Raw genomic sequence first — 115,343 nt, forward strand, 5'->3', positions numbered from 1 at the left:
GGTGGTGGGCACGGCGAAATCCTCCGGCATGCCGATCCGCAGCACGCCGTCGCGCCAGATGCCGGTCAGCGCGTCGTGGGCCTCTTCATTCAGCGCGATGATGCGGCGCGCGTAGCTCAACAGCTTGACGCCTTCTTCGGTCAGCAGCACCTGATGCGAGGAGCGCTCAAACAGCGGTTTGCCCAGCATCTCTTCCAGCCGGCGCACCTGCTGGCTAACGGTGGACTGCGACAAAAACACCCGCTCTGCGGCGCGGGTGAAGCTGTTGCTGTCGCATACGGCGACGAAGCTGAGCAGCAGCTGCGGATTGAACATCGGGTAGCGATTCATTTTCCCACTGTTGGCTATTTTATTATTTAATTTCCCAATACTAGCGGCGTTGCCTACAGTAACGCAACGCTGCGGCGATCGCGCTGTGACGCCGCACTCTTCATTTTGCAGTACCAGGAATATACCGTGTTAAATCATTCTGTTAATTCACCTTCTTCGCGCCGCTGGTTCAACCCTCTGCTGCTGGCGCTGGTGTTGATCGGCCTGAACATGCGGCCGCTGTTGACCTCGATTGGCCCGTTGCTGCCGACGCTGCGCCAGGCTACCGGGCTGAGCTTTGGCGGCGCGGCGCTGCTGACCACGCTGCCGGTGCTGATGATGGGCCTGATGGCGTTGGCGGGTGGCGCCATCAACCGGCTGTTCAGCGAACGCAGCGCCGTGGCGTTGAGCCTATTGGCGATCGGACTGGGCGCGCTCTGGCGCGAGCTGGCCCCCGGCAGCGTGCAGCTGCTGATGAGCGCGGTGCTGGGCGGGCTCGGCATCGGGGTGATCCAGGCGGTGATGCCCGGCATCATCAAGCATCATTTCCTCAACAGCATGGCGCTGGTGGCCGGGCTGTGGTCGGCGGCGCTGATGGGCGGCGGCGGGCTGGGCGCGGCGATCACCCCGTGGTTGATGAGCATAGGGCACGACTGGCACAGCGCGCTGGCCTGGTGGGCGTTACCGGCGCTGGTGGCGCTGCTGGCCTGGTGGCCGGTCAGTCGCGGGCTGTCGCGCCTGGGCGCGGCGGGAGAAAACCGTGGGCCAAGCCTGCTGCGCAACCGGCGCGCCTGGCTTCTCGGCGCCTATTTCGGCCTGATCAACGGCGGCTATACCAGCCTGATCGCCTGGCTGCCACCGTATTACATGCAGCTCGGCTGGCAGCCGCAGGCCAGCGGTTCGCTGCTGGCGCTGATGACCTTCGGCCAGGTGGTGGGCGCGCTGCTGTTGCCGGCGCTGGCGCGCAATCATGACCGGCGGCCGTTGCTGCTGCTGGCGCTGATGATGCAACTGATCGGCTTTATCGGCCTGATTTACCTGCCGCAGACGCTGCCGTGGCTGTGGGTGTTGGTTTCTGGGCTGGGGCTGGGCGGCGCGTTCCCGCTGTGCCTGGTGCTGGCGCTCGATCACCTGCACCAGCCGGCGGCGGCCGGGCGGCTGGTGGCCTTTATGCAGGGCGTCGGCTTCCTGCTGGCGGGCGTGACACCCTATCTCTCCGGCCTGCTGCGCGACTACAGCGGTGGCTTCGTGCTGGACTGGCAGATCCACGCGCTGCTGGTGGTGGTGCTGATCGCCATCACCTGGCGCTTCCACCCGCACAGCTACCGGCGGGCGTTCGCCGAATAATATTTCTGTCATTGCCGCTCCCTATAGTGACGTTGCTTTTACTTCTGGGCGATAACAACGAAAAGGGACAATGACATGCACAACACCAAAACCCGGCTGGCGCTGCTGGTCGGCTGCATGGCGCTGAGCGCCAACCTGTGGGCCGAGGCGCAGCCGGTACCGGCGACGCTGGCGGGGCATGCGCTGCTGCCGGTGAAATCCACCGTTTCCACACCGAAGGACGCGCCGAGCGATCTGCAGCTGAGCGGTAAGTACACCAGTGGCAAACGCGTCACCGAGCTGGGCAGCGTGGCGGGCAAATCCGCCGATCGCCTGACCGGCCTCGGCCTGCCGATCGAAGGCCAGCCGCTGCAGGGCCACTCAGGCATCAAACACATGCCCGACGGCACCTACTGGGTGCTGACCGACAACGGCTTCGGCAGCAAGGCCAACTCGCCGGACGCCATGCTGTATCTCAACCACTACAAGATCGATTTCAAAGACGGCACGGTCGCGCCGCTGAAGACGGTTTTCCTGCACGATCCGGATAAAAAGGTGCCGTTCCACATCATCAACGAGAGCACCGAGCAGCGTTATCTGACCGGCAGCGATTTCGATCCGGAAAGCTTCCAGTTTGCCGACGATGCCTTGTGGATCGGTGAAGAATTCGGGCCTTACCTGATCAAGGCCGACCTGAACGGCAAAGTGCTGGCGGTGTTCGACACCCTGGTGGACGGCAAGGTGGTGAAATCGCCGGACAACCCGACGCTGACCCTGCCGGGCGCGCCGGACGGCAAGCAGAACTTCCAGGTGGCGCGCTCCAAAGGCTTTGAAGGCATGGCCGCCTCGCCGGACGGCAGCAAGCTGTACCCGCTGCTGGAAGGGGCGCTGTGGGACGGCGAGCAGTTCGAGAACGTCGGCGGCAAACGCTACCTGCGGGTGCTGGAGTTTGATGTGAAACAGCAGGCCTGGACCGGCCGCAGCTGGCAGTACGTGCTGGAAGACAACCAGAATGCCATCGGCGACTTCAATATGATCGACGCCACCCACGGGCTGGTGATCGAGCGCGACAACGGCGAAGGCACGCCGGATAAAGCCTGCGCCGCAGGCGCGCCGACCGACAACTGCTTCAGCCAGGTGGCCAAGTTCAAGCGGGTGTATAAAATCGCCTTCTCGGACGCCAACGTCGGCAAACCGGTCGACAAACTGGCCTATATCGACCTGATGAACATCCAGGATCCGAACAAGCTGGCGCGCAAGCCGCTGAACGACGGCGTGCTGACCTTCCCGTTCTTCACCATCGAGAACGTGGACGTGGTGGACGCCAACCACATCATCGTCGGTAACGACAACAACTTCCCGTTCTCCTCCAGCCGCCAACCCAATATGGCGGATGACAACGAGTTCATCCTGCTGGACGTGAAGGATTTCCTGAAGTAGTTCTCCTTGGCCGCCGAATCGCCGGCGGCCGCACGATTTCCCGCTTAGCGCAGCGAACAAACTGCGCTATAATCAGCGCCTTGCTTCCTCTCTTCTCCAAGGAAGATCCTCGTCCCCGGTGGGGCGGCCGGACTTCAAATCCGGTTGGGGCCGCCAGCGGTCCTGGGCAGGTTCGACTCCTGTGATCTTCCGCCAATCCCTGACCATTTTCCTATGCTGAACGATACGGCTATCTTTAATGCAATGAGCAAGCTCGGCTGTACGCGTCATCCGGAGGTCAACATGCGAAGTCTGGAAGATCAACTTGCCGCTTATGCCGCCTATCACCGCGATGCGCGCAATATCGCCACGCATTTCATCGGCATTCCGCTGATCGTCGTCAGCCTGCTGGCGCTGCTTTCCCGGCCGGCGTGGGGCGCAGGATGGCTGCCGTTTTCGCCGGCCTGCGCGGTGGTTATCGTCGCGGCCCTCTATTACCTGCGGCTGAGCCTGCGCCTTGGCGTCATGATGCTGGCGTTGCTGCTGCTGTGCCTCGGGATCGGCGCCTGGGTGGCGTCGCTGTCGACGGCGGCGTGGCTGAGCATCGGCATCGGCGGTTTCGTCATCGGCTGGCTGTTTCAGTTTGTCGGGCATTTCTGGGAGGGGCGAAAACCGGCGTTTATGGACGACGTGACGGGCCTTATCATCGGCCCGCTGTTCGTGCTGGCGGAAGCCTGCTTCCTGGCCGGCGGGCTGCGCGAACTGCAGCGGAACATCGAGCTGCGCTCGGGCAAAGTGCGCAATGCAAAGCGCTAAACGAGGCGATTCCGATAGTCAGATGAAGAGCCTCTTTCAAAGAAAGAGGCTGAATGGGTTCAGATTAGGCGTGTTGGATCAATTTCCAGGTGACGCCTTTACCGCCATAGGGAGGCATGATATTGCCTTTGGCGATTGGCGCTGTGGTTGAGGGTTTGCCAACCACTTCCCAGACACCGCTTTCCGGGCATTTCTGTCCTGTTGAGGCGGTAGTACCAATAGGTGACTTAGACATACGATCTTTCCTTAATCAAAGCGGCGCCACCATAGCGCCGGGCATAAAGATATTTACATGTTCGCTTATATATTCAACCCATAGGGGAGAATATGGAAGATAGGCATATTTTCTCTTTCTTATTTGGGTTCTTTGACTTTTTTATTTACGTTTTTAATTTTTAAATATCAACTTATTTATCATTTTAATCTATGAATTGTAATTATTTTTGAATTTAATTGTTTTGGAAATTATCTGTAAAATGCTTTAAATTTCATTATGTTAATTTGTTTTTGTGTATTCTGCTATCAATGGTGTTTATTTGGCTTATATAATTCATTTCAGAATTATATAAGAATTGATTTTGTTGGTTACATTCATTGCGTGTATATAAGTGAGTTGGTAGGGCAAGGGTTTTCCATGCTATCGCCGATAACGCATAATCAGTAAGGAATATCGTTGGTTTTTCATTGGATTTATCCGGGCATGGTATGCGGAGGTTAAATACCCCAAGTGCAGAGTGATTCCCCTCGGCGCTTATCCTTCAGACGCATTAACGCCATTCTCCGCACGCATCGCCGCGATCGCGGTAAAGCAACCTTGATGCCCAATGCCGATCTCACCTCCTCACTTTTAACAAATTTGCAAAAGTCTTTTAGCCTCCCGCCTGCTTATCTTTGGTGTGATCAATGTCATACTTTCGGCATCTTAACTGTTCCCGCGCTTCGGCAGCGGTAAACCGGAGTTGTTGCATGAAAGTGAATTATCCCTTGTTAGCGCTGGCGGTGGGGGCGTTTGGCATCGGCACTACCGAATTCTCCCCCATGGGCTTGCTGCCGACCATCGCCAAAGGGGTGGACGTCTCCATTCCGATGGCCGGCATGTTGATCAGCGCCTACGCCGTCGGCGTGATGGTCGGCGCGCCGCTGATGACGCTGCTGCTGTCGCACCGGGCGCGCAGAAGCGCGCTGATTTTCCTGATGGCGATCTTTACCCTGGGCAACGTGCTGTCGGCTATCGCGCCGGATTACACCACCCTGATGCTGTCGCGCATCATCACCAGCCTGAACCACGGCGCTTTCTTTGGTCTCGGTTCAGTGGTGGCCGCCAGCGTGGTGCCGAAAGAGAAACAGGCCAGCGCCGTGGCGACCATGTTTATGGGCCTGACCATCGCCAATATCGGCGGGGTGCCCGCCGCGACCTGGCTGGGTGAAACCATCGGCTGGCGCATGTCGTTCCTGGCGACGGCCGGGCTGGGCGTGATCGCCATGCTGGGGCTGTGGTTCTCGTTGCCGAAAGGCAGCGTCGGGGCGCGCCCTGACGTCAAGCGCGAGCTGTCGGTGCTGGTGCGGCCGCAGGTGCTGACCGCGCTGCTGACCACCGTGCTGGGGGCGGGCGCGATGTTCACGCTCTATACCTACATCTCGCCGGTATTGCAGCACATCACCGAGGCGACGCCGCTGTTCGTGACGGTGATGCTGGTGTTGATCGGCGTCGGTTTCTCCATCGGCAACTACCTCGGCGGCAAGTTCGCCGACCGTTCCGAGAGCGCGACGCTGAAGGGCTTCCTGCTGCTGTTGGTGGCCATCATGCTGCTGATCCCGCTGCTGGCGCGCAGTGACATCGGCGCGGCGGTGAGCATGGTGATTTGGGGCGCGGCGACCTTTGCCGTGGTGCCGCCGCTGCAGATGCGCGTGATGCGCGTGGCCAGCGAAGCGCCGGGGCTGTCGTCTTCGGTCAACATCGGCGCTTTCAACCTGGGCAACGCGCTGGGCGCCGCCGCCGGTGGCGCGGTGGTCTCCGCCGGTTTGGGCTACAGCTTCGTGCCGGTGATGGGGGCGATTATCGCCGGATTGGCACTGCTGCTGGTGTTGTTCACCAGCCGCGCCGCCGCAAAAGTCGTTTACGCCAACGGCTAAATACGCAGATGCGGCGGGCCTGCTCGCCGCACCTACTCAAAGCCGAGCAGGCTGAACGCATCGTCTTGCGGGGCGTAACCCAGCAGGCGACGGGTCTCTTCCAGCGATAAACGCGTGTAGCGGTTATTGGAAACCCCATGCACCACCGCATATTGCACCCCTTCGACGCGAATGCAGCGCTCCAGCAGATCGGCGGCGTCGCGATGGCTGAGGAACGCGCTCATGTCGCGAGCGCTGAGCCGATCGCCCGGGCTGAGGGTGGTGAAGTTGGCGATGCGCACCGACAGGGCGGAAAGCCCTTCCTGATGGGCGAAGTAGGCGGCGATGCCTTCGCCGAAGGCTTTGCTGGCGCCGTACAGGTTCTTCGGCTTCGGCGCGTCGTCCGGGCGGATTTGGTAATCGAGCGGATAGCCTTCCACCGCCTGCGCGCTGCTGGCGAACACCACCCGGCGGCAGCCGGCGTCTTTCGCCGCGCGGAAGATATTGAAGGTGCCGAGAATGTTGTTGTCCATCAACGAACCGCAGAAGTCGGCATCGGGGGAGGGATCGGCCGCCAGATGCAACACGGTGTCGATATTGGCGCAGGCCGCGCGGCAGGCATCGAGATCGGCGATGTTGAAGCTGATGACTTCGTCGCCCGGCTGCCGATCGCTCAGCAGGCTGATGTCTCGTTCCGCCAACCGTAGCGCGTAGCGATCGCCCATCGCCAGACGAAACGCCGTGGCTACCCGGCCGCCGGCGCCGGTGATCAGAATCCGTCCCAACTCAGTCCGCAACGTCATGGTCGCTGTCATCCCTACAATCGATTACGCGTTGACCAGTAATAATCGCCCACGTGACTTTTGTCCAGTCGTTTTAATTAGTCTCTCTGATGTTTCTGTCACCATCATCAATTGCGCACGGTGATTTTTACGCGGGTGAATATCGTGGGATGTTAACGATGCGCAATCAGGTTTGGCGATCTATTTACCTTATGGATTGCGGGTTGTGACGAAAAAACGACGACTGGCAGTGGATGAGCGAGCGCTTTGCTTTCGCTTGATAGTGAATTATTAGGTTAGTTAATCTTATGTTTTTGGGCGAAGAGGAGCGGTACTCCGCCACCCCTTTCCATTCTATCGCCTGCGCGATATATCACCGTGGCGCTGAAGCCGATAGAGGGCGGCAGGCCTTATTTGCTACCTCGGGACGGTTTTGCCCACCCGATCACAGTTCGGCAATTTGCCGGCGCAAAGGCTTGCGCCGGCAAAATCCGCGGTGTTAACGTCATAACTCAACCGATTTAGGGTTGTTACTGCTACGGCAGGCAAAACCTAAACCTCGCGTTTCTGTTCCCCGATGGGGCAGAGGCCGCGAGGTTTAGGTTTTTTTTTGCGCCGAATTCCGCCTCAGCGCCAGGCCAGTGCGGGGGGGAGCGGCAGAACGCGAAGTCTAAGGATAACCGTATGAAATATGACACATTAGCCAGTGAGATTTTGGCCGGCGTCGGTGGCCGCGACAATGTGAAAAGCCTGGTGCACTGCGCCACCCGCCTGCGTTTCAAGCTGCGCGATGACACTCGCGCCAACGCGGCAGCGCTGAAGAAAAATCCTGGCGTCATCATGGTGGTAGAGAGCGGCGGCCAGTTCCAGGTGGTGGTGGGCAACCACGTGGCGGAGGTGTTCGACGCGGTCAACCGGGTTGGCGGATTGGCCGACGGCGCGCCGAGCGACGACGCGGGCGGCAAAAAAGACAACCTGCTCAGCCGCTTTATCGATCTGGTGTCCGGCATTTTCACCCCGTTGCTCGGGGTGATGGCCGCTTCGGGGATCCTGAAAGGCTTCCTGGCGCTGTGCCTGGCCTGCGGCTGGCTGCTGGAGAGCGGCGGCACCTTCAAAATGCTGTTCGCCGCCAGCGATTCGCTGTTCTACTTCTTCCCGATCATGCTCGGCTACACCGCCGGGAAAAAATTCGGCGGCAACCCGTTTGTCACCATGGCGATCGGCGGCGCGTTGACGCATCCGCTGATGATGGCGGCGTTCGAAGCGGCGCAGCAGCCGGGGGCGGTGCGCGAGTATTTCTTCGGCATTCCGCTCACCTTCATCAATTACAGCTCGTCGGTGATCCCGATCATCTTCGCGGCCTGGGTATCTTGCCGCCTGGAGCCGCTGTTTAACCGGGTGATCCACAGCGCGCTGCGCAATTTCATCACGCCGCTGCTGTGCCTGGCGATCACCGTGCCGTTGACCTTCCTGCTGATCGGCCCGGCGGCGACCTGGCTCAGCCACCTGCTGGCCAACGGCTATCAGAGCATTTACGCCTTTAACCCGATCGTTGCCGGCGCCTTTATGGGGGCGATGTGGCAGGTGTGCGTGATCTTCGGCCTGCATTGGGGACTGGTGCCGTTGATGATCAATAACCTGAGCGTGCTGGGGCGCGACACCATGGTGCCGCTGCTGTTGCCGGCGGTGATGGGGCAGGTCGGCGCCACGCTGGGCGTGATGCTGCGCACCCGCGACGCCAAACTGCGGGCGCTGTCCGCTTCTGCCATCGGCGCCGGGATTTTCGGCATCACCGAGCCGGCGGTGTACGGCGTCACGCTGCCGAACAAACGCCCGTTCATCTTCGGCTGCATCGGCGGCGCGCTGGGCGGTGCGGTGATCGGCTACTTCCAGACCTCGGTCTACTCGTTCGGCCTGGTGAGCGTATTCACCTTCGCGCAGATCATCCCCGGCGGCGGCATCGACGCCACGGTATGGGGCGCGATCGGCGGCACCCTGTTGTCGTTCGTGTTCGCTGCGCTGGCCAGCTATCTGTTCGGCGTCGCGCCGGCGGAAGACGCGGCGCAGCCTGAAGCCGCCGCCCCGCTTAACCGCAAACAGGCCATCCTCAGCCCGATCGCCGGCGACATCGTGCCGCTGGATCAGGTGAACGACGCGACCTTCGCCAGCGGCCTGCTGGGGAAAGGGGTGGCGATCGCGCCGCAGCAGGGGCGCGTGGTGGCGCCAGTGAGCGGCAGCGTGGCGTCGCTGTTCAAGACCAAACACGCCATCGGTATCGAATCGGACGACGGCGCGGAGATCCTTATCCACGTCGGCATTGATACCGTGAAGCTGGACGGGGCGCATTTCACCGCCCACGTGCGGGAAGGCGAGCGGGTCGCCCCTGGCGATCTGCTGATCGAGTTCGACCAGGCGGCGATCCATGCCGCCGGCTATGACACCACCACGCCGATCATCATCAGCAACAGCGATGACTACGTGGACGTGTTGACCAGCGGCCTGTCTCCGGTGCAGGAACAGGCGCCGCTGCTGACTTTATTACGTTAATTGAGGAGCAAGCGATGAACGGCAAGTTTCCGCAACATTTTCTGTGGGGCGGCGCGGTAGCGGCGAACCAGGTAGAAGGCGCGTATCAGGCCGACGGCAAGGGGCTGTCGACCTCCGATCTGCAGCCGCAGGGCATCTTCGGCGCCATCACGCCGCGCACGGCGGGCGACAGCGGCATCAAGGACGTGGCGATCGATTTCTATCATCGTTATCCGGAGGATATCGCGCTGTTCGCCGAAATGGGTTTCAAGTGCCTGCGCACCTCGATCGCCTGGACGCGCATTTTCCCGCAGGGCGACGAAGAGACGCCGAACGAAGCCGGGCTGGCGTTCTACGATCGGCTGTTCGACGAGATGGCGAAGTACGGCATTCAGCCGCTGATCACGCTGTCGCACTATGAGATGCCTTACGGCCTGGTGAAGCACTACGGCGGCTGGGGCGATCGGCGCACCATCGATTTCTTCGAACGCTATGCGCGCACCGTGTTCGAACGCTACAAGCACAAGGTCAAACACTGGCTGACCTTTAACGAGATCAACATGTCGCTGCACGCGCCTTTCACCGGCGTCGGCCTGCCGCAGGAGAGCGACAAGAGCGCCATCTATCAGGCGATCCATCATCAGCTGGTGGCCAGCGCCAAAGCGGTGAAGGCCTGCCACGAGATCGTGCCGGAGGGCAAAATCGGCAACATGCTGCTGGGCGGCATTCTGTATCCGCTGAGCTGCAAGCCGGAAGATCTGCTGGAAACCCAGCGGCAAAACCGCGACTGGCTGTTCTTCGGCGACGTGCAGGCGCGCGGCTATTACCCGGCCTATATGCAGCGCTTCTTCCGTGAAAACGGCATTCAGGTGGCGATCACCGAGGAAGATCGGCAAACGCTGCGCGAAACCATCGACTTCATCTCGTTCAGCTACTACATGAGCGGCTGCGTCACCGCCGATCCGGAGCAGTACGAGACGGCGCGCGGCAACATTCTCGATATGGTGCCGAACCCGCATCTGGCCAGCTCGGAGTGGGGGTGGCAAATCGACCCGATCGGGCTGCGCTACCTGCTCAACGTGCTGTACGACCGCTATCAGAAGCCGCTGTTCATCGTCGAGAACGGGCTGGGCGCCAAAGACCGCGTCGAAGCCGACGGCAGCATCCACGACGACTACCGCATCAACTACCTCAATGACCATCTGGTGCAGGTGGCGGAAGCGATCGACGACGGCGTCGAGGTGATGGGCTACACCAGCTGGGGGCCGATCGATCTGGTCAGCGCCTCGAAGGCCGAAATGTCGAAGCGCTACGGCTTCATTCACGTCGACAGGGACGATGCCGGCAACGGCAGCCTCGCGCGCAGCCGCAAGAAGAGTTTCTTCTGGTATCGCGATGTGATCCACAGCAACGGCGCCAGCCTGAAAGACCGACGCTAACCTCTAAGCCCGGCGGCAAGCGCCGGGCATTAACCTAACGTTATTCGCTGCTGTTCATGATGGGAAATTCTCTCCCAGGGAATGCTGTTGCCCGCAGTCAGCCGTTATGCGGAGAAATATAATAATGATGAAAAGCTTATTACCTCGTTCCATAACCCTGGCGGCGCTGGCGCTGCTCTGTAGCCAGGCGCAGGCGGAAACGCTGCAAACCGGCAAGGACGTCGAAGCCCCCACCGCCAAGTGGGAAGGGGTGGCGCTCGGCTTTGAACCGCCGCAGCCCGGGCTGTTGGGGGATATGCTGGGGATCAGGCCGATCCTGGAGGATCACGGTTTCCACTATAACCTCGGCTACCTCAGCCAGCTGTCGTATAACGCTGGCGGCGGTTACAACCACGATAAACAGGCGTCGTACATCGACCAATTCTCGCTGACCTTCAGCCAGGATTTGCAGGCGCTGACCGGCATTCCGGACGCGGCGATCGAAGGCAATATCGTCAACCGCAACCATGACAACAACCTGACCCGCGATCGCTTGCAGGATCCGCGCGTCGGCCTGACCGATCTGTCGCAGGAGAGCTTTGGCGGGCAGTCGATTACCCGCCTGGGCTGGCTGACCTTCAGCCGGTCCTTCCTCGATCGCCGGCTGCAGTGGCGCATCGGCATGATGAACAAGGTGCAGGATTTCGATCAGATCATCCCCTGCGATTTTCAGACGCTGACGCTGTGCGGCGGCAAGTCTGCCAACTCGTTGACCTGGTACAACTGGAACGTGCATTACTGGGGCACCACGCTGCAATACAATCTGACCGACGGCCTGACGCTCAAGGGCGGCGTGATGGAGCAGAACCCGAGCGCCCCCAGCCGCAGCCACGCCTGGAGTTGGTCCACTAAGGGCAGCAAAGGCTTCCTGTTGCCGATGGAGCTGGAGCTGAAAACCCACGCCGTCAACCAGCTGCCGGGGGTGTATAACCTGGGCGTGCTGTTCACCAACGCGCGCCAGAGCGATCTTTATGAAGGGGTGTCCGGCGGGCCGGGCGCCAGCGATCCGCAGGGCTATCGCAGCCACGATCGCACCTGGTTCCTGTATACCGGTTTCAATCAGCAGGTGACGCGCCATGCGGACGACATAAACCGCGGTCTGAGCGTGTTTTACAGCCTGGGGCTGGGGGATCAGCGCAGCAACTACCTGCACTGGTCTACCTCGACCGGCATTCGCTATCGCGGGCTGTTCGATGCGCGGCCGGACGACTGGCTGGGGCTGGGCGTCTCGGTGGTGAAGCTGAGCGACCGCTATAAAGATAATCAGCGTTATCTCAACCAAATCAACGGCGTCAGCGATTATCACGATCCGAGCTACCGGCCGGTGCCGGGCCACTCGGTGACGGCGGAGCTCTATTATCGCGTGAACGTCACGCCGTGGTTGCAGCTGCAGCCGGGCCTGCAGTACTGGCATCACCCGGCGGGCGTCAGCGAGACGCAGGACGCCTGGGTGACGGCGTTGAAAACGGTGGTGACCTTCTGATCAGGCCGCGTCGCTCTCGCGGTAGCGCCGGCGGGCGTGTTCGAACCAGCTGGCGGGCACGTTGTGCGGCGGCTGCTGCAAGCGGAGCAGCCCTTGCTCAACGATATGGCTGGCCTGGCGCCACAGCGTCGGGTCGCCTTCGGTCAGCACCTCCAGCAGACGCTGTTTCTCGATCAGGTAGGTCTGAGCGAAGTGGCTGTCATAGTCCAGCAGCGAGCGGGTGTTGTCGATCAGATCCGCCAGCTTGATGGTTTTGGCCTGCGGCGATGCGCCGGCGCTGTGGCGCCGATCGCGGTTTTTGCGCTCGAAGCGGTTGCCGTCCTCGGCGCGGCTGACGTTGGTTAGCATCCGCACCAGCTCCGCCACCTTCGGCCCGAAGTGGCTTTCGATATCGCCGAGGGTAGTGGGCGTGTCTTCCACCGTGTCATGCAGCCAGGCGGCCGCCAGCATCTCTTCGGTGTGCGGCACGCTGCGCACCAGTTCCATCACCGCCTGTGGGTGGACGATGTACGGATCGTCGGTGTATTTGCGGCGCTGATCGATGGCCGCATGCGCCTTGGTGGCGTAGCGGCGCGCGCGTTCTACAAGCGTGTTCGTCATTTCCTTTCCCTCCAGCATCCTCTGCATAAAAAAAAGGTAGCATACCTCACAAGAAATAGCTTGCGATTACATCGTGCGCTATCTATATTCAGACACATGAAAAGCACCGATACCGAACAACCCCACGCGAAGAATCTGCTGCAGCTCGATCAGCAGCTCTGTTTCGCGCTGTACTCCGCCAACCTGGCGCTGCACAAAGTTTATCGCAAGCTGTTGAATCAGCTCGAACTCACCTACCCGCAATACCTGGTGATGATGGTGCTGTGGGAGCGCGATCGGGTGACGGTATCGGATATCGGCGAGCGGCTGTTCCTCGATTCCGCCACGCTGACGCCGCTGCTGAAGCGGTTGGAAACCGCCGGTTTGCTGGTGCGTTATCGCGCCACCGCCGACGAGCGGCAGGTGATCATTGCACTTACCGAAGCCGGGCGCGCGCTGCGCGAGCGGGCGCAATCGGTGCCCGAGGCGGTGATGTGCGCCACCGACTGCAGCCTGGACGAGATCGTCTCGCTCAAACAGCAGCTGGAAAAGCTGCGCGGCAGCCTGATCGATCAGATTTGACCCGCCGCCGCCGGACGCAAGAACGGCAGGGGTGGTCTACACTGGTTAATAAGTGTCAAAAATAAGTAGTGCGCGATTTAATCGCAAAAGATAAATATGTGACCGGCTTTACCTCGTGGAAGCCGTAGTCATCTCGCCAACCAGCAAGAAGGAATGAACGATGTCTATTGAGAAAGTGGTTTACCGCGCTCACGCCACCGCAACCGGCGGCCGCGACGGCCGTGCGACCTCCTCCGACGGCGTGTTGGACGTGAAACTGGGCGTGCCGAAAGAGATGGGCGGCGCCGGCGGCGAAGTCACCAACCCCGAGCAGCTGTTCGCCGCCGGCTACTCGGCCTGCTTCCTCGGCGCGCTGAAGTTTGTCGCGGCGAAAGAAAAGGTTAAAATCCCGGCCGAAGCGAAAATCGACGGTACCGTCGGCATCGGTGAAATCCCGAACGGTTTCGGCATCGAAGTGCAGCTGGATATCTCGCTGCCGGGCATCGAGCGCAGCGTGGCGGAGGATTTGGTGAAAAAGGCGCACGTGGTGTGCCCATACTCCAACGCCACCCGCGGAAATATCGATGTGACTCTGAACGTTAAGTAAGATTTTTATCCTTATCGCGAAAAAAATGGAGGGTTTGACCCTCCATTTTCTTATCTGCCCCGCTTGAAAGCCGTTTGCAAAAAGCGTAAAAATTGCCCGTTTTGTGAGAATTCTCTTGATTATTACCCGCAAAATAACGCTTATTGCCGGTTGGCTGAACCAGAAGCCCTAATAAGTGTCTGACTGATCCAGAACCGCTACACCGTCCCCGGAGCCACCGCGTTACATGAACAAAGTTAAATCGCTATCACAGCAGAATTTATCGTTATTGTTAGCGATCTATATCGGCATATTTCTCAACCTGTCCGTTTTTTATCGTCGTTTTGATTCGCTGGCGCACGGCATTCAGGGGATTAAGGTGATTTCGGCGGTGACGGAAGTCATCGCTATCGTCCTGTTCACGTTCTTCATCATGCGGCTGGTATCGCTCGGCGGCCGGCTGTTTTATCGCATCGTCGCTTCGCTGCTGGTGTTGATTTCGGTTGCCGCCAGCTACTACATGACGTTTTTCAACGTGGTGATCGGCTACGGCATCGTGGTGTCGGTGATGACCACCGACATCGATCTGTCGAAAGAGGTGGTCGGCCTGCACTTCGTGCTGTGGATGGTGGCGCTCAGCGCCTTGCCGCTGCTGCTGATCTGGAAAAACAGCCTGCGTTACACCCTGATAGAACAGCTGAAAACCCCCGGTCATCGCATCAAGCCGCTGCTGGTCTTGCTGGCGGTGGTGGCGCTGGTCTGGCTGCCGCTGCGCATGCTGGACGACGAGCAGAGCGTGCAAGAGAAGCTCTCCAACGTCGATCTGCCGAGCTACGGCGGCGTGGTGGCGCACTCGTATCTGCCGTCCAACTGGCTGTCGGCGCTGGGGCTGTTTGCCTATACCCGCTATGACGAAAGCCAGGATCAGAGCACGATGTTCGATCCGGGCAAACACTTCACCTACGTACCGCCGGCGGATATCGACGACACCTACGTGGTGTTCATCATCGGCGAGACCACGCGCTGGGACCACATGGGCATGTTGGGCTATGAGCGCGATACCACGCCGCGGCTGTCTAAAGAGAAGAATCTGGTGGCGTTTCGCGGCGAGTCGTGCGACACCTCCACCAAGCTGTCGCTGCGCTGTATGTTCGTGCGCGAAGGCGGCACCGAAGACAATCCGCAGCGCACGCTGAAAGAGCAGAACGTGTTCGCGGTACTGAAGGATCTGGGCTTCTCTTCCGAGCTGTTCGCCATGCAGAGTGAGGTGTGGTTCTACAACAACACCGAGGTGAACAACTATTCGTTCCGCGAGATGATCGCGTCCGAGAAGCGCAACGACGGCAAGGCGGTCGACGATATGCTGTTGGTGGACGAAATGAAGGAGTCGCTGGCGCGCTATCCGAAGGGCAAACACCTGGTGATCCTGCATACCAAAGGCTCGCACTACCTGTACTCGCAGCGTTATCCGCGCAGCTATGCGCGCTATCAGCCGGAGTGCATGGGGGTGGACGATTCCTGCACCAAGGCGCAGCTGATCAACGCCTTCGACAATACGGTGCTGTATACCGACAGCTTTATCGCCAATGTGATAGACCAGGTGCGCGACAAGAAGGCCATCGTGTTCTATGCCGCCGATCACGGCGAATCGATCGGTGAAAACACACACCTGCACGGTACGCCGCGCGAAATGGCGCCGCCGGAGCAGTTCCGCGTGCCGATGATCGTATGGGCGTCGGACAAATTCCTTGAGAACCCGCAGCACCTCAGCGCCTTTGAGCAGCTGCAGGCGCAGCAGCGCATCGGCAAAACGCATCGCCACGTCGAGCTGTTTGACACCATCCTCGGCTGCCTCGGCTACACGTCTCCCGATGGCGGCATTGTGGATAAAAACAACTGGTGCCATCTGCCGCAGGATAAAACGGCGCCCGCTAGCCTGTAATCCCGCCCGCCGGGTGCCTGCCTTGCGCACCCGGCAATTTCACCCAATACATTCTCTTCATCAATTATTCCGGTGTGTGCATACGGTATACTTGCGCACTTCCCCCTGTTAACCGGAGATTTCCATGACCCTGCGCGTGGCGTTTATCGACGATCATGACATTGTGCGTTCGGGCTTCGTGCAGCTGCTGTCGCTGGAGGCCGATATTCAGGTGGTGGGCGAGTTCAGCAGCGCAGCGCAGGCGCGCGCCGGCCTGCCGGGGCTGGAGGTGGACGTTTGCATCTGCGACATTTCGATGCCGGACGGCAGCGGGCTGGATCTGTTGGCGGACATTCCCTCCGGCATCCGCGTGGTGATGCTGTCGATGCACGATAACCCGGCGCTGGTGGAAATGGCGCTGGATCGCGGCGCCGGCGGCTTTCTCTCCAAGCGCTGCAAGCCGGAAGATTTGATCACCGCGGTGCGCACCGTCGCCGGCGGCGGCGTTTACCTGATGCCGGAAATCGCGCAGCAGCTGGCGCGGGTGAGGGTCGATCCGTTGACCCGCCGCGAGCGCGAGATCGCGCTGTTGCTGGCGCAGGGCCAGGAGGTGCGCGAGATCGCCGCCGCCTTGGGGCTGTCGCCGAAGACGGTGCATGTGCATCGCGCCAATTTGTTCGCCAAGCTGGGCATCAACAACAACGTCGAGCTGGCCAGACGGATGCTGAACCTGTGACGCAGCGCCTGATCACCCAGCTGGCGCTGTTTTTCATCTACGCCGCCAGCGCGTTTTGCCTGTGGGGCATCGGCACCGCGCTGATCGACCCGCCCTGGCAGGCGCTGCTGCTGTTCCCGTTCGGCCTGCGCATGGGTATTTTGCTGCAGAGCCCGTACCGTTTCTGGCCGGGGATCCTGCTGGCCGACCTGCTGCTGATGGCGCTGCTGGCGGACCAGTTCGGTTACGGCCCGGCGCTGTGGGCGTCGGTGGCGGTGCTGGTGTTGACGGTGCTGCTCAGCCTGCTGGCCTCGCCGTGGCTGTTGCGCCATCAGCAGAGCGACAGCGAATGGCGCTGGCCACTGTTGCAGGGCGCGGTGGTGGGCGCCGCCGCCTTGCTGCAGGCGCTGGTGTGGCAGCTGGTGAGCGGTGAAGGCGCCCGCGCGCTGCTGCTCGGCCTGACTGGCGGTTTCACCATCGCACCGACCTGCCTGCTGTTGTGGCACTATCTGGCGCGCCAAATCTGGGTGCCGCTGGAGCCGGGGCTGATCCACAAGCCGGTGGAGCTGCGTCTGGGCCATCTGGCCAGCTACCTGCTGCTGTTTGCGTTCAGCATCTGGCTGCAGCAGCAGGTGAACGCCGCCGAGCTGCGGCGCTTTGCGCCTTTCTGCCTGGCCATTCCTATCGTGTTCATGTCTTACCGCTACGGCTGGCAGGGCGCGCTGTTGGCGACGTTGCTCAACGGCGTGGCGCTGATGGTCAACGAGCCGCCGCAGCCGGAGTCGCACCGCGATCTGCTGTTGTCGCTGCTGGCCCAAAGCCTGACCGGGCTGCTGCTGGGCGTCGGCATTCAGCGCCAGCGCGAGTTGAATCAGCAGCTGAGGCTGCGGCTGGCGGAGAACCGCCAGTTGGCGCGGGCGCTGGTGACGGCGGAGGAGCAAACCCGGCGCGAAGTGGCGCGCGAGCTGCACGATGAGGTGGGGCAGACCATCACCGTGATCCGCACCCAGGCCAGCATCGTCAAACGCCTGGCGCCGGAGCCGGCGGTGGTCGGCTGCGCCGACACCATCGATGCGTTAGCGCTGCGGGTCTACGATGGGGTGCATGATGTGTTGACCCAGCTGTGGCCGGCGGCGCTGAACAACCTGCCGCTGTCGGCGGCGGTGGCGGCGATGCTGCGGGAGTCGCTGCCGCAGGACGCGTCGCTGGTGAGCAGCCTGCAGTGGCAGGTGCCGGACGAGCTGCTGGATGAAACGCTGAAAATCACGCTGTACCGGGTGTGCCAGGAAGGGGTGACCAATGTGTGCCGCCACGCCGGCGCCAGCCGCCTGGAGCTGGATGCGCGCCTGCAGCCGCGCAAAGGCGCCGCGCCGCAGATCGCCCTGACCATCCGCGACAACGGGGTGGGCTTCGATGCGGAAAACCATCAGCCGGGCTATGGCCTGCGCGGCATGCAGGAGCGCATCAGCGCCCTCGGCGGCAGCCTGCGGTTCACCGCTGAGGGGGGCGCCTGTTTGAGTGTGATCTTGCCCACAGTTTCGCCGGCGCAAACGCAAAACTAGGAAAAACTCCTAACCGCGTCGGGAATCCGGCGTAAGCCTCCCGCGCGCGCGAGGAGCATCATAGCGGCACTTTATTCAATCCTCTGAGGTTCCACATGTGGTCTTTCCTTAAAAGCCGCCCGGACGCGCCGCAGGTCACCGATCAACGGCAGATCGACGCCAGCTACAAATACTGGCGCATCCAGCTGATGTGCACCATGTACATCGGCTACGCCGCGTTTTACTTCACGCGCAAAAGTTTCAACTTCATCATGCCGGCGATGCTGAGCGATCTGGGCCTGACGATGTCCGACGTCGGCATCCTCGGCACGCTGTTCTACATCACCTACGGCTGCTCGAAATTCATCTCCGGCATGATCAGCGATCGCTCCAACCCGCGTTACTTTATGGGGCTGGGCCTGATCATGACCGGGGTGCTGAATATCTTCTTCGGCCTCAGTTCGTCGCTGCTGATGCTGGGCACGCTGTGGATCCTCAACGCCTTCTTCCAGGGCTGGGGCTGGCCGCCGTGCTCCAAAATCCTCACCAGCTGGTATTCGCGCTCCGAGCGCGGTGGCTGGTGGGCGATCTGGAACACCTCGCACAACGTCGGTGGGGCGCTGATCCCGCTGCTGGTGGGCTTTATCTCGCTGCACTTCAGCTGGCGTTACGGCATGATCATTCCCGGCATCATCGGCGTGGTGCTTGGCTTGCTGATGTGCTGGCGCCTGCGCGACAAGCCATCCACCCTGGGGCTGCCGAGCGTCGGCAAATGGCGCAACGACGCCATGGAGCTGGTGCAGGAATCGGAAGGCCAGGGGCTGAGCAACCGCGAGATCATCAAACGCTACGTGCTGACCAACAAGTACATCTGGCTGCTGGCGGTCTCTTACGTGCTGGTGTACATCGTGCGTACCGCGATCAACGACTGGGGCAACCTCTACCTGACGCAGGAAAAGGGCTATTCGCTGATGACCGCCAACTCGGCCATCTCGCTGTTTGAAGTGGGCGGCTTTATCGGTTCGCTGGTGGCCGGTTGGGGCTCCGACAAACTGTTCCGCGGCAACCGTGGCCCGATGAACCTGATCTTCGCCATCGGTATCTTCCTGTCGGTGGCGGCGCTGTGGCTGATGCCCGGCGTGACCTACCTGCTGCAGGCCTGCTGCTTCTTCGCCATCGGTTTCTTCATCTTCGGCCCGCAGATGCTGATCGGCATGGCGGCGGCGGAGTGCTCGCACAAGGATGCGGCGGGCGCGGCGACCGGTTTTGTCGGCCTGTTCGCCTACCTGGGCGCGGCGCTGTCCGGCTACCCGATTGCGCGGGTGATGGAGATCTGGCACTGGAACGGTTTCTTCGTGGTGATTTCCATCGCCGCCTGCCTGTCGGCGCTGTTCCTGCTGCCGTTCCTGCGTGCGCAGACGCCGGCGCTGAAACCGGCCAACGCCTGAGTAAAATACGCTGCGCAGCCTCCGGCGCAGCGCATTGTGGCGCTTTTATCACCACTTGAAATGCAGGGGCAAAAAAGTGATTGACGCCTATAACCGCCAGCAGTAAGATGCGCCCCGCATCGGCGAGTAGCGCAGCTTGGTAGCGCAACTGGTTTGGGACCAGTGGGTCGGAGGTTCGAATCCTCTCTCGCCGACCACCATTCGAAAAACCTGCTTTTTAAAGCAGGTTTTTTTTCGTCTGTCGTTTATGAGGATGAGCACCTCCGCCGATATGGCCGGCTTCGCTTTATGGCGTGCCTCAATCTGCCGTCCTCGTGAAATATATTTATTCTTTACGCTTAATTAATTCACATTCCTTATTCCCTTTAGGTTCTTATTTCCATATTTAAATAAATTCATGCTTGCCGAATAAAACCCGGTTGATAGCGCTCTTGTTTTCACGTTTTTTTTACCTATAGTCTGAATGGACAACGCGGGATATGTTATTCCCGCCGCGTGGAAAATACCGTGATTATTTATTAACGTTAATCTTCGTGGATTATTGCGGAATCATTTAGCTCCGGCAATGCGTGGCGTCGATTAACTCTTTTATGTTTATCCTCTCGGAATAAAGGAATCAGTTATGCGCAAATTTAATAAACCGCTGTTGGCGCTGGTGATCGGCAGCACGCTGTGTTCCGCGGCGCAGGCCGCCGCGCCCGGCAAGCCGACCATCGCCTGGGGCAACACCAAGTTCGCCATCGTCGAAGTCGATCAGGCGGCCACCGCTTATAATAATCTGGTGAAGGTAAAAAATGCTGCCGACGTTTCGGTCTCCTGGAATTTATGGAATGGCGACACCGGTACGACGGCAAAAATTTTATTAAATGGCAAAGAGGCGTGGAGCGGCCCTTCAACCGGCGCTTCCGGCACGGCGAATTTTAAAGTGAATAAAGGCGGCCGTTATCAAATGCAGGTGGCATTGTGCAATGCCGACGGCTGCACCGCCAGCGACGCCACCGAAATTGTGGTGGCCGACACCGACGGCAGCCATTTGGCGCCGTTGAAAGAGCCGCTGCTGGAAAAGAATAAACCCTATAAACAGAATTCCGGCAAAGTGGTCGGCTCTTATTTCGTCGAGTGGGGCGTTTACGGGCGTAATTTCACCGTCGACAAGATCCCGGCGCAGAACCTGACCCATCTGCTGTACGGCTTTATCCCGATCTGCGGCGGCAACGGCATCAACGACAGCCTGAAAGAGATCGAAGGCAGCTTCCAGGCGTTGCAGCGCTCCTGCCAGGGCCGCGAGGACTTCAAAGTCTCGATCCACGATCCGTTCGCCGCGCTGCAAAAAGCGCAGAAGGGCGTGACCGCCTGGGATGACCCCTACAAGGGCAACTTCGGCCAGCTGATGGCGCTGAAGCAGGCGCATCCTGACCTGAAAATCCTGCCGTCGATCGGCGGCTGGACGCTGTCCGACCCGTTCTTCTTTATGGGCGACAAGGTGAAGCGCGATCGCTTCGTCGGTTCGGTGAAAGAGTTCCTGCAGACCTGGAAGTTCTTCGATGGCGTGGATATCGACTGGGAGTTCCCGGGCGGCAATGGCGCCAACCCGAACCTGGGCAGCCCGCAAGACGGGGAGACCTATGTGCTGTTGATGAAGGAGTTGCGGGCGATGCTGGATCAGCTGTCGGCGGAAACCGGCCGCAAGTATGAGCTGACCTCCGCCATCAGCGCCGGCAAGGACAAGATCGACAAGGTGGCTTACAACGTCGCGCAGAACTCGATGGATCACATCTTCCTGATGAGCTACGACTTCTACGGCGCCTTCGATCTGAAAAACCTGGGGCATCAGACCGCGCTGAATGCGCCGGCCTGGAAACCGGACACCGCCTACACCACGGTGAACGGCGTCAATGCGCTGCTGACGCAGGGCGTCAAGCCAGGCAAGATCGTGGTCGGCACCGCCATGTATGGCCGCGGCTGGACCGGGGTGAACGGCTACCAGAACAACATTCCGTTCACCGGCACCGCCACCGGGCCGGTTAAAGGCACCTGGGAGAACGGCATCGTGGACTACCGCCAAATCGCCAGCCAGTTCATGAGCGGCGATTGGCAGTACACCTACGACGCCACGGCGGAAGCGCCTTACGTGTTCAAACCTTCCACCGGCGATCTGATCACCTTCGACGATGCCCGCTCGGTGCAGGCCAAGGGCAAGTACGTGTTGGATAAGCAGTTGGGCGGCCTGTTCTCCTGGGAGATCGACGCGGACAACGGCGATATTCTCAACAGCATGAACGCCAGCCTGGGCAACAGCGCCGGCGTTCAATAATCGGTTGCAGTGCGTTGCCGGGGGATATCCTTTCGCCCCCGGCTTTTTCGCCGCCGAAAGTTTTTTTACGCCGCACAGATTGTGGGCCTGCCCGGCGCAAAACGCGCTCATCGGACTCACCCTTTTGGGTAATCCTTCAGCATTTCCTCCTGTCTTTAACGGCGATCACAAAAATAACCGTTCAGATATTCATCATTCAGCAACAAAGTTTTGGCGTTTTTTAACGGAGTTAAAAACCAGTAAGTTTGTGAGGGTCAGACCAATGCGCTGAAAATGTCCGCTTAGCATAAATTTTCATGCTGGAAGTGTTAACAAAAGGTTTTTTTTATGTTTGTTTGCTGTTTCTCACAGTCTGCGTAAATCCCCACTGGTTATATTGACGACACCCCAAACAGTTGGCAACTTGATAGCCTCAGGGGTAAGAGCGAGAGTTGTTTGAGTGAATTCCACGCGCTCAGACGTCCCCGCCGCGATGCGTTCCATCCGGCATTCTCTCCTCGTACACCTTCTGCCTTCGGGCGCCGATCGCACAGGCCACGCAATAAAAAATACAGGTCTGGCGGCAATGACACACATCACATCACACAATGGAGCACTAACGATGACACGTTCCTTGGGTAAATCGGGGGTTCTGAAATTCGGCATTGGGCTGATCGCGCTGACCGTGGCGGCCAGCGTACAGGCCAAGACGTTGGTTTACTGTTCTGAAGGTTCCCCGGAAGGGTTCAACCCGCAGCTGTTTACCTCCGGCACCACCTACGACGCCAGCTCGGTACCGATCTACAACCGCCTGGTCGAATTCAAAATCGGCACCACCGAACTGCAGCCGGGCCTGGCTGAGAAGTGGGACGTCAGCGAAGACGGCAAAACCTACACCTTCCACCTGCGCAAAGGCGTGAAGTGGCAGAGCAGCAAAGACTTCAAACCGACGCGCGATTTCAACGCCGACGACGTGGTGTTCTCCTTTGAACGCCAGTTGGATGCGAACAACGCCTATCACAAAGTGTCCGGCGGCAGCTACGAATACTTTGAAGGCATGGACATGCCTAAGCTGATCGCCAAGATTGAAAAAGTGGACGACAACACCGTGCGCTTCGTGCTGAACCGCCCGGAGGCGCCGTTCCTGGCTGACCTGGGCATGGACTTCGCGTCCATCCTGTCCGCCGAATACGCCGACGTGATGATGAAAGCCGGCACGCCGGAGAAGGTCGACCTGAACCCGATCGGCACCGGCCCGTTCCAGCTGCTGCAATACCAGAAAGACTCCAAGATCCTGTACAAGGCATTCGACGGTTTCTGGGGCACCAAGCCGAAGATCGATCGCCTGGTGTTCTCCATCACGCCTGACGCCTCCGTGCGCTACGCCAAACTGCAGAAAAACGAATGTCAGGTGATGCCGTACCCGAACCCGGCCGATATCGCCCGCATGAAGCAAGACAAGTCCATCAACCTGATGGAGCAGCCGGGCCTGAACGTGGGCTACCTGTCGTTCAACGTCGAGAAAAAACCGCTGGATAACCTGAAGGTGCGTCAGGCGTTGACCATGGCGGTCAACAAGCAGGCGATCATCGACGCGGTTTATCAGGGCGCGGGCCAGGCGGCCAAGAACCTGATCCCGCCGACCATGTGGGGCTATAACGACGCGGTGCAGGATTACGCTTACGATCCGGCCAAGGCGAAAGAGCTGCTGAAAGAAGCGGGTATGGCCGACGGTTTCAGCATCGACCTGTGGGCGATGCCGGTACAGCGTCCTTACAACCCGAACGCGCGCCGCATGGCGGAAATGATCCAGGCCGACTGGGCCAAGATCGGCGTGAAAGCCAAAATCGTGACCTATGAGTGGGGTGAATACCTCAAGCGCGCCAAAGCGGGCGAGCACCAGACGGTGATGATGGGCTGGACCGGCGACAACGGGGATCCGGACAACTTCTTCGCCACGCTGTTCAGCTGCGCGGCGGCGAAAGACGGCTCCAACTACTCCCGCTGGTGCTACAAGCCGTTTGAAGATCTGATTCAACCGGCGCGCGCCGAATCCAACCACGACAAGCGCATCGAACTGTACAAGCAGGCGCAGGTGGTGATGCACGATCAGGCTCCGGCGCTGATTGTCGCACACTCCACCGTGTACGAGCCTGTGCGTAAGGAAGTGAAAGGCTACGTCGTGGATCCGCTCGGTAAGCATCACTTCGAGAATGTCTCTGTAGACTGATTTCGACCGCTTTACCGGAGACGCACGAATGGACTTGCAGGGGCGCAACAGGTTTGCGCCCCTGCTGACCAGTCTCCGGCGTATGGCCGTCGAATCGTTCAAAGGCATGTGAGCGTTAATAAGCCTGGCGGACGATGAGCTGCCGGGCATTGATACAGAGAGTTCGGGATATGTTGCAGTTCATACTCCGACGTTTGGGGTTAGTTATCCCAACGTTTATCGGCATTACATTGCTGACTTTTGCATTCGTCCATATGATCCCCGGCGACCCGGTGACCATCATGGCCGGGGAACGCGGTATCTCCGCCGAGCGCCACGCGCAGCTGATGGCGGAAATGGGGCTGGACAAGCCGCTCTATCAACAATATTTCTCCTACGTGTCCAACGTGCTGCAAGGCGATCTGGGCACCTCCCTCAAAAGCCGCATCTCCGTCTGGAGCGAGTTCGTTCCGCGCTTTCAGGCCACGCTGGAACTGGGCATTTGCGCGATGATCTTCGCGGTGCTGGTAGGCATCCCGGTCGGGGTGCTGGCGGCGGTCAAACGCGGCTCGGTCTTCGACCATACCGCGGTGGGCATCTCGCTGACCGGCTATTCGATGCCGATTTTCTGGTGGGGCATGATGCTGATCATGCTGGTGTCGGTGCAGCTTAACCTGACGCCGGTGTCGGGGCGCATCAGCGACACGGTCTTCCTCGACGACAGCCAGCCGCTGACCGGCTTCATGCTGATAGACACCCTGATCTGGGGCGAGCCGGGCGACTTCGTCGACGCGGTGATGCACATGATCCTGCCGGCCATCGTGCTGGGCACCATTCCGCTGGCGGTGATCGTGCGCATGACCCGTTCCTCGATGCTGGAGGTGTTGGGCGAAGACTACATCCGCACCGCGCGCGCCAAGGGCGTGAGCCGCATGCGGGTGATCGTCGTTCACGCGCTGCGCAACGCGCTGCTGCCGGTGGTGACGGTGATCGGGCTGCAGGTCGGCACCATGCTGGCCGGCGCCATTCTGACCGAAACCATCTTCTCCTGGCCGGGGCTGGGCCGCTGGCTGATCGACGCGCTGCAGCGCCGCGACTACCCGGTGGTGCAGGGCGGGGTGTTGCTGGTCGCCTGTATGATCATTCTGGTTAACCTGCTGGTAGACGTGCTCTACGGCGTGGTCAACCCGCGTATTCGCCACAAGAAATAAGGGGCGCTCTCATGTCTCAAATCACTGAGTCTGCAGTTAAAGGTGCGCCGAAGCCGATGACCCCGTTTCAGGAGTTCTGGCACTATTTCAAGCGCAATAAAGGGGCCGTGGTCGGCCTGGTGTATATCGTTCTGATGCTGGTGATCGCGCTCGGCGCCGGCGTGCTGGCGCCGCATGCGCCGGCGGACCAGTTCCGCGACGCGCTGCTCAAGCCGCCGGTGTGGCAAGAGGGCGGCAGCTGGCAATATATCCTCGGCACCGACGACGTGGGCCGCGACGTGCTGTCGCGCCTGATGTACGGTGCGCGCCTGTCGCTGCTGGTCGGCTGCCTGGTGGTGGTGCTGTCGCTGATCATGGGTGTGATATTCGGCCTGCTGGCCGGTTACTTCGGCGGCGTGGTGGATGCGATTATCATGCGCGTCGTCGACATCATGCTGGCCCTGCCGAGCCTGCTGCTGGCGCTGGTGCTGGTGGCGGTATTCGGGCCGTCGATCGTCAATGCCTCGCTGGCGCTGACTTTCGTCGCCCTGCCGCACTATGTGCGTCTGACGCGCGCAGCGGTGCTGGTGGAGGTGAACCGCGACTACGTCACCGCTTCGCGGGTGGCGGGCGCCGGCGCGCTGCGCCAGATGTTCGTCAATATTCTGCCTAACTGCCTGGCGCCTTTGATCGTGCAGGCTTCTCTCGGTTTCTCGAACGCCATTCTGGACATGGCCGCTCTCGGCTTTCTGGGCATGGGCGCGCAGCCGCCGACGCCGGAGTGGGGCACCATGCTCTCCGACGTGCTGCAGTTCGCGCAAAGCGCCTGGTGGGTGGTGACCTTCCCCGGCGTGGCGATCCTGCTGACGGTGCTGGCATTCAACCTGATGGGGGACGGTTTGCGTGACGCTCTCGACCCCAAACTCAAGCAGTAACAGAGGACGAGAGAGATGGCGTTATTGAATGTAGACAAGCTTTCGGTGCACTTCGGTGACGAAGGCACCCCGTTCCGCGCGGTAGACCGCATCAGTTACAGCGTGGAGCAAGGTCAGGTGGTCGGCATCGTCGGTGAATCCGGCTCCGGCAAATCCGTCAGCTCGCTGGCGATCATGGGCCTGATCGATTTCCCCGGCAAGGTGATGGCCGACAAGCTGGAGTTCAACGGCCAGGATCTGCGCAAGATCTCCGAAAAAGAGCGCCGCCAGCTGGTGGGCTCCGAAGTGGCGATGATCTTCCAGGATCCGATGACCAGCCTGAACCCGTGCTATACCGTCGGTTATCAGATCATGGAGGCGCTGAAGGTGCACCAGGGCGGCAACCGCCGCACTCGCCGCCAGCGCGCTATCGACCTGCTGACCCAGGTGGGCATTCCCGATCCGGCCTCGCGGCTGGACGTATACCCGCACCAGCTTTCCGGCGGCATGAGCCAGCGCGTGATGATCGCCATGGCCATCGCCTGTCGGCCGAAGCTGCTGATCGCCGATGAGCCGACGACCGCGCTCGACGTGACCATCCAGGCGCAGATCATCGAACTGCTGCTGGATCTGCAGCAGCGCGAAAACATGGCGCTGCTGCTGATCACTCACGATCTGGCGCTGGTGGCGGAAGCCGCGCACCACATCATCGTGATGTACGCCGGCCAGGTGGTGGAATCCGGCAAGGCGGCGGAGATTTTCCGCGCCCCGCGCCACCCGTACACCCAGGCGCTGCTGCGCGCGCTGCCGGAGTTCGCCGCCGACAAGGCGCGGCTGGCTTCGCTGCCGGGCGTGGTGCCGGGCAAGTACGATCGCCCGACCGGCTGCCTGCTCAACCCGCGTTGTCCCTACGCCAACGAGCGCTGCCGCAACGAGGAGCCGGAACTGCGCAGCATTCCCGGCCGTCAGGTTAAATGTCACACACCGCTGGATGATGCGGGGAGGCCGACCGTATGAGCCAGAATCAACCTTTACTGCAGGCAATTGACCTGAAGAAGCATTACCCGGTGAAAAAGGGCCTGTTCGCGCCGGAGCGGCTGGTCAAGGCGCTGGACGGCGTCTCCTTCACCCTGGAGCGCGGCAAAACGCTGGCGGTGGTCGGTGAGTCGGGCTGCGGCAAATCGACGCTCGGCCGCCTGCTGACGATGATCGAAGTGCCGACCGGCGGCGAGCTGTACTATCAGGGGCAGGATCTGCTGAAGCCGGACGCCTCTGCCGAGAAGCTGCGCCGCCAGAAGATCCAAATCGTGTTCCAGAATCCTTACGGATCGCTCAACCCGCGCAAGAAGGTCGGGCAGATCCTCGAGGAGCCGCTGTTGATCAATACCTCGCTCAGCGCCGCCGAACGGCGGGAAAAAGCGCTGGAGATGATGGCGAAGGTCGGCCTGAAGACCGAGCATTACGATCGCTACCCGCACATGTTTTCCGGCGGCCAGCGTCAGCGTATCGCCATCGCCCGCGGGCTGATGCTGAACCCGGACGTGGTGATCGCCGATGAGCCGGTGTCGGCGCTGGACGTGTCGGTGCGCGCTCAGGTGCTGAACCTGATGATGGATCTGCAGCAGGAGCTGGGGCTGTCCTATGTGTTCATCTCGCACGATCTGTCGGTGGTGGAGCACATCGCCGACGAGGTGATGGTGATGTACCTCGGCCGCTGCGTGGAAAAGGGCAGCAAAGAGGCGATCTTCAACAATCCGCGCCATCCGTACACTCAGGCGCTGCTGTCGGCGACGCCGCGATTGAACCCGGATATGCGCCGCGAGCGCATCAAGCTGACCGGCGAGCTGCCCAGCCCGATGAATCCGCCGCCGGGCTGTGCGTTCAATGCCCGCTGCCGCCGCGCCTTCGGCACCTGCGTTCAGCTGCAGCCGCAGCTCAAACAGTACGGTGAGCAGATGGTGGCCTGCTTTGCGGTCGATCAGGACGAACATCCGGGGGCGTGAAGCGCCGGATTTTCCTGCTTAAACCAAACGCCGGCACAGCGCCGGCGTTTTTTATTATTCAATCAAAGGGTTGGTCAGTAGACGATCGTGACAACCCGTCTTTTAAATTATGTTCTTAACGTCATTCTGACAAAACGTTATATTTTTAAGAATATTCGCATGATAATAATAATCGAATAATAGAATTCAGCAGGTTGCTGTTAATAAGTTTATTTCGGCCGATAGCGTTCGCCATTTTTATTATAAAAACCCAATAAAAAAGCACGCCGACGGCGTGCTTTGGGTGAATGAGGCCGCGCTTATTGCGGATAAGGCACCCAGTCGCCGCCGTTCAGGCGAATGTAGGGCTTGCCCTGATATAGCATCACGACGGCGTTGTCGTTTTCGGAGATGACCGGGGTCTGCGGCAGCCCCTGGGTCAGCGCCTGCCAGTCGACGCTGGGTTCGCTGAAGACCTTGCCGTCCACCAGACGCGACACCAGTTCAGACAGCGCCAGATAGCTGCTCGGCGTTTTGATCTGCAGCGGGCTGCCCTGATGCGGCGCCTTCATACCCACCAGTTTGATGCCGACCGGCGTATGGGTGATATTCGGGCTGGGAATGTCGCGCAGGCCGGACATCTGCATCTTGTCGCCTACCAACGCCGCGCCGTGTTCCGGCACGATCACCACCACCACTTTGCGGCCGGATTTCTCCAACTGATCGAGGAAGGTGTTCAGCTGATCGAACAGCTTCTGCGCGCGCGGCGGGTAGTCGGCGCTCTTGTTGGAGCCGACGAAACGGTTGCCGTCGTGCAGCGGGATGACGTTGAAGAAGGTGGCGGTGCGGCCGTCACCGCCTTTTTGCTGCTGATCCAGCCAACGGGTCAGCAATTCGAGATCGTTATAAATCGGCTCGCCGTCGAACGACGTCAGCTCGTTGCCGATGCCGGCCTGCGACATCAGCGGCGCCTGCATGTCGCCCTGTTCACGCAGCTCTTTCAGGAAGTTGCCGAACACCCCGGAGTGATCGAGCATCAGCTGTTCCTTGAAGCCGAGCTTCGCCAGGTTGTCGAACAGGTAACACTGCTGGTTCACCGGCTGATACAGATCGCGATGCGAAAGCTGGCCGCAGCTGGCGCGCAGCAAACGGATGGCCGCCGGGCCGCTGTAGGCGGTGGCCGAGTTGAAGTTGTCGAACATGATGTCCATCTTCGACCACAGCGGGTGATTTTGCAGGTTGACCGCGTCCATATCGGCCCAGGCCAGCGAACAGATGTTGATCACCAGCAGATCGAACGGCTGGGCATCGGCGGGCAAGCTGGCCGGGAACGCGGTGGTGCGGCCTTTTTCTCGCTCGTAGAACTGGTTCAGGTAGGCCGTCAGGTTGGCGCTGGTCGGCGGCAGGCTGTCTGCCGGCGCAGCATCCCCCGCCGCCGGCGCAGACGTGGCCGGCGTATTGGCGCCGCCGGCCGCGGCCGTGGAGGTCGCGGGCAGCAGCGAGACTGCCGGCCCGGCGATGTTGACAATATTGAGCCACACCAGCGCCGCCACGGTGAACACCGTGACGCGGACCCACTGCGCGACGAACAGGTAGGCGATAAACAGCACGAAGGCCGCGCCGATCATTTGCCAGTTGATAAAGCGGCCGATCAGCTCCAGCAGGTACTGGGCGCTGAAGCCGGCCAGCTGCGAACCCTGGCTGAGAATGCTGTTGATGCCCGGCAGCCAGGTGTCGTGGTAGAACAACGCGATGCCGATCGGGATGGCGAGGTAATGGCGCCAGCGATGCAGGCGCTGCGACGGGATCGGCATCAGCAGAAACGCCATGAACACCAGGTTCGGCAGCGCGTGGAAGTTCAGGTAGCCGAACCACAGCAGGGCGAATTTGGCCAGAAAGTAGAGGTTCCAGCCGCCCAGTCCGCGCCAGTAGCGCCATAGAGCGTTATCGGATTGCGTCTTCGAGTTTGGATTCATGGCTGCTTCTTACGTTTAATCTGAGATGAGGAGCCTGTGCGCACCCACAAACCGGCGGATTTCAAATAGCGCGGCGATAACAACAGGTTTTGCCAGTATTGACGCAAATGCGGAAAACGCCGGTGAAAGGCGTAGCCCAGCGGGATGAAGATCAGCGCGCACAGCAGGATCAGTTGCACGATGTCGTTAAGGTTCAGCATGCGGTTCCTCCTGCGGGCCAAGCGTCAGCGTGAAGGCGACCGGCTGCCGCCGTTCTGCGGGCGCCTCGGCCGCCGTCTCGCGGGGGCGCGGCGCGGCGCCGGCGGTGCCGGTGGCCGAAATCTGCCAGCGCCCCTGGGCCATACGTTTGATTTCCGAAATGATATCGACGTCCTGGTGCCACACCACCCGGTTGCTGAAGGCTTCATCCACCGGCAGGCGGAAGATGAACCTCAGCGCGGTATCCAGATCGTTGATGCGGCAGGTGGAGAGAAACAGCACCAGCCGCCCCTGCACCACGGTCATCACGTCGCCGAAGCGCCGCAGGTGGCACAGGGTCATCGCCTGTTCGGCGCGCAGGCCGGTGGCCGGCCGCAGCGCCACCATCACGCCTTTGCCGTCCTCGGGCAGCAGCGTGTTGCCCATCAGCGAAAGCACCGCCTGGCTGAACGGTTCCGGCCGCATATAGCCTTTGAGCTGCAGCGGGCGCAAGCCGGCCAGCAGCGCATCGATGTCGGCGGGCACATGGCGCGAGAAGCGCTGCCCCTGAATACCCTCGAGCATGGTCAGAAAACGCGACAGCGGCGCGACGTGCGGCACGATCAGGTTGGCGCCGCAGGCCAGCAGCAGCCGCTCGTCGCTGTAGCGCAGGCTGGCACTCATCTCGCGCACCGCGATTTTCAGGCCGTTGCCGCGGCTGCGGCGCAGGGTGTGGATCTGGTGCGCCAGGTGATCGATTTGGTCGCTTTGGTACAGCGCGAAAATCAACGTCGCCGAGAGTCTCAGCATGCCGTGCTGCGCCAGTTCGTCGTTGCTCTCCAGCAGTTGCCAGTTGGCGGACAGCGGCGGCGCGCCTTCCAGGATGCTGCGCTCGGCCAGATACAGGCCTTCATCGCTGCGCAAGGCGGTGGGGGAGGGTTGGCTATTTTCATCCTCACCCTGCCAGCCGCCTTCCGCGGCGTACAGCGTCAGCAGCTGATTGGCGTTGATGCCGTTTTCGGTGCTCCACCAGTTCACCAGATATTGCGCGCTGTCCTGTTGCCATTGCAGGCTGGACAGGCCGTTCAGGATGCGATGTTGCGCGCTGAGCTGCCCTTTGAGCTTATTGATGCCGCCGCCGTGGCTGAGGATCAACAGCGTGCAGCCCTGCCGCCGCAGCCAGGCGGCGAGGGCGCGCGTCCACTCGCGCAGCTCTTCGGTGGTGAAGGTTTGCCACAGGCTGGCGTGGGCCAGCAGGATAAGTAAGCGATTTTGCGGCCGCAGGGCGCGCATCAGATCGTCGCTCAACTGCGTCAGCGCGGCTTTTTTCTCCGGTAATTGATACAGCGGCAGCTTCTGCAACGCGGGCGAAGCCAGCTCGGCCAACAGGCGATCGGGTTTGTCGCCGCTGCAGATCAGGGCGACTTTGCGGGTGGCCGGCTGGGCGGCAATGACCTGGCGACACAGCAGCGCGGCGTCGCTTTGCCTGTCGATATTGATCCAATAAAGCCCGGGGGCCTGCATCACCGACAGCTCTTCCCAAATCTGCCGAATGCCTAGAGAAAAAGAGTGCGCCATAGGATGTGTTCTACTTTCGTTGAAAGCCGACTAAAGGCGTTTATATATAAAGATAGCCATTTTTACTCTGGCAATAACAAATCTCCTACGCTCTGCAACAATATTTGTTGAGAATCATCTTATTGCCTCTCTATTTTTGTATCGTTGCTATAGTTAATTAACATAGCCTATTTTCGCCAAGGCGGAAGAATGAATAACGCACCCACCCATTTTCGTGCAGCGGCGCCTGGGGAGAGCCAGGATGACCTGCAGGCGCTCAGCCAGGCTTTTTCATTGCCGAAATTAAGCTATGTCGATATTTCCCGGCAGGAGCGGTTAACGCAAATGATGACGCGCTGGCCACTGTTGGCCGAATTGGCGCAGACCACGGGGAGCCATTGATCTATGCCGGTGATCGCGCTGCAAGGGTTGCGGGGTGGAATGGGGACGACGTCGGTCACGGCAGCGCTCGCCTGGGCGTTACAGCAGCTGGGCGAGTCGGTGTTGGCGATCGATTTCACGCCGGACAATCTGCTGCGCCTGCATTTCAACACGCCGTTCGAGCTGGCGCGCGGCTGGGCTCGCGCGGAGCGGGACGGCGGGCGCTGGCAGGAGGGCGCGCTGCGTTATTGTGAAAACCTCGACTTTCTGCCCTTTGGCCGCCTGAATGCGGCGGAACGGCTGGAAGTGCAGCGCCAGTGTCGGGAGCAGCCGGAACGCTGGCGCGACAACCTGCGCCAACTGATCGCCGGCGATCCGCTGCGCTGGATCCTGCTGGATGTTCCGGTCGGGGACGGCGTGCTGGCGCAGCAGCCGCTGCAGCTTGCCGACAGCGTGTTCGTGCTGTTGAACCCCGACGCCAACTGCCAGGTGCGGCTCCATCAGCAGACGCTGCCGAACGACTGCCGTTTCCTGGTCAATCACTACTCCTCCGCCAGCCAGCTGCAGCAGGATCTGCATCAGCTGTGGCTGCAAACCCTGAGCGGTCTGCTGCCGGTGGTGATCCACCGCGACGAAGCGTTGGCGGAAGCGCTGGCGGTCAAACAGCCGTTGGGCGAGTACCGCCCCGAGAGCCTGGCGGCGGATGAAGTGCTGACGCTGGCCAACTGGTGCCTGATCAATCTCAAACGGGGCGTTGCGCCATGAGCCGGGTGCTGAGCCTGCTGCTGGTGCCGCCGGTGCGTCAGGCGGTGCAGACGCGCTACCGCGGCTATCGCCGCAATGGCGCATCGGCGCTGACCGCCTTTTTCGCCACGCTGCTGGTGGCGTTGGGCTGGCTGCTGCTGCGCTTCGAGTCGCCGGCCTGGCAGCGCGTGCGTACCGGCCGCGCTTACTGGTTCCCGCATCTGTCCGCCGAACGCCCGCGCCCGGCGGATGCGCTGCGTTATCTGCTGCAGGGGCTGTGGCTGCTGCTGTTTCGCAGCGGCCGCGCGCCGGTGCAGCGCGACTATTTCGCCGGTTGGCGCCGCCTGCAGCAGCGCTATGCCGACTGGCTGCAGGGCCTGCCGCAGCGGCTGAAGAACGCCGGCGTGGAACAGCGCTCGGTGGAGCGCCTCGGCCGCATGAACCGCGGCATGCGGCGCGCGCTGTTTATTCTGGTCAGCGTGCTGGCGGCGATCCTCGCCATGCTGTGCATCTCGCAACCGTTCGATCTGCCGGCGCAGTTCGTGTTCGTCCTGCTGCTGTGGGGGATCGCGATGGTGGTGCGCCGGGTGCCGGGGCGTTTGCCCGCGCTGATGCTGATCGTGCTGTCGCTGACCGTCTCCTGTCGCTACCTGTGGTGGCGCTATACCGCCACGCTGAACTGGGACGACCCGCTAAGCCTGGTGTGCGGCCTGTTGCTGCTGGTGGCGGAAACCTACGCCTGGGTGGTGCTGGTGCTGGGCTATTTCCAGACCATCTGGCCGCTTAACCGCCAGCCGGTGCCGCTGCCCGCCGATAGCGCCAGCTGGCCGACCATCGATCTGATGGTGCCGACCTACAACGAAGATCTCGGGGTGGTGAAGCCCACCATCTACGCGGCGCTGGGCATCGACTGGCCGAAAGAGAAGGTGAATATCTATATCCTCGACGACGGCAATCGCCCCGAATTCCGGGCGTTCGCCGCCGAAGTGGGGGTGAAATACATCGCCAGGCCGACCCACGAACACGCCAAGGCCGGCAACATCAACAACGCGCTGAAGCAGGCCACCGGCGAGTTCGTGGCGATTTTCGACTGCGACCACGTGCCGACGCGCTCCTTCCTGCAGCTGACCATGGGCTGGTTCTTCAAAGACAAAAAGCTGGCGATGCTGCAAACCCCGCACCACTTCTTCTCGCCGGATCCGTTCGAGCGCAACCTCGGCCGCTTCCGTCAGACGCCCAACGAAGGCACCTTGTTCTACGGGCTGGTGCAGGACGGCAACGACATGTGGGATGCGACCTTCTTCTGCGGCTCTTGCGCCATCCTGCGCCGCAGCGCGCTGGACGAAATCGGCGGCATCGCGGTGGAAACCGTCACCGAAGACGCCCACACCTCGCTGCGCTTGCACCGGCGCGGGCACACCTCGGCCTATATCCGCATTCCGCAGGCCGCCGGGCTGGCGACCGAGAGCCTGTCGGCGCACATCGGCCAGCGCATTCGCTGGGCGCGCGGCATGGTGCAGATCTTCCGGCTGGACAACCCGCTGCTGGGCAAGGGGCTGAAACTGGCGCAGCGCCTGTGCTACGCCAACGCCATGCTGCACTTCCTGTCGGGCATTCCGCGGCTGATCTTCCTCACCGCGCCGCTGGCGTTTTTGCTGCTGCATGCTTACATCATCTTCGCGCCGGCGCTGGCGATCGCGCTTTACGTGCTGCCGCACATGATCCACGCCAGCCTGACCAACTCGCGTATCCAGGGGAAATACCGCCATTCGTTCTGGAGCGAAATCTATGAAACGGTGCTGGCCTGGTATATCGCGCGGCCGACGACGGTGGCGCTGTTCAATCCGCACAAGGGCAAATTCAACGTCACCGCCAAGGGCGGGCTGGTGGAGGAGGAGCACGTCGACTGGGTGATCACCCGGCCATACATGTTCCTGGTGATCCTGAACCTGGCCGGGCTGGCGTTCGGCGTCTGGCGGTTGGCCTATGGCCCGACGGACGAGGTGATGACGGTGATCATCAGCCTGGTGTGGGTGCTGTACAACATGACGATTCTCGGCGGCGCAGTGGCGGTGGCGGTGGAGGCCAAGCAGGTGCGTCAGGCGCACCGCGTGGAAATCGCCATGCCGGCGGCGATCGCGCGCGCCGACGGCCATCTGTATCCCTGCACGCTGCGCGATTACTCCGACGGCGGCGTGGGCATTGAGATGCGGGTGGAAAACGCGTTGAAAGACGGCGACAGGCTCTCGCTGCTGCTCAAGCGCGGCCAGCAGGAGTACAGCTTCCCCTGCGTGGTGACGCGCGCCTTCGGCAACAAGGTGGGGGTGCGCCTGGTCGACCTCTCCACCCGCGAACACATCGATTTCATTCAGTGCACCTTCGCCCGCGCCGATACCTGGGCGCTGTGGCAGGACGGGTTCCCCGAAGACCGGCCGATCGAAAGCCTGCGCGACGTGCTGGCGCTGGGCTTCCGGGGGTATGTGCGCATGGCGGACTACGCGCCGCCGCTGGTGCGCGGTCTGCTGGTCGGGGTCACCTCGCTGACCGCCTGGGTCGTGTCGTTTATTCCGCGCGGCGTCGGCAGGGATCCGACCTTGGGTCAACAAGAAACAGTGGGTTAGCTGCGAGTTCAACCGCCCGCTCACTCGCCCGGTGAACAGGCTCCAACATTGATGATGATACGATGACGAGAAAAATAACCTGGTTAACTGCTCTGGCCTTAGGCATCAGCACCCTGTCGCAGGCCGAAACCGCCACCGCGCCGACCGTGGCGGCCCAGCCGCCGATTGCCGCGGCGGCCGATACGGCGATCGCGCCACCGCCAACCGCCGCGCCGCAGGATCCGAATGCGCCGGTGCGCGACGTGTCGCTGCCGTTTGCGCAGATAGCGCCGCCACCGGGCACCTTTGTTCTGCGCGGCACCCGGCCGGACGGGCAGATCGAATTCGGCGTGCGCAGCGACGAGGTGGTCTCGCAGGCGATGCTCGATATGGAGTTTACGCCATCGCCGGCGCTGATCCCGGTGGAGTCGCACGTTAAGGTCTACCTGAACGACGAGCTGATGGGCGTGACCACGATCGCCAAGGAGCAACTGGGCAAGCCCAATCGCATCCAGATGGCGATCGATCCGCGCTATATCACCGATTTTAACCGCATTCGGTTGGTGTTCGTCGGTCATTATCAAAATATCTGCGAAAACCCGGCCAGCACCTCGCTGTGGCTCGACGTCAGCAAGTCCAGCGCGCTGAAGCTGCGTTTCCAGACGCTGCCGGTGAAAAACGAGCTGTCGCACTTCCCTGAGCCGTTCTTCGACAGCCGCGATAATCGGCCGCTGACGCTGCCGATGGTGTTCGCCGGCCAGCCGGATCTCGCCCAGCAGCGTGCGGCGGGCATTCTGGCGTCCTGGTTCGGCAGCAAGGCGCAGTGGCGCGGGCAATCCTTCCCGACGCTGTACAATGCGCTGCCGACGCAGCGCGCGGTGGTGTTCGCCACCAACTCGCAGCGCCCGGATTTCCTACGCGATTATCCGGCGGTCAACGGCCCGACGGTGGAGATGATCAGCCACCCGGACAATCCGTACGTCAAACTGCTGTTGATTCAGGGGCGTGACGACAACGATTTGATCACCGCGGTGAAGGGCATCGCGCAGGGCAACATCCTGTTCCGCGGCCAGAACGTAACGGTGGACAAGGTGGAACAGCTGGCGCCGCGCCAGCCGTACGACGCGCCGAACTGGGTGCGCACCGATCGGCCGATGACCTTCGCCGAGCTGCAGCAGTACGCCGAACAGCTGCAAACCAGCGGTATCGAGCCCGGGCCTATTTCGCTGACCATGAACCTGCCGCCGGACCTGTTCCTGATCCGCAGCACCGGCATCGACATGCACCTGAAATACCGTTACACCGCGCCGCGCATTCAGGACGGTTCGCGGCTGAGCGTCAGCCTGAACAACCAGTTCGTGCAGGCTTATTCGCTGGTGCCGGAGCACGAGCAGGGCGCGCAGCTGCTGCGCCTGCCGTTGACGCAGGGGCTGCTCGATTCCGACAAGAACGTCAATATCCCGGCGCTGCGGCTGGGGGCCACCAACCAGCTGCGCTTTGACTTCGACTACACCACGCTGCTGGCCAGCGGCGCGGAAGGGCGCTGTGAAACCTACTCCTTCACGCAAAACCACGCGGTGATCGACGGCGCGTCCACCATCGATTTCTCCGGCTACCGCCACTTTATGGCGATGCCGGATCTGCGCGCCTTCGCCAACGCCGGCTTCCCGTTCAGCCGCCTGGCGGATCTGTCGCAAACGCTGGTGTTGGTGAATCAGAAACCGCAGCCGGCGCAGGTCAGCGCGCTGCTGAACGCGCTGGGCGTGATCGGCGCGCAAACCGGCTACCCGGCGCTGGCCTTCACGCTGAGCGATGACTGGTCGCAGGCCAAGGATCGCGACGACGATATCCTAATGGTCGGCACCATTCCGCCGGAGCTGCGCGACGACAAGAAAATCAGCCTGCTGGTGGACGCGACCCAAAGCTGGGTGAAACAGCCGACGCGGCAGCCGCCGCTGCCCAGCGCGGAAGCGCTGGCGGAGGACACCCGGCCGGACAGCAAGACCGCCGTCAGCTCCGAGGGCGCGATGTCGGCGATCATTGGCGTGCAGTCGCCGTTCAACGACCAGCGCAGCATCGTGGCGCTGTTGGCGGACAGCCCGCGCGGCTATGAGCTGTTGAACAATGCCCTGCTGGACAGCGGCAAGCGCGCCGCGGTATTCGGCTCGGTGGCGGTGATCCGCGAATCGGGGGTCAACAGCCTGCGCGTCGGCGATATTTACTATGTCGGCCACCTGCCGTGGTGGGAGCGGCTGTGGTATGCCCTCTCCACCCATCCGGTGCTGCTGGCGGTGATCGCGGTGGTGCTGGTGGTGATCCTGGGGCTGATGCTGTGGCGTGGCCTGAAGGCCTTCAGCCGGCGTCGTCTGGCGCCTGAAGATCGGGATTGACGGCGGTGAACGCCATGCTGCAACGCCTATCGCTCGGCATGCTGCTGCTGTGCGCCTTCAGCGCCGCGGCGGCCTGCGAGTGGCCGGGCTGGCAACAGTACAAGCAGTTCTACATCAGCCCGCAGGGGCGGGTGATCGATCCGAGCAGCCCGAACAAAATCACCACCTCCGAGGGGCAGAGCTACGGCCTGTTCTTCGCCCTGGTGGCCAACGACCGGCCGACCTTCGATCTGCTGCTGGCCTGGACGGAGAACAATCTGGCGGCGGGCGATCTCAGCGCCCGTTTGCCCGCCTGGCTGTGGGGCGAGAGCGATGACAAACAGTGGAAGGTGCTGGACGCCAACTCGGCGTCGGACGCCGATCTGTGGATCGCCTACAACCTGCTCGAAGCCGGCCGCCTGTGGAAAAGCCGGCGCTATCAAACCCTGGGGACGCTGCTGCTGCAACGCATCGGCCGCGAGGAGGTGGCCGACATTCCCGGCCTGGGCCTGATGCTGCTGCCGGGCAAAGTCGGGTTCGTGACGGACGATCGCTGGCGGCTGAATCCCAGCTACCTGCCGCCGCAGCTGTTGGCACGTTTTGCGGCGCTGAACGGCCCGTGGCGCGCGATGCGTCAGGTCAATCAACGGCTGTGGTTGGACACCGCGCCGCACGGCTTCTCGCCGGACTGGGTGGTGTGGCGGGTCGGCGCCGGCTGGCAGCCGGATCCCGTCAAGCCGAACGTCGGCAGCTACGACGCCATTCGGGTTTATCTGTGGGCCGGCATGCTGGCGGACGACGATGAATACAAGGCGGCGCTGCTCGAACGTTTTCAGCCGATGGCGCAGCTCACCGCCAAACAGGGCGTGCCGCCGGAGAAAACCGATACCGCCAGCGGCAAAACCACCGGCGGCGGCCCGGTCGGCTTTTCCGCCTCGATGTTGCCGATGTTGGCGACGCAGGCTGAGGCGCTGGCGACACAGCGGCAACGCATCAGCGAACATCCGCCGGGGGACGACGCCTATTTCAGCGCCTCGCTGACGCTGTTCGGCCAGGGGTGGGATCAACAACGTTATCGCTTTAATCGTCAGGGTGAATTGCAACCCTCGTGGGACGGCCAATGCACAACTTCAAAATAAACTGGCTGAATTTGATTCCGCTGAGCCTGGCGATGCTGCCGCAGGCGCGCGCTGCGGAAGCCGTGGCCCCGGAGCAGTGGCTGCTGGAACAGGTGCGCATTGGCGAGGCCGGCAACAAGGACGATCTGGTGCGCCAGTCGCTGTACCGGCTAGAGTTGATGGATCCGAACAACCCGGACGTGATCGCCGCGCGCATGCGTTTGGCGCTGCGACAGGGCAATATGGCGCTGGCGCAGCAGCAGTTGGATAAGCTGAAAACCCTCGCGCCGCAGTCCAGCGCCTATCGCCAGGCGCAAATGAACATGCTGCTGACGCAACCGGAAACCCGGCAGAAGCTGCAGCAGGCGCGCCTGATGGCGACCGCCGGCCGGTTGCCGGAGGCCAAGGCGCAGTACGATGCGCTGTTCCACGGCGAGCCGCCGACGCTCGATCTGGCGGTGGAGTACTGGCGGCTGGTGGCGCGTTTGCCGGGGCAGGAGGCGAAAGCGTTGAAGCAGCTGCAGGCGCTGGACCAGCAATATTCCGGCAACGTGGCGCTGCGCATGTCGCTGGCGCGCATGCTGTTCAGTCAGAACCAGGACGCGCAGGCCTATGAGCTGCTGCAGAAGATCGCCGCCGATCCGGCCGGGCGCGGCGATGCCGCCGATCTGTGGCTGGACAAGGTCAAAGCGATGCCGGTTAGCGCGCAAAGCGTGGCGGCACTCAACCGTTTCCTCGGCGTGTTCGATACCGGCGATCAGGCGACCAGCGCCCGCGAAGAGCTGGCCAGACAGCAGAAACTGTTGGCCGATCCGGCGTATCAGGCGCGGGTGCGCGGCCTGGCGCAGGTGGATAAAGGCGGCAGCCGGGCGGCCATTCCGGCGTTGCAAAAGGCGCTGGCGGCGACGCCGAACGACGCCGAGGTGCTGGGCGCGCTCGGCCAGGCCTATTCGCGCGCCGGCAACCGCCCGCAGGCGTTGAAGCTGTTCCGCCAGGCGCTGGCCGCCGACACGAACGGCTACGACAGCGGCAAGTGGCAAAGCCTGATCAAGAGCACCAGTTACTGGCTGGCGATAGACGAAGGCGACAAGGCGCTGAAGGCCGGCAATCTTGCGCTGGCCAGGCAGAAATACCAGCAGGCGCGCCAGCTCGACGACCGCGACGGCGATGCGTTTATCGGCCTGGGCGATGTGGCGGTGGCGAGCAAGGATGACGCTGCGGCGGAAGGGTTTTATCAGCAGGCGCTGCGGCGCGATCCCGGTAACGGCAGCGCGCTGCGCGGCCTGGTGAATCTCTATCAACGCCAGTCGCCGGAAAAAGCGCTGGCCTACCTCAACGGCCTGCCGCGCAGCCAACAGGCCAAGCTGCGCAGCACCCTCGACGGGCTGCGGCTCGATATGTTGAAGCAACAGGCGCAGACGCTGGCGGCGCAGCAGCAGTGGCAGCAGGCGGCGGAAATCTATCGCCGCGCCCAGCCGATGGATCCCGACGACGTTTGGCTAACCTATCGCTATGCGCAGGCGCTGCGTCAGGCCGGGCAGCCGCAACAGGCGGACGCCTTATTCCGGCAGCTGGCGCAGCGTCAGCGCGCCAATCCGCAGTTGGCCTATGCCTATGCGCTCTACCTTTCCGGCAGCGATCGCGACGACCAGGCGCTGGCGCAGCTCAATACGCTGCCTGCGGCGCAGTGGAACGACAACATGCGCGAACTGGCGCAGCGGCTAAAAATGCAGGCGGTGATTGCACATGCCGAAGGGCTGCGGGCTGCCGGCGACGAACCGGCGGCGGAAGCCTATCTGCGCCGGCAGCCGGCGGACACCCGCATCGATTTGCTGCTGGCCGACTGGGCGCTGGCGCGCGGGGAGTATGCGGCGGCGCTGGGCGACTATCAGCGGGTGAAACGGCGCGAACCGAACAACCCGGATGCGCAGCTGGGCGAGATCGAAGCCTATGTGGCGCAGGGGGATCTGGACGCGGCGCGCCAGCGGCTGAAAACCGAACCGCAGCCGCAAGACGCTTCGCTCAACAGCCAACGGCGGGTCGCCAACGCCTGGGGCGCGGTCGGCGATCCGCAGCATGCCGAAGCTATCTTCGGCCGGCTGAAAACGGCGGCGGCCGCGGAGCCCGTGGGGCAGACCAAGGCGCTGATCTACCGCGACGCCGCCCGTCTGGAACGGGCGCAGCGGCAGCCGGAGCGGGCGCAGCAGGATTACCGCCAGGCGATGGTGGCCGGCGGCATCACGCCGACGTTGCCGCAGGACAATGACACCTACACCTCTCTGACGCGCAATAACCCGGGCGACGACTGGTTGAAACGCGGCATCCGTTCCGAGGCCGCGGATCTGTACCGGCAGCAAGACGTGAACGTCACGCTCGATCACGATTACTGGCGCTCGAGCGGCACCGGCGGTATTTCCGACTTCAATGCGCACGACACCATGCTGCAGGTGGACATGCCGCTGTATGACGGGCGCGCCTTTTTGCGCACCGACACCGTGCAGCTGGACGCCGGCCGCTTCTCGACCGACGGCAGCGGCAAATACTACGAGACCTTCGGCACCTGCAATACGCAAGGGTGCCGCGGCGATGAACATCAGAAATCCACCGGCACCAGCGTGGCGGCCGGCTGGAAAAACGACCGCTGGGCCGCCGATATCGGCACGACGCCGATGGGCTTCGAGGTGGTCGACTGGACCGGCGGCCTGGCCTACAGCGGCGACTGGAACCACATCGGCTGGACGCTGGCAGCCTCGCGGCGGCCGATCTCCAGCTCGCTGCTGGCGTTCGGCGGCGCCAAGGATCCGAACACCGGCATCACCTGGGGCGGCGTGCGCGCTACCGGCGTCAGCCTGAGCGCCAGCTACGATCGCGGCGAGGCGAACGGCGTGTGGGCCGATCTCAGCGCGCATCAGATTACCGGCAAGAACGTGGCGGATAACCAGCGGCAGCGGTTGATGGCCGGCTACTACTACAAGCTGATCAACGAAGACAATCGCCGCCTGAGCGTCGGGCTCAATACCATGCTGTGGCACTACCAGAAGGATTTGAGCGGCTATTCGCTGGGGCAGGGCGGCTATTACAGCCCGCAGCAATATCTGTCGCTGTCGCTGCCGGTCAACTATCGCCAGCGCACCGAGAACTGGTCGTGGGAGCTGGGCGGTTCGGTTTCGCTGTCCCATTCGAAAACCGACAGCCAGCGCCGCTATCCGCTGCAGGGGCTGATCCCGGATTCGCTGCCCGATAAGTTCGCCGTTGAGGACGGCAGCTCCTCGAGCGGCGTCGGTTATACGCTGCGGGCGATCGTCGAACGCCGTCTCAGTTCGCACTGGACGCTCGGCGCCGGTATCGACATTCAACAGGCGAAGGACTATACGCCGAGCCACGCGTTGATTTATCTGCGCTATTCCCTGGCCGGCTGGCAGGGGGATCTCGATTTGCCGCCGCAGCCGCTGACGCCTTACGCCGACTTCAAGTAGCCGGGAGGGGAAAGATTCGGAGTGTCGGACACCGGGGAGTTTTGTTACCCTGTGTCCGGGTCGCGTTTGTTCGCTTTAGGAAAAGACTGAAACCCGCGATTTTCTTGGTTTTGCCTGCGGCATAGCCAGATAAAAACAGCCGATGATCGAGTATAATCAGCCCGGTTCGAGGGGGCGGGTGAGAGTCAGCCCCCTTTTTTGTTTCAGCCCGATTTCACGGAGAGCAGGTTTGCGGGTCAGGCGTTCGTTAACGATTAAGCAGATGGCGACGGTGTCCGGCGTGGCGCTGGTCACGATCTGCATCTTTATCGTGATCCAGTTATTCCACTTTGTGCAGCAGCGCAGGGATGACTACGCCCAGCAACTGGAGAATATCGCTCAATCCGTGCGCCAGCCGCTGGCGGAAGCGGTGCTGCGCATGGACGTGCCGGAAGCCAAAAAGGTGCTGAACACGCTGTTGCCGGTCGGCATTCTCAGCCGGGCGGATATCGTCTTGCCGAACGAGTTTCAGGCACTGCACGCCAATTTCCCGCCGGAGCGGCCGGTGCCGACGCTGATCGCCCGGCTGTTTGAGCTGCCGATCCAAATTTCCGTGCCGCTCTATTCGCTGGAGCGGGTGCCGGCCAACCAGCAGCCGCTGGCCTATCTGGTGCTGCAGGCCGATTCGTTCCGCATGTACCAGTTTATCCGCAGCATTTTGTCGACCATGCTGTCGACCTACCTGCTGTTGGCGCTGATCCTGTCGGTGGCCATCACCTGGTGCATGAACCGGTTGATGGTGCATCCGTTGCGCGCGATGGCCAAAGAGCTGGAAAACATCTCGCAGGACGAAGCGCCCTACCACCAACTGATGCTGCCGACGCTGCACCAGGACGACGAGCTCGGCCTGCTGGTGCGCAACTACAACCGCAATCAACAGACGCTGGCCAAGGCGCATGCCGACATGAGCCGCCTGAGCACCCGCCATCCGGTGACCGAACTGCCGAATCCGGCATTGCTGAACGCGTTGCTGGAACAGCATATCGCCTCCAGCCTGCGCCCCGAGCGTTTTAACCTGCTGGTGATCGGCATCGAGACGCTGCATGAAGCCTCGGGCGTGATGAGCCCGGCGATGCGTGAAGCGCTGCTGTTGGCGCTGGCGAAGAAGCTGCGCGGCTGCATCGACGAAAACGGCGTGCTGGCGCAGCTGAGCAATACCGAATTCGCCATCCTGGCCAAGGGGACCGAGCGGCCGTTCCACGCCATGCAGCTGGCGCGACGCATCATGGCGGAGATCAACGCGCCCTTGACCCTGGAAGGTCTGGCGCTGCGGCCCAACGCCAGCATCGGCATCGCGCACTACCTCAATCAGGGGGAAAGTGCGGAACAGCTGCTGCGCAGCGCCACCTCGGCGATGATGTCCGCCCACCGTGAAGGAAAAAATCAGATCCTGTTCTTCGAGCCCAGCCTGACGGAACGCACGCAGAAGCGGCTGACGCAGGAGAGCGAGATTTTGCACGGCATCGAGCAGCGGCATTTTACGCTGTTCCTGCAGCCGCAGATCGACATGCAGTCCAACGAGGTGATCGGCGCCGAAGCGCTGCTGCGTTGGCAGCAGTATGACGGCAGCTATACCCTGCCGGCCGACGTTATCCCGCTCGCGGAAGAGCTGGGCGTGATCGTGCCTCTCGGCAACTGGGTGCTAGAAGAGTCCTGCCGCATCCTGGCGGACTGGCAGCAACGCGGCATTGCGCTGCCGCTGGCGGTCAACGTTTCCGGTATACAGATGCAGCATGAGGCGTTCGTCCCGCATCTGAAAAACCTGCTGGCGCAGTATCGGATCGACCCGCGCAAGCTGCTGCTGGAGATCACCGAGACGGTGCGCATCGACGATCTCGACCGCGCGCTGGCGCTGCTGCGCGAGCTGCACGATCTGGGATTGTCGATCGCGCTGGACGACTTCGGCATGGGCTACTCCAGTCTGGAATACCTGAACCGCTTGAAATCCCTGCCGATCGATTTGATTAAAATCGACCGCAGCTTCATTCAGGGGCTGCCGGCCGACGATGCGATGGTGCGCATCGTTAGTGCGATCTCCGAAGTGCTGGCGTTGCCGGTGATGGCCGAAGGCGTGGAAAACGCCGAGCAGCGCAACTGCCTGCTGCAGCACGGCATTCGCAGCGGGCAAGGATTCCTGTTCGCCCGGCCGCTGCCGCGCGCAGCGTTCGAAGCCGAGTTTTGCCGCGCGGCGCCGTAAGCGCCGCGTTGCCTTTCCGGTACTTTTCCCCGTCCGAAAATCGCTATTTCTCTTCTACCTCTTTTGCGTTAGTGCAAACAAAGCATTACGCAATTTTCAGCTTTGCACCCCGACTGACGCGTTTCAGCTCTTAAATTCACATCAACTCCCAGGGGCGGGTGCAACAAATTATTTCCATGTTGTTAAGTGGGTGTTATTTTCCGCGCAAGCGATGAACAGGCTGGATTTTTAGACTGCTGCCTGGTGCGTGTCTTCCCCCCATAGGATGTTCATATGAAAACAACGATCTTTAAGAGCCTCTATTTTCAGGTGCTGACGGCGATCACGCTGGGTATCCTGCTTGGCCATTTCTACCCTGACCTCGGCGCCGAGATGAAACCTCTTGGCGATGGCTTCGTCAAACTGATCAAGATGATTATCGCCCCGGTGATCTTCTGCACCGTGGTGACCGGCATCGCCGGCATGGAAAGCATGAAGGCGGTGGGCCGCACCGGCGCCATCGCGCTGCTGTATTTTGAAATCGTCAGCACCATCGCGCTGATTATCGGCCTGGTGATCGTCAACCTGGTGCAACCGGGCGTCGGCATGAACGTCGATCCAGGCACGCTGGACGCCAAGGCGGTGGCAGTCTACGCCGAACAGGCGCAGCAGCAGGGCATCATCCCGTTCCTGCTGGACATCATCCCCGGCAGCGTGATCGGCGCGTTCGCCAGCGGCAACATTCTGCAGGTGCTGCTGTTCGCGGTGCTGTTCGGCTTCGCCCTGCATCGCTTGGGTGAGAAGGGGCAGCTGATCTTCAACGTGATCGACAGCTTCTCGCGGGTGATTTTCGGCATCATCAACATGATCATGCGCCTGGCGCCGCTGGGGGCCTTCGGCGCCATGGCGTTTACCATCGGTAAATACGGCGTTGGCACCCTGGTGCAACTCGGCCAGCTGATCGTGTGCTTCTATATCACCTGTATCCTGTTCGTGGTGGTGGTGCTGGGCAGCATCGCCCGCGCCAACGGCTTCAGCATTTTCAAATTCGTCAACTACATCAAAGAAGAGCTGCTGATCGTGCTGGGAACCTCGTCGTCCGAGTCCGCGCTGCCGCGCATGCTGGATAAAATGGAGAGGCTGGGCTGCAAGAAATCGGTGGTGGGCCTGGTGATCCCGACCGGGTACTCCTTCAATCTGGACGGCACCTCTATTTACCTGACCATGGCCGCGGTGTTTATCGCGCAGGCGACCAACACCCACATGGACATCATGCATCAGATTACCCTGCTGGTGGTGTTGCTGCTCTCCTCCAAAGGGGCGGCGGGCGTGACCGGCAGCGGCTTTATCGTGTTGGCCGCCACCATCTCCGCCGTCGGCCACCTGCCGTTGGCCGGCCTGGCGCTGATCCTCGGCATCGACCGCTTCATGTCGGAAGCCCGCGCGCTGACCAACCTGGTGGGCAACGGGGTGGCGACCGTGGTCGTGGCGAGGTGGTGCGGCCAACTGGATGAGAAACAGCTGAAAGCCACGCTGAACAACAAAAACGCCGGCGAGGACAAAACGCTGCCTTCCGCCTGATATTGACGGCGAATCACCGGCCGCAGCCGCGGCCGGTGAGGTTTTCCCCCTGCCTCGTAACGATTTCTTGCATTAAAAACCCCGCTATCTATTATTTTTCACTCTAATGAGTGACATCCGCAAAGGCGCGCGGTCTAACACGATGGTACACTTTCTGCTTTCCGCCCCACTGTGAAACTCAGGGCGTATTTTTATGATTCCATTGAATGGAATACACGCATTTGCATAAGAAATTGGATAGTCATTAAGTAGGGGTTCACATGCAGGGCACCAGAATTCATCTTATAGTTGGTGGGCTGCTATTGGCTGCAGCCAGTAGCAGCGTGCAGGCTGAAGCACTACAACCCGATCCTGCCTGGCAGCAGGGGGCGCTGGCCAACGGGTTTTCATGGCAAATTCTCGATACGCCGCAGCGGCCAAGCGACCGCGTGGAACTGCGGCTGATCGTCAATACCGGCTCTCTGGTGGAGTCTTCGCAACAGACCGGCTTCGCCCAGCTGTTGCCGCGGCTGGCGTTGACGCGCAGTGAAAGCTTTACCGCGCCGCAGCTGCGCGCCCTGTGGCAGCAGAGCGTGGATAACGAGCGGCCGCTGCCGCCGGCTATCATCTCGTATGATTTCACCATGTATAATCTCAGCCTGCCGAATAACCGGCCTGACCTGCTGAAAGAAGCGCTGGCCTGGCTGGCGGACACCACCGGCAAACTGGCGATCGACGAGCATACGGTGCACGCGGTGATGAACTCCACCATCAATCCGGTCGGTACTTTCCCGCCCAATACCCAAGACGTCTGGTGGCGTTACCGCCTGAAAGGCTCGACGCTGCTGGCGCACGATCCGGCGCAGCCGGCGAAACGGCCGGTCAACCTCGAACAGCTGAAGAAATTCTATCAACAGTGGTATACCCCGGATGCCATGACGCTGTTCGTTGTCGGCAAGGTCGACAGCCGCAGCCTGGGCGAGCAGATCAACAAGGCGTTCTCGCCGCTGCAGGGCAAACGTGAAACCCCGGCCCCGATGCCGACTCTGACGCCGCTGCCGCAACAGCCGGTGAGCCTGATCAGCGAGCAGGTGAAACAGGATACGCTGTCGATCATGTGGGATTCGCCGTGGCATCCGATTCGCGATTCGCAGAGCCTGCTCCGTTACTGGCGTGGCGATCTCGCCCGCGAGGCGCTGTTCTGGCATCTCCAGCAGACGCTGGAAAAAAGCGACCAGAAGAGCCTGCATCTGGGCTTTGACTGCCGCGTGCAGTACCAGCGCGGGCAGTGCGCCATCCATCTGGATACGCCGAACAACAACCTGAACGGCAGCCTGGGCTTTATCGCCCGCGAGCTGGCCAACGTGCGTGACAACGGCCTGTCGAAAGAAGAATTCGATGCGCTGCTGGCGCAGAAAAACGATCAGCTGAGCAAGCTGTTCGCGACCTACGCCCGCACCGACACCGATGTGCTGATGAGCCAGCGCCTGCGTTCGCAGCAGAGCGGGGTGGTGGATATCGCGCCGGAACTGTATCAGAAGCTGCGCCAGGAGTTCCTGTCCAGCCTGACGCTGGAGACGCTGAATCAGGCGCTGAAGCTGCAGCTTTCTCAGGAGGCGACGCTGGTGCTGATGCAGCCGAAGGGCGAGCCGGAAATGAGCATGAAGCAGCTGCAGGAAACCTATGACGGCATCATGATGCCGGCGCCGGCGGTGGTGACGGAGGAAGCCAAACCGGCCGACGCCGCGGTGGCTGCACCGGCGACGGACGCCGGCGCGCAGTAATGCCCAACAGGGGGCTCAGGCCCCCTCAGTTGCGGTACAGCACCTTGATGATGTGGTAACCGAACTGGGTTTTGACCGGGCCGTAAGGTTTGAGCAGCGGAATGCTGAACACCGCTTTATCGAACGCCGGCACCATCGCGCCCTTGTTGAATTCGCCCAGCGAGCCGCCGTTGCGTTTTGACGGGCAGCTCGAGTATTTGCGCGCCAGCGTGTCGAAGCTGACACCGCGCTTCAGCTTGGCCAGCAGCTCGTTGGCCAGCTTTTCATTGTCTACCAGAATGTGCAGGGCGCACGCCGTTTTTGCCATGGTATTGCCTTTGTCGATGCGAAAATTGCGCTGATTATACCCGCTAAATCTCATCGGCGCTTTCTGCTACAATTCCCTTCCACGTTTTACAGCCGAGCAAGCCAGCACCATGCGATTAAACCCCAGCCAACAACAAGCCGTCGAATTCGTTACCGGGCCCTGCCTGGTGTTGGCCGGTGCCGGTTCCGGCAAGACGCGCGTTATCACCAACAAGATAGCCCACCTGATCCACCATTGCGGCTACCAGGCGCGGCACATCGCCGCCGTGACCTTTACCAACAAGGCCGCGCGCGAGATGAAAGAGCGCGTATCGCAAACCCTGGGGCGCAAAGAAGCGCGCGGGCTGATGATTTCCACTTTCCATACCCTGGGGCTGGAGATCATCAAGCGGGAATACGTGGCGTTGGGGATGAAGTCCAACTTTTCGCTGTTTGACGATCAGGATCAGCTGGCGCTGTTGAAAGAGCTGACCGAAAAGTGGCTGGAAAGCGATAAAACGCTGGTGGCGCAGCTGATTTCGACCATCTCCAACTGGAAAAACGACCTGATCGATCCCCAGCGGGCGGCGGCGCTGGCGCGCTCGGAGCGCGACAAGCTGTTCGCCCACTGCTACGGTCTGTACCACGCCCATATGCGGGCGTGCAACGTGCTGGACTTCGATGACCTGATCCTGTTGCCGACGCTGTTGCTGCAACGCAACGAAGAGGTGCGCGAACGCTGGCAGCAGCGTATTCGCTATCTGCTGGTGGATGAGTACCAGGATACCAACACCAGCCAGTACGAGCTGGTTAAGCTGCTGGTGGGCAACCGCGCGCGCTTTACCGTGGTGGGTGACGACGACCAGTCGATCTACTCCTGGCGCGGCGCGCGGCCGCAGAACCTGGTGCTGCTGAAGGAAGATTTCCCGGCGCTGCAGGTGATCAAGCTGGAGCAAAACTACCGTTCCAGCGAGCGCATTCTGAAGGCGGCCAACATTCTGATCGCCAATAACCCGCACGTGTTTGAAAAGCGGCTGTTTTCCGAGCTGGGGTACGGCGAAGAGCTGAAGGTGGTGACCGCCAACAACGAGGATCACGAAGCCGAGCGGGTGGTGGGAGAGTTGATAGCCCACCACTTCGTGAAAAAGACCAACTACGGCGACTATGCGATCCTGTACCGCGGCAACCACCAGTCGCGGGTGTTTGAAAAGATGCTGATGCAGAACCGCATCCCGTACAAGATTTCCGGCGGCACCTCATTCTTCTCGCGCCCAGAGATCAAGGATCTGCTGGCCTACCTGCGCGTGCTGACCAACCCGGAAGACGACAGCGCCTTCCTGCGCATCGTCAATACCCCCAAGCGCGAGATCGGCCCGGCGACGCTGCAGAAGCTCGGCGAATGGGCCAACCAGCGCAACAAGAGTTTATTCCACGCCAGTTTCGATCTGGGGCTGAGCCAGCACTTGACCGGACGCGGGCTGGAATCGTTGCAGCGTTTCACCCACTGGCTGGGCGGCATCGCCCAGCAGGCGGAACGTGAGCCGGTGGCGGCGGTGCGCGATCTGATCCGCGGCGTGGATTATGAGAGCTGGCTGTTTGAAACCTCGACCAGCCCGAAGGCCGCCGAAATGCGAATGAAGAACGTCAATACGCTGTTCGGCTGGATGACGGAGATGCTGGAAGGCAGCGATCTGGACGAGCCGATGACGCTGACCCAGGTGGTGACGCGCTTCACCCTGCGCGACATGATGGAACGCGGTGAAAGCGAAGAAGAGCTGGATCAGGTACAGCTGATGACGCTGCACGCCTCCAAGGGGCTGGAGTTCCCTTATGTGTTCCTGGTGGGCATGGAAGAGGGCCTGCTGCCGCACCAGAGCAGCATCGATGAAGACAATGTCGATGAAGAGCGGCGTCTGGCCTATGTGGGGATCACCCGCGCGCAAAAAGAGCTGATCTTCACCCTGTGCCGCGAGCGCCGTCAGTACGGCGAGCTGGTGCGGCCGGAGCCGAGCCGCTTCCTGCTGGAGCTGCCGCAGGACGATTTGGCATGGGAAACCGAGCGCAAAGTGGTGAGCCCGCAGGAGCGGATGCAGAAAGGGCAGAGCCATCTGGCCAATATCCGCGCCCAGCTGGCCAAGGCCAAAGGCGGGAATTAAAAAGACAGGGCTAGATGACTGACAAAGGAGGAAAAAGCGTGGTTTTTCCTCCTTTGTGGTTATCAGTCGAAAATCAATGAATTGATTTTCCTTATTTTTTATATGCTGTCTTCTGTAAACCTGGCAATGTCATCAGGTTTGCCATTAACCTCGGGCGTGAATCGCGCCCTGGTCATTTCAACGCTGTTCCTCCAACCGCAGCGTCCAGTGGACGTAGCTCTGCCAGTGGCTTTCCTGCTCCAGCGCCTCGGCGCGCAGCGGATGCTGTTCCAGCCAACCCGGCGGCAAGATCACCGTCAGTTCATCGTCCTGATTGGCGCGCAACCGCACCGCCGGCAGCGTGTCATCGCGGCGGCGGCTGGCGAAGATGATCGCCAGGCGCAAAATGCGGCACAGACGCTGCGCAGTGCGCGGCGGCAGGGCGTTTTGCTGGTTCAACAGCGACAGGTCGAGGGGGTTGCTCTGGTTTTGCAGCAGGGTGGCCAGCAGTTTTTTCTGCGCCGGGGTAAAGCCGGGTAAGTCCAGATGGCGGATCAGGTAGGCGGCGTGTTGCGGCGCCTGCTTGAAATCGACGCTGAGGCCGAGTTCGTGGATCAGACTGGCGCTGTGCAACAGCTCGCGACATCGCGCATCCAGCTGCCACTCGTTGGCGACCTGCTGCGAGAAGTTGGCGGCGAGTTGGCTGACGCGTTCGGCCTGCTCGGTGTCGATCAGGTAGCGGCGCTGCAGGTTGCGGATGGTGCGGATGCGAATATCCTGCTCCACCGGCAGATGCAGCATGCCGTAAACCAGGCCTTCACGCAGCGCCCCGCCGGCCAGCATCATGCTTTCGATGCCCAGTTCCTGGAAGATGGCCAACAGAATGGACAGGCCGCTCGGGAACACCAGCGCGCGCTCCAGCGTCAACCCTTCGATCTCCAGCTCTTCCAGCTTGCCGCACTGAATGGCGCGCTGTTTCAGCTGGCGCAGCTTGGGCAGGGTGATGCGCTCATCCATGCCTTGCGCCACCATGATCTCCTGCAGCGCCTGTACGGTGCCGGAAGCGCCGACGCAGATCTGCCAACCTTGCTGGCGCAGCTGCGGTGCGATCGGCCGCACCATTTCGCGCGCGGCCTGTTCGGCGCGCTCGAAGTTTTCTTGCCCGAGGTTGCGATCGCTGAAGTAGCGCTCCAGCCAGGTGACGCAGCCCATCGACAGGCTATACAGCTGCGATGCCTGTGCGCCGGTGCCGGTGACCAGTTCGGTGCTGCCGCCGCCGATGTCGACGACCAGCCGCCGATCCGGCCCGCCGGTGGTGTGCGCGACACCGTGATAAATCAGCCGTGCTTCTTCTTCGCCGCTGATCACCTGTACCGGGCAGCCGAGGATTTGCTCGGCTGCCTGCAGGAACTCATCGGCGTTGGACGCCAGGCGCAGCGTGGCGGTGGCGACGACGCGGATCTGCTCGCGCGGAATGTCCTGCAGGCGTTCGGAGAACAGCCGCAGGCACTGCCAGCCGCGTTGCATGGCCTCATGCGACAGGTGATTGTTCTGATCCAGCCCGGCCGCCAGGCGCACCTTGCGCTTGATCCGCGCCAGGGTCTGAATGCTGCCGGCCACCTCGCGCACCACCAACATATGGAAGCTGTTGGAGCCGAGATCGATGGCAGCATAAAGCGTGCTGGAGCTGAGCATGGCGATCAGCTCGAGCGTTTACGGTTGTTGCGCGGCGCGCCGCCGCGACGAGGCGCGGAGTTGCGACGTGGGCCGTTGCCGCCGCGCGGGCGCGACAGGCGTTTCGGCGCCGGCAGATCGGTCAGCAGCGCATCGCTATTGTACTTGCTTACCGGAATGCTGTGGTCGATATAGGTCTCGATCGCCGGCAGGTTGAGCGCGTACTCTTCACACGCCAGGCTGATGGAGTGGCCGCTGGCGCCTGCGCGGCCGGTACGGCCGATGCGGTGCACGTAGTCTTCGCAATCGTCAGGCAGATCGTAGTTGAAGACGTGGGTGACGGCAGGAATGTGCAGACCGCGCGCGGCGACGTCGGTGGCGACCAGGATGTCGAGGTTGCCCTTGGTGAAGTCGTCAAGGATGCGCAGGCGTTTTTTCTGCGCCACGTCACCGGTCAGCAGGCCCACGCGGTGACCGTCGGCGGCCAGATGGCCCCAGATGTCTTCGCAGCGGTGCTTGGTGTTGGCGAAGATGATGGCGCGATCCGGCCACTCTTCTTCGATCAGCGTCTGCAGCAGGCGCATTTTTTCTTCGTTGGACGGGTAGAACAGCTCTTCTTTAATGCGGTGGCCGGTTTTCTGTTCCGGTTCCACTTCAACATATTCGGCGTTGTTCATCTGCTCGAAGGCCAGCTCGCGTACGCGATAGGACAGGGTGGCGGAGAACAGCATGTTCAGGCGTTGATCGGCCGCAGGCATGCGGCGGAACAGCCAACGGATGTCTTTGATAAAGCCGAGATCGTACATGCGATCGGCTTCATCCAGCACGACAACCTGCATCGCGCCGAGATCGACATAGTTCTGCTTGGTGTAATCGATTAAACGGCCGGTGGTGCCAATCAGAATGTCCACGCCGCTTTCCAGCACTTTCAGCTGTTTGTCGTAGCCGTCGCCGCCGTAGGCCAGGCCCAGTTTCAGGCCGGTGCTCTGGGAGAGCGCTTCTGCGTCGGAGTGGATTTGCACCGCCAGTTCACGCGTAGGCGCCATGATCAAGGCGCGCGGCTGATTGGTCTGGCGATCCTGTTTCGCCGGGTGAGTCAGCAAATAGTGAAAAGTAGACGCCAAAAACGCCAGCGTCTTTCCGGTACCGGTTTGCGCCTGACCTGCAACGTCACGCCCGGAGAGCGTGAGCGGCAATGCTAACGCCTGGATGGGCGTGCAATTGTGAAACCCTTTTTTCTCAAGGGCTTCAAGGACTAACGGGTGCAGGGCGAAGTCGGAAAACTTCTGTTCAGTCAAGTGTGTTTTGCTCATAGTGTGGTAGAATATCAGCTAACTATTGCTTTACGAAAGCACATCCGTTGAAATAAACGCGGTGCAATAAAATCACCTTGAGTTGGTTAATGCTACACCAACAAGGTAGACATAATCCTGTGGAGTAGAACATGAGCGATAAAATTATTCACCTGACTGACAGCAGCTTCGACGCTGACGTGCTGAAAGCGGAAGGGCCGATCCTGGTCGATTTCTGGGCTGAATGGTGTGGGCCGTGCAAGATGATTGCTCCGATTCTGGATGAGATTGCCGAAGAGTTCGAAGGCAAACTGACCATCACCAAGCTGAATATCGATCAGAACCCGGCTACCGCGCCCAAGTACGGTATCCGTGGCATCCCTACGCTGTTGCTGTTCAAGAACGGTGAAGTGGCCGCGACCAAGGTTGGCGCGTTGTCCAAAGGTCAGCTCAAAGATTTCCTGAACGCGAATCTGTAATCGGGCGGGAAGCCCAGTATCAGGCGCCTGGCGGTGATGTTCAATTCACCGCTAGACGCCTGCCAAGAAGCGTGTTAAGTTTAACCACACTGCATATAGAACTTGCCCGAAGTTTTAAATCTAAAGAGTTTGAATCTAAAGCTATACTCTGTGTCGAATCACTGGCGTTGAAAGTAAACTGAACTCAGCCCGTGTTTTGGCAATCAAACGGTTTTGCAAAAATCATTTTTAAGGTACCTTCGATCTTCAACCGTCAATGCGTGCGCCCGATGTAAGCCATTTCTTACCGCGACGGCTCTGCGCCCGGTGATCGAACGTCCAGTAAACAGGCACGCATCTCGCTGCCATACCATTCACGATACAAGTTCGAGACATACCCCGAGTTTAAGAACCCACCACTATGAATCTTACCGAATTAAAGAATACGCCGGTTTCTGAGCTGATTACTCTCGGCGAAAATATGGGGCTGGAAAACCTTGCCCGCATGCGCAAGCAGGACATTATCTTCTCCATTCTGAAGCAACATGCGAAAAGCGGAGAAGATATCTTCGGCGACGGCGTGCTCGAGATATTGCAGGATGGATTCGGTTTCCTCCGCTCTGGAGACAGTTCCTACCTCGCCGGTCCCGACGACATCTACGTATCCCCTAGCCAAATCCGCCGCTTCAACCTCCGCACAGGTGACACCATTTCCGGTAAGATTCGCCCGCCAAAAGAAGGCGAGCGCTATTTTGCCCTGTTGAAAGTCAACGAAGTCAACTACGACAAGCCGGAAAACGCCCGCAGCAAGATCCTGTTCGAGAACCTGACGCCGCTGCACGCCAATTCCCGTCTGCGGATGGAGCGCGGCAATGGTTCGACCGAAGACCTGACGGCGCGCGTACTGGATCTGGCGGCACCGATTGGCCGTGGCCAGCGCGGCCTGATCGTGGCGCCGCCGAAAGCCGGTAAAACCATGCTGCTGCAGAATATTGCGCAGAGCATCGCCTACAACCACCCAGACTGCGTGCTGATGGTGCTGCTGATCGACGAACGTCCGGAAGAAGTGACCGAGATGCAGCGTCTGGTGAAAGGCGAAGTGATCGCATCGACCTTCGACGAGCCGGCTTCGCGCCACGTGCAAGTGGCCGAAATGGTGATCGAGAAGGCCAAGCGCCTGGTTGAGCACAAGAAAGACGTGATCATTCTGCTCGACTCCATCACCCGTCTGGCGCGTGCCTACAACACCGTGGTACCGGCTTCCGGCAAGGTGCTGACCGGTGGTGTGGACGCCAACGCCCTGCATCGTCCGAAGCGTTTCTTCGGTGCGGCGCGTAACGTGGAAGAGGGCGGCAGCCTGACCATCATCGCGACCGCGTTGGTCGATACCGGTTCGAAGATGGACGAAGTGATCTACGAAGAATTCAAAGGTACCGGCAACATGGAATTGCACCTGGCGCGTAAAATCGCCGAGAAGCGCGTATTCCCTGCGATCGATTACAACCGCTCCGGTACCCGTAAAGAAGAGCTGCTCACCACTTCCGAAGAGCTGCAAAAAATGTGGATCCTGCGCAAAATCATTCACCCGATGGGTGAGATTGACGCGATGGAGTTCCTCATTAATAAGTTGGCGATGACTAAAACCAACGATGAATTCTTCGATATGATGAAACGCTCATAATTCGTTAAAAAATTCGCTGAACGCCACGCCTAGTCGTGGCGTTTTTCGCTTTTGGCGGATACGATAAGTAGCAGTAATGGAAAAGTAAGTTGTTTCCTCGACTTATTGAGAATTCATCTTGTTTGTCGGTCGGCTCGGTGCCGGTCGGCTTTGCTGCTGTCGTTTTGTCAGCCGATGCGAAGAAAATAGGCATGAATCACCGTTGTCATAGGAAATGACCGAAAGGTGGCGGGGGTCGATGGCACAAGCTATTGCCCGTGGTAAGCTGCCTTATCTTCTACAGAGATCTGTTAACTGTGAACTTACTCACTATGAGTACTGAAATTCTATTTGTTTTCCTGTTTTCTTTGGCTTTTCTCTTTGTTGCCCGCAAGGCGGCAAAACGTATTGGTCTGGTAGATAAACCCAATTATCGCAAACGCCATCAGGGGCTGATTCCACTGGTCGGCGGTATTTCCGTTTATGCCGGATTGTGCTTCGCGTTTTGGATTTCCGAACAACCTATCGCGCACGCCAAGCTTTATCTTACCTGCGCCGGCATTCTGGTGTTTGTGGGCGCGCTCGACGATCGTTTCGACATCAGCGTTAAAATCCGCGCCCTGGTGCAGGCGTTGGTCGGCATCGCCATGATGGTGTTCGCCGGTCTGTATCTGCGCAGCTTCGGCCATGTACTGGGTGATTGGGAGATGTTGCTGGGGCCGTTCGGCTATCTGGTGACGCTGTTCGCAGTATGGGCGGCGATCAACGCCTTCAACATGGTCGACGGCATTGATGGCCTGCTGGGTGGGCTGTCGTGCGTCTCCTTCGGCGCGCTGGGTCTGTTGCTGTACCTGAGCGGCCACCATGAGATGGCGTTCTGGTGCTTTGCGATGATCGCTACCATCGTTCCCTATATTTTGCTCAACCTCGGCATTCTCGGCCGCCGTTATAAGGTGTTCATGGGGGACGCTGGCAGTACCCTGATCGGCTTTACCGCCATTTGGCTGCTGCTGCAAAGCTCGCAGGGCAAGGCACACTCGATTAATCCGGTGACCGCACTGTGGATCATCGCTATTCCGCTGATGGACATGATAGCAATCATGTATCGTCGTTTACGCAAGGGGATGAGCCCCTTCTCTCCCGATCGTCAACATATTCACCACCTGATCATGCGAGCCGGCTTTACGCCGCGGCAGGCTTTTGTGTTGATTACCCTGGCGGCCGCATTGCTGGCGGCGGTTGGCGTGATCGGCGAACGCCTGACTTTTATCCCAGAGTGGGTTATGTTGGCATTATTCTTGCTTGCTTTCTTCCTGTACGGTTACTGCATCAAGCGCGCCTGGCGGGTTGCGCGGTACATTAAGCGTATCAAGCGTCGTCTGCGGCGTTCGAGCGATAACAAGCAAGTATCTTAACCAGAGGCTTTTTGGCTGTGATGAATCCAGAAACAACGTCTGACAAGCATACCCCGGCGGTGGATAACGAACTCGATATCCGCGGCCTGTGCTGCACCCTGTGGCGCGGCAAACCGTGGATTATCGGCATTGCGGTGCTGTTCGCGGCGGTCGCGCTGATCGTCTCTTATCTGGTAAAGCAAGAATGGAGCGCGACCGCAATCACCGACAAACCCACGGTGAATGCGCTGGGCGGTTACTACTCCCAGCAGCAGTTCCTGCGCAATCTGGATGTGCGCACGCTGCCGGCGACGGCCGGCGATCAGCCGAGCATCGCGGACGAAGCCTACAATGAGTTCATCATGCAGCTGGCGGCTTACGATACGCGTCGCGATTTCTGGCTGCAGAGCGATTACTACAAGCAACGTCAGGAAGGGGATGCCCGCGCGGATGCGGCGCTGCTCGACGAGCTGATCAACAACATCCTGTTCACGCCGCGCGACGACAAGAAAGTGCCGAACGACGGCGTGAAGCTGACGGCGGAAACTGCCGCGGACGCCAACCGCCTGCTGCGTCAATACGTGGCCTTCGCCAGCCACCGCGCTGCCCTGCACCTGAACGAAGAGATCCAGGGGGCGTGGGCCGCTCGCACTACCTCAATGAAGGCGCAGGTCAAGCGGCAGGAAGCGGTGGCGGAGTCGGTTTACAAGCGCGAGCTGAACACCACGCAGCAGGCGCTGAAAATCGCCGAAAGCCAGGGGATCAGCCGCGCGCAGACCGACACTCCGGCCGAGCAACTGCCGGATTCGGATCTGTTCCTGCTGGGCCGGCCAATGCTGCAGGCGCGTCTGGAAGGCCTGCAGGCCTCCGGCCCGACCTATGACCTGGATTACGATCAGAACCGCGCGATGCTGGCGACGCTGAACGTTGGCCCGACGTTGGATGAGAAGTTCCAGACCTATCGTTATTTGCGCACGCCGGAAGAGCCGGTAAAACGCGACAGCCCGCGCCGGGTATTCTGGCTGATTCTGTGGGGCGCGATGGGCGCTTTGGTTGGCGCGGGCGTTGCCTTGGCGCGTCGGCCGCGTAGTTAAAAAATAATATAATAATCTGATGCAGGGCGCGTGAACGCCCGATTCGCAGGCGGGGCCTGCGATTAACCGACCAAAAGAGAGTCGCTGTGAAAGTGTTGACTGTTTTCGGCACCAGACCTGAAGCCATCAAAATGGCACCGCTGGTACATGCACTGGCCCAGGATGAGGCTTTTGACGCAAGAGTCTGCGTAACGGCGCAGCATCGTGAGATGTTGGATCAGGTATTGCGGTTGTTTGAGATCACGCCGAATTACGACCTGAACATCATGAAACCCGGCCAGGGGCTAACGGAAATCACTTGCCGCATCCTGGAAGGGCTGAAAGGGGTGCTGGAAGACTTCAAACCGGACGTGGTGCTGGTGCATGGCGATACCACCACCACGCTGGCGACCAGCCTGGCGGCGTTCTATCAACGCATCCCCGTCGGGCATGTCGAGGCCGGGCTGCGTACCGGCAATCTGTATTCTCCCTGGCCGGAAGAGGCCAACCGCAAACTGACCGGCCACCTGGCGATGTACCATTTCGCGCCAACCGAGAACTCGCGCCAAAATCTGTTGCGCGAACTGCTGCCGGACAACCGTATTTTCGTGACCGGCAATACGGTGATCGACGCGCTGTTCTGGGTGCGTGACCGCGTGATGAGCGATGCCGCGCTGCGGGCTGGCCTGGCACAGCGTTATCCGTTCCTCGACGCCGACAAGAAACTGATCCTGGTCACCGGTCATCGCCGCGAAAGCTTTGGCGGCGGCTTTGAGCGAATTTGCAGCGCGCTGGCGGAGATCGCCCGCAATCACCCGGAAGTACAGGTGGTGTATCCGGTGCATCTCAATCCGAACGTCAGCGAGCCGGTGAATCGCATTTTGAAAGGCATCGACAACGTCATGCTGATCGAGCCGCAGGATTATCTGCCATTTGTCTATTTGATGACCCAGGCTTACATGATCCTGACCGACTCCGGCGGCATTCAGGAAGAGGCGCCATCGTTAGGTAAACCGGTGCTGGTGATGCGCGACACCACCGAACGCCCGGAAGCGATAGATGCGGGCACGGTGCGTCTGGTTGGCACCGATGTGGCCAAAATTGTTGAAGCGGTGACCCGGCTGTTGACGGACGAAAGCGAATATCACGCGATGAGTCGGGCGCATAACCCATACGGTGACGGACATGCCTGTCAGCGTATCCTCGAAGCTTTAAAGAATCATCAGGTGACACTATGAGTTTTGACACTATTTCGGTTATCGGCCTGGGTTATATCGGCTTGCCAACGGCGGCGGCGTTTGCTTCCCGCAAGAAAAAAGTGGTGGGTGTAGATGTTAACCAACATGCGGTAGATACCATTAACCGCGGCGCGATCCACATCGTCGAACCGGATCTGGACAAAGTGGTCAAGGACGCCGTCGACGGCGGTTTCCTGCGGGCGGTGACCAAACCGCTGGCGGCCGATGCGTTCCTGATCGCGGTGCCTACGCCGTTCAAGGGCGATCACGAGCCGGATCTGGCCTATGTCGAAGCGGCGGCGAAATCGCTGGCGCCGGTGCTGAAAAAAGGCGATCTGGTGATCCTGGAGTCCACCTCGCCGGTGGGGGCCACCGAACAAATGGCGGACTGGCTGGCGCAGGCGCGCAGCGATCTCAGCTTCCCGCAGCAAGCGGGCGAAGCGGCGGACGTGAATATCGCCTACTGCCCGGAGCGCGTGTTGCCGGGGCAGGTGATGGTGGAGCTGATTCAAAACGACCGCGTGATCGGCGGCATGACGCCGAAGTGCTCGGAACGTGCCAGCGCGCTGTACAAGATTTTCCTCGAGGGCGAATGTGTGATCACCAACTCGCGCACCGCCGAGATGTGCAAGCTGACGGAAAACAGCTTCCGCGACGTAAATATCGCCTTTGCCAACGAACTGTCGTTGATCTGCGCTGAGCAGGGGATCAACGTCTGGGAACTGATCCGCCTGGCGAACCGCCATCCGCGGGTGAATATTCTGCAGCCGGGGCCGGGTGTCGGCGGTCACTGCATTGCCGTCGATCCGTGGTTTATCGTGGCGCAGAATCCGCAGCAGGCGCGCCTGATCCACACCGCACGCCTGGTGAACGACGGCAAACCGCTGTGGGTGGTCGATCGGGTGAAAGCGGCGGTGGCCGATTGTCTGGCCGCCACCGACAAGCGCGCGTCCGAGGTGAAAATTGCCTGCTTCGGCCTGGCCTTCAAACCGAATATCGATGATTTGCGTGAAAGCCCGGCGGTAGAAGTGGCGCACCTGATCGCCGAATGGCACGTCGGCGAAACGCTGGCGGTGGAACCGAACGTCGAACAGTTGCCGAAGTCGTTGGCCGGCCATGTGACGTTGACGCCAATCGCGGAAGCGTTGCAGCAGGCCGATGTGATCGTGATGTTGGTCGATCACCAGCAGTTCAAGGCCATCCGGCCGGAAGATGTAAAACAAACATGGGTTGTTGATACCAAAGGAGTATGGCGTTGAAACGTATTTTAGTGACCGGTGGTGCCGGTTTCATTGGCTCCGCGGTTGTGCGGCACATCATCGAGGCCACCGGCGATAGCGTGGTGGTGGTGGATAAGCTGACCTATGCCGGTAACCTCGAGTCGCTGGCGGTGGTGGCCGAGAGCGAGCGCTATGCTTTCGAGCAGGTCGACATCTGCGATCGTGCCGAGCTGGATCGGGTATTTGCCCAGTATCAGCCGGACGTGGTGATGCACCTGGCGGCGGAAAGCCACGTCGATCGCTCTATCGACGGCCCGGCGGCCTTTATCGAGACCAACGTGGTGGGCACTTACACTATGCTGGAAGCGGCGCGCCATTACTGGCAGCCGTTGGCAGCGGAGAAGAAACAGGCTTTCCGTTTCCATCATATCTCCACCGACGAAGTGTACGGCGACCTGCACGGCACCGACGATCTGTTCACCGAAACCACGCCGTATGCGCCGAGCAGTCCGTATTCCGCCTCCAAGGCGTCGAGCGATCATCTGGTGCGCGCCTGGTTGCGCACCTACGGTTTGCCGACCCTCGTGACCAACTGCTCGAACAACTACGGCCCTTATCACTTCCCGGAGAAGCTGATCCCGTTGGTGATCCTGAATGCGGTGGCCGGCAAACCGCTGCCGGTATACGGCAACGGCGCGCAGGTGCGCGACTGGCTGTATGTCGAGGATCACGCGCGCGCGCTCTATCAGGTCGTGACCGAAGGCGTGGTAGGCGAAACTTACAATATCGGCGGCCATAACGAGCGCAAGAATATCGAAGTGGTGCAGACCATTTGCGATCTGCTGGAAGAACTGGCGCCGAACAAGCCGCAGGGCGTGGCGAACTACCGCGATCTGATCACTTACGTGAAGGATCGCCCGGGCCACGATATGCGTTACGCCATCGACGCCGGCAAAATCGATCGTGAGCTGGGCTGGCGGCCGCAGGAAACGTTCGAAAGCGGCATTCGCAAGACGGTAGCCTGGTATTTGGCTAACGAAACCTGGTGGCGCCGGGTGCAAGACGGCTCTTATGCCGGCGAGCGTTTGGGGTTGTCAGATTAATTTAACGCCGCGCGCGCTTTGCGGCGGCGCGGCGGGTTTTGGAGTACGTATGAAAGGTATTATTCTGGCCGGCGGTTCCGGTACGCGTCTGCATCCGATTACTCGCGGCGTGTCAAAGCAACTGCTGCCGATTTATGACAAGCCGATGATCTATTACCCGATGTCGGTGCTGATGCTGGCGGGGATCCGCGACATTTTGATCATCTCAACCCCGGAAGATCTGCCGTCCTTCGAGCGTTTACTGGGTAACGGCGAACAGTTCGGCGTCAATCTCAGCTACGCTGCGCAGCCTAAGCCGGAAGGTTTGGCGCAGGCGTTTCTGATCGGCGAGGAGTTTATCAACGGCGATTCTTGCTGCCTGGTGTTGGGAGATAATATCTTCTTCGGCCAATCTTTCAGCCCGAAATTAAAAACCGTCGCGGCCCGCACCGAAGGTGCCACCGTGTTCGGTTATCAGGTCATGGATCCTGAGCGCTTTGGCGTCGTGGAGTTTGACGACAACTTCCGTGCGCTGTCGATCGAAGAAAAACCGAAGAAACCGAAATCCGATTGGGCGGTGACCGGCCTGTACTTCTACGATAGCCAGGTGGTGGAGTTTGCCAAGCAGGTGAAACCTTCCGAGCGCGGCGAGTTGGAAATTACCAGCATCAACCAGATGTATCTGGAGCGCGGTGAACTGACCGTCGAGCTGTTGGGGCGTGGTTTCGCCTGGTTGGACACCGGGACTCACGACAGTCTGCTGGAAGCCAGCAGCTTCGTGCAGACGGTAGAAAAACGCCAGGGCTTTAAAATCGCCTGTCTGGAAGAGATTGCCTGGCGTAACGGTTGGCTGGATGATAAGGAACTGAAACGCGCCGCCACTTCATTGTCCAAAACGGGCTACGGCAAGTATTTGCTGGATCTGCTGCATGCGCGTCCACGCCACTATTGAGCCTTTGTCATGGGAAAGCGAGTTTTTCGCGCTCGACAGCGCGAAACTCGGCTTTTCCTCCTCGGCTCCGGCGCTTGCCGAGGCCGATCTGGCGGCTTATAACCTGGTGCAGGCCAAAATTCCCGCGCAGCACCTCGCGTTGGCGGACGGCCTGGCTGATTTTGGATTTCGCCTGGTTGAGGGCGAAGTCGATCTGGTTCTGGCTCTTGAGAGTGATCTAGCGGTTGAACCGGGTTCCGCCGCCCAGATCTCCCGTCTGGCAACCGAGGCCGATATCCCGGCATTGCGCACCGCGGCGGCTCAGGCGTTCACCGTCAGCCGCTTTCGCGCACCCTGGTATCAACCTGATGACAGCGGCCGGTTTTATGCTTTGTGGATCGAAAAGGCCGTTCTGGGCACCTTTGATCATCAATGCTTGCTGGTGCTGGATAGCCAGGGGCAACCCGAAGGCTTTGTCAGCCTGCGTGACATTGGCGGCCAGGAAATGCGCATTGGCCTGTTGGCGGCGTTCCCCGGCGCATCCGGCCGGGGCGTGGGCGCCAGGCTGATGACGGCGGCGATCGCCGAATGTCGGCAGCAGGGGATGCAGCGCCTGCGGGTTGCGACCCAGGTGGGCAATATCGCCGCATTACGACTCTATCAACGACAGGGTGCCGTGATTGAAAGCACCGCGTACTGGCTATACAGAGGTAGACATGATTCCATTTAACGCTCCACCGGTTGTTGGCACTGAACTGGAATATATGCAGGCTGCCATGGGCAGCGGCAAATTGTGCGGCGACGGCGGTTTCACCCGCCGCTGCCAGCAGTGGATGGAACAGCGTTTCGACAGCGCGAAAGTGTTGTTGACGCCTTCCTGCACCGCGTCGTTGGAAATGGCCGCCATTCTGCTGGATATCCAGCCGGGTGACGAAGTGATCATGCCAAGCTTTACCTTCGTTTCCACCGCCAACGCCTTTGTGCTGCGCGGCGCCAAAGTGGTGTTCGTCGACCTGCGTCCAGACACCATGAACATCGACGAAACCAAAATCGAAGCGGCGATCACCGATAAAACCCGCGCGATTGTGCCGGTGCACTATGCCGGCGTGGCCTGCGAGATGGATACCATCATGGCGCTGGCGAAGAAATATAACCTGTTCGTGGTGGAAGATGCCGCGCAGGGCGTGATGTCGACCTACAAAGGCAAGGCATTGGGCACCATTGGCCATATCGGCTGCTTCAGCTTCCATGAAACCAAAAACTACACCGCCGGCGGCGAAGGCGGCGCGACGCTGGTGAACGATCCGGCCCTGATCGATCGGGCGGAAGTCATCCGCGAAAAAGGCACCAACCGCAGCCAGTTCTTCCGTGGCCAGGTAGACAAATATACCTGGCGCGACATCGGTTCCAGCTATCTGATGTCCGACCTGCAGGCCGCCTACCTGTGGGGCCAGCTGGAAGTGGCGGAGCGCATCAACCAGCGCCGTTTGGCTCTGTGGCAGAAGTACTACGACAGCTTCCTGCCGTTGGCCCGCTCAGGCCGCATCGAACTGCCGGTAATCCCGGCCGACTGCGTGCATAACGCGCACATGTTCTATATCAAGTTGCGCGATATCGAAGAGCGCACGGCCTTTATCGACTACCTGAAGGAAGCCGAAATCATGGCGGTGTTCCACTATATCCCGCTGCATGATTGCCCGGCCGGCGAACGCTTTGGCCGCTTTGCCGGCGAAGATCGTTACACCACGCAGGAAAGCGCGCGTCTGGTGCGCTTGCCGCTGTTCTACAATATGTCTGATGTCAATCAGCGTACGGTAATCAATACCATCCTGAGTTTCTTTGCCTGATATGTCGTTGGCAAAAGCATCGATATGGACCGCCGGCTCCACGCTGATCAAAATCGGCGTGGGGCTGTTGGTGGTGAAACTGCTGGCGGTGGCGTTTGGCCCCAGCGGGGTGGGGCAGGCGGGTAACTTCCGCCAGTTGATTACCGTGCTGGGCGTGCTGTCCGGCGCGGGCATTTTTAACGGTATCACCAAATACGTGGCGGAGTACCACCAGGATCCGCAGCGTCTGCGTCTGGCGGTGGGCACCGCGTCGAGCATCGTGCTGGGCTTTTCAACCTTGCTGGCGCTGGTGTTTCTGTTCGCCGCCGAACCGATTAGCATCGGGCTGTTCGGGCATGCCGATTACGTCGATGTGGTGCGCGCCGTCGCTTTCATTCAGATGGGCATCGCCTACGCCAACCTGTTTATGGCGGTGCTGAAAGGCTATCGCGACGCGATGGGCAATGCGCTGGCGGTGATCGGCGGCAGCCTGATCGGCGTGGTGGCTTATTACCTGTGCTTCAAGCTGGGCGGTTATGAAGGCGCGCTGGCGGGGCTGGCGCTGGTGCCGGCGTTGGTGGTGCTGCCGGCCGGGCTGATGCTGTGGCGGCGCAAAACGCTGCCGCTGCGCTATTTGGCGCCGCGCTGGGACAAACTCGTGGCCGGCAACCTCGGCAAGTTCACCGTCATGGCGCTGATCACTTCGGTGACGCTGCCGGTGGCCTATGTGATGATGCGTAACCTGTTGGCCGCGCATTACGGTTGGGATGAAGTGGGGATCTGGCAGGGCGTCAGCAGCATTTCCGATGCCTATCTGCAGTTCATCACCGCCTCGTTTACCGTCTATCTGCTGCCGACGCTGTCGCGGCTGACGGACAAGGGCGCCATCTCGCGGGAGATCGTGCGCTCGTTGAAATTCGTGCTGCCGGCGGTAGCGGCGGCGAGCTTTACGGTGTGGCTGCTGCGTGATTTCGCCATCTGGCTGCTGTTCTCGGACAAATTCGTCGCCATGCGCGATCTGTTTGCCTGGCAGCTGGTGGGCGACGTGCTGAAAGTCGGGGCTTATGTGTTCGGCTATCTGGTGATCGCCAAAGCGTCGCTGCGCTTCTATATCCTGACGGAAGTCAGCCAGTTTCTGCTGCTGACGCTGTTCTCGCACTGGCTGATCCCGCTGCACGGCGCGTTGGGGGCGGCTCAGGCCTATATGGCAACCTACATCGTGTATTTCGCGCTCTGTAGCTGCGTATTTCTTATCTATCGTAGACGAGTATGACCACACTGATTCACGTTCTGGGATCCGATATCCCGCATCATAACCAGACGGTGCTGCGCTTCTTCAACGACGTGCTGGCGCCGCGTTTGCCGGCTGAGCAGACGCGGCATTTTATGGTGGCGGCCAAGGATGTGGCGGCACTGGGTGATTTCCCCGCCCTGAACATTGAGCCCTACGCAGACAAGAAAAGCCTGGCGGCGGCGGTCATCGCGCGCGCTCAGGCCGATCGCGATGCGCGCTTCTTCCTGCACGGCCAGTTCAATCCGGGGCTGTGGCTGGCGCTGCTGAGCGGCAAGATCAAGGCGCGTCAGGTCAGTTGGCATATTTGGGGCGCCGATCTGTATGAAGACGCCACCAGCTGGAAATTCCGGCTGTTCTATTTGCTGCGCCGCATTGCGCAGGGGCGAGTAGGGAACGTGTTTGCTACCCGCGGCGACGTGATTCACTACCAGCAGCGCCATGCGCGGGTGCCGGCCTCGCTGCTGTACTTCCCGACCCGCATGGATCCGGCGCTGACCGACGTTCACGTCGAGAAAAACCTGGCCGGGCCGATGACGATTCTGGTCGGTAACTCCGGCGATCGCAGCAATCGGCATATCGAAGCGCTGCAGGCGATTCATCAGCAGTTCGGCGCCGACGTGCGCGTGATCCTGCCGATGGGCTATCCGGCCAATAACGACGCCTACATCGAGCAGGTGCGCGCCGCCGGGTTGCCGCTGTTCGGCGAGAAAAACCTGCAGCTGCTCACGCAGCAGGTGGCGTTTGAGGACTACCTCAATATTCTGCGCGCCTGCGATCTCGGCTATTTCATTTTCAATCGCCAGCAGGGGATTGGCACCTTGTGCCTGCTGATTCAGTTCGGCGTGCCTTTCGTGCTCAGCCGGCAAAACCCGTTCTGGCAGGATTTGGCGGAACAGCATCTGCCGGTGCTGTTCTACGGCGATTCGCTGGACGAGGCGGTGGTGCGTGAAGCGCAGCGTCAGCTGGCGGCGGTGGATAAACAGGCGATCGCCTTCTTCAATCCGAACTATGTCGACGGTTGGCAGCAAGCCCTGGCGTTGGCGGCGGGAGAGCACTCATGACGTTGGCGCAATTCGGCGGCCTGTTCGTCGTCTATCTGGTCAGCCTGACGTTTATCCTGACGCTGACCTATCAGGAGTTTCGGCGCGTGCGCTTTAACTTCAACGTCTTCTTCTCGCTGCTGTATTTGCTGACGTTTTATTTCGGTTTTCCTTTGACCTGCCTGCTGGTGTTCCAGTTTGACGTCGAGGTGGTGCCGGTGGAGTTTCTGCTGTACGCCCTGCTGTCGGCGACGGCGTTTTACGCCATCTATTACGTTACCTACAAGACCCGGCTGCGCAAGCGCCGCATGCAGCCGCGCGCTGCGCTGTTTACCATGAACCGGGTGGAAACCCATATGACCTGGGTGCTGCTGGCGTTGGTGGCGATCGGTACCGTTGGGATCTTCTTCATGCAGAACGGCTTCCTGCTGTTCAAGCTCAATTCCTACAGCCAGATTTTCTCCAGCGACGTGTCCGGCGTGGCGCTCAAGCGGTTCTTTTACTTCTTCATTCCGGCGATGCTGGTGGTCTATTTCCTGCGGCAGGATCTGCGCGCCTGGTTCTTGTTCCTGGTGGCGACGGTGGCGTTCGGCATTCTGACCTACGTGATCGTCGGCGGCACCCGCGCCAACATCATCATCGCCTTCGCGCTGTTCCTGTTTATCGGCATCGTGCGCGGCTGGATCACACTGTGGATGCTGGCGGCGGCGGGCATATTCGGCGTGGTCGGCATGTTCTGGCTGGCGTTGAAGCGCTACAGCCTGGACGTCAGCGGCGCGGAGGCGTTTTATACCTTCCTCTACCTGACCCGCGATACCTTCTCGCCGTGGGAAAACCTGGCGCTGCTGTTGCAAAATTACGACAAGATCGATTTCCAGGGCCTGGCGCCGATCTTGCGTGATTTCTACGTCTTTATCCCTACCTGGCTCTGGCCCGGCCGGCCGGACGTGGTGCTGAACTCGGCCAACTACTTCACCTGGGAAGTGCTGAACAACCACTCCGGGCTGGCGATTTCGCCGACGCTGATCGGTTCGCTGGTGGTGATGGGCGGCGCGCTGTTTATCCCGCTCGGCGCGATTCTGGTGGGCATGATCATCAAGTGGTTCGACTGGCTGTATGAGCTGGGCAAAACCGAGCCGAACCGCTATAAGGCGGCCATTCTGCAGGGGTTCTGCTTCGGCGCGGTGTTCAACATGATCGTGTTGGCGCGGGAAGGGGTGGATTCATTCGTGTCGCGCGTGGTGTTCTTCTGCATTATTTTCGGCGCCTGTCTGGTGCTGGCGAAGTTGCTGTATTGGCTGTTCGATACCGCCGGGCTGATCAAGGCCAGAGTGACGCGCACCCGCGCGCTGGCGTCGCCGCCTCGGGCCAACGGTCTTTTGTAAGGGTAATGAGAACGATGGAAGCAAAGATTTCGGTGCCGCAGTATGAGCTGCGCGGTTTCAGCCTGTGGGGCTTTCGCGATATGGCGCACTGCATGGACTTTTTGTTCGACGGCGGCCGGGTAAAACAGGGCACGCTGGTGGCCATGAACGCGGAAAAGATCCTGAAGGCGGAAGAGGACCAGGCGCTGCATGCGTTGCTGGATGAGGCGGAGTACAAGTACGCAGACGGCATCAGCATGGTGCGCTCGATTCGCCGCAAATACCCGGCGGCGGACGTTTCGCGCGTTGCGGGCGCCGATCTGTGGGAAGCCTTGATGCAACGCGCCGGCCGTGAAGGCACGCCGGTCTTCCTGGTCGGCGGCAAGCCGGAGGTTTTGGCGGAAACCGAGCAAAAGCTGCGCAGCCAGTGGAATGTCAACCTGGTGGGCAGCCAGGACGGCTACTTCAAACCGGATCAGCGCGAGGCGCTGTTCGAGCGTATTCGTGCCAGCGGCGCCGCGATCGTGACGGTGGCGATGGGATCGCCGAAGCAGGAGATTCTGATGCGCGACTGCCGCAAGGTGCATCCGCAGGCGCTGTATATGGGCGTGGGCGGCACCTACGACGTCTTTACCGGCCATGTGAAGCGTGCGCCCAAGGTGTGGCAGAACCTCGGTCTGGAATGGCTCTACCGCCTGCTCAGCCAGCCCAGCCGCATCGGCCGGCAGTTGAAGCTGTTGAAGTTTGTCGGCTACTACTACAGCGGCAAGATGTAACCCCTCATCCGGGGCGGAAAGTGCTGTTCCGCCCCGGTCTGCTGTACCAATAATCTGCTTTTGCACGTTTCTCCCGCATATCTATAACCCTCGGCCCTAAACGTCGTCGCATTTATTCCATAAAGTTTTAAATTGCGGTTTGCTTATAGCGGCGAAATGCGAAACGATACCGCCCGGAAATTATCCCTGGCCGCTGAAGCTTGATGCGACAGCGCTGAACGATGTCCTTCTCACGGTCACTTCGCTCCGACAACCCGTTGATGCCAATCCGATCGGCAGGGGATGATTTATTCTTTTAATAATGACAATAACGACCGGCAGCGGCCGGCAGGCAAACACGACCCGAGAAAAATTATTGAGGATTTATGGCACACAAAGAGAAACCGCAAGGGCTACACCGGGGCCTTGAGGCCCGGCATATCGAGCTTATCGCTCTGGGGGGCACCATCGGTGTCGGCCTGTTTATGGGCTCGGCCAGTACGCTGAAATGGGCGGGGCCGTCGGTGCTGCTGGCTTACATTATCGCCGGGCTGTTCGTGTTCTTCATTATGCGTTCGATGGGGGAAATGCTGTTCCTCGAGCCGGTCGCCGGGTCGTTTGCCGTTTACGCGCATAAGTACATGAATCCCTACTTCGGTTACCTGACCGCCTGGGGCTACTGGTTTATGTGGATTGCCGTCGGCATTTCTGAAATCACCGCCATCGGGGTGTATGTGCAGTTCTGGTTCCCGGAAATACCGCAGTGGGTGCCGGCGCTGATCGCCGTAGCGATGGTCGCGTTGGCCAACCTGGCGGCGGTGCGCCTGTACGGTGAGCTGGAGTTCTGGTTTGCCATGATCAAGGTGACCACCATCATCGTGATGATTCTGGTGGGGCTGGGGGTGATCTTCTTCGGCTTCGGCAACGGCGGTGAACCTATCGGTTTCGCCAATTTGACGGCGCACGGCGGTTTCTTTGCCGGCGGCTGGAAAGGCTTCCTGTTTGCGCTGTGCATCGTGGTGGCGTCCTATCAGGGGGTTGAACTGGTGGGCATCACCGCCGGGGAAGCCAAGAACCCGCAGGTGACGCTGAAACGCGCGATCAACAATATCCTGTGGCGCATCCTGATCTTCTATGTCGGTGCGATCTTCGTCATTGTCACCATCTTCCCGTGGAACGGCATCGGCACCACCGGCAGCCCGTTCGTGCTGACCTTCGCCAAGATCGGCATCGTTGCCGCCGCCGGCATCATCAACTTCGTGGTGTTGACCGCCGCGCTCTCCGGTTGCAACAGCGGCATGTACAGCGGCGGCCGCATGCTGTACGCCCTGGCCAAGAACCGCCAACTGCCGGCGGCGTTGACCAAGCTTTCCGCCAGCGGCGTGCCGGTGAACTGCATCGCCGTCACCATCGGCTGCCTGTTAGTGGGCTCCGCGCTGAACTACATCATCCCGAATCCGGAGCAGGTGTTCGTTTATGTCTACAGCGCGAGCGTGCTGCCGGGCATGGTGCCGTGGTTCGTGGTGCTGATAAGCCAACTCTATTTCCGCCGCGCCCATAAGGAAGCGATCAAAAACCACAGCTTTAAGTCGATCATGTTCCCGTATGTGAACTATCTGACCATTGCTTTTCTGGTTTGCGTGCTGGTCGGCATGGGAATCAACCCGGATACGCGCATTTCCCTGCTGGTCGGGGCGATTTTCTTAGCCGGCGTCAGCCTGTGCTACTTCGCTTTCGGCATGCACAAGAAACATCATCCGGTTGAAAATCGGGTAGAAACGCGCCAATAAACGGCGAAAAGGGGCTACGGAGTGCGCTTTTGTGCGCGGGAGTGAGCAAAGCGTAATCAAACGCAACATTTCTGCGAAAAAGCACTAGACAGGATTGGCGTAAATCCGTAGTATCCCCTCCCGCAACGGCGCTACGCGCCCGTAGCTCAGCTGGATAGAGCGCTGCCCTCCGGAGGCAGAGGTCTCAGGTTCGAATCCTGTCGGGCGCGCCATTAAGTTTGTGCGCAGGAGCTGCGGTGGTATATTACCGCGTGAGTAAGAAGTAGTAATGGTGGCTATAGCTCAGTTGGTAGAGCCCTGGATTGTGATTCCAGTTGTCGTGGGTTCGAGTCCCATTAGCCACCCCACTTCCTGACGAAGTGACGATTTAGCAGTATTTTGTGACAGTGCGAAGGTGGCGGAATTGGTAGACGCGCTAGCTTCAGGTGTTAGTGTTCTTACGGACGTGAGGGTTCAAGTCCCTCTCTTCGCACCACGCAAAATATCTGATAAATATAAGATTTATATAGACAATGGTCTGATAAATCGGGTAGTATGAGCAATACAAATCGGCGAGTAGCGCAGCTTGGTAGCGCAACTGGTTTGGGACCAGTGGGTCGGAGGTTCGAATCCTCTCTCGCCGACCACTTTCAAAAAAACCGACGCAAGTCGGTTTTTTTACGCCTGCAGTTTATGAGGATGAGCACCTCCGCAGGAGGTTCGAGCCTCGCGAAGCGAGACAACGTTGCTTTAGCAACGGCCCGCAGGGCGCGCATCAAAGATGCGCGTAATCCTCTCTCGCCGACCACATTCGAAAACCTGCTTTTTAAAGCAGGTTTTTTTTCGTCTGCAGTTTATGAGGATGAGTACCTCCGCAGGAGGTTCGAACCTCGCGAAGCGAGACGAAGGTAGGCCCGTGCAGCAATGCGCGGGCTTTTTGCGTATCTAAGGATGGGCACTTTGTCTCTGTCGGCAAGCGTGTTGGTTTTCAGCGACAGAGCCATCCAGCGCTGTCGTCAGGTTGAGACAAATAATTGATTGATTTAAAAAGATAAAATGGGCTTTGGCTTAAGTCGTCGTTTTGAGGCGACATTCTTATTACGGCTGCTGGCATGGAATGCCAGAGAGTGGCATATAACAGGAAAGACAGGGTTAAATTAAAAATTAATATATTTCAATGCATTGAGACCCGTTTTTTATTGGGAATGGCCTTAGCCTTAAAGTTGGCACGCCAAGTGCAATATCAATAGCGTAGATGCTCATTCCACCTCTTATGTTCGCCTTAGGCCTCATAAACCCTGGGAATGACGCAGAGCCGATTTAGGGTGCCTATCGCCCACGAGAACGATGACTAACCCGTCATCACGCTCAGGGCAAAACGTTGAGTGAGGCACCGCCCCTGTTGTCCTAGACCTGATTGCTTCTTTATACACTTGCCCTGCGGCAAGTGTTTTTTTTTGCGCCTCAGGATGTTAACTGGCAAAAAAAAGCGCGGCATCAAGAGCCGCGCTGTTCTTCAATCGTGCAGGGCGCTATTCGCCGCCGTTCTGTTTCAGCGTCAACATCAGTCCTTCGCGCCGCATCTGCGCCGCTTCATCCGAACGATGCAGTTTTTCCAGCGTATCGGCCAACCAGGCGTAGTCGTAGGCATCCGGGCGCTGTTTCAGCGCTTCGCGGAAGACGTCGGCCGCCTGCTGCCACTCGCCGTGTTTCATCAGCAGCTGCCCCAGCGTGCTGTTCAGCAGCGGCGTCGCGCCGTGCTGCTTCATCTGCTGGCGCAGCGCTTTCTCCAACTGCTCGGGATTGCCGGACTTCAGCCGCGGCAGCAGCAGCACCAGGCGCTCGTCGTATTGGCGCTTCAGGCTGTCGAGCACGATCTCCTGCGCCAGTTCGTGGTCGTTGCATTCGATCAGGTGTTCCACCATCGCGATTTGCAGCGGCACTTCGTGACGCGTCTTGCGGCTCTGATCTTTCCACCAGCGCTTCAGGCCTTCGCTGCCTTCGTCCGCCATCGCCTGATTCATCAGCCCGATATAAGCCTGCTGCTGCAATGCCTGCAGTTGCTCTTCGCTGTGGAGTTCGATTTTACGCATCGACGGCAGCACTTCCAGCAGCGACGCATAGGCGCCGGTGCGCAGATAGGCTTGTTCCGCCAGGCGCAATACTTCCGGATGACGCGGCGCCTGGTTCAGCAGGCGATCGACGCCGTGGCGCGCGGCGTGGTTCTCGCCCTGTGCCAGCTGGATGCGAACCCGGGTGATATCCACCGGCAGCTGATCGGTGTCGGCCGCTTCGGCAGCGCGCTCCAGATATTGGTTGGTGCGGAAGTCATCGCCGCGTTGCTGTGCGGCCTCGGCGGCCAGCAGGTAGTTCACCACCGGCTGTTCGGCGTGATCGGCGTTGCGCGTCATCAGCTTCTCGACCTGCTTGTAGTCGCCTTCCGCCAGCTTGATCAGCGCGGCTTTGGTTTGCTGGCGCGCGCGAGTGCGCTTGCGGCCGATAAACCAACCGCGCGTGCGGGCGCCGGTGCGGAAGAGACGGCGCAGGATCCACTCGATCGCCAGCAGCACCACGAACAGCAGCACCAGCATGATCGCCAGGCCGGTGACGCTGGTTTCGATATTGTAGTTGTCGGTCTGGATCAGCACATAGCCTTGATGCCCGGCCAACATCGGCCCGAGCACCACGCTGGCGATCACCACCAGGAACAGAAATAGCACGCGTAACATGGCTTAACCCTCCTGGTGAGCGGCAGGGGACTGGGTCATCAGGTTGCGCACCCGGGTCTGCATCACTTTTTCCAGCAGCGGCTGGCTTTTCAGCTGATCCGGCACGTCCATCGAGATCGACTGTTGGCTCAGGCTGTCCAGCTCTTCCAGGAAGGCCTTGGTCGCCGGATCGGTGGTGTCGAAATAGGCGCGCACCCAGGTGGAGACGGTTTCCAGCGATTGCTTGTAGGTCTCGTTCTGGTGGCGCGGAATGGCCTGTGCGGCCACCAGCAGGCGCGAACGGATGTTTTCGCGCAGGTAGATGTCCTGGTTCGGCGCCAGCAGCGGTTCGGCGCTGGCGTCGCGGCGGCGGATGGTAATGAAGTCGGCCATGAAATTGCGCCAGCTCTTGGCCAGGTTCTGCCGCCACTCGGCGATCGAACCGGAGAGCTCGCTGCTGTTTTGATCCATCGGCGCTTCGTCGGTGTCGTTGTCCGCCAAGCGCAGGTTATCCACCTGATTGGACAGCTGATTGACCTTGAGGATGATGCCGTCGTAATCGACCTGGGTCAGCGTAGCAAGCGTGCCGATGTCTTCGGTAATGGCGCGGCGCACGTCGAGCAGGCTAGGATCGTTCATGTCCGCCAGGCTGGCGTCGGCGCTTTTCAGCAGCGCGGCGGCGCTGGTCACGTCCTGATCGCTCCACAGCTTGCGGCCGGCCATTTTCACCAGGAAATCGGCCTGCGCCAGCAGCCAGGTTTTGGCGTCGCTGCCGGAGATGGTCGCCACTTTTTCCTGCAGCTCGCTCAGTTGGCGCGCGAGGTTAGCCTGCTCGCGATCGGCGGCGTCCAGGGTTTTACCCTGCTGCTGCAACAGGCCTTCCAGCGCATTTCTTTCCTGCTGCTGGCTCTGCTTCACGCCTTCAAGCTGCTGCTGCAGCGCCTGATTGGCGGCGATCAGCTGTTGCGCCTGCTGGTGCGTGTGGTAATAGCCGCCCGCGCCGAGGGCGATGACCAGCACGATAGCGATCGCGCCGAGCACCGGGCCGGTGTTCTTGCCTTTGCGGCTGGCAGCGGCTGGCTGCTGGGAGCTCTCAACCGCGGTGGTTGGCTCTTCAACCGGGGCGGATGGGGTATTTTGTTCCGTCATAGTGGCACATCCCATAGTCAGATTATTGTAGCGCGCGGATCAGCGCGTCATTATCGGCGTTGTCAGCTACCCGAATCGTACGCCAGCCCAAATCCCGGGCGAGGGTAGCCAGGCGTTCGCTCACTACTACCAGGCGGCAACGCAGCAGCCATGAAGAACGATAGTAATCAGGAACTAAAGTATAGAGCTGTTGTAACATTTCACCGCTGGTCACCACCAGCGTATCCACACCGGCGCGCTGCCAGTGGGCGCTCTGCTCGCTGCCGTCGTAGTGCACCGGGCTGCGTTGATAGCATTCATAATAGCTGACGTCGGCGCCGCGCTCGCTCAGCGTCGTGCCCAGCAACTCGCGGCCGCCGTTGCCGCGCAAAATCAGCGCGCGTTTGCCCGCCAGCTTTTGCAGCGCCGGCAGCAGCAGCAGCGTTTCGCTGATCTCGCGTTCGCGCGGGTATTCCACCGGCAAACTGCTGATGCGGTGCAGCGCCAGCCCGGTGGTGCGGCCGATGGCGTAATAAGTCAGGTGCGCGGGCCAGCTCAGCCCGGCGCGGCCGATGACCGAATCGGCATAGTTCACCGAATGCTGCGACAGCACGAACACCAGATCGCCGGCGTTCAACTGCTGCAACGCCTGCGGCAGCTGCGGCAGATCGCCACCGGGGGCGAAGTCGATCAGCGGTGCATGATAGGCAACCCGGCCGAGTGCGCGCAGCCGGCTCACTAACTGCTCTCCCGAAGGCGATGGGCGGGTTACCAGGATCGTCATGCCGGCGGATTTCCCTGATAAACTTCGCGCAGGATCTCGCGCGCGCCGCGCGCCAGCAGCTCTTCCGCCAGCTCAACGCCCATCCGTTCGGCCTCGGCGGCCGGGCCGCGGCGCTCGCCGCGCACCATCTGGCTACCGTCCGGCGCGCCGACCAGGGCACGCAGCCACAGGCTGTCGCCATCCAGTTCGGCATAGCTGCCGATCGGCACCTGGCAGCCGCCTTCCAGACGGGTGTTCATCGCCCGTTCGGCGCGCACGCGTGTTTCGGTGGCCGCATGGTTCAGCGGCGCCAGCAGCGCGCGGGTGACGCTGTCGTCGAGACGGCATTCAATGCCGACCGCACCCTGGCCGACCGCCGGCAGGCACTCTTCGGCGCTCAGCGGGCTGCGGATGCGTTGCTCCAGCCCCAGGCGTTTCAAGCCGGCCACCGCCAGAATAATTGCGTCATAGTCGCCGTTGTCCAACTTGGCCAGGCGAGTGCCGACGTTGCCGCGCAGGTCGCGCACGATCAGATCCGGGCGGCGTTCACGCAGCTGGCACTGGCGGCGCAGGCTGGAAGTGCCGACCACGCTGCCCTGCGGCAGTTGATCGAGCGAGGCGAAACGGTTGGAAACAAAAGCGTCGCGCGGATCTTCGCGTTCGCAAATGGTGGTCAAACCCAGGCCGGCGGGGAAATCGACCGGCACGTCTTTCATCGAGTGCACGGCGATGTCGGCGCGGCCTTCCAGCAGCGCCAGCTCGAGTTCTTTAACAAACAGGCCTTTACCGCCGACTTTCGCCAGCGGCGTATCCAGAATAACGTCGCCGCGCGTCACCATCGGCACCAACTCGACCTGCAGGCCGGGATGGCTGGCCATCAGACGTTGCTGCACATAATGTGCTTGCCAGAGTGCAAGCGGGCTTTGTCGGGTGGCAATTCGAATAATTTTGTCTAACATGCTTGTTACCGTTTTTATATTTCGCCATCCATCCTACCACTGAGAGCCAATACTGTCAGTGCAAGAAGCCGGAGGCGGAAAAAGGACAACGGAATCAAAGGGACGTGTGATGTGCTTTGGGGCAGTTAACACTGCGGGTAAATCGTTTAGGGAAGCGCTACAATAATTGTGAAGCGTTACCTCCTTTACGGTCAATCAGCAAGGTGTTAAATTGATCACGTTTCCAGCAATAAGTCGCCAAATATTCTTCTTACACTAACGGCGCTTATGGAATACGGGTTTTTTTCTAAACACCGGGATAATCAGGCGAGACGTCTTGTACCTCTACATCGAGACATTGAAGCAGAGACTGGATGCGATCAATCAGCTACGCGTCGATCGCGCCCTGGCGGCTATGAAGCCCGCGTTTCAACGGGTATACAGTCTGCTGCCCACCTTACTGCACCACCATCACCCGCTGATGCCGGGTTACCTGAACGGTAACGTTCCCCACGGCATTTGCCTCTACACGCCTGATGAAACTCAACAAGATTACCTGAACGATTTAGAAGACAAATGGGGCAGCCCGTTTGACAAACCGGCCAGCGGCGAGCTGCCGATCACCGGCGTCTATTCGATGGGCAGCACCTCGTCTATCGGCCAAAGCTGCAGCTCGGATCTCGACATCTGGGTCTGCCACCAGTCCTGGCTGGACAACGAAGAACGCACCCGCCTGCAGCAAAAATGCAGCCTGCTTGAGAAGTGGGCCGCCTCGATGGGGGTGGAAGTCAGCTTCTTCCTGATCGACGAAAACCGCTTCCGCCATAATGAAAGCGGCAGCCTGGGCGGCGAAGACTGCGGCTCGACGCAGCATATCCTGTTGCTCGACGAATTCTACCGCACCGCGGTGCGCCTGGCCGGCAAGCGCATCCTGTGGAACATGGTGCCGGGTGAAGAAGAAGCGCACTACGATGAATACGTGCTGTCGCTGTACGCGCAGGGCGCGCTGACGCCGAACGAGTGGCTGGATCTTGGCGGCCTGAGTTCGCTGTCGGCGGAAGAGTACTTCGGCGCCAGCCTGTGGCAGCTGTACAAGAGCATCGATTCGCCTTACAAGGCGGTGCTGAAGACCCTGCTGCTGGAAGCCTATTCCTGGGAATATCCCAATACCCAATTGCTGGCGACGGACATCAAACATCGCCTGCATCAGGGCGAGATCGTCAGCTTCGGGCTCGACGCCTACTGCATGATGCTTGAGCGCGTCACCCGCTACCTGACCGACATCAACGACACCACCCGCCTCGATCTGGCCCGCCGCTGTTTCTACCTGAAAGTGTGTGAAAAGCTGTCGCTGGCCAAGGCCTGCGTCGGCTGGCGGCGCGAGATCCTCAGCCAGCTGGTCAGCGAATGGGGCTGGAGCGAAGAGCGTCTGGCGATGCTGGACAACCGCGCCAACTGGAAAATCGAACGGGTGCGCGAAGCGCATAACGAGCTGCTCGACGCGATGATGCAGAGCTACCGCAACCTGATCCGTTTCGCCCGCCGCAACAACCTCAGCGTCAGCGCCAGCCCGCAGGATATCGGCGTGCTGACCCGCAAACTGTACGCGGCGTTCGAAGCGCTGCCCGGCAAGGTGACGCTGGTGAACCCGCAGATTTCGCCGGACCTGTCGGAAAACGACTTAACCTTTATTCACGTGCCGGTTGGCCGCGCCAACCGCACCGGCTGGTACCTGTATAATCAGGCGCCGGCCATGGATTCTATTGTCAGCCATCAGCCGCTGGAATATAACCGCTACCTGAACAAGCTGGTGGCCTGGGCCTATTTCAACGGCCTGCTGACGCCGCAGACCCGCCTGCACATCAAGAGCGGCAACCTGTGCGACACCGCCAAGCTGCAGGAGCTGGTGGCCGACGTTTCTCATCACTTCCCGCTGCGCCTGCCGGCGCCGACGCCGAAAGCGCTGTACAGCCCGTGCGAAATTCGCCATCTGGCGATCATCGTCAATCTGGAAAACGATCCGACCGCCGCCTTCCGCAATCAGGTGGTGCATTTCGATTTCCGCAAGCTGGACGTGTTCAGCTTCGGCCAGCAGCAGCAGTGCCTGGTAGGCAGCATCGATCTGCTGTACCGCAACTCCTGGAACGAAGTGCGCACCCTGCATTTCAGCGGCGAGCAGTCGGTGCTGGAAGCGCTGAAAACCATTCTCGGCAAAATGCACCAGGACGCCGCGCCGCCGGAGTCGGTGGAAGTGTTCTGCTACAGCCAGCACCTGCGCGGCCTGATCCGCACCCGTATCCAGCAGCTGGTGTCGGAGTGCATCGAGCTGCGCCTGTCCAGCACCCGCCTGGAGCCCGGCCGCTTCAAGGCGGTGCGCGTCGCCGGGCAGACCTGGGGGCTGTTCTTCGAGCGCCTGAGCGTATCGGTGCAAAAGCTGGAGAACGCGGTGGAGTTTTACGGCGCCATCTCCAACAACAAGCTGCACGGCCTGTCTATCAAGGTGGAAACCGATCAGGTGCATTTGCCGCCGGTGGTGGACGGCTTCGCCAGCGAGGGGATCATCCAGTTCTTCTTCGAAGACACCTCAGATGACAAGGGCTTCAATATCTATATTCTGGACGAGTCGAATCGGGTGGAGGTGTACCACCACTGCGAGGGCAGTAAAGAGGAGCTGGTGCGCGACGTCAGCCGCTTCTATTCATCCTCGCACGATCGCTTCACCTACGGCTCCAGCTTCATCAACTTCAACCTGCCGCAGTTCTATCAGATCGTGCAGCTCGACGGGCGCACGCAGGTGATCCCGTTCCGCAGCAACGTGCTGTCCAGCCTGTGCGTGACGGTGGCCGATGGCGCCGCGCAGCCGCTGAAACAGCAGTTCCAGCTGCATTGACGCCGCAAGGGCTCGGTTGCCGAGCCCTGCTTAGCCTCAGGAAAAACGCAATTCCTCGCCGGCCTGCGCGCTGGCCGCTTCGCTGAGCAGCTGGTAAAACGGCTGCCCGCTGCGATCGCATAGCCAAACGCCGTCGCGGTAGTTGAAGTGGTAACCGCCGGCCTTGGTGGCGAGCCACACCTGGTGCAGCGGCTCCTGGCGGTTGATGACGATTTTGGTGCCGTTTTCGAAGCTCAGCGTCATTACGCCACCATTGGTTTCGTAATCGATATCCGCATCGCCGTCAAAATCGTCCAGTGTCTCTTCAATATTCAGCATCAGCTGGTCGGCCAACTGGTGAAACTCGCTGTCGTTCATATTCAATTCCTATTGCTTTTCATGATCCACCTGCGATTATAGAGACCTTGGACGCATGAATTACAGGCATTAATGCAAATGAAAAAACAACTACGCTATGCGCTGATGGCCGTTCTGGTTACCGGCCTCGCCGGCTGTGGTCTGAAAGGCCCGCTTTACTTCCCGCCTGCCGACCCCGCCAGCCAAAAACCGGCCAAGCCGCCGGTGCAAACGGGCGATCAGGTGCAAAAGAACCAGCAGGAGCAGTCTGGCTCTCAGCAAAAACCGTCGATGGTCGACCAGTAACACCCTGTTTACGGTGGCGAGCGCCGCCGTAAAATCAAGACGGATAGCGCGTCCAGATAGCGGAGTATGATATGCAGTTCTCCAAAATGCACGGTCTGGGCAACGACTTTATGGTGGTCGATGCCGTTACACAGAATGTCTATTTTTCACCTGAGCTGATCCGCCGGCTGGCCGATCGGCACCTGGGCGTCGGCTTTGACCAGATGCTGGTGGTAGAACCGCCTTACGATCCCGAGCTGGATTTTCACTACCGAATTTTCAACGCCGACGGCAGCGAAGTGGCGCAGTGCGGCAACGGCGCGCGCTGCTTCGCGCGCTTTGTGCGGCTGAAAGGGCTGACCAACAAACGCGACATCCGCGTCAGCACCCAAACCGGGCGCATGGTGCTCAGCGTCACCGACGACGATCTGGTGTGTGTCAACATGGGCGAGCCTAATTTCGATCCGCAGGCGGTGCCGTTCCGCGCCGCCAAGGCTGAAAAGACCTACATCATGCGCGCGGCGGAACACACCGTGCTGTGCGGCGTGGTGTCGATGGGCAACCCGCATTGTGTTTTGCAGGTGGACGATGTAAAAACCGCCAAGGTGGAGCTGCTCGGGCCGGTGCTGGAAGGGCATGAGCGCTTCCCGGAACGGGCCAACATCGGCTTTATGCAGGTGGTCAGCCGCGATCATATCAAGCTGCGCGTTTACGAGCGCGGCGCCGGCGAAACGCAGGCCTGCGGCAGCGGCGCCTGTGCGGCGGTGGCGGTGGGGATCCAACAGGAATTGCTGTCAGAAGAGGTGCATGTAGAACTGCCGGGCGGCAGCCTGCATATTCGCTGGAAAGGGCCGGGCAACCCGCTGTTTATGACCGGCCCGGCAACCCATGTCTATGACGGATTTATTCATCTATGAAAAGCGTAGAAGAACAGAGCGTCGCCGGCCTGGCGCTGGATGACGACACCGTGATGCAGTACCTGCTGCAGAACCCGGATTTCTTTATTCGCAACGCGCGCCAGGTTGAGCAGATGCGCGTGCCTCACCCGGTGCGCGGCACCGTTTCGCTGGTGGAATGGCATCTGGCCCGCCAGCGCAATCACATCGAGCGGCTGGAAGAAGAGATCACGCTGCTGATGGAGCAGGCCAGCGCCAACGAAGGGCTGTTCGCCCGGTTGTTGCACCTGCAGGCCGATCTGGCCACCGCCGACAGCCTGCAGGACATGCTCAACCGGCTGCAGCGCTGGGCGCGCGGTTTTGGTTTGGCCGGCGCCACGGTGCGCCTGTTCGCCGAGCGCTGGAAGATCGGCGCGCCTTCCGATTTCACCCATCTGGCGCTGACGCGTTCGGCGTTCGAGCCGTTTCGCATTCAGCGGCTGGGCAGCGAACAACATTACCTCGGCGGCCTGAACGGCCCCGAACTGCTGCTGCTGTTGCCGCAGGCCAAACAGATTGGCCAGATTGGCTCGGTGGCGCTGTCGATGCTGGGCGACGATGGCGAACTGGGCATGGTGATCTTCAGCAGCCGCGATACGCAACATTATCAGCAGGGCATGGGCACGGTGATGCTCAATCAACTGGCGCGCATGCTGCCGGCGCTGCTGGAACGCTGGGTCGAACGCGCATGACGCCGATTGCGCCCAGCCTGCAGCAGCCGGTGGACGCTTTTCTGCGTTATCTCAAGGTAGAACGGCAACTCAGCCCGCTGACGCAGCTTAGCTATTCGCGCCAGCTGGCGGCGCTGATGCGCCTGGCGCAGGAGATCGGCGTCACCGACTGGACGGAGCTGGACGCCGCCCGGGTGCGCATGCTGGCGGCGCGCAGCAAACGCGCCGGCCTGCAGTCCGCCAGCCTGGCGCTGCGGCTCTCTTCATTGCGCAGTTTCCTCGACTGGCTGGTCAGCCAGGGCGTATTGCACGCCAACCCCGCCAAAGGCATCCGCACGCCGCGCAGCGGCCGCCATCTGCCGAAAAACATCGACGTCGATGAAATGAACCAGCTGCTGGAGATCGATCTCAACGATCCGCTGGCGGTGCGCGATCGCGCCATGCTGGAGGTGATGTACGGCGCCGGTCTGCGCCTCTCCGAACTGGTGGGGCTGGATTGCCGCCATGTCGATATGGCGGCCGGCGAGGTGTGGGTGATGGGGAAAGGCAGTAAAGAGCGCAAATTGCCGATCGGGCGCACCGCCGTCACCTGGCTGGAACACTGGCTGGCGATGCGCGATCTGTTCGGGCCGGAAGATGACGCGATGTTCCTGTCCAATCAGGGGCGGCGCATCTCGACGCGCAACGTGCAAAAGCGCTTCGCCGAATGGGGCGTGAAACAGGGCGTCAACAGCCATATTCACCCGCACAAGCTGCGTCACTCCTTCGCCACTCACATGCTGGAGTCGAGCGGCGATCTGCGCGCGGTGCAGGAGCTGCTCGGCCACGCCAACCTGACCACCACGCAAATTTATACCCACCTCGACTTTCAACATCTGGCGAACGTGTACGATGCCGCGCATCCGCGCGCCAAACGGGGGAAATCCTGATGCATTTTTATCGCCCGCTGCGCCCGCTGGCGGCGCTGACTTTCGATCTGGACGACACGCTGTATGACAATCGCCCGGTGATCCGGCAAACCGAACAACAGTCGGTGGCCTTCCTGCAGAGCTACCATCCCGGTCTGAACAGCTTCCAGTCGGCGGATTTCCACCGCCTGCGCCAGGAGCTGCGCGAACAGGATCCGGAGATCTACCACGACGTCACCCAGTGGCGCTGGCGCGCCATTCATCTGGCGCTGAGCCGGCAGGGGCTGCGCGATGCCGACGCGGCGATCGGGGCCGATGCGGCCATGCAAAACTTCGCGCTGTGGCGCAGCCGCATCGAGGTGCCGCAAGCGACCCACGCCACGCTGAAGGCGCTGGCCGCGCGCTACCCGCTGGTGGCGATCACCAACGGCAACGCCGATCCGGCGCAGTGCGGCCTGGACGGTTATTTCCAGTTCGTGTTGCGCTCCGGGCCGGACGGGCGCGCCAAGCCGTATCAGGACATGTATCACCTGGCCGTCGAGCGGCTGGGCGTGGCGCCCGAGCAGATCCTGCACGTGGGCGACGATCTGACCACCGACGTCGCCGGCGCGCTGCGCGCGGGGCTGCAGGCCTGTTGGATCAACGATCGGCAACGCTGCCTGATGCAGGCCGCCGACAGCCGCCTGCTGCCGCATATTGAGATTTCGCAGTTGGCATCGCTGACAGCATTGTTATAATCCCTGCCAGAACTCTGTATAAATTTCCAGTGAAAAACCCGTCAGCGGCGGGTTTTCCCTTAACCATTAGTGGTGCCTATGGACGTCTCCGATCTGCTCGACAGCCTGAATGAAAAACAACGTGAAGCCGTGGCGGCGCCGCGCAGCAACCTGTTGGTTCTGGCCGGAGCGGGCAGCGGCAAGACGCGGGTGCTGGTGCATCGCATCGCCTGGCTGCTGTCGGTGGAGAACTGCTCGCCGTATTCGATCATGGCGGTGACCTTCACCAACAAGGCGGCGGCGGAAATGCGCCACCGTATCGAACATCTGATCGGCACCAGCCAGGGCGGCATGTGGATCGGCACCTTCCACGGCCTGGCGCATCGTCTGTTGCGCGCCCACCACCTGGAAGCCAACCTGCCGCAGGATTTCCAGATCCTCGACAGCGACGACCAGCTGCGGCTGCTCAAGCGCATCATCAAGGCGCTGAACGTTGACGAGAAGCAGTGGCCGCCGCGTCAGGCGATGTGGTACATCAACGGTAAGAAAGACGAGGGTCTGCGCCCGCAGCACGTCGAGACCTACAACAACCCGGTAGAGGCCACCTGGCTGCGCATCTACCAGGCCTATCAGGAAGCCTGCGATCGCGCGGGGCTGGTGGATTTCGCCGAGCTGCTGCTGCGCGCGCACGAGCTGTGGCTGAACAAGCCGCATATCCTCAACCACTACCGCGAACGTTTCACCAACGTGCTGGTGGACGAATTCCAGGATACCAACAGTATCCAGTACGCCTGGATCCGCCTGCTGGCGGGCGGCAATAGCAACGTGATGATCGTCGGCGACGATGACCAGTCGATCTATGGCTGGCGCGGCGCGCAGGTGGAAAACATCCAGCGCTTCCTGAAAGATTTCCCCGGCGCGGAAACCATCCGCCTGGAGCAGAACTACCGTTCCACCAGCAACATCCTGAAAGCGGCCAACACCCTGATCGCCAACAACGACGGGCGCATGGGCAAAAACCTGTGGACCGAAGGCGGCGAAGGCGAACCGATCTCCATCTACTGCGCCTTCAACGAACTCGACGAAGCGCGCTTCGTGGTCAACCGCATCAAGACCTGGCAGGACAACGGCGGGGCGCTGAACGACTGCGCCATCCTGTACCGCAGCAACGCCCAGTCGCGCGTGCTGGAAGAGGCGCTGCTGCAGACGGCGATGCCGTACCGCATCTACGGCGGCCAGCGCTTCTTCGAACGCCAGGAAATCAAGGATGCGCTGGCTTACCTGCGCCTCATTTCCAACCGCAACGACGACGCAGCCTTCGAGCGCGTGGTCAACACCCCGACGCGCGGCATCGGCGATCGCACCCTCGACGTGGTGCGCCAGGCGGCGCGCGATCGCCAGCTGACGCTGTGGCAGGCGACGCGTGAGCTGATGCAGGACAAGGTGTTGGCCGGCCGCGCTGCATCGGCGCTGCAGCGCTTTATCGAACTGGTGGAGTCGCTGGCGCACGAAACCGCCGACATGCCGCTGCACGTGCAGACCGACCGGGTGATCCGCGATTCCGGGCTGTTCATCATGTATGAGCAGGAGAAAGGCGAAAAGGGGCAGGCGCGCATCGAAAACCTTGAGGAATTGGTGACGGCGACGCGCCAGTTCAGCTATCAGGACGAAGATCAGGATCTGATGCCGCTGCAGGCGTTCCTGTCGCATGCGGCGCTGGAAGCGGGCGAAGGCCAGGCCGACGCCTATCAGGACGCGGTGCAGCTGATGACCCTGCACTCGGCCAAAGGGCTGGAGTTCCCGCTGGTGTTTATCGTCGGCATGGAAGAGGGCATGTTCCCGAGCCAGATGTCGCTGGATGAAGGCGGCCGTCTGGAGGAGGAGCGCCGCCTGGCCTATGTGGGCGTAACGCGCGCCATGCAGAAGCTGACGCTGACCTATGCCGAAACGCGCCGTCTGTATGGCAAAGAGGTTTACCACCGGCCGTCGCGCTTTATCGGCGAACTGCCGGAAGAGTGCGTGGAAGAAGTGCGCCTGCGCGCCAGCGTATCGCGCCCGGTCAATCACCGCCGCATGGGCACGCCGATCAGCGAGAACGATACCGGCTACAAGCTGGGCCAGCGCGTGCGCCATCCCAAGTTTGGCGAAGGCACCATCGTCAATCTGGAGGGCAGCGGCGAGCACAGCCGGCTGCAGATCGCCTTCCCGGGCGAGGGCATCAAGTGGCTGGTGGCGGCCTACGCTCGCCTGGAAACGGTATAAAAGAGAGGGGCGCGTTGCAGGGGGCAGCCCCTGCAATCGTTCAGGATCAGTGAGGGTAGCGATCGCCGACCTGCGCGGTGGCATACCAGCGCATCACCGCTTCGGTGCCTTCACCGCCTTCCTGCGGTGCCCACGGCATGCAGTCCTCTTCGGTCAACGCCTGATACGGGCCCTGCTTTACTTCGAACACCACGCCGCCGGCATCGACCGACAACACCGCATGCCAGGTAAATGCCGGCATCTCCAGCACTTTGGTTTCTTCGCCGAGCAGGGTGCGCTGCGTCACGACGCCGTCATCGTTGAACTGCAGCACGACAAAACGGCCGCGCAGCGGCGTCAGCAGTTCCCAGGTTTGCGGGTGACGGTGCGGGCGGATATAGGTGCCGGGTTCCATGGCGATCGCCAGGCGTTGCACCGGGTCGCTCAACTCTTCGTGTAAGGTGCGGTGCGCGCGCAGGCGGGGCACGCTGGCGGCCTGTTCGCTCATCGCGGTCAGTTCATGGGCGGTAATCTGTTTCATCGTTTAAATCCGCATGCTTGTCGTACCATTAGGGTGATGTCATCTTAGCAACATTCTTGGTGGCGGTAAGCGATCGCCGCGACTTTTTCAGTACGGTTTAGGCGCCATTTTTGCCATTGAACATCGTGATGATTTGTTGCGCAATTATCCCGCCTAACGTGTTGACAGGCTTTTTCTTCTCGGCGTAACATGCGCGCACTATTATCATTGAGGACAGACGCCTTGGACACACCCAGTAGATACTGGCTCACTGACCTGCGCCGCAGGTATAACTTCTAAGGCTCTCCGTTTTTGCTGATAGCCTTCGTGGTTGTCGGCGACCCCGCAAAGCGTCGCTATGAGTCAGATCTCTTCATGGTCTGAAACAAATTGGTGATACGCATCCCCTCTGTTTCTGTGCTTCAACGCGTTGTCCGCACCCGTTACCTTCACGGAGTTTTGGCACATGCTGAGCGCTTTTAAATTAGATAACCGCCGCTTGTCCCGTCTGGAGCTGGACGACTCGGATGATCTCACGTCATCGCTGTGGGTTGATCTGGTCGAGCCGGAAGAGGGCGAGCGTGAGCGCGTGCAGAATGAGCTGGGACAAAGCCTGGCGACGCGTCCCGAACTGGACGACATCGAAGCCTCCGCCCGTTTCTTCGAAGATGAAGACGGTCTGCATATCCACTCCTTCTTCTACTTTGAAGATGCGGAAGATCACGCCGGCAACTCCACGGTGGCGTTCACCATCCGCGACGGCCGCCTGTATACCCTGCGCGAGCGTGAACTGCCGGCGTTTCGCCTGTACCGCATGCGCGCCCGCAACCAGACCATGCTCGAAGGCAACGCCTACGAACTGCTGCTGGATCTGTTCGAAACCAAGATTGAACAGCTGGCGGACGAGATAGAGAACATCTACAGCGATCTGGAACAGCTCAGCCGGGTGATCATGGAAGGGCATCAGGGCGATGAATACGACGCCGCGCTATCGACGCTGGCGGAGCTGGAAGATATCGGCTGGAAGGTGCGTTTGTGTCTGATGGATACCCAGCGCGCGCTCAACTTCCTGGTGCGCAAGGCGCGTCTGCCGACCGGCCAGCTGGAGCAGGCGCGTGAAGTGCTGCGCGACATCGAATCCCTGCTGCCGCACAACGAATCGCTGTTCCAGAAGGTGAACTTCCTGATGCAGGCGGCGATGGGCTTCATCAACATCGAGCAGAACCGCATCATCAAGATCTTCTCGGTGGTGTCGGTAGTGTTCCTGCCGCCGACGCTGGTGGCCTCCAGCTACGGCATGAACTTCGAATTCATGCCGGAGCTGAAATGGTCGTTCGGCTACCCGGGCGCCATCACCTTGATGATCCTGGCCGGTCTGGCCCCTTACCTGTACTTCAAGCGCAAGAACTGGCTGTAACCCGGCGGCGCCGGGCTCAGCGCAGCTTGCGCTGGGTGTAGAGCGCGTCGAGGGTGAACAGGATCAGCGCCGCCCAGATAAAGCCGAAGGTCACCAGTTTGTCCTGGCCGACGGTTTCGCCGTAGAAGGTGATCGCCAGCAAGAACATCAGCGTCGGGCCGAGATACTGGAAGAAACCGAGCGTCGACAGGCGCAGCCGGGTGGCCGCCGCGGTGAAGCACAGCAGCGGCACGGTGGTGACGATGCCGGCGGCGACCAGCAGCAGGTTCAGCGACCACGGGTTGGCGCTCAGGTGGCTGGTGGGGCTGTCGGCGAACAGGAACAGATAGGCCGCCGCCACCGGCAGCAGCCACAGCGTTTCGATCAGCATGCCGGTCTGGGCGTCGATGGCGATTTTCTTGCGCAGCAGGCCGTAGAAGGCGAAGCTGAACGCCAGCCCCAGACCGATGATCGGCAACGAACCGAACTGCCAGAGCTGCACCAGCACCCCGGTGAACGCCAGCGCCACCGCCACCCACTGCATGCGGCGAAAGCGCTCGCCGAGAAACAGCATCCCCAACAGCACGTTAACCAGCGGGTTGATGAAGTAGCCCAGGCTGGCTTCCAGCATATGGTGGTTGTTCACCGCCCAGATGAACAGCAGCCAGTTGCCGCCGATCAACAGCGCGGTGACCGCCAGCAGCAGCAGCCGTTTGCGATTTTGGCAGGCGGCGCGCACTTTCGGCCAGTTGCGGCCCAGCGTGATCAGCGCCAGCATGAAGAAAAACGACCAGATGATCCGGTGGGTGAGGATCTCGTCCGCGGATACTTGCTGAATCAGTTTGAAATAGGCCGGGGCGATGCCCCACATAAAATAGGCGGCCAGGGCGAAGAAAATGCCCTGACGCGTTTGCTTTGCGTCCATGACGTCACTCGGTGGGGAACGTAAGATGCGGTGAGTGTACTGAAGACGCCCACCGCACACAATCATCAGCCGACCAGATAGGTGGCGGTCGCGGTCGCGATATGCAGGCCGTCGTGGTTATGCAGTTCTACGCGCGCGACGGCGACCTTATTGCCGCTGCGCAGCACGCTGGCGGAGGCGACGAAGTGTTCGCCGCGGCCGGGGCGCAGGTAGTCGACGCGCAGATCGATGGTGCCCATGCGCGACAGTTTGGCGGCGATCTCTTCTTCGATCAGCGGCTCCATGCGCGTCAGCACCCCGCCGGCGCAGGCCAGCCCGGCGGCGACGTCGAGCACCGCGGCGATCACGCCGCCGTGCAGAATTTCCTGTGCGGCGTTGCCCACCAGCTTGCGCTGGTTGGTGAAGCTCAGCTCGACGTAATCATCGTCGAAGCGGCGCAGCTCCAGGCCAAGCTCGCGGTTGAACGGCATGTGGTAGACAAAGATTTCGCCGATCTTGCGGCGGGCGGCTTCCAGGGTCAGTGGTGTGGTCGACATAGCGGGTTTCCGTTTTTCTTTTGCGTTTTAAGGGAGCTAACTGGTCAGTCCAGGTTAATGGAATGTTGATTTTATGCTTAACCTTTGTTGCTTTCCAGACTATTCCAATAAAACCGGCCTGCGCTGCGGTAAAGCCTCCTTTGTGTGTAAAATGGCCTGATTTTTTCCGGGATTGCCCTTTTTCGTTGGAGTGAGGAGAGGTTATGCGCATTTTGTCAGGGATCGTTTCCGCCACGCTGCTGATGCCGGCGCTGGCATTGGCTGCGGAAGCCAAAGAGCAGCAGATTCACGATAAGCCGGCGGTGCGCGGCAGCATTATCGCCAACCTGCTGCAGGAGCACGATAATCCGTTCACGCTGTACCCTTACGATCCCAATTACCTGCTGTATACCGACACCAGCGATATCAACCAAGAGGCCATCAAGACATACAACTGGGCCGACAAGGCGCGCAAGGACGAGGTGAAATACCAGCTTAGCCTGGCGTTTCCGCTGTGGCGGGGCATTGCCGGCGACAACTCGGTGCTCGGCGCGTCTTATACTCAGCGCTCCTGGTGGCAATTGTCCAACCGCGGCGAGTCTTCGCCGTTCCGCGAGACCAACTACGAGCCGCAGCTGTTCGTGGGGTGGGCGACCGATTACCGCTTTGCCGGTTGGACGCTGCGCGATGTTGAAATCGGCGTTAACCATCAATCCAACGGCCGCTCGGACCCGACGTCGCGCAGCTGGAATCGCGGCTATGCGCGGCTGATGGCGCAAAACGGCAACTGGCAGGTGGATCTCAAGCCCTGGTTCCGTTTCTCGGAGAGCTCGAGCAACGACGACAACCCGGACATCACCAAATACATGGGATACTACCGGCTGAAGGTCGGTTACGCCTGGGGCGACAGCGTGTTCAGCGTCGACAGCCATTACAACTGGAACAGCGGCTACGGCGGCGCGGAACTGGGCTGGAGCTATCCGATTACCCGCAACGTGCGTTTCTATACCCAGGTGTTCAGCGGCTACGGCGAATCGCTGATCGACTATAACTTCCGGCAGACACGGGTGGGCGTTGGTGTCATGCTGAACGATATTATGTAATCATACCCGGTGGGTGTGTACCGATGAAAAAATGGGGAAGTGTGTGTCAACCGCAGCAGTGATTAACAGAGAGTTGCTGGCCGAGCAGGTATTGCGCGATACCTTCGGCTACCAGCAATTCCGTCCGGGCCAACAAACGATTATCAACGCCGCGATCGGCGGGCAGGATTGCCTGGTGGTGATGCCGACCGGCGGCGGCAAGTCGCTGTGTTACCAAATCCCGGCGCTGGTGATGGACGGCCTGACCCTGGTGGTTTCCCCGCTGATCTCGCTGATGAAGGACCAGGTCGACCAACTGTTGGCCTACGGCGTTTCCGCCGCCTGCTACAACTCGACGCAAACCCGCGAGGAGCAGTTGGACGTCATGGCCGGCTGCCGCAACGGCACCATTAAGATGCTGTACATCGCGCCGGAACGGCTGATGATGGAAAGCTTCCTCAACCTGCTCGACCACTGCCCGCCGGCGATGCTGGCGGTGGATGAGGCGCACTGTATTTCGCAGTGGGGCCATGACTTCCGGCCGGAATATCGCGCGCTGGGTCAGCTGAAACAGCGCTTCCCGTCGATGCCGGTGATCGCGCTGACCGCCACCGCCGACGAGTCCACCCGCGGCGATATCGTGCGCCTGCTGTCGTTGCAGGATCCGCTGGTGCAGGTCAGCAGCTTTGACCGGCCGAACATCCGCTACACGCTGGTGGAAAAATTCAAGCCGCTCGATCAGCTGTGGCGCTTCGTGCAGGATCAGCGCGGCAAGAGCGGCATTATCTATTGCAACAGCCGCGCCAAGGTGGAAGACACCGCCGCGCGTCTGCAGAGCCGCGGGCTGAGCGTCGGCGCCTACCACGCCGGGCTGGACAACGATCGCCGTGCGCAGGTGCAGGAAGCGTTCCAGCGCGACGATCTGCAGGTGGTGGTGGCCACCGTCGCCTTCGGCATGGGCATCAACAAACCCAACGTGCGCTTCGTGGTGCATTTCGACATTCCGCGCAATATCGAATCCTATTATCAGGAGACCGGCCGCGCCGGGCGCGACGGTCTGCCGGCCGAAGCCATCCTGCTGTACGATCCGGCCGACATGGCCTGGCTGCGCCGCTGTCTGGAGGAAAAACCCGCCGGGCAGCAGTTGGACATCGAGCGCCACAAGCTGAACGCCATGGGCGCGTTCGCCGAGGCGCAAACCTGCCGCCGCCTGGTGCTGCTCAACTACTTCGGCGAAGGCAAGCACGAGAACTGCGGCAACTGCGATATCTGCCTCGATCCGCCCAAGCGCTATGACGGGCTGGAGGATGCGCGCAAGGCGCTGTCCTGCGTGTACCGCGTCGGCCAGCGCTTCGGCCTGGGGTACATCGTGGAAGTGCTGCGCGGCTCCAACAACCAGCGCATTCGCGAATACGGCCACGATAAGCTGCCGGTGTACGGCATCGGCCGCGATCAGACCACCGAACACTGGACCAGCGTGCTGCGCCAGCTGATCCACCTGGGCTTTATCACCCAGAACATCGCCATGCACTCGGCGCTGCAATTGACCGAGGCGGCGCGCCCGGTGTTGCGCGGCGAAGTGGCGCTGCAGCTGGCGGTGCCGCGTATCCAGAGCCTGAAGTCGCGCGGCAGCGCCAACCAAAAATCCTACGGCGGCAATTACGATCGCAAGCTGTTCGCCAAGCTGCGCAAACTGCGCAAATCGATCGCCGATGAAGAAAACATTCCGCCCTACGTGGTGTTCAACGACGCCACGCTGCTGGAAATGGCCGAACAGATGCCGATCAAGGCCGGCGATCTGCTGAGCGTCAACGGCGTCGGCCAGCGCAAACTGGAGCGTTTCGGCGCGCCCTTTATGGCGATGATCCGCGACCATCTCGACAATGATGAAGACTGAGGGCAATAAATCATGCTGATGCTGTTTCTCACCGTGGCGCTGGTGCATCTGATTGCGCTGATGAGCCCGGGGCCGGACTTCTTTTTCGTGTCGCAAACCGCCGCCAGCCGCTCGCGCCGCGAGGCGATGATGGGCGTGGTCGGCATTTCTCTCGGCATCGTGGTATGGGCCGGCGTGGCGTTGATGGGGCTGCATCTGATCCTGCAGAAGATGGCCTGGCTGCATCAGATAATCATGGTCGGCGGCGGCATTTACCTGTGCTGGATGGGGTGGCAATTGCTGCGTTCCGCGCGGGCGCAGCAAGCGCAGCCGGCGGCGGAGGCCCAAGTAGCGTTGCCGAAGGCCGGGCGCAGCTTTATTCGCGGCTTCCTGACCAATCTGTCCAACCCGAAGGCGGTGATCTATTTCGGCAGCGTGTTCTCGCTGTTCGTCGGCGACAGCGTCGGCGCCGGGGCACGCTGGGGACTGTTCCTGCTGATCGTCGCCGAGACCTTCGTCTGGTTCAGCCTGGTGGCGGTGGTGTTCGCGCTGCCGGCGATGCGCCGCGGCTACCAGCGGTTGGCCAAGTGGATCGACGGGGTGGCGGGCGTGCTGTTCACCGGCTTCGGGTTACACCTGATCTTTACCCGCTGACCGGCAGTGACATGCCCAAGGCCGAGCAGCGATGCCCGGCCTTTTTTTCAGGCCTTGCGGGCGGTCGCCAGCAGCCCCGCCACCAGAATGAACAGCGAGCCGAACAGCCGGTTGAGCAGCTGCATTTGGCGCGGCGTTCTCAGCCAGCCGGCGATGCGCGTCGCCAGGGTGGCGTAACCGATCATCACCAGAATATCCACCACCACGGTGGTGACGCCGAGCACCAGATACTGCTCGGCCTGCGGCTGATTGGGCAAAATGAACTGCGGGAACAGCGCGGCGAGGAACACGATGCTTTTCGGGTTGGTCAGGTTGACCAGCACCGCGCGGCGGAACAGACGGCGGCGCGGCATGCTGCCCGCCAGCGCATGCAGATCCAGCGCCCCGGCGGCGCGCCATTGCTGGATGCCGAGCCACACCAGGTAGGCGGCGCCAAGCCATTTCAGCAGCTCGAACGCCAGCAGCGATTGCGATATCAGCGCACCGAGGCCGATGCCTACCAGCACGATGTGCGCGCTCAGCCCGACCTGCAGCCCGGCGATCGACGCGGCGGCGCCGCGATAGCCGTGGCTGATGCCGGTGCTCATGGTGTTGATGGCGCCTGAGCCGGGGGACAGGCTGAGGATAAGCGTGGTCAGCAGATAGGTTAACCACCAGTCCAAGGTCATGGTTCTCGGCTCCCTGAAAGTGTCGTTTTGTGCCACAATGCGCCGAGGCGGCGCCGTTTTTTGTAAGAATTGAATCACAATACGCTAGTATGATTTCTTGTGCCAGCGGTCACATTTTCCGCCGGCCCCACAGGGAAAACGCTCTCGATGACCTCGTTCACTCTCAGCTCCGATGACTGGTTAACGCGTGAAACGCAGTTCGCTGCCTTCGCCACCGGGCCGCTGTTGGACTTCTGGCGGCTGCGGGAAGAGGGCGAGTTCAGCGGCGTGGACGGCGTGCCGATCCGCTTTGTGCGTTTCAGTTCCGCGCGGCATCAGCGGGTGGTGGTGGTCAGCCCCGGCCGCATCGAAAGCTACGTGAAATACCCCGAGGTGGCCTACGATCTGTTCCACTGCGGTTACGACGTGGTGATCGTCGATCATCGCGGCCAGGGGCGCTCCGGCCGTTTACTGGCGGATACGCACCGCGGTCATGTGGTAAACTTCGCCGACTACGTGGACGATTTCGAGCAGCTTTGGCAGCGCGAGGTCGAATCGCGCGGTTATCGGCAGCGCTTCGCGCTGGCGCATTCGATGGGCGGCGCGATACTGGCGCAGTTCCTGCAGCGCCGGCCGCAGGCGTTCGACGCGGCGGCGTTTTGCGCGCCGATGTTCGGCATCCAGTTGCCGATGCCGGATTGGCTGGCCGACCGCATTCTCGACTGGGCGGAGAGCCGCCCGGCGATCCGCGACTATTACGCGGTGGGCACCGGCCAGTGGCGGCCGCTGCCGTATGTGGTCAACGTGTTGACCCACAGCCGCGAACGCTACCGGCGCAGCCTGCGCTATTACGCCGATTACCCCGAGCTGCAGGTGGGCGGGCCGACCTACCATTGGGTGAGGGAGAGCATCCGCGCCGGCCGGCAGATTATCGCTCGGGCCGGGGCGATCACAACGCCGCTGTTGCTTTTGCAAGCCGGTGAAGAACGAGTCGTCGACAACCGTTCGCACCAGGCTTTTTGTCAGGCTCTGTCAGACGCGGGGCGCCCTTGCGAAGGGGGGCTTCCGTGGGTTATCAACGGCGCACGCCATGAGATCCTGTTCGAGCGGGACGCGATGCGCGCCGAAGCACTGAACGCAATCCTGCGCTTCTTTGCTCAACACTTAGGCGGCGCGCTGCCGCCGACAACTCCATCAGAGGTTAGAACATAACGCTATGTATCACGTCGTCGCTTCCGATTTAGATGGCACGCTGCTGTCTCCCGACCATACCCTGTCGCCGTACGCCAAAGAAACGCTGAAGTTGCTGACCCAGCGCGGCGTGCATTTCGTGTTCGCCACCGGCCGCCACCATATCGACGTGGCGCAGATCCGCGACAGCCTGGAGATCAGCGCCTTTATGATCACCTCCAACGGCGCGCGGGTGCACAACACCGCCGGCGAGCTGATTTTCAGCCACAACCTGGACGAGGATATCGCCCGCGATCTGTACGGCATGCTGCACGACGATCCGGAGATCACCACCAACGTCTACCGCAACGATGATTGGTTTACCAACCGCGAAAGCCCGGAGCAGGAAGAATTCTTCCAGGAGTCGGTGTTCAAATATCAGCTGTTCGAACCGGGCCTGCTGGAAACCGACGGCGTCTGCAAGGTCTACTTCACCTGCGAAGATCACGAGCGGCTGCTGCAGGTGGAAGACGCCATCAACGCGCGCTGGGGCGATCGGGTCAACGTCAGCTTCTCGTTCCCGACCTGCCTGGAAGTGATGGCGGGCGGCGTGTCGAAAGGGCATGCGCTGGAAGAAGTGGCCAAGATCATCGGCTATACGCTGCAAGAGTGCATCGCCTTCGGCGACGGCATGAACGATCTGGAGATGCTGTCGATGGCCGGCAAGGGCTGCATCATGCGCGACGCGCATCAGCGCTTGAAGGATATGTTGCCGGAGCTGGAAGTGATCGGCTCCAACGTCGATAACGCGGTGCCGCACTACCTGCGCAAGATGTTCCTCTGACATAACCCGGACGTTTCTCGGAAATAACAAGGGCGCCTTGCGGCGCCCTTGGCATTACTTGTGCTGGCCCTGCTTCTGCAGGAACTGCACGCCCTTGTCCGGGAAGTCGGTGAACACGCCGTCGACGCCGGCCTGGTTGTAAATCACGTCATACAGCTGGTTCACGTTGGTCACGTACTTCGGCAGCGCATCGGCGCGGATGGTAAACGGATGCACCGCCAGCTTGCTGGCGTGCGCTTCTTTCACCATGTCGGTCAGCACGATGTGGCCCGGCTTGGATTTATCCGCCACCACCAGCATGTGGTAGTCCGGCCCGATGCCGTCGGCATACTGAGCGATTTTCTGCATCGCGCCCGGCTTGAACATCCAGTCGTAGTCGTACTCTACCCACTTGCCGTCGGCTTTCTGCTCGTAGGTTTCCTGCCAGTCGTTATAGGCGATCAGCTGCACCAGCTTCAGATCCATGCCCAGCTTCGGCTCCAGCTCGTTCTTGATGCGTTTGAGCTCGTTGGCGTCGAAGCACTGCAGGTATACGTTGTCGTTTTTGCCGGTGTAGCCGTATTGCTTGAGCACCGCCAGCACTTTGCTGGAGATGTCCTTGCCTTCCTGTTTGTGGAACCACGGCGCCTTGATTTCAGGGTAGATGCCGATGTTCTTGCCGGTCGAATGGTTCAGACCCTGCACGAACTCGATCTCTTCCTGGAAGGTGTGTACGCGGAAGTCGGATTTGCCCATCGGGAAGCGGCCAGGGTAGCCCTGCACCTTCTTGCCGTTTTCGATTTCAAAGCCTTCGGTGAACTTCAGCGATTTGATCTCCGCCAGCGTAAAGTCGATGGCGTAATAACGGCCGTCCTTGCGCGCGCGGTCCGGGAAGCGTTCGGCAACGTCGGTGACGCGATCGAGGTAATGGTCGTGCAGCACCACCAGCTCGTTGTCTTTGGTCATCACCAGATCTTGTTCGAGGTAATCGGCGCCCTGCGCGTAGGCCATCGCCTTCGCCGGCAGGGTGTGTTCCGGCAGGTAGCCGCTGGCGCCGCGGTGGGCGATCACTACTTTGTCCGCCGCCTGCGCGGCGCTGACCATTGAGGTAGCGAGAATGATCCCTGTCAGCAGGGCTTTGACTTGAGTCCGCATTCCGTTTTCTCCGTGTTGTTGGGGGCAGGGTAGTAAAAAGGCCGCAGGGCGGCCTTTAAATCATGCAAAAGTCGTGTGACGGTTAGCCGCGCTTGCCGGCAGCGATTTCCGCGTGGTGTTTCTTTTCGTTCAGCATGGTCAGCAGCAGCAGGATAACCGCCAGCACGCCGCCGCCGATCATCACCATGAAGCCGCCGTCCCAACCGAAGAAGTCTACGGTGTAGCCGACGATGGCGCTGGCCGCAACCGAGCCGCCCAGGTAGCCGAACAGGCCGGTGAAGCCTGCGGCTTTCTTCGGCGCCAGCTCCAGCGCGTGCAGGCCGATCAGCATTACCGGGCCGTAGATCAGGAAGCCGATGACCAGCATACAGATCATGTCCACGGTCGGGTTGCCCGGCGGGTTCATCCAGAACACCACGGTGGCGATGGTCACCAGCGTCATGAAGAACACGCCGGTGGCGCCGCGGTTGCCTTTGAACACTTTGTCCGACATCCAGCCGCACAGCAGGGTGCCCGGGATACCGGCGTATTCATACAGGAAGTAAGCCCAGGAAGACTTGTCCAGCGCGAAGTGCTTCACTTCTTTCAGGTAGGTCGGCGACCAGTCCAGAATGCCGTAACGCAGCAGATAGACGAACACGTTGGCGACCGCGATGTACCACAGCAGCTTGTTCGGCAGGATGTACTGCATGAAGATCTGCTTGGCGGTCAGCTCTTCTTCGTCTTTTTCGCTGTAGTCGTCCGGGTAGTCGTTTTTGTACTCTTCAATCGGCGGCAGGCCGCAGGATTGCGGGGTGTCGCGCATCAGGCCGAAGGCGATCAGGGCCACCAGGATGGCGCCGAAGGCCGGCATGTACAGCGCCGCGTGCCAGTCGTTGAACCAGGCCATACCCAGCAGGAACAGCAGCGGTGGCAGGCCGCCACCCACGTTGTGGGCGCAGTTCCAGATGGAGACGATGCCGCCGCGTTCTTTCTGCGACCACCAGTGCACCATGGTGCGGCCGCACGGCGGCCAACCCATGCCCTGGAACCAGCCGCACAGGAACAGCAGGACGAACATGATGGCGATGCTGGAGGTGGCCCACGGCACGAAGCCCATGAACAACATCACCGCCGCCGCCAGGATCAGGCCGGCAGGCAGGAACACTCGCGGGTTGGAACGGTCGGAGACCGAACCCATGATGAATTTGGAGAAGCCGTAGGCGATGGAAATGCCCGACAGCGCGAAGCCGAGGTCACCGCGGCTGAAGCCTTGTTCGATCAGGTAAGGCATGGCCAGGGTGAAGTTCTTACGCACCAGATAGTAAGCGGCGTAACCGAAGAAGATCCCCAGGAAAATTTGCCAGCGCAGCTTACGGTAGAGCGGGTCTACCTTATCGCTCGGCACACGGGCGATGTGTGCGGCCGGCTTAAAAATACTCAACATGAGCGCCTCCGATGGCTTTATCTGTTATCACATCAATATGACCTTTTACGTTCATTTGATGATTGAGCGGATATCGAATGTGGTGTTTTTGTGTTCCATAACGAGCGCCATTGTCGTCAAATACGCCTGGTGTCGCTGTGACGAATGGCGCAATTGTTACACTTTTATGAAACCACGGCGGATTTTGAGCGATTCGTTAACGTTATGAAATAGAAAAACGTCCAAAAATCGTGATTATGATCACATTGATGGTTTTTTGTGGACATTTTTATTTCGTTTGATGTTCGTTCTTGTTCCTTATCAAACAAAGACCCTTATAACCGTGGCTCAATAGGCTCATAACTACCGATCCTGAGGGAGCGACATGAGCAGCTATTTTGACGGCGGCGAAACGGATGTGATCATCATCGGCGGCGGCGCCACCGGCGCAGGCATCGCCCGCGACTGCGCGCGGCGCGGCTTGCGCTGCATTTTGCTGGAGCGCCACGACATCGCTACCGGCGCCACCGGCCGCAACCACGGTTTGCTGCACAGCGGCGCGCGCTATGCGGTGACCGACGGCGAGTCGGCGCGCGAGTGCATCGAAGAAAACCGCATCCTGAAACGCATCGCCCACCACTGCATCGAGCGCACCGATGGGCTGTTCATCACCCTGCCGCAGGACTCGCTGGACTATCAGCAACAGTTTATCGCCGCCTGTCGCCAGGCCGACATCAACGCCGAAGCGATCGACCCGCAGCTGGCGCTGCGGCTGGAACCGGCGGCTAACCCGGCGCTGATCGGCGCGGTGCGCGTGCCGGACGGCACCGTCGATCCCTTCCGGCTGACCGCCGCCAACATGTTGGACGCGCGCGAGCACGGCGCGCAGATCCTGACCTACCACCAGGTGGTGGGATTGTTGCGCAGCGGCGATCGGGTGACGGGCGTGCGCGTTTACGACCATCAGAATCAGCGGCGCTATGCGCTGCATGCGCCGGTGGTGGTCAACGCCGCCGGCATCTGGGGCCAGCAGATCGCCGAATACGCCGATTTGCGCATCCGCATGTTCCCGGCCAAGGGGGCGCTGTTGATCCTCGGCCACCGCATCAACAACATGGTGATCAACCGCTGCCGCAAACCGGCAGACGCCGACATCCTGGTGCCGGGCGACACCATCTCGCTGATCGGTACTACCTCGACCCATATCGACTACGACCAAATTGACAACATGCTGGTGACCCCGCAGGAAGTGGATATTCTGATCCGCGAGGGGGCGCTGTTGGCGCCCACCCTGGCGCAGACCCGCATTCTGCGCGCCTACGCCGGGGTACGGCCGTTGGTGGCCAGCGACGACGACCCCAGCGGGCGCAACGTCAGCCGTGGCATCGTGCTGCTCGATCACGCCGCCCGCGATGGGCTGGAAGGGTTTATCACCATCACTGGCGGCAAGCTGATGACCTACCGCCTGATGGCGGAGTGGGCCACCGACAAGGTGTGCGAAAAGCTTGGCGTAAACCGGCCGTGCACCACCGCGCAGGATGCGTTGCCCGGCTCCCGCCAGTCGGCGGAGGAGACGGTGCGCAGCGTGGTTTCTCTGCCCGCCAGCATTCGCGGCTCGGCAATTTACCGCCACGGCGACCGCGCCAGCCAGGTGCCGGCGGCCGATCGGCTCGACACCAGCCTGGTGTGCGAATGCGAGGCGGTGACCGCCGGGGAAGTGCGTTATGCGGTCAACTCGCTGACCGTCAATAACCTGGTGGATCTGCGCCGCCGCACCCGCGTCGGCATGGGTACCTGCCAGGGCGAACTCTGCGCCTGCCGCGCCGCCGGGCTGCTGACGCGCTTTAATGTCAGCACGCCGCAGCAGTCCATCGCGCAGCTGTCGCAGTTCCTCAACGAACGGTGGAAAGGCGTACGGCCGATCGCCTGGGGCGATGCGCTGCGCGAGAGTGAATTTACCAGCTGGGTTTACCAGGGGCTATGCGGGCTTGAGGCCCAGGCCGACAAGGAGCAGGAGGCGGATGATGCGATTTGACGTAGTGGTGATTGGCGGCGGCCTGGCGGGCCTGAGCTGCGCCATTGCCGTGGCCGAACAGGGCAAGCGCTGTGCGGTGGTCAGTTCCGGCCAGAGCGCGCTCTACTTCTCCTCCGGCTCGCTCGACCTGCTGGCGAGATTGCCGGACGGCACGCCGGTCGAGATGCCGCTGGCGGCGCTACCGCAGCTGGCGCAGCAGGCGCCGCAGCATCCGTATGCCCTGATCGGGCCCGGCCGGGTGGCGGCGCTGTCCGCCGCCGCGCAGCGGCTGTTGGAGCGCTGCGGGCTGAACCTGCAGGGCGAGGGCACCAACAACCATCTGCGCATTACGCCGCTCGGCACGCGCCGCGCCACCTGGCTCAGCCCGCAGGCGATCCCGACGCTGCCGCTGGCCGGCCAACTGCCGTGGCGGCGCATTGCGGTGATCGGCATCGAAGGTTTCCTCGACTTCCAGCCGCAGATGGCCGCCGACTCTCTGAGCCGGGAGCTCGGCGTAGAGACGGAGGTGGCCTATCTGCACATGCCGGCGCTGGACAGATTGCGCAATAACCCCAGCGAGTTCCGCGCGGTAAACATCGCCCGGGTGCTGGATTTGATGGAAAGCCTGCCGCCGATGGCCGAGGAACTGCGGCGGTTGGCGGGGGCAGCCGACGCGCTCTTTCTGCCGGCCTGTTTGGGATTGGAGGACGACGCGTCGCTGGCGGTGCTGCAGGATGCGGTCGGCAAGCCGATCCGGCTGCTGCCGACGCTGCCGCCTTCGGTGCCCGGCATGCGCTTGCATCAGGCGCTGCGGCGGCGTTTTCAACAGCTGGGCGGCGTTTTCATGCCCGGCGACAGCGTGCTGCGCGCCGAGTGCGAAGCCGGCCGCGTCACGGGCCTGTATACCCGCAACCACGGTGATATTCCGCTGCGGGCGCAGCAGGTGGTGTTGGCCAGCGGCAGCTTCTTCAGCAACGGGCTGGTGGCGGATTTCGACGGGGTGCGCGAGCCGATCTTCGGGCTGGACGTACACAGCCGCGCGGCTCGCGCCGACTGGAGCCGGCGCGAGCTGTTCGCGCCGCAGCCTTATCTGCAATTTGGCGTGCGCACCGACGGCAGGCTGCGGGCGATGAAGCAGGGCATGCCGTTCGACAATCTGTACGCCATCGGCGCGGTCGCCGGCGGCTACGATCCGCTGCAGCAAGGCTGCGGCGCCGGCGTGTCATTGATCGGTGCGCTGCACGTCGCGCAGCAGATCGCCGCGGAGGAAAACGCATGAGCCTGCATCAGGACCACAGCTTTGAAAGCTGCATCAAATGCACCGTCTGCACCACCTACTGCCCGGTCGCCAAAGTGAACCCGCTCTATCCGGGGCCGAAACAGGCGGGGCCGGACGGCGAGCGGCTGCGGCTGAAAGATCCGGCGCTGTACGACGAAGCCTTGAAATACTGCACCAACTGCAAACGTTGTGAAGTGGCCTGCCCGTCCGACGTCAAAATCGGCGATATCATTCAGCGCGCCCGCGCCGACTTCGCCCAGAGCAAGCCGACGCTGCGCGACGCCATCCTCAGCCACACCGACATCATGGGCTCGCTGTCGACGCCGTTCGCGCCGATCGTCAACGCCGCCACCGGGCTGAAACCGGTGCGCAAGCTGCTGGACAAGGCGCTGAAGATCGATCACCGGCGAGAACTGCCGAAATACTCGTTCGGCACCTTCCGCCGCTGGTACCGGCAACAGGCGCAGGCTCAGCGGCGCTATGCCGAGCAGGTGGCGTTTTTCCACGGCTGCTTCGTCAACTATAACCATCCGCAGCTGGGCAAGGATTTGATCCGGGTATTCAACGCGCTGGATATCGGCGTGCAGCTGCTGAAACGCGAGAAATGCTGCGGCGTGCCGCTGATCGCCAACGGGTTTATCGAGCAGGCCAAAAAGCAGGCCAGGGTTAACGCCGAGTCGCTGCATGAAGCGGTGCTTGAGCGCGGCATTCCGGTGGTGGCGACCTCATCGAGCTGCACCTTCACCCTGCGCGACGAATATCCTCATCTGCTGGACGTGGACACCACCCCGGTGCGCGATCGGGTGGAGCTGGCGACGCGCTATCTCTATCGCCTGATCAATCAGGGGCGCAGCCTGCCGCTGAAGCGCACGCCGCTGCGGGTGGCTTATCACACGCCTTGCCATATGGAGAAGATGGGCTGGACCGCCTACACCCTGGAGCTGCTGCGGCAGATACCGGGGCTGGAGCTGGTGGTGCTGGATTCGCAGTGCTGCGGCATCGCCGGCACCTACGGGTTCAAATCGGAGAACTACGCCACCTCGCAAGGCATCGGCGCGCCGCTGTTCCGGCAAATCGAAGAGAGCGGAGTGGATCTGGTAGTGACCGACTGCGAGACCTGCAAATGGCAGATAGAAATGTCCACCAGCAAGCGCTGCGAGCATCCGATCACCCTGCTGGCGCAGGCGCTGGTATAAAAACGAGAGGGCCGGCAAGCCGGCCCTCTGTGGGATTACTGCTTCAGCTTCAGGGTGGAGATGATGCCTTCGGCTTCGGCCTGCGCCTGCTGCTGATTGTCCGCCGGCAGCGTCACCTGAATGGTCAGCATGTTGTTGTTCAGCGAGCCGATCAGGACGGAGGAATAGGCTTTTTCGCCGCCGCTGGTGATGATGCTGTCCAGCTGACGCAGCGGCACGCCGTTGACGTCGAGCGCCTTGTTGGTGATCACCTGCAGGTTGGCGTCACGCGCGCGCTGGGTATTCTCCAGGCGCTTGGCCAGGGTCTCCAGGCTGTCGGCGGTCTTGTCGCCCAGGATCACGATCACCGCGCGCTGGCCGGTGCTGTCTGCGTAAACATGCATGTTGTTGGCCTGGTTGCCCAGCTTGCCGCTCTGATCCGCCATGCCGACCGGCAGGGTGAACGCCAGTTTACCGTCCAGCAGGCTGACCTGCTGCCCGGCCGGCGCGCTGGCCGCCGCGCCGTCAGACGCTGCCTTGGTGTCTTTGGTGTCGCCGTCGCAGGCCGCGAGGCCAAGCGCCAGCAGGCTGATACCCATCAATTTCGCTACTTTACGCATCGGGCTTCCTTCTTCCTTTCCGGTAGGGATTCACTGTCGTATCGCAACCTATTCCAGGCTGAAATGCAAGGCAGATGTTGTCACAAGTTTTTCTCCAGTAATAGCCGATAATCAGCCACTTCGCCTTTCTTTTCCAGCTGAACAATCTGATAGTGGTGGGCGAGCAGCATCGTCAGCATGGCGCGGAACCGGTTACGGGTTTTGACTGTCAGCCGGCGATAGCCCTGCGCCCGCGCCCAGCGCTCTTGTTCGGCCAACAAGGCCTGCGCCACGCCGTGGCGACGAAATGCCGGCAGCACGCCGCCCAGCCAGCTGTAAAACACCGTTTCCCGCTGTTGATAACCGAGTTTGAAACCGGCCGGCTGGCCGTCGATGTCGGCGATCAACAGGCTGGCGGGGGCACCGCCGATGCGCCGCTGCAGATCGGCCAGGCTATGCAGGCCGCCGAATTCGGGGATGCGTTGGTAAAGGCGGTGGATTTCTTCGAGCGTGGCGATGCGGACGATTGGGATCATGGGCGGCCTCCATAGGGCCGCCCAGAATAACACGGCTCAGCCCGGCTGCAGGCTGCCGCTGCGCGCCGCGATGCGTTTGAGCAGCATGTTCAGCAACACGCCGTACATCGGCAGGAAGAACAGCAGGCAGATCATCACCTTGAAGCTGTAATCCACCAGCGCGATCTCCACCCAGTTGTTGGCCATGAAGGGATCGCTGCTCTTGTAGAAGGCGATGAAGAAGAACGCCAGCGTATCGCTGATATTGCCGAAGAACATCGCCGCCGCCGGCGCCACCCACCAGGCGCTGCGTTGGCGCAGGCGATTGAAGACGTGAACGTCGAGGATCTGGCCGAGCACGTAGGCCATAAAGCTGGCGACGGCGATACGCGCCACGAACAGGTTAAAACTGCCCAGCGCCGCGAAGCCCTGCCATTCTCCCTGATAGGTGACGGTGGAGATCACGTAGGAGATGAACAGCGCCGGCACCATCACCGCCAGGATAATCCGCCGCGCCAGCGGCGCGCCGAAGATGCGCACGGTCAGATCGGTCGCGAGGAAGATAAACGGGAAGGTAAAGGCGCCCCAAGTGGTATGGAAGCCGAAAACGGTGATCGGCAGCTGCACCAGGTAGTTGCTGGAGGTAATGATGGCGATATGAAACAGCGAAAGCCAGACCAACGCCGTGAAGCGCTGCTGTGCGGTAAACGAATACATATTGTAGCCTTTTTAGCAGTGGGGTGAGGGAACCCAGTGTGTCTTGTCAAAACAGCAAAAAACGCTGCGCGGCGGCATGATACGCGTTTGCGCAACCAATGCAATGGTTAAATTTAACGCAAACGTTAACGCATCTTGCGCAGAAAAACTACCGGCGTAAACTAGGCGCTAATGAGATGCGGCGAGCGTTCGCCGATCGTTTTGAACGAGAAAAATTGCATGACTGACTTATTTGCCCAGGCAGACCAGACGCTCGACGCGCTGGGCCTGCGTTGCCCGGAACCGGTGATGATGGTGCGCAAAACCGTGCGCCATATGGACAACGGCGAAACGCTGCTGATTATCGCCGACGATCCGGCCACCACCCGCGATATTCCGGGGTTCTGCCGCTTTATGGAGCATACGCTGGTGGCGCAGGAAACCGAGCAGGCGCCATACCGTTATCTGTTACGTAAAGGTGTATAGTTTTTAATCGCCTCGTGAGATAAGCTCCCTGCGATCGGGGAGCGTTCGAAGGGGACAAACGATGAGTATTTTACTACTGCCTACGGTTGCCAAGATGGAAAATGAGGAACGTACACAGGGCTATGAGCGCTGGTTTCTTGAAAGAGTTCAGGAAGCCATAGATGAGCCGCGGCCTGGCATTCCTCATGATGACGTGATGGCTGAAATGGATGCTGTTATCGCTGCTGCAGAAGCCAGGATCAAAGCGAAGCAGGCATAATGCTCAACATCGAATGGACTCGAGCCGCACGTCAGGATCTGGTGGAGATTGTGGGATTCATCGCCAATGATAACCCTCTGGCGGCCAGAAAAATGAAGGTTCTCATCATGGAGGCCGTCATTCCCGCCGCCAGACATCCTCGAGTTTTCCGGCGCGGCAGAGTGGACGGCACGCATGAAATCCCCCTACATCCCCATTATCTCCTGGTTTACCAGGTGCTGGAAACTCACATCCGGGTGTTGCGGGTTTTACATACGCGCCGACAATATCCTTAATACTGCCGCTGCAATCGATAATGCCGGGTTCCCATTGAGGAACCCGGCCTGGCGCCGCGTTATTGGCGCTTTCTCAACAGCCGCAGCGCGTTGGCGGTGACCAGCGCGGTGGCGCCGGAGTCCGCCAGCACCGCCAGCCACAAACCGGTCAGCCCCAGCAGGCTGGTGATCAGGAAGACCCCTTTCAACCCCAGCGCGATGGTGATGTTTTGCCGGATATTGGCGTGGGTGGCGCGTGAGATGCGGATCATCTCCGCGACGCCCAGCAGCCGGTTGTGGGTCAGGGCGGCGTCGGCGGTTTCCAATGCCACGTCGGTGCCGCTGCCCATGGCGATGCCGATGCTGGAGGCTTTCATCGCCGGGGCGTCGTTGATGCCGTCGCCGATCATCGCCGTCGGGCGCAGTTCGCTCAGCTCGGTGACCGCGTTGACCTTATCTTCCGGCAACAGACTAGCTCGATAGTCGAGGCCCAGCTCGCCGGCGATCGCCGCGGCGGCGCGCGGGTTGTCGCCGGTCAGCATCACGCCGCGAATACCCAGCGCGTTCAGTTCGGCTATCGCCTGTTTGGCGTCGCTGCGCAGCGTGTCGCGCAGCGCCAGCAAGCCGATGGGCGCGCCGTCTTCCAGCACCACCACCGCCGTTTTACCGGCGTTTTCCAGCTTGTCTACCTTGCTCTGCCATTGAACGTCGAGCAGGCCCGGCGCCAGCTTGCCCGGCGCGCTGATCAGCACGGTCTTGCCGTCCACGATCCCTTCCACGCCGACGCCGGCCAGCGCGCGGCGCGCCTGCGCCAGCGGCAGCTCGGCCCCGCTTGCGGCGGCGCGGTTGATGATCGCCTGCGCCAGCGGGTGATGTGAACCGGCCTCCACCGCGGCGGCAAGCTGCAGCAGCCGCTGTTCGGTGAGCGCGCCGATCGGCAGCACGTCGGTCACCGTCGGCTTGCCTTCGGTCAGGGTGCCGGTTTTATCGAAGGCGATGGTTTGTATCTGGCCCAGTTGCTCCAGCGCCGCGCCGCCTTTAATCAGCGCGCCGCGCCGCGTGGCGGCCGCCAGCCCGGATGTAATGGCCGCCGGGGTCGAGATCACCAGCGCGCACGGACAGCCGATCAGCAGCAGCGTCAGGCCGCGATAGATCCAGGTATCCCACGGCTGCGAGAACAGCAGCGGCGGCACCAGGATCACCGCGACGGCCAGCAGCATAATGGCCGGGGTGTAATAACGGCTGAACCGATCGAGGAAGCGTTCGATCGGCGCGCGGCGCTCTTCGGCTTCTTCAATCAGCTGCAAAATGCGGTCGATGGCGTTTTTGCCGGGCTCGGAGATCACCTTCATCTGCGCCGCCTGATCGACGGACAGGCTGCCGGCGGCCACTTTCTCGCCCTGCTGGCGCTCGACCGGCACCGATTCGCCGGTCAGGGCGCTTTCGTCGAAGCTGGCGAACGGATTGAGCAGCTCGGCGTCGGCCGGCAGGCGCCCGCCGGGCGCGATTTCAATCACGTCGCCAGGGCGCAGGCTGGCGACCGGCACGCGTTTGCGTTCCGTGCCTTGCAGCAGCAGCGCGTCTTCCGGCACCAGCTCCATCAGCGCCGTCACGCCGCGTCGCGCGCGGTTGGCGGCGTAGGATTCCAGCAGTTCGCCGACCATAAACAGCAGCAGCACCATCGCCGCTTCGGCGGTGGCGCCGATGAACAGCGCGCCGATGGCCGCCACGCTCATCAGCGTTTCGATGGCGAATGGCGTGCCGGAGCGGATCAAACGCAGCGCCTTGGCGGCGACCGGCGCCAATCCGACCAGCGTGGTGGCGATAAAGGCGATGCGCCCCAGCTCCGGGTTAACCCGATCCAGCACCCAACTGACGACCATCAGGGTAGTTAACAGCAGCAGCGGTGCGAATTCGCCGAAGCGTGAGGTTTTCGGCGCGGCGGCTTTGGCGTTCTGAGTGCCGAGCAGGGTAAAGCCGGCCTGGGCGACCGCGTCCTGGATCCGCAGGCTGATGTCGGACTGTGCGTCGACTACCAGTTTCTCGGTCGCAAACAGCACCCGCGCGCTGTCGACGCCGGGAAGTGCGGTGACGGCATTTTCGATTTTCTTGGCGCAGCTGGGGCAGTCCATGCCGGTGACTTTCCAGCTGAAACGTTGGCTACCGGAAGGGGGAGCGGCGGCCAGCCTGTCGCTTTCCTCGTCCGGATCGTCGGGCGTGGCGGCGCAGCAGCCGCTATCGCCATGATCGTGATGATGGTGGGCCTGTTCGGCCTGCGCGGCGGCGTTTTTCGGTTCGCTGCTGCAGCCATGCTGCGTTTTGCTGTGGCTGTGGTTGCAGCCGCATCCGCCTTCGGCGTGGTGATGTTCCTGATGATTATGGTTTTGCTGATTGTGCATAACGTCCCCCTTCGGGCTGTTAAACGGGTTTGCTCAACTGACTCTACACCCTGGAGTCCACTCCAGAGTCAAGCGCCGGATGAGAATTATTGCTAACGGCGTTTAAGCGTAGAAAGGGGGGATTCATTCAATAATGAATAATGCGAATTTTAATCTATCGGCTTTTCTTATCCCCTATTTGGGGAAACAGGCTCGCCGCCGATAGTTTAAATAAGAAAATAATATTCCTATAGAAACTAAAAAATCGCCCGACCTAATAATAAAGAGTTATTAATCTATAACGCTTTAGCAAAATTTACCTTTTACCCTAGGGAAAGCCAGCATGATTCGCTTGAGTCTGCAGGCCGCATTGCTATTGAAGTTTGGTGCCAACTTCTCCTCATCAAGTTTCATTTGTTTTGTAAAGAAGCCAAAAAAGCAGCATAACAAACTTTCGTTGCGATAATAAATGGTTGATTATTTTATGTGCAGTTTTGCGACCCTGCCTATAATTGGAATCGATTACCATTTTTAATGGTGATCTTATTTGCTGATATATATGCATTAATTCTACCTAACACACTGCCGGCAACGGCGCATAAGCCCCTTCCAGCAGGCCTGAGGTTCATTAGCCCTGGCTTACGGGGAGGTTATGTCTATCTGTCTGATTGATATCAATCAGGTAATGAGTGGAATCGAACCAATGCAATCTACTAAAAAGGCAATTGAAATTACTGAATCCAGCCTTGCGGCCGCGACAACCGGCTACGATGCTGTAGACGACCTGCTGCATTATCATGAGCGGGGCAACGGGATTCAGATTAATGGCAAGGATTCATTTTCTAACGAGCAAGCTGGGCTGTTTATTACCCGTGAGAACCAAACCTGGAACGGTTACAAGGTATTTGGCCAGCCGGTCAAATTAACCTTCTCCTTCCCGGACTATAAGTTCTCTTCCACCAACGTCGCCGGCGACACCGGGCTGAGCAAGTTCAGCGCAGAACAGCAGCAGCAGGCTAAGCTGTCGCTGCAGTCCTGGGCGGACGTCGCCAATATCACCTTCACCGAAGTGGCGGCCGGACAAAAGGCCAACATCACCTTCGGCAACTACAGCCAGGATCGTCCCGGCCACTATGATTACGGCACCCAGGCCTACGCCTTCCTGCCGAACACCATTTGGCAGGGCCAGGATCTGGGCGGCCAGACCTGGTACAACGTCAACCAATCCAACGTGAAGCATCCGGCGACCGAAGACTACGGCCGTCAGACGTTCACCCATGAGATTGGCCATGCGCTGGGCCTGAGCCACCCGGGCGATTACAACGCCGGTGAGGGTAACCCGACCTATCGCGACGTCACCTATGCGGAGGATACCCGCCAGTTCAGCCTGATGAGCTACTGGAGTGAAACCAACACCGGTGGCGACAACGGCGGCCACTATGCCGCGGCTCCGCTGCTGGATGACATTGCCGCCATTCAGCATCTGTATGGCGCCAACCTGTCGACCCGCACCGGCGACACCGTGTACGGTTTTAACTCCAACACCGGTCGCGACTTCCTCAGCACCACCAGCAACTCGCAGAAAGTGATCTTTGCGGCCTGGGATGCGGGCGGTAACGATACCTTCGATTTCTCCGGTTACACCGCTAACCAGCGCATCAACCTGAACGAGAAATCGTTCTCCGACGTGGGCGGCCTGAAGGGCAACGTCTCGATCGCCGCCGGTGTGACCATTGAGAACGCCATTGGCGGTTCCGGCAACGACGTGATTGTCGGCAACGCGGCCAACAACGTGCTGAAAGGCGGCGCGGGTAACGACGTGCTGTTCGGCGGCGGCGGGGCGGATGAGCTGTGGGGCGGTGCCGGCAAAGACATCTTCGTGTTCTCTGCCGCCGGCGATTCCGCACCGGGCGCTTCAGACTGGATCCGCGACTTCCAGAAAGGGATCGACAAAATTGACCTGTCGTTCTTCAACAAAGAGGCGCAGAGCAGCGATTTCATTCACTTCGTCGATCACTTCAGCGGCACGGCCGGCGAAGCGCTGCTCAGCTACAACGCTTCCAACAACGTGACCGATTTGTCGGTGAATATCGGTGGCCATCAGGCGCCGGACTTCCTGGTGAAAATCGTCGGCCAGGTTGACGTCGCCACTGACTTTATCGTGTAACACAGCAACGGAACGCCCGGCGCAGTCTCGGCCGGGCGTGATGCAGGAGCCCGGTATGAAAGGTACTTTAACGCGCCCCGCTTTGGCGGCGGGCGGCATGATGGTGACAAGTGCGGTCATGGCCGGCAGCCTGGCGCTGCCGACCGCGCAGTCGCTGGCGGGGCAATGGCAGGTGGCCGACAGCGAGCGGCAATGCCAAATCGAGTTTTTGGCGAATGAGCAAAGTGAAACCAACGGCTATCAGCTGGTGGATCGGCAACGGTGTTTGCAAAGCGTGTTTGCGGCGGAAGTCGTGGGCTGGCGCCCGGCGCCGGACGGCATCGCTCTGCTGCGGGCGGATGGCAGCACGCTGGCGTTCTTCTCGCGCGACGGCGATCTGTATCGCAATCAGCTGGGCGCCGATGATGCCCTGACGTTGAAAGCGCTGGCTTGATAATGAAAAACGGGTTCGGCGCACCGAACCCGCGGCAGAGAGTTACAGGTAGAGCGAACGCACGATCAGGAAGTGGCCGGAGAAGTAACAGAAAGCCACGATGGCGTCCGCCGCGCGGAAGGTGAAACGGTAGCGGTTGAGCAGCCAAACCACGTTGGCCAGCAGCAGCAGCGAGGTGCCGGTCAGCAGCGAGAAGCCGAAATCGGTGCTGCGCAGGAAATATTGCTCGCCCGCCAGCCAGACCATCAGCAGCGTCATCGCCACGTAGGTGACGATCGGCCAGCGCATCTCTTCCAGCCGGGTCCAAAGGGTGGCCAGCAGCAACGCGCCGATCGCCAGCAGCGCCAGCGGCAGCGGCCAGAACAGGCTGAACGTCATCTGGCTGGCGAAGCTCAGGGTATACAGCAGATGGGACAGGAAAAAGGCGCCGATGGCGTACAGCACCCGCTCGCGCGGCAACAGGAGCAGCGCGTCGCCGATCAGCGTCGCCAGCAGGCCGAGCACGATCAGATAACCCGCGGCGCCGAGCACCGGCGCCTGCCAGGCCAACAGCAACAGCAGCAGCAGCGTGACGGGTTTGAACACCCAGCGCTGCCAGCGCGGGCCACGGTATGAGGCGTCGACGAACAGCCAACCGGAAAAGAATACGGCAAGGAACGGCCAACTCATTTATGTCTTCCTTATGCATGAGGGAGCCGCAACAACCGGCTCCAAACTGTCACCAATGTCACTTCTTATTTCAGTGTAGGTAGCCTGCCGACGATCGACAATGCTTTCTTGAGAATGCTATGTTTACGCCGATTTGGCCGTGAAGGAAATGGGAAACCGATGAGCAAGCCACCGTTATTTTTTGTCGCCGTGATTGCGCTGATCGCCGTGCTGGCCACGCAACGCTACTTCAAACAGCGCCAGCGGGAGGCGGAAAACGATCGCGCGCCGATGCGCAGCCTGCAGGTGACGGTGAGCGACAAGCGCAGCTTCCCGGTCGCCAGGACCCGCGCGCCGCAGCGCGAACCGCTGGTCAATGAGCCGATGTATTACGAGGTGGTGTTCAGCCCGAACCAGGGCGGTGAAGACATCACGCTTCGGCTGAAACAGTGGCAATACAACCCGATAGAAAAAGGCGCGCAGGGCACGTTGAACATGCAGGGCACGCGCTTCGTCTCTTTCAGCGTTCAGCCGTAGCGGTCATTTCTTCTTGATGGGCGGCTGTTTCTTTTGCCAGGCCAGCAGCTCGAACACGCCAAAGATAAAGATCTTGGCTTCTTGCCAGTAGCTGATTGGCTGATCCTTCGGCTGGGTGGATTTCAACAGCACCAGCTGCAGGCCGTGCATCACCACCATAAAGAACAGCGCCACGTCGATGAAATACTTCAGCGGCTTGGGAAAAGGATGGAACAGGTTAGAGAGCAGGAAGCCCCACACGCACAGCATCAGCAGGCGGCCCAGATTAATCAGCATGGTCGGTTTTCTCTTGCGAACGAATATAAAGGCGATAGGCCACCTGGCCGGCGACCTTCTCCCGGTGCAGCTGCCAGCTGGCAGGCACGTCCGCCGCGGCGCTTTCCGCCTCGGCTTCTACATAGATCCAGGCCTCGTCGGCCAGCCAGCCACGCTGCTCCAGCAGCAAGGCGGTCTCCGCCAGCAGGCCTTTGCGAAACGGCGGATCGAGGAACACCACGTCGAACGGTTGGCCCTCGCCCGCCAGCCAGCTCAGCGCGTTGGTGTTGATAACCACCCCCTTGCCCTGCAGCAGCGCCAGATTTTTTTCCAGCTGCTGCGCCACCGGCCGTTCGAATTCCAACAGCGTGGCGCTGCCGGCGTAGCGCGACAGCGCTTCCAGCCCTAATGCGCCGCTGCCGGCGAAACAGTCCAGGCAGCGCGCGCCCTGAATCACCGGCGCCAGCCAGTTGAACAGGGTTTCGCGCACCCGATCGGTGGTGGGGCGCAGCCCCGGGCTGTTCGGCACCGGAAGCTTGCGACCGCGCCATTGGCCGCCGATGATGCGGATCTGTCCGGCTGCGGCCTGGGGCGGTTTTTTGGCCGCCGCCCGTGGCGAGAGTCTTGTCATAAGCGTTGTTTGATTTCTTTTGCGGCGCGGAGCCGTAGAGGTTAACGAAAAGTTGCCCCTATTCTACCGGTGACGGGCTTCGGGGGGAACGGTAAAACTTTGTTGTCTGATTTCACACCGGAAAGCGTGCCGGATGCGTGTTGCTGCGCGAGGGAAAGTGATAGACTCGGCGGATTATTGTCAGCATATATCCTTCAGGTATGTAGGGTAAGCGAGCCTTCGGTACGGAGTAGAGTCATAACATGGCAAAAGATAAGAAACGTGGGTTTTTCTCCTGGCTGGGGTTTGGCCAGAAGGAAAAGGAAGAAGAGCAACAGCAACCTGAGCAGCCGGTAGAGCAGGCGGAGCCTCAGGCCGCGGAGACGCCGGCTGAACCGGCCACCGCCAAGCTGGATGACAAGCTCCCCGCCCAGGAATCTGAACCTGCCGCCTCCGTCGACACCCCGGGAGAGTGGGATAGCGGCCAGGCCGGCGAACCCATCGCGGAAAACCTGCCGGCGGCGGCCGAACACCCGACGGCGCAAGCGTTGGCCGAAGAGATTGTCAGCGTGACCGAGCAGGTAGTGGCGCAGCAGCAGCCGGTCGTCGAGCCCGAGCCGGTGGTTGAGCCCGAGCCGGTCGTTGAACCCGAGCCAGTTGTTGAGCCTGAGCCGGTCGTTGAACCCGAGCCGGTTGTCGAGCCCGAGCCAGTTGTTGAGCCTGAGCCGGTCGTTGAACCCGAGCCGGTCATTGAGCCCGAGCCGGTTGTCGAGCCCGAGCCGGTTGTCGAGCCCGAGCCAGTTGTTGAGCCTGAGCCGGTTGTCGAGCCTGAGCCTGTCGTCGAACCTGAGCCGGTCGTTGAGCCCGAGCCGGTCGTTGAACCTGAGCCGGTCATTGAGCCCGAGCCAGTCGTCGAACCAGAACCGGAGCCGGAAGAAGAAGCGCCGCTTGAACCCGTGGTGCCGGCCGCTGCGCAAGAGCAGGAGCGGCCGACCAAAGAGGGCTTCTTCGCTCGCCTGAAGCGCAGCCTGCTGAAGACCAAGCAAAACCTCGGCTCCGGCTTTATGGGGCTGTTCCGCGGTAAAAAAATCGACGACGACCTGTTCGACGAGTTGGAAGAACAGCTGCTGATCGCCGATGTCGGCGTGGAAACCACGCGCAAGATCATCACCTCTCTGACCCAGCACGCCAGCCGCAAGCAGCTGAAAGACGCCGAAGCGCTGTACGGCAAGCTGAAGGAGGAAATGTCCGAAATTCTGGCCAAGGTCGATCAGCCGCTGGATGTCAGCGGGAAAACCCCGTATGTCATTCTGATGGTCGGTGTGAACGGCGTGGGTAAAACCACCACCATCGGCAAGCTGGCGCGCCAATTCCAGGCGGAAGGCAAGTCGGTGATGCTGGCGGCGGGGGATACTTTCCGCGCCGCGGCGGTGGAGCAGCTGCAGGTGTGGGGCGAACGTAACCGCATCCCGGTGGTGGCGCAGCATACCGGGGCGGATTCCGCTTCGGTGATCTTCGATGCGGTGCAGGCCGCCAAGGCGCGCGGCATCGATGTCTTGATCGCCGATACCGCCGGCCGTCTGCAGAACAAATCGCACCTGATGGAAGAGCTGAAGAAGATCGTCCGCGTCATGAAAAAACTGGACGACCAGGCCCCCCATGAGGTTATGCTGACGCTCGATGCCAGCACCGGCCAGAATGCGGTCAGCCAGGCGAAATTATTTAATGAGGCCGTGGGCTTAACCGGCATCACGCTGACTAAACTGGACGGTACCGCCAAGGGCGGGGTGATCTTCGCCATCGCCGATCAGTTCGGTATCCCGATTCGCTATATCGGCGTCGGGGAAGGCATCGAAGATTTGCGGCCGTTTAAGGCTGACGATTTTATTGAGGCACTTTTTGCCCGAGAGGATTAATACGGATGATTCGCTTTGAACAGGTCAGTAAAGCTTATCTGGGCGGACGGCAAGCGCTGCAGGGGGTCGATTTCCATCTGCGCCCGGCGGAAATGGCGTTTCTGACCGGCCATTCCGGCGCGGGGAAAAGTACCCTGCTGAAACTGATTTGCGGTATCGAGCGGCCCAGCGCCGGCCACATCTGGTTTGGCGGCCACGACATCAGTCGTTTGAAAAACCGCGAGGTGCCGTTCCTGCGTCGGCAGATCGGCATGATCTTCCAGGATCACCACCTGCTGCTGGATCGCACGGTGTATGACAATGTGGCGATGCCGCTGATCATCGCCGGCGCCAGTACCGAAGACATCCGCCGCCGCGTCTCCGCCGCGCTGGACAAGGTCGGTTTGCTGGATAAAGCGAAGAACTTCCCGATTCAACTGTCCGGCGGTGAGCAGCAGCGCGTGGGCATCGCCCGTGCGGTGGTGAACAAGCCGGCGGTGTTGCTGGCGGATGAACCGACCGGCAACCTGGACGACGCGCTGTCGGAAGGCATTCTGCGCCTGTTTGAAGAATTCAACCGCGTCGGCGTCACCGTATTAATGGCGACGCACGACACCGGGCTTATCGCCCGCCGCAATTACCGCATCCTGACGCTGAGCCAGGGCCGCATGCAAGGGGGCGCTCACCATGGCCAATAACGCAAAAACCGCCAAGAGCAAGGCGCTGCGCGGCGGCTGGCGCGAGCAGTGGCGTTACGCCTGGATGAACGCCATTAAAGACATGCTGCGCCAGCCGTTGGCGACGCTGTTGACGGTGATGGTGATCGCCATCTCCCTGACGCTGCCGAGCGTGTGCTACATCGTGTGGAAAAACGTCAGCACCGCGGCCAGCCAGTGGTACCCGACGCCGCAGCTGACGGTCTACCTGGATAAATCGCTCGACGACGACGCGGCGCTGAAAGTGCTCGACGCCATCAAGGCGGAAGCCGGCGTGGAGAAGGTGAATTACCTATCGCGTGAAGAAGCGCGCGGCGAGTTCCGCAACTGGTCGGGCTTTGGCGGCGCGTTGGACATGCTGGAAGAGAACCCGTTGCCGGCGGTGGCGATCGTTACGCCGAAGATGAGCTTCCAGAGTTCGGATACCCTCAACACCCTGCGCGATCGCGTGGCGGCGGTGCAGGGCGTGGAAGAAGTGCGTATGGATGACAGCTGGTTTGCCCGCTTGGCGGCGCTGACCGGGTTGGCGGGCCAGATCGCGGCGATCATCGGCGTGCTGATGATCGTGGCGGTGTTCCTGGTGATCGGCAACAGCGTGCGTCTGAGCATCTTCAGCCGCCGCGACACCATCAACGTGATGAAACTGATCGGCGCCACCGACGGTTTTATCCTGCGGCCGTTCCTTAACGGCGGGGCGATGCTCGGCTTTGCCGGCGCGCTGCTGTCGCTGGTGCTGTCCGGCGCGCTGGTGTGGCAGCTGGAGTCGGTGGTCGCCGGGGTGGCCAAGGTGTTCGGCACCACCTTCACTCTGCACGGGCTGGGCTGGGACGAGGCGCTGTTGCTGCTGATCATCTCCGCGATGATCGGTTGGATCGCCGCCTGGCTGGCGACGGTGCAACATTTACGCCGATTTACACCACAGTAAGATTTTTTTGGTATACTCTTCTCCTGCTGCTTTTGATCGCGTTGCGGGAGAAGAGTGACCTCAAGCGAAGTCAGCACAACACCTCTCTTCTTAGCGCACAAATTCCCTATCGGCCTGCACTCTCGTCACGTATTGTCAGCAACAATGCTTGCAAAAAAGGGTGAACTTTTAGGGCGGA

General features: G+C 60.8%; 97 protein-coding genes, 6 tRNA genes and 1 other RNA gene (1 of these 104 cut by a window edge). 76 read left to right on the forward strand and 28 right to left on the reverse strand.

The window, feature by feature from the left end; genetic code table 11:
* Positions 1-330 carry the 5' portion of a LysR family transcriptional regulator gene (locus tag ACJ8PI_RS18945; RefSeq protein ID WP_033649519.1) on the reverse strand. 525 nt of this gene lie to the left of the window's left edge, so only the first 330 of its 855 coding nucleotides appear in the window; it begins with the start codon at positions 328-330; its stop codon lies beyond the left edge, outside the window.
* 126 nt (positions 331-456) lie between these two features.
* Here ACJ8PI_RS18945 and ACJ8PI_RS18950 point away from each other — a divergent pair, with 126 nt between their 5' ends.
* From ACJ8PI_RS18950 to ACJ8PI_RS18965, 4 genes are all read left to right on the forward strand, one after another.
* Positions 457-1,656: a cyanate transporter gene (locus ACJ8PI_RS18950; RefSeq protein ID WP_072008410.1), complete on the forward strand. Its 1,200-nt coding sequence runs from the start codon at positions 457-459 to the stop codon at positions 1,654-1,656.
* A 75-nt stretch (positions 1,657-1,731) separates the two neighbouring features.
* Positions 1,732-3,075 carry an esterase-like activity of phytase family protein gene (locus ACJ8PI_RS18955; protein WP_164134563.1) on the forward strand — a complete coding sequence of 448 codons (1,344 nt, stop codon included), beginning with the start codon at positions 1,732-1,734 and terminating at the stop codon, positions 3,073-3,075.
* Positions 3,076-3,175: 100 nt separating this feature from the next.
* Positions 3,176-3,270, forward strand: a tRNA-Sec gene (locus tag ACJ8PI_RS18960).
* An 87-nt stretch (positions 3,271-3,357) separates the two neighbouring features.
* The gene (locus ACJ8PI_RS18965) at positions 3,358-3,870 is read left to right on the forward strand and encodes an Mpo1 family 2-hydroxy fatty acid dioxygenase (protein WP_060453004.1); all 513 of its coding nucleotides are present in this window, start codon (positions 3,358-3,360) and stop codon (positions 3,868-3,870) included.
* 64 nt (positions 3,871-3,934) lie between these two features.
* Here the strand turns inward: ACJ8PI_RS18965 and ACJ8PI_RS18970 are convergent, their stop codons facing one another.
* A complete protein-coding gene (locus ACJ8PI_RS18970; RefSeq protein ID WP_162846235.1) occupies positions 3,935-4,105 on the reverse strand; it encodes a hypothetical protein in 171 nt (56 codons plus the stop codon).
* Between the two features lie 731 nt (positions 4,106-4,836).
* On the opposite strand from ACJ8PI_RS18970, the gene ACJ8PI_RS18975 reads away from it, so the two are divergent.
* The gene (locus tag ACJ8PI_RS18975) at positions 4,837-6,003 is read left to right on the forward strand and encodes an MFS transporter (RefSeq protein ID WP_060431192.1); all 1,167 of its coding nucleotides are present in this window, start codon (positions 4,837-4,839) and stop codon (positions 6,001-6,003) included.
* Between the two features lie 32 nt (positions 6,004-6,035).
* Here ACJ8PI_RS18975 and ACJ8PI_RS18980 read toward each other — a convergent pair whose 3' ends face one another.
* Positions 6,036-6,785 (reverse strand): NAD-dependent epimerase/dehydratase family protein, encoded by a 750-nt coding sequence (locus ACJ8PI_RS18980; RefSeq protein WP_164134564.1) that lies wholly within the window; start codon positions 6,783-6,785, stop codon positions 6,036-6,038.
* Positions 6,786-7,448: 663 nt separating this feature from the next.
* On the opposite strand from ACJ8PI_RS18980, the gene bglF reads away from it, so the two are divergent.
* From bglF to ACJ8PI_RS18995, 3 genes are all read left to right on the forward strand, one after another.
* Complete coding sequence (bglF, locus tag ACJ8PI_RS18985; protein WP_164134565.1) at positions 7,449-9,311, forward strand: PTS beta-glucoside transporter subunit IIABC; 1,863 nt, start codon at positions 7,449-7,451, stop codon at positions 9,309-9,311.
* A 14-nt stretch (positions 9,312-9,325) separates the two neighbouring features.
* The gene (locus ACJ8PI_RS18990) at positions 9,326-10,729 is read left to right on the forward strand and encodes a glycoside hydrolase family 1 protein (RefSeq protein WP_033650003.1); all 1,404 of its coding nucleotides are present in this window, start codon (positions 9,326-9,328) and stop codon (positions 10,727-10,729) included.
* Positions 10,730-10,856: 127 nt separating this feature from the next.
* Positions 10,857-12,251 (forward strand): carbohydrate porin, encoded by a 1,395-nt coding sequence (locus ACJ8PI_RS18995; protein WP_164134585.1) that lies wholly within the window; start codon positions 10,857-10,859, stop codon positions 12,249-12,251.
* Here ACJ8PI_RS18995 and ACJ8PI_RS19000 read toward each other — a convergent pair whose 3' ends face one another.
* A complete protein-coding gene (locus ACJ8PI_RS19000; protein ID WP_033636604.1) occupies positions 12,252-12,851 on the reverse strand; it encodes an HD domain-containing protein in 600 nt (199 codons plus the stop codon).
* Between the two features lie 96 nt (positions 12,852-12,947).
* Between ACJ8PI_RS19000 and ACJ8PI_RS19005 the strand changes: the two genes are divergently transcribed.
* The 13 genes from ACJ8PI_RS19005 (at position 12,948) to dppF (ending at position 28,211) form a co-directional block, all read left to right on the forward strand.
* Positions 12,948-13,412 carry a MarR family winged helix-turn-helix transcriptional regulator gene (locus ACJ8PI_RS19005; RefSeq protein ID WP_033650004.1) on the forward strand — a complete coding sequence of 155 codons (465 nt, stop codon included), beginning with the start codon at positions 12,948-12,950 and terminating at the stop codon, positions 13,410-13,412.
* Between the two features lie 160 nt (positions 13,413-13,572).
* Positions 13,573-13,998, forward strand: coding sequence for an organic hydroperoxide resistance protein (locus tag ACJ8PI_RS19010; RefSeq protein WP_004934114.1), 426 nt, complete (start codon positions 13,573-13,575; stop codon positions 13,996-13,998).
* A gap of 226 nt (positions 13,999-14,224) precedes the next feature.
* Positions 14,225-15,919, forward strand: coding sequence for a kdo(2)-lipid A phosphoethanolamine 7''-transferase (eptB, locus tag ACJ8PI_RS19015; protein WP_033650007.1), 1,695 nt, complete (start codon positions 14,225-14,227; stop codon positions 15,917-15,919).
* Between the two features lie 124 nt (positions 15,920-16,043).
* Positions 16,044-16,634: a transcriptional regulator UhpA gene (uhpA, locus tag ACJ8PI_RS19020; RefSeq protein WP_049235495.1), complete on the forward strand. Its 591-nt coding sequence runs from the start codon at positions 16,044-16,046 to the stop codon at positions 16,632-16,634.
* Positions 16,631-18,175, forward strand: coding sequence for a signal transduction histidine-protein kinase/phosphatase UhpB (uhpB, locus tag ACJ8PI_RS19025; RefSeq protein ID WP_033636608.1), 1,545 nt, complete (start codon positions 16,631-16,633; stop codon positions 18,173-18,175). The genes uhpA and uhpB overlap by 4 nt, the downstream gene beginning before the upstream one ends.
* 95 nt (positions 18,176-18,270) lie before the next feature.
* Positions 18,271-19,602, forward strand: coding sequence for an MFS transporter (locus tag ACJ8PI_RS19030; protein WP_164134566.1), 1,332 nt, complete (start codon positions 18,271-18,273; stop codon positions 19,600-19,602).
* 120 nt (positions 19,603-19,722) lie between these two features.
* A tRNA-Pro gene (locus ACJ8PI_RS19035) sits at positions 19,723-19,799 on the forward strand.
* A gap of 425 nt (positions 19,800-20,224) precedes the next feature.
* Complete coding sequence (locus ACJ8PI_RS19040) at positions 20,225-21,916, forward strand: glycosyl hydrolase family 18 protein (RefSeq protein WP_033636610.1); 1,692 nt, start codon at positions 20,225-20,227, stop codon at positions 21,914-21,916.
* Positions 21,917-22,517: 601 nt separating this feature from the next.
* Positions 22,518-24,125 (forward strand): dipeptide ABC transporter periplasmic-binding protein DppA, encoded by a 1,608-nt coding sequence (gene dppA / locus ACJ8PI_RS19045; RefSeq protein WP_019452584.1) that lies wholly within the window; start codon positions 22,518-22,520, stop codon positions 24,123-24,125.
* Between the two features lie 170 nt (positions 24,126-24,295).
* Complete coding sequence (gene dppB, locus ACJ8PI_RS19050; RefSeq protein ID WP_033636611.1) at positions 24,296-25,315, forward strand: dipeptide ABC transporter permease DppB; 1,020 nt, start codon at positions 24,296-24,298, stop codon at positions 25,313-25,315.
* A gap of 11 nt (positions 25,316-25,326) precedes the next feature.
* Positions 25,327-26,229: a dipeptide ABC transporter permease DppC gene (gene dppC / locus ACJ8PI_RS19055; RefSeq protein ID WP_025304838.1), complete on the forward strand. Its 903-nt coding sequence runs from the start codon at positions 25,327-25,329 to the stop codon at positions 26,227-26,229.
* 15 nt (positions 26,230-26,244) lie between these two features.
* A complete protein-coding gene (gene dppD / locus ACJ8PI_RS19060) occupies positions 26,245-27,225 on the forward strand; it encodes a dipeptide ABC transporter ATP-binding protein (protein WP_004934132.1) in 981 nt (326 codons plus the stop codon).
* Positions 27,222-28,211: a dipeptide ABC transporter ATP-binding subunit DppF gene (gene dppF / locus ACJ8PI_RS19065; protein ID WP_047569862.1), complete on the forward strand. Its 990-nt coding sequence runs from the start codon at positions 27,222-27,224 to the stop codon at positions 28,209-28,211. The genes dppD and dppF overlap by 4 nt, the downstream gene beginning before the upstream one ends.
* A gap of 299 nt (positions 28,212-28,510) precedes the next feature.
* Here the strand turns inward: dppF and bcsG are convergent, their stop codons facing one another.
* Genes bcsG through bcsE form a run of 3 tightly spaced genes read right to left on the reverse strand, consistent with a single transcriptional unit; the run spans position 28,511 to position 31,921 of the window.
* Positions 28,511-30,166 carry a cellulose biosynthesis protein BcsG gene (gene bcsG / locus ACJ8PI_RS19070; RefSeq protein WP_041037239.1) on the reverse strand — a complete coding sequence of 552 codons (1,656 nt, stop codon included), beginning with the start codon at positions 30,164-30,166 and terminating at the stop codon, positions 28,511-28,513.
* The gene (bcsF, locus tag ACJ8PI_RS19075; RefSeq protein WP_004934139.1) at positions 30,163-30,366 is read right to left on the reverse strand and encodes a cellulose biosynthesis protein BcsF; all 204 of its coding nucleotides are present in this window, start codon (positions 30,364-30,366) and stop codon (positions 30,163-30,165) included. Before bcsF ends, bcsG begins: the two co-directional genes overlap by 4 nt.
* On the reverse strand, positions 30,353-31,921 hold the full coding sequence (gene bcsE, locus ACJ8PI_RS19080) for a cellulose biosynthesis protein BcsE (protein WP_033649882.1): 1,569 nt from the start codon (positions 31,919-31,921) through the stop codon (positions 30,353-30,355). Before bcsE ends, bcsF begins: the two co-directional genes overlap by 14 nt.
* 189 nt (positions 31,922-32,110) lie before the next feature.
* On the opposite strand from bcsE, the gene bcsR reads away from it, so the two are divergent.
* The 9 genes from bcsR (at position 32,111) to ACJ8PI_RS19125 (ending at position 48,147) form a co-directional block, all read left to right on the forward strand.
* Positions 32,111-32,302, forward strand: coding sequence for a cellulose biosynthesis protein BcsR (bcsR, locus tag ACJ8PI_RS19085; RefSeq protein WP_033649881.1), 192 nt, complete (start codon positions 32,111-32,113; stop codon positions 32,300-32,302).
* A gap of 3 nt (positions 32,303-32,305) precedes the next feature.
* Positions 32,306-33,046: a cellulose biosynthesis protein BcsQ gene (gene bcsQ, locus ACJ8PI_RS19090; RefSeq protein WP_047569847.1), complete on the forward strand. Its 741-nt coding sequence runs from the start codon at positions 32,306-32,308 to the stop codon at positions 33,044-33,046.
* Positions 33,043-35,646, forward strand: a complete 2,604-nt coding sequence (bcsA, locus tag ACJ8PI_RS19095) for a UDP-forming cellulose synthase catalytic subunit (RefSeq protein WP_033653998.1) — start codon at positions 33,043-33,045, stop codon at positions 35,644-35,646. Before bcsQ ends, bcsA begins: the two co-directional genes overlap by 4 nt.
* A 62-nt stretch (positions 35,647-35,708) precedes the next feature.
* A complete protein-coding gene (gene bcsB / locus ACJ8PI_RS19100) occupies positions 35,709-38,015 on the forward strand; it encodes a cellulose biosynthesis cyclic di-GMP-binding regulatory protein BcsB (protein ID WP_164134567.1) in 2,307 nt (768 codons plus the stop codon).
* Between the two features lie 5 nt (positions 38,016-38,020).
* Positions 38,021-39,133 (forward strand): cellulose synthase complex periplasmic endoglucanase BcsZ, encoded by a 1,113-nt coding sequence (gene bcsZ / locus ACJ8PI_RS19105; protein WP_039568333.1) that lies wholly within the window; start codon positions 38,021-38,023, stop codon positions 39,131-39,133.
* On the forward strand, positions 39,115-42,588 hold the full coding sequence (gene bcsC, locus ACJ8PI_RS19110) for a cellulose synthase complex outer membrane protein BcsC (protein ID WP_164134568.1): 3,474 nt from the start codon (positions 39,115-39,117) through the stop codon (positions 42,586-42,588). The genes bcsZ and bcsC overlap by 19 nt, the downstream gene beginning before the upstream one ends.
* A 229-nt stretch (positions 42,589-42,817) precedes the next feature.
* Positions 42,818-44,824 carry a biofilm formation regulator HmsP gene (gene hmsP / locus ACJ8PI_RS19115; RefSeq protein WP_204350486.1) on the forward strand — a complete coding sequence of 669 codons (2,007 nt, stop codon included), beginning with the start codon at positions 42,818-42,820 and terminating at the stop codon, positions 44,822-44,824.
* A 273-nt stretch (positions 44,825-45,097) separates the two neighbouring features.
* Complete coding sequence (locus ACJ8PI_RS19120; protein ID WP_049195648.1) at positions 45,098-46,384, forward strand: dicarboxylate/amino acid:cation symporter; 1,287 nt, start codon at positions 45,098-45,100, stop codon at positions 46,382-46,384.
* A 260-nt stretch (positions 46,385-46,644) separates the two neighbouring features.
* A complete protein-coding gene (locus ACJ8PI_RS19125) occupies positions 46,645-48,147 on the forward strand; it encodes a M16 family metallopeptidase (protein ID WP_033636624.1) in 1,503 nt (500 codons plus the stop codon).
* Positions 48,148-48,172: 25 nt separating this feature from the next.
* On the opposite strand, the gene ppiC is transcribed toward ACJ8PI_RS19125, so the two are convergent.
* Positions 48,173-48,454, reverse strand: coding sequence for a peptidylprolyl isomerase PpiC (ppiC, locus tag ACJ8PI_RS19130; RefSeq protein WP_004934175.1), 282 nt, complete (start codon positions 48,452-48,454; stop codon positions 48,173-48,175).
* A gap of 109 nt (positions 48,455-48,563) precedes the next feature.
* Between ppiC and rep the strand changes: the two genes are divergently transcribed.
* On the forward strand, positions 48,564-50,588 hold the full coding sequence (rep, locus tag ACJ8PI_RS19135) for a DNA helicase Rep (RefSeq protein WP_033654001.1): 2,025 nt from the start codon (positions 48,564-48,566) through the stop codon (positions 50,586-50,588).
* A gap of 177 nt (positions 50,589-50,765) precedes the next feature.
* Here the strand turns inward: rep and ppx are convergent, their stop codons facing one another.
* Positions 50,766-52,262 (reverse strand): exopolyphosphatase, encoded by a 1,497-nt coding sequence (gene ppx, locus ACJ8PI_RS19140; RefSeq protein ID WP_033636627.1) that lies wholly within the window; start codon positions 52,260-52,262, stop codon positions 50,766-50,768.
* A 5-nt stretch (positions 52,263-52,267) separates the two neighbouring features.
* Positions 52,268-53,554 carry an ATP-dependent RNA helicase RhlB gene (gene rhlB, locus ACJ8PI_RS19145; RefSeq protein ID WP_004934183.1) on the reverse strand — a complete coding sequence of 429 codons (1,287 nt, stop codon included), beginning with the start codon at positions 53,552-53,554 and terminating at the stop codon, positions 52,268-52,270.
* A 131-nt stretch (positions 53,555-53,685) separates the two neighbouring features.
* On the opposite strand from rhlB, the gene trxA reads away from it, so the two are divergent.
* From trxA to ACJ8PI_RS19245, 20 genes are all read left to right on the forward strand, one after another.
* Complete coding sequence (trxA, locus tag ACJ8PI_RS19150) at positions 53,686-54,012, forward strand: thioredoxin TrxA (RefSeq protein ID WP_033636629.1); 327 nt, start codon at positions 53,686-53,688, stop codon at positions 54,010-54,012.
* 400 nt (positions 54,013-54,412) lie between these two features.
* Positions 54,413-55,672, forward strand: coding sequence for a transcription termination factor Rho (gene rho, locus ACJ8PI_RS19155; RefSeq protein ID WP_004934188.1), 1,260 nt, complete (start codon positions 54,413-54,415; stop codon positions 55,670-55,672).
* Between the two features lie 296 nt (positions 55,673-55,968).
* Entirely contained in the window at positions 55,969-57,066 is a 1,098-nt protein-coding gene (wecA, locus tag ACJ8PI_RS19160) for a UDP-N-acetylglucosamine--undecaprenyl-phosphate N-acetylglucosaminephosphotransferase (RefSeq protein ID WP_049233749.1), read from the forward strand.
* Positions 57,067-57,086: 20 nt separating this feature from the next.
* On the forward strand, positions 57,087-58,139 hold the full coding sequence (wzzE, locus tag ACJ8PI_RS19165) for an ECA polysaccharide chain length modulation protein (RefSeq protein ID WP_033636634.1): 1,053 nt from the start codon (positions 57,087-57,089) through the stop codon (positions 58,137-58,139).
* 86 nt (positions 58,140-58,225) lie between these two features.
* Positions 58,226-59,356 (forward strand): non-hydrolyzing UDP-N-acetylglucosamine 2-epimerase, encoded by a 1,131-nt coding sequence (gene wecB, locus ACJ8PI_RS19170; RefSeq protein ID WP_041037227.1) that lies wholly within the window; start codon positions 58,226-58,228, stop codon positions 59,354-59,356.
* Positions 59,353-60,615, forward strand: a complete 1,263-nt coding sequence (wecC, locus tag ACJ8PI_RS19175; RefSeq protein WP_049195650.1) for a UDP-N-acetyl-D-mannosamine dehydrogenase — start codon at positions 59,353-59,355, stop codon at positions 60,613-60,615. The genes wecB and wecC overlap by 4 nt, the downstream gene beginning before the upstream one ends.
* Positions 60,606-61,679, forward strand: a complete 1,074-nt coding sequence (gene rffG, locus ACJ8PI_RS19180; protein WP_172905242.1) for a dTDP-glucose 4,6-dehydratase — start codon at positions 60,606-60,608, stop codon at positions 61,677-61,679. Before wecC ends, rffG begins: the two co-directional genes overlap by 10 nt.
* 49 nt (positions 61,680-61,728) lie before the next feature.
* Complete coding sequence (rfbA, locus tag ACJ8PI_RS19185; protein ID WP_047569833.1) at positions 61,729-62,610, forward strand: glucose-1-phosphate thymidylyltransferase RfbA; 882 nt, start codon at positions 61,729-61,731, stop codon at positions 62,608-62,610.
* Positions 62,588-63,319: a dTDP-4-amino-4,6-dideoxy-D-galactose acyltransferase gene (gene rffC, locus ACJ8PI_RS19190; protein WP_164134569.1), complete on the forward strand. Its 732-nt coding sequence runs from the start codon at positions 62,588-62,590 to the stop codon at positions 63,317-63,319. Before rfbA ends, rffC begins: the two co-directional genes overlap by 23 nt.
* Positions 63,306-64,436 (forward strand): dTDP-4-amino-4,6-dideoxygalactose transaminase, encoded by a 1,131-nt coding sequence (gene rffA, locus ACJ8PI_RS19195; RefSeq protein WP_164134570.1) that lies wholly within the window; start codon positions 63,306-63,308, stop codon positions 64,434-64,436. Before rffC ends, rffA begins: the two co-directional genes overlap by 14 nt.
* Before the next feature lies 1 nt (position 64,437).
* Entirely contained in the window at positions 64,438-65,688 is a 1,251-nt protein-coding gene (gene wzxE / locus ACJ8PI_RS19200) for a lipid III flippase WzxE (protein ID WP_033654009.1), read from the forward strand.
* Complete coding sequence (locus ACJ8PI_RS19205; protein WP_033649866.1) at positions 65,685-66,770, forward strand: TDP-N-acetylfucosamine:lipid II N-acetylfucosaminyltransferase; 1,086 nt, start codon at positions 65,685-65,687, stop codon at positions 66,768-66,770. Before wzxE ends, ACJ8PI_RS19205 begins: the two co-directional genes overlap by 4 nt.
* Positions 66,767-68,134: an ECA oligosaccharide polymerase gene (gene wzyE / locus ACJ8PI_RS19210; RefSeq protein ID WP_060439286.1), complete on the forward strand. Its 1,368-nt coding sequence runs from the start codon at positions 66,767-66,769 to the stop codon at positions 68,132-68,134. Before ACJ8PI_RS19205 ends, wzyE begins: the two co-directional genes overlap by 4 nt.
* A gap of 14 nt (positions 68,135-68,148) precedes the next feature.
* Entirely contained in the window at positions 68,149-68,889 is a 741-nt protein-coding gene (wecG, locus tag ACJ8PI_RS19215) for a lipopolysaccharide N-acetylmannosaminouronosyltransferase (protein ID WP_033636645.1), read from the forward strand.
* 365 nt (positions 68,890-69,254) lie between these two features.
* Positions 69,255-70,658, forward strand: a complete 1,404-nt coding sequence (gene thrP, locus ACJ8PI_RS19220; RefSeq protein ID WP_033649864.1) for a bifunctional threonine/serine APC transporter ThrP — start codon at positions 69,255-69,257, stop codon at positions 70,656-70,658.
* A 135-nt stretch (positions 70,659-70,793) separates the two neighbouring features.
* Positions 70,794-70,870 (forward strand) — tRNA-Arg (locus ACJ8PI_RS19225).
* Positions 70,871-70,929: 59 nt separating this feature from the next.
* Positions 70,930-71,005: transfer RNA gene (locus ACJ8PI_RS19230), tRNA-His, on the forward strand.
* A 41-nt stretch (positions 71,006-71,046) separates the two neighbouring features.
* Positions 71,047-71,133, forward strand: a tRNA-Leu gene (locus tag ACJ8PI_RS19235).
* Positions 71,134-71,207: 74 nt separating this feature from the next.
* Positions 71,208-71,284 (forward strand) — tRNA-Pro (locus ACJ8PI_RS19240).
* Between the two features lie 32 nt (positions 71,285-71,316).
* Positions 71,317-71,445, forward strand: a non-coding RNA gene (locus ACJ8PI_RS19245) — RtT sRNA.
* A 724-nt stretch (positions 71,446-72,169) separates the two neighbouring features.
* On the opposite strand, the gene hemY is transcribed toward ACJ8PI_RS19245, so the two are convergent.
* The 4 genes from hemY to hemC are packed head-to-tail and all read right to left on the reverse strand — an operon-like array spanning position 72,170 to position 76,195.
* On the reverse strand, positions 72,170-73,366 hold the full coding sequence (hemY, locus tag ACJ8PI_RS19250; RefSeq protein WP_033649634.1) for a protoheme IX biogenesis protein HemY: 1,197 nt from the start codon (positions 73,364-73,366) through the stop codon (positions 72,170-72,172).
* A gap of 3 nt (positions 73,367-73,369) precedes the next feature.
* A complete protein-coding gene (gene hemX / locus ACJ8PI_RS19255; RefSeq protein ID WP_033636648.1) occupies positions 73,370-74,494 on the reverse strand; it encodes a uroporphyrinogen-III C-methyltransferase in 1,125 nt (374 codons plus the stop codon).
* A gap of 22 nt (positions 74,495-74,516) precedes the next feature.
* Complete coding sequence (gene hemD, locus ACJ8PI_RS19260) at positions 74,517-75,257, reverse strand: uroporphyrinogen-III synthase (protein WP_033636649.1); 741 nt, start codon at positions 75,255-75,257, stop codon at positions 74,517-74,519.
* Positions 75,254-76,195 carry a hydroxymethylbilane synthase gene (gene hemC / locus ACJ8PI_RS19265; RefSeq protein WP_041037210.1) on the reverse strand — a complete coding sequence of 314 codons (942 nt, stop codon included), beginning with the start codon at positions 76,193-76,195 and terminating at the stop codon, positions 75,254-75,256. Before hemC ends, hemD begins: the two co-directional genes overlap by 4 nt.
* A gap of 316 nt (positions 76,196-76,511) precedes the next feature.
* Here hemC and ACJ8PI_RS19270 point away from each other — a divergent pair, with 316 nt between their 5' ends.
* Complete coding sequence (locus tag ACJ8PI_RS19270; RefSeq protein WP_019452546.1) at positions 76,512-79,064, forward strand: class I adenylate cyclase; 2,553 nt, start codon at positions 76,512-76,514, stop codon at positions 79,062-79,064.
* Between the two features lie 36 nt (positions 79,065-79,100).
* Here the strand turns inward: ACJ8PI_RS19270 and cyaY are convergent, their stop codons facing one another.
* Positions 79,101-79,421, reverse strand: coding sequence for an iron donor protein CyaY (gene cyaY / locus ACJ8PI_RS19275; protein ID WP_015376263.1), 321 nt, complete (start codon positions 79,419-79,421; stop codon positions 79,101-79,103).
* A gap of 78 nt (positions 79,422-79,499) precedes the next feature.
* Here cyaY and lptM point away from each other — a divergent pair, with 78 nt between their 5' ends.
* From lptM to uvrD, 6 genes are all read left to right on the forward strand, one after another.
* A complete protein-coding gene (gene lptM, locus ACJ8PI_RS19280) occupies positions 79,500-79,706 on the forward strand; it encodes an LPS translocon maturation chaperone LptM (protein ID WP_004934241.1) in 207 nt (68 codons plus the stop codon).
* 71 nt (positions 79,707-79,777) lie between these two features.
* Positions 79,778-80,602: a diaminopimelate epimerase gene (gene dapF, locus ACJ8PI_RS19285; RefSeq protein WP_004934244.1), complete on the forward strand. Its 825-nt coding sequence runs from the start codon at positions 79,778-79,780 to the stop codon at positions 80,600-80,602.
* Positions 80,599-81,312, forward strand: coding sequence for a DUF484 domain-containing protein (locus ACJ8PI_RS19290; RefSeq protein ID WP_033636652.1), 714 nt, complete (start codon positions 80,599-80,601; stop codon positions 81,310-81,312). The genes dapF and ACJ8PI_RS19290 overlap by 4 nt, the downstream gene beginning before the upstream one ends.
* The gene (gene xerC / locus ACJ8PI_RS19295; RefSeq protein ID WP_164134571.1) at positions 81,309-82,220 is read left to right on the forward strand and encodes a tyrosine recombinase XerC; all 912 of its coding nucleotides are present in this window, start codon (positions 81,309-81,311) and stop codon (positions 82,218-82,220) included. Before ACJ8PI_RS19290 ends, xerC begins: the two co-directional genes overlap by 4 nt.
* Positions 82,220-82,936, forward strand: a complete 717-nt coding sequence (yigB, locus tag ACJ8PI_RS19300) for a 5-amino-6-(5-phospho-D-ribitylamino)uracil phosphatase YigB (protein ID WP_033649639.1) — start codon at positions 82,220-82,222, stop codon at positions 82,934-82,936. Before xerC ends, yigB begins: the two co-directional genes overlap by 1 nt.
* Before the next feature lie 78 nt (positions 82,937-83,014).
* A complete protein-coding gene (gene uvrD, locus ACJ8PI_RS19305) occupies positions 83,015-85,177 on the forward strand; it encodes a DNA helicase II (protein ID WP_033649640.1) in 2,163 nt (720 codons plus the stop codon).
* A 46-nt stretch (positions 85,178-85,223) separates the two neighbouring features.
* Here uvrD and ACJ8PI_RS19310 read toward each other — a convergent pair whose 3' ends face one another.
* Positions 85,224-85,697 carry a WbuC family cupin fold metalloprotein gene (locus ACJ8PI_RS19310; RefSeq protein ID WP_033636654.1) on the reverse strand — a complete coding sequence of 158 codons (474 nt, stop codon included), beginning with the start codon at positions 85,695-85,697 and terminating at the stop codon, positions 85,224-85,226.
* 445 nt (positions 85,698-86,142) lie between these two features.
* Here ACJ8PI_RS19310 and corA point away from each other — a divergent pair, with 445 nt between their 5' ends.
* On the forward strand, positions 86,143-87,093 hold the full coding sequence (corA, locus tag ACJ8PI_RS19315; RefSeq protein WP_004934262.1) for a magnesium/cobalt transporter CorA: 951 nt from the start codon (positions 86,143-86,145) through the stop codon (positions 87,091-87,093).
* A gap of 16 nt (positions 87,094-87,109) precedes the next feature.
* Here corA and rarD read toward each other — a convergent pair whose 3' ends face one another.
* Positions 87,110-87,997, reverse strand: coding sequence for an EamA family transporter RarD (gene rarD / locus ACJ8PI_RS19320; protein ID WP_033636655.1), 888 nt, complete (start codon positions 87,995-87,997; stop codon positions 87,110-87,112).
* A 65-nt stretch (positions 87,998-88,062) separates the two neighbouring features.
* Positions 88,063-88,533, reverse strand: a complete 471-nt coding sequence (locus ACJ8PI_RS19325) for a thioesterase family protein (protein ID WP_033636656.1) — start codon at positions 88,531-88,533, stop codon at positions 88,063-88,065.
* A gap of 203 nt (positions 88,534-88,736) precedes the next feature.
* Here ACJ8PI_RS19325 and pldA point away from each other — a divergent pair, with 203 nt between their 5' ends.
* From pldA to rhtC, 3 genes are read left to right on the forward strand one after another with little or no spacing between them, the layout of a single operon-like run.
* Positions 88,737-89,615 (forward strand): phospholipase A, encoded by an 879-nt coding sequence (pldA, locus tag ACJ8PI_RS19330; RefSeq protein ID WP_039568129.1) that lies wholly within the window; start codon positions 88,737-88,739, stop codon positions 89,613-89,615.
* A 43-nt stretch (positions 89,616-89,658) separates the two neighbouring features.
* On the forward strand, positions 89,659-91,491 hold the full coding sequence (gene recQ / locus ACJ8PI_RS19335) for an ATP-dependent DNA helicase RecQ (protein WP_033636658.1): 1,833 nt from the start codon (positions 89,659-89,661) through the stop codon (positions 91,489-91,491).
* 12 nt (positions 91,492-91,503) lie between these two features.
* Positions 91,504-92,124 carry a threonine export protein RhtC gene (rhtC, locus tag ACJ8PI_RS19340; RefSeq protein WP_016929486.1) on the forward strand — a complete coding sequence of 207 codons (621 nt, stop codon included), beginning with the start codon at positions 91,504-91,506 and terminating at the stop codon, positions 92,122-92,124.
* A gap of 47 nt (positions 92,125-92,171) precedes the next feature.
* Here the strand turns inward: rhtC and rhtB are convergent, their stop codons facing one another.
* Positions 92,172-92,792, reverse strand: a complete 621-nt coding sequence (rhtB, locus tag ACJ8PI_RS19345) for a homoserine/homoserine lactone efflux protein (protein ID WP_004934282.1) — start codon at positions 92,790-92,792, stop codon at positions 92,172-92,174.
* Positions 92,793-92,939: 147 nt separating this feature from the next.
* Between rhtB and pldB the strand changes: the two genes are divergently transcribed.
* Positions 92,940-93,983, forward strand: a complete 1,044-nt coding sequence (pldB, locus tag ACJ8PI_RS19350) for a lysophospholipase L2 (protein WP_033654016.1) — start codon at positions 92,940-92,942, stop codon at positions 93,981-93,983.
* Between the two features lie 4 nt (positions 93,984-93,987).
* Positions 93,988-94,785 (forward strand): sugar/pyridoxal phosphate phosphatase YigL, encoded by a 798-nt coding sequence (gene yigL / locus ACJ8PI_RS19355; protein WP_033636660.1) that lies wholly within the window; start codon positions 93,988-93,990, stop codon positions 94,783-94,785.
* A 54-nt stretch (positions 94,786-94,839) separates the two neighbouring features.
* Here yigL and glpQ read toward each other — a convergent pair whose 3' ends face one another.
* Both glpQ and glpT read right to left on the reverse strand, forming a co-directional pair.
* The gene (gene glpQ, locus ACJ8PI_RS19360; protein WP_041037198.1) at positions 94,840-95,919 is read right to left on the reverse strand and encodes a glycerophosphodiester phosphodiesterase; all 1,080 of its coding nucleotides are present in this window, start codon (positions 95,917-95,919) and stop codon (positions 94,840-94,842) included.
* Between the two features lie 82 nt (positions 95,920-96,001).
* On the reverse strand, positions 96,002-97,345 hold the full coding sequence (gene glpT / locus ACJ8PI_RS19365) for a glycerol-3-phosphate transporter (protein ID WP_442528147.1): 1,344 nt from the start codon (positions 97,343-97,345) through the stop codon (positions 96,002-96,004).
* A 364-nt stretch (positions 97,346-97,709) separates the two neighbouring features.
* On the opposite strand from glpT, the gene glpA reads away from it, so the two are divergent.
* Genes glpA through glpC form a run of 3 tightly spaced genes read left to right on the forward strand, consistent with a single transcriptional unit; the run spans position 97,710 to position 101,813 of the window.
* The gene (gene glpA, locus ACJ8PI_RS19370) at positions 97,710-99,359 is read left to right on the forward strand and encodes an anaerobic glycerol-3-phosphate dehydrogenase subunit A (protein WP_060423410.1); all 1,650 of its coding nucleotides are present in this window, start codon (positions 97,710-97,712) and stop codon (positions 99,357-99,359) included.
* Positions 99,349-100,617 carry a glycerol-3-phosphate dehydrogenase subunit GlpB gene (gene glpB, locus ACJ8PI_RS19375; RefSeq protein WP_164134586.1) on the forward strand — a complete coding sequence of 423 codons (1,269 nt, stop codon included), beginning with the start codon at positions 99,349-99,351 and terminating at the stop codon, positions 100,615-100,617. Before glpA ends, glpB begins: the two co-directional genes overlap by 11 nt.
* Complete coding sequence (gene glpC / locus ACJ8PI_RS19380) at positions 100,614-101,813, forward strand: anaerobic glycerol-3-phosphate dehydrogenase subunit GlpC (protein ID WP_033654019.1); 1,200 nt, start codon at positions 100,614-100,616, stop codon at positions 101,811-101,813. Before glpB ends, glpC begins: the two co-directional genes overlap by 4 nt.
* Positions 101,814-101,848: 35 nt before the next feature.
* Here glpC and ACJ8PI_RS19385 read toward each other — a convergent pair whose 3' ends face one another.
* The 3 genes from ACJ8PI_RS19385 to ACJ8PI_RS19395 form a co-directional block, all read right to left on the reverse strand.
* A complete protein-coding gene (locus ACJ8PI_RS19385) occupies positions 101,849-102,412 on the reverse strand; it encodes a DcrB family lipoprotein (RefSeq protein WP_033636670.1) in 564 nt (187 codons plus the stop codon).
* 80 nt (positions 102,413-102,492) lie between these two features.
* Complete coding sequence (locus tag ACJ8PI_RS19390; protein WP_060423401.1) at positions 102,493-102,927, reverse strand: GNAT family N-acetyltransferase; 435 nt, start codon at positions 102,925-102,927, stop codon at positions 102,493-102,495.
* A gap of 36 nt (positions 102,928-102,963) precedes the next feature.
* Positions 102,964-103,623: a 7-cyano-7-deazaguanine/7-aminomethyl-7-deazaguanine transporter gene (locus ACJ8PI_RS19395; protein ID WP_033636672.1), complete on the reverse strand. Its 660-nt coding sequence runs from the start codon at positions 103,621-103,623 to the stop codon at positions 102,964-102,966.
* A 219-nt stretch (positions 103,624-103,842) separates the two neighbouring features.
* Here ACJ8PI_RS19395 and tusA point away from each other — a divergent pair, with 219 nt between their 5' ends.
* The 3 genes from tusA (at position 103,843) to ACJ8PI_RS19410 (ending at position 104,622) form a co-directional block, all read left to right on the forward strand.
* Positions 103,843-104,088 (forward strand): sulfurtransferase TusA, encoded by a 246-nt coding sequence (gene tusA / locus ACJ8PI_RS19400; protein ID WP_025304890.1) that lies wholly within the window; start codon positions 103,843-103,845, stop codon positions 104,086-104,088.
* A 61-nt stretch (positions 104,089-104,149) separates the two neighbouring features.
* The gene (gene relB, locus ACJ8PI_RS19405) at positions 104,150-104,347 is read left to right on the forward strand and encodes a type II toxin-antitoxin system RelB family antitoxin (protein WP_164134572.1); all 198 of its coding nucleotides are present in this window, start codon (positions 104,150-104,152) and stop codon (positions 104,345-104,347) included.
* On the forward strand, positions 104,347-104,622 hold the full coding sequence (locus tag ACJ8PI_RS19410; protein WP_164134573.1) for a type II toxin-antitoxin system RelE/ParE family toxin: 276 nt from the start codon (positions 104,347-104,349) through the stop codon (positions 104,620-104,622). Before relB ends, ACJ8PI_RS19410 begins: the two co-directional genes overlap by 1 nt.
* Positions 104,623-104,681: 59 nt before the next feature.
* On the opposite strand, the gene ACJ8PI_RS19415 is transcribed toward ACJ8PI_RS19410, so the two are convergent.
* Entirely contained in the window at positions 104,682-107,000 is a 2,319-nt protein-coding gene (locus ACJ8PI_RS19415; RefSeq protein ID WP_164105558.1) for a zinc/cadmium/mercury/lead-transporting ATPase, read from the reverse strand.
* Between the two features lie 682 nt (positions 107,001-107,682).
* On the opposite strand from ACJ8PI_RS19415, the gene ACJ8PI_RS19420 reads away from it, so the two are divergent.
* Together ACJ8PI_RS19420 and ACJ8PI_RS19425 are read left to right on the forward strand one after the other, a co-directional pair.
* Positions 107,683-109,146 (forward strand): serralysin family metalloprotease, encoded by a 1,464-nt coding sequence (locus ACJ8PI_RS19420; protein WP_033636674.1) that lies wholly within the window; start codon positions 107,683-107,685, stop codon positions 109,144-109,146.
* 55 nt (positions 109,147-109,201) lie between these two features.
* Entirely contained in the window at positions 109,202-109,579 is a 378-nt protein-coding gene (locus ACJ8PI_RS19425; protein WP_164134574.1) for an AprI/Inh family metalloprotease inhibitor, read from the forward strand.
* 42 nt (positions 109,580-109,621) lie between these two features.
* Here ACJ8PI_RS19425 and ACJ8PI_RS19430 read toward each other — a convergent pair whose 3' ends face one another.
* The gene (locus tag ACJ8PI_RS19430; RefSeq protein ID WP_033636676.1) at positions 109,622-110,248 is read right to left on the reverse strand and encodes a lysoplasmalogenase; all 627 of its coding nucleotides are present in this window, start codon (positions 110,246-110,248) and stop codon (positions 109,622-109,624) included.
* A 159-nt stretch (positions 110,249-110,407) separates the two neighbouring features.
* Here ACJ8PI_RS19430 and ACJ8PI_RS19435 point away from each other — a divergent pair, with 159 nt between their 5' ends.
* Positions 110,408-110,764 carry a DUF2500 domain-containing protein gene (locus ACJ8PI_RS19435; protein ID WP_033649654.1) on the forward strand — a complete coding sequence of 119 codons (357 nt, stop codon included), beginning with the start codon at positions 110,408-110,410 and terminating at the stop codon, positions 110,762-110,764.
* A gap of 3 nt (positions 110,765-110,767) precedes the next feature.
* On the opposite strand, the gene ACJ8PI_RS19440 is transcribed toward ACJ8PI_RS19435, so the two are convergent.
* Together ACJ8PI_RS19440 and rsmD are read right to left on the reverse strand one after the other, a co-directional pair.
* A complete protein-coding gene (locus ACJ8PI_RS19440; RefSeq protein ID WP_004934327.1) occupies positions 110,768-111,040 on the reverse strand; it encodes a DUF1145 family protein in 273 nt (90 codons plus the stop codon).
* Positions 111,030-111,650: a 16S rRNA (guanine(966)-N(2))-methyltransferase gene (rsmD, locus tag ACJ8PI_RS19445; RefSeq protein ID WP_033636678.1), complete on the reverse strand. Its 621-nt coding sequence runs from the start codon at positions 111,648-111,650 to the stop codon at positions 111,030-111,032. Before rsmD ends, ACJ8PI_RS19440 begins: the two co-directional genes overlap by 11 nt.
* Before the next feature lie 242 nt (positions 111,651-111,892).
* Here rsmD and ftsY point away from each other — a divergent pair, with 242 nt between their 5' ends.
* Genes ftsY through ftsX form a run of 3 tightly spaced genes read left to right on the forward strand, consistent with a single transcriptional unit; the run spans position 111,893 to position 115,165 of the window.
* A complete protein-coding gene (ftsY, locus tag ACJ8PI_RS19450; protein ID WP_319861538.1) occupies positions 111,893-113,545 on the forward strand; it encodes a signal recognition particle-docking protein FtsY in 1,653 nt (550 codons plus the stop codon).
* A 5-nt stretch (positions 113,546-113,550) separates the two neighbouring features.
* Positions 113,551-114,222 carry a cell division ATP-binding protein FtsE gene (gene ftsE / locus ACJ8PI_RS19455; protein WP_004934337.1) on the forward strand — a complete coding sequence of 224 codons (672 nt, stop codon included), beginning with the start codon at positions 113,551-113,553 and terminating at the stop codon, positions 114,220-114,222.
* Complete coding sequence (gene ftsX / locus ACJ8PI_RS19460) at positions 114,212-115,165, forward strand: permease-like cell division protein FtsX (protein WP_033636680.1); 954 nt, start codon at positions 114,212-114,214, stop codon at positions 115,163-115,165. The genes ftsE and ftsX overlap by 11 nt, the downstream gene beginning before the upstream one ends.
* The last annotated feature ends 178 nt before the right edge of the window (positions 115,166-115,343 follow it).

The organism is Serratia sp. CY82433 (assembly GCF_052166535.1).
In the GTDB taxonomy this organism is placed as follows: domain Bacteria; phylum Pseudomonadota; class Gammaproteobacteria; order Enterobacterales; family Enterobacteriaceae; genus Serratia; species Serratia sarumanii.

Bases quoted from the DNA above. Each gene is read 5' to 3' on its own strand.
- ACJ8PI_RS18955 (WP_164134563.1), top strand. From the start codon at position 1,732: ATGCACAACACCAAAACCCGGCTGGCGCTGCTGGTCGGCTGCATGGCG.
- ACJ8PI_RS18965 (WP_060453004.1), top strand. From the start codon at position 3,358: ATGCGAAGTCTGGAAGATCAACTTGCCGCTTATGCCGCCTATCACCGC.
- ACJ8PI_RS18970 (WP_162846235.1), bottom strand. From the start codon at position 4,105: ATGTCTAAGTCACCTATTGGTACTACCGCCTCAACAGGACAGAAATGC.
- ACJ8PI_RS18975 (WP_060431192.1), top strand. From the start codon at position 4,837: ATGAAAGTGAATTATCCCTTGTTAGCGCTGGCGGTGGGGGCGTTTGGC.
- ACJ8PI_RS18980 (WP_164134564.1), bottom strand. From the start codon at position 6,785: ATGACGTTGCGGACTGAGTTGGGACGGATTCTGATCACCGGCGCCGGC.
- bglF (WP_164134565.1), top strand. From the start codon at position 7,449: ATGAAATATGACACATTAGCCAGTGAGATTTTGGCCGGCGTCGGTGGC.
- ACJ8PI_RS18990 (WP_033650003.1), top strand. From the start codon at position 9,326: ATGAACGGCAAGTTTCCGCAACATTTTCTGTGGGGCGGCGCGGTAGCG.
- ACJ8PI_RS18995 (WP_164134585.1), top strand. From the start codon at position 10,857: ATGAAAAGCTTATTACCTCGTTCCATAACCCTGGCGGCGCTGGCGCTG.
- ACJ8PI_RS19000 (WP_033636604.1), bottom strand. From the start codon at position 12,851: ATGACGAACACGCTTGTAGAACGCGCGCGCCGCTACGCCACCAAGGCG.
- ACJ8PI_RS19005 (WP_033650004.1), top strand. From the start codon at position 12,948: ATGAAAAGCACCGATACCGAACAACCCCACGCGAAGAATCTGCTGCAG.
- ACJ8PI_RS19010 (WP_004934114.1), top strand. From the start codon at position 13,573: ATGTCTATTGAGAAAGTGGTTTACCGCGCTCACGCCACCGCAACCGGC.
- eptB (WP_033650007.1), top strand. From the start codon at position 14,225: ATGAACAAAGTTAAATCGCTATCACAGCAGAATTTATCGTTATTGTTA.
- uhpA (WP_049235495.1), top strand. From the start codon at position 16,044: ATGACCCTGCGCGTGGCGTTTATCGACGATCATGACATTGTGCGTTCG.
- ACJ8PI_RS19030 (WP_164134566.1), top strand. From the start codon at position 18,271: ATGTGGTCTTTCCTTAAAAGCCGCCCGGACGCGCCGCAGGTCACCGAT.
- ACJ8PI_RS19040 (WP_033636610.1), top strand. From the start codon at position 20,225: ATGCGCAAATTTAATAAACCGCTGTTGGCGCTGGTGATCGGCAGCACG.
- dppA (WP_019452584.1), top strand. From the start codon at position 22,518: ATGACACGTTCCTTGGGTAAATCGGGGGTTCTGAAATTCGGCATTGGG.
- dppB (WP_033636611.1), top strand. From the start codon at position 24,296: ATGTTGCAGTTCATACTCCGACGTTTGGGGTTAGTTATCCCAACGTTT.
- dppC (WP_025304838.1), top strand. From the start codon at position 25,327: ATGTCTCAAATCACTGAGTCTGCAGTTAAAGGTGCGCCGAAGCCGATG.
- dppD (WP_004934132.1), top strand. From the start codon at position 26,245: ATGGCGTTATTGAATGTAGACAAGCTTTCGGTGCACTTCGGTGACGAA.
- dppF (WP_047569862.1), top strand. From the start codon at position 27,222: ATGAGCCAGAATCAACCTTTACTGCAGGCAATTGACCTGAAGAAGCAT.
- bcsG (WP_041037239.1), bottom strand. From the start codon at position 30,166: ATGAATCCAAACTCGAAGACGCAATCCGATAACGCTCTATGGCGCTAC.
- bcsF (WP_004934139.1), bottom strand. From the start codon at position 30,366: ATGCTGAACCTTAACGACATCGTGCAACTGATCCTGCTGTGCGCGCTG.
- bcsE (WP_033649882.1), bottom strand. From the start codon at position 31,921: ATGGCGCACTCTTTTTCTCTAGGCATTCGGCAGATTTGGGAAGAGCTG.
- bcsR (WP_033649881.1), top strand. From the start codon at position 32,111: ATGAATAACGCACCCACCCATTTTCGTGCAGCGGCGCCTGGGGAGAGC.
- bcsQ (WP_047569847.1), top strand. From the start codon at position 32,306: ATGCCGGTGATCGCGCTGCAAGGGTTGCGGGGTGGAATGGGGACGACG.
- bcsA (WP_033653998.1), top strand. From the start codon at position 33,043: ATGAGCCGGGTGCTGAGCCTGCTGCTGGTGCCGCCGGTGCGTCAGGCG.
- bcsB (WP_164134567.1), top strand. From the start codon at position 35,709: ATGACGAGAAAAATAACCTGGTTAACTGCTCTGGCCTTAGGCATCAGC.
- bcsC (WP_164134568.1), top strand. From the start codon at position 39,115: ATGCACAACTTCAAAATAAACTGGCTGAATTTGATTCCGCTGAGCCTG.
- ACJ8PI_RS19120 (WP_049195648.1), top strand. From the start codon at position 45,098: ATGAAAACAACGATCTTTAAGAGCCTCTATTTTCAGGTGCTGACGGCG.
- ACJ8PI_RS19125 (WP_033636624.1), top strand. From the start codon at position 46,645: ATGCAGGGCACCAGAATTCATCTTATAGTTGGTGGGCTGCTATTGGCT.
- ppiC (WP_004934175.1), bottom strand. From the start codon at position 48,454: ATGGCAAAAACGGCGTGCGCCCTGCACATTCTGGTAGACAATGAAAAG.
- rep (WP_033654001.1), top strand. From the start codon at position 48,564: ATGCGATTAAACCCCAGCCAACAACAAGCCGTCGAATTCGTTACCGGG.
- ppx (WP_033636627.1), bottom strand. From the start codon at position 52,262: ATGCTCAGCTCCAGCACGCTTTATGCTGCCATCGATCTCGGCTCCAAC.
- rhlB (WP_004934183.1), bottom strand. From the start codon at position 53,554: ATGAGCAAAACACACTTGACTGAACAGAAGTTTTCCGACTTCGCCCTG.
- trxA (WP_033636629.1), top strand. From the start codon at position 53,686: ATGAGCGATAAAATTATTCACCTGACTGACAGCAGCTTCGACGCTGAC.
- rho (WP_004934188.1), top strand. From the start codon at position 54,413: ATGAATCTTACCGAATTAAAGAATACGCCGGTTTCTGAGCTGATTACT.
- wzzE (WP_033636634.1), top strand. From the start codon at position 57,087: ATGAATCCAGAAACAACGTCTGACAAGCATACCCCGGCGGTGGATAAC.
- wecC (WP_049195650.1), top strand. From the start codon at position 59,353: ATGAGTTTTGACACTATTTCGGTTATCGGCCTGGGTTATATCGGCTTG.
- rffG (WP_172905242.1), top strand. From the start codon at position 60,606: ATGGCGTTGAAACGTATTTTAGTGACCGGTGGTGCCGGTTTCATTGGC.
- rfbA (WP_047569833.1), top strand. From the start codon at position 61,729: ATGAAAGGTATTATTCTGGCCGGCGGTTCCGGTACGCGTCTGCATCCG.
- rffC (WP_164134569.1), top strand. From the start codon at position 62,588: ATGCGCGTCCACGCCACTATTGAGCCTTTGTCATGGGAAAGCGAGTTT.
- rffA (WP_164134570.1), top strand. From the start codon at position 63,306: ATGATTCCATTTAACGCTCCACCGGTTGTTGGCACTGAACTGGAATAT.
- wzxE (WP_033654009.1), top strand. From the start codon at position 64,438: ATGTCGTTGGCAAAAGCATCGATATGGACCGCCGGCTCCACGCTGATC.
- ACJ8PI_RS19205 (WP_033649866.1), top strand. From the start codon at position 65,685: ATGACCACACTGATTCACGTTCTGGGATCCGATATCCCGCATCATAAC.
- wzyE (WP_060439286.1), top strand. From the start codon at position 66,767: ATGACGTTGGCGCAATTCGGCGGCCTGTTCGTCGTCTATCTGGTCAGC.
- wecG (WP_033636645.1), top strand. From the start codon at position 68,149: ATGGAAGCAAAGATTTCGGTGCCGCAGTATGAGCTGCGCGGTTTCAGC.
- thrP (WP_033649864.1), top strand. From the start codon at position 69,255: ATGGCACACAAAGAGAAACCGCAAGGGCTACACCGGGGCCTTGAGGCC.
- hemY (WP_033649634.1), bottom strand. From the start codon at position 73,366: ATGTTACGCGTGCTATTTCTGTTCCTGGTGGTGATCGCCAGCGTGGTG.
- hemX (WP_033636648.1), bottom strand. From the start codon at position 74,494: ATGACGGAACAAAATACCCCATCCGCCCCGGTTGAAGAGCCAACCACC.
- hemD (WP_033636649.1), bottom strand. From the start codon at position 75,257: ATGACGATCCTGGTAACCCGCCCATCGCCTTCGGGAGAGCAGTTAGTG.
- hemC (WP_041037210.1), bottom strand. From the start codon at position 76,195: ATGTTAGACAAAATTATTCGAATTGCCACCCGACAAAGCCCGCTTGCA.
- cyaY (WP_015376263.1), bottom strand. From the start codon at position 79,421: ATGAACGACAGCGAGTTTCACCAGTTGGCCGACCAGCTGATGCTGAAT.
- lptM (WP_004934241.1), top strand. From the start codon at position 79,500: ATGAAAAAACAACTACGCTATGCGCTGATGGCCGTTCTGGTTACCGGC.
- dapF (WP_004934244.1), top strand. From the start codon at position 79,778: ATGCAGTTCTCCAAAATGCACGGTCTGGGCAACGACTTTATGGTGGTC.
- ACJ8PI_RS19290 (WP_033636652.1), top strand. From the start codon at position 80,599: ATGAAAAGCGTAGAAGAACAGAGCGTCGCCGGCCTGGCGCTGGATGAC.
- xerC (WP_164134571.1), top strand. From the start codon at position 81,309: ATGACGCCGATTGCGCCCAGCCTGCAGCAGCCGGTGGACGCTTTTCTG.
- yigB (WP_033649639.1), top strand. From the start codon at position 82,220: ATGCATTTTTATCGCCCGCTGCGCCCGCTGGCGGCGCTGACTTTCGAT.
- uvrD (WP_033649640.1), top strand. From the start codon at position 83,015: ATGGACGTCTCCGATCTGCTCGACAGCCTGAATGAAAAACAACGTGAA.
- ACJ8PI_RS19310 (WP_033636654.1), bottom strand. From the start codon at position 85,697: ATGAAACAGATTACCGCCCATGAACTGACCGCGATGAGCGAACAGGCC.
- corA (WP_004934262.1), top strand. From the start codon at position 86,143: ATGCTGAGCGCTTTTAAATTAGATAACCGCCGCTTGTCCCGTCTGGAG.
- rarD (WP_033636655.1), bottom strand. From the start codon at position 87,997: ATGGACGCAAAGCAAACGCGTCAGGGCATTTTCTTCGCCCTGGCCGCC.
- ACJ8PI_RS19325 (WP_033636656.1), bottom strand. From the start codon at position 88,533: ATGTCGACCACACCACTGACCCTGGAAGCCGCCCGCCGCAAGATCGGC.
- pldA (WP_039568129.1), top strand. From the start codon at position 88,737: ATGCGCATTTTGTCAGGGATCGTTTCCGCCACGCTGCTGATGCCGGCG.
- rhtC (WP_016929486.1), top strand. From the start codon at position 91,504: ATGCTGATGCTGTTTCTCACCGTGGCGCTGGTGCATCTGATTGCGCTG.
- rhtB (WP_004934282.1), bottom strand. From the start codon at position 92,792: ATGACCTTGGACTGGTGGTTAACCTATCTGCTGACCACGCTTATCCTC.
- pldB (WP_033654016.1), top strand. From the start codon at position 92,940: ATGACCTCGTTCACTCTCAGCTCCGATGACTGGTTAACGCGTGAAACG.
- yigL (WP_033636660.1), top strand. From the start codon at position 93,988: ATGTATCACGTCGTCGCTTCCGATTTAGATGGCACGCTGCTGTCTCCC.
- glpQ (WP_041037198.1), bottom strand. From the start codon at position 95,919: ATGCGGACTCAAGTCAAAGCCCTGCTGACAGGGATCATTCTCGCTACC.
- glpT (WP_442528147.1), bottom strand. From the start codon at position 97,345: ATGTTGAGTATTTTTAAGCCGGCCGCACACATCGCCCGTGTGCCGAGC.
- glpA (WP_060423410.1), top strand. From the start codon at position 97,710: ATGAGCAGCTATTTTGACGGCGGCGAAACGGATGTGATCATCATCGGC.
- glpB (WP_164134586.1), top strand. From the start codon at position 99,349: ATGCGATTTGACGTAGTGGTGATTGGCGGCGGCCTGGCGGGCCTGAGC.
- glpC (WP_033654019.1), top strand. From the start codon at position 100,614: ATGAGCCTGCATCAGGACCACAGCTTTGAAAGCTGCATCAAATGCACC.
- ACJ8PI_RS19385 (WP_033636670.1), bottom strand. From the start codon at position 102,412: ATGCGTAAAGTAGCGAAATTGATGGGTATCAGCCTGCTGGCGCTTGGC.
- ACJ8PI_RS19390 (WP_060423401.1), bottom strand. From the start codon at position 102,927: ATGATCCCAATCGTCCGCATCGCCACGCTCGAAGAAATCCACCGCCTT.
- ACJ8PI_RS19395 (WP_033636672.1), bottom strand. From the start codon at position 103,623: ATGTATTCGTTTACCGCACAGCAGCGCTTCACGGCGTTGGTCTGGCTT.
- tusA (WP_025304890.1), top strand. From the start codon at position 103,843: ATGACTGACTTATTTGCCCAGGCAGACCAGACGCTCGACGCGCTGGGC.
- relB (WP_164134572.1), top strand. From the start codon at position 104,150: ATGAGTATTTTACTACTGCCTACGGTTGCCAAGATGGAAAATGAGGAA.
- ACJ8PI_RS19410 (WP_164134573.1), top strand. From the start codon at position 104,347: ATGCTCAACATCGAATGGACTCGAGCCGCACGTCAGGATCTGGTGGAG.
- ACJ8PI_RS19415 (WP_164105558.1), bottom strand. From the start codon at position 107,000: ATGCACAATCAGCAAAACCATAATCATCAGGAACATCACCACGCCGAA.
- ACJ8PI_RS19420 (WP_033636674.1), top strand. From the start codon at position 107,683: ATGCAATCTACTAAAAAGGCAATTGAAATTACTGAATCCAGCCTTGCG.
- ACJ8PI_RS19425 (WP_164134574.1), top strand. From the start codon at position 109,202: ATGAAAGGTACTTTAACGCGCCCCGCTTTGGCGGCGGGCGGCATGATG.
- ACJ8PI_RS19430 (WP_033636676.1), bottom strand. From the start codon at position 110,248: ATGAGTTGGCCGTTCCTTGCCGTATTCTTTTCCGGTTGGCTGTTCGTC.
- ACJ8PI_RS19435 (WP_033649654.1), top strand. From the start codon at position 110,408: ATGAGCAAGCCACCGTTATTTTTTGTCGCCGTGATTGCGCTGATCGCC.
- ACJ8PI_RS19440 (WP_004934327.1), bottom strand. From the start codon at position 111,040: ATGCTGATTAATCTGGGCCGCCTGCTGATGCTGTGCGTGTGGGGCTTC.
- rsmD (WP_033636678.1), bottom strand. From the start codon at position 111,650: ATGACAAGACTCTCGCCACGGGCGGCGGCCAAAAAACCGCCCCAGGCC.
- ftsY (WP_319861538.1), top strand. From the start codon at position 111,893: ATGGCAAAAGATAAGAAACGTGGGTTTTTCTCCTGGCTGGGGTTTGGC.
- ftsE (WP_004934337.1), top strand. From the start codon at position 113,551: ATGATTCGCTTTGAACAGGTCAGTAAAGCTTATCTGGGCGGACGGCAA.
- ftsX (WP_033636680.1), top strand. From the start codon at position 114,212: ATGGCCAATAACGCAAAAACCGCCAAGAGCAAGGCGCTGCGCGGCGGC.